75 protein-coding genes and 1 pseudogene (2 of these 76 only partly in view) are annotated in these 115,343 nt (G+C 63.8%); 34 read left to right on the forward strand and 42 right to left on the reverse strand.

The genetic code is table 11. The features are described from left to right. The 3 genes from ACZ5B4_RS12485 to ACZ5B4_RS12495 form a co-directional block, all read right to left on the reverse strand. A protein-coding gene (locus tag ACZ5B4_RS12485) for a malectin domain-containing carbohydrate-binding protein (protein WP_464911562.1) crosses the window boundary here: on the reverse strand, positions 1-2,426 show its 5' portion. The gene continues 610 nt to the left of window position 1, outside the view; 2,426 of the gene's 3,036 nt are visible here — the first part of the coding sequence; the start codon lies at positions 2,424-2,426; its stop codon lies beyond the left edge, outside the window. 307 nt (positions 2,427-2,733) lie between these two features. Next, positions 2,734-6,288 (reverse strand): aminotransferase class I/II-fold pyridoxal phosphate-dependent enzyme, encoded by a 3,555-nt coding sequence (locus ACZ5B4_RS12490; protein ID WP_464911563.1) that lies wholly within the window; start codon positions 6,286-6,288, stop codon positions 2,734-2,736. A gap of 625 nt (positions 6,289-6,913) precedes the next feature. Beyond that, entirely contained in the window at positions 6,914-8,161 is a 1,248-nt protein-coding gene (locus tag ACZ5B4_RS12495; RefSeq protein WP_464911564.1) for a hypothetical protein, read from the reverse strand. Between the two features lie 606 nt (positions 8,162-8,767). Between ACZ5B4_RS12495 and ACZ5B4_RS12500 the strand changes: the two genes are divergently transcribed. Beyond that, the gene (locus tag ACZ5B4_RS12500; protein WP_464911565.1) at positions 8,768-9,190 is read left to right on the forward strand and encodes a TM2 domain-containing protein; all 423 of its coding nucleotides are present in this window, start codon (positions 8,768-8,770) and stop codon (positions 9,188-9,190) included. 121 nt (positions 9,191-9,311) lie between these two features. Here the strand turns inward: ACZ5B4_RS12500 and ACZ5B4_RS12505 are convergent, their stop codons facing one another. The 6 genes from ACZ5B4_RS12505 to ACZ5B4_RS12530 all read right to left on the reverse strand — a co-directional run bounded on the left by ACZ5B4_RS12505 (position 9,312) and on the right by ACZ5B4_RS12530 (position 20,883). Continuing rightward, positions 9,312-10,874 (reverse strand): lipopolysaccharide biosynthesis protein, encoded by a 1,563-nt coding sequence (locus ACZ5B4_RS12505; protein ID WP_464911566.1) that lies wholly within the window; start codon positions 10,872-10,874, stop codon positions 9,312-9,314. After that, positions 10,861-12,030 (reverse strand): sulfotransferase, encoded by a 1,170-nt coding sequence (locus tag ACZ5B4_RS12510; RefSeq protein ID WP_464911567.1) that lies wholly within the window; start codon positions 12,028-12,030, stop codon positions 10,861-10,863. Before ACZ5B4_RS12510 ends, ACZ5B4_RS12505 begins: the two co-directional genes overlap by 14 nt. A 105-nt stretch (positions 12,031-12,135) precedes the next feature. After that, positions 12,136-14,289 (reverse strand): polysaccharide biosynthesis protein, encoded by a 2,154-nt coding sequence (locus tag ACZ5B4_RS12515; protein ID WP_464911568.1) that lies wholly within the window; start codon positions 14,287-14,289, stop codon positions 12,136-12,138. Between the two features lie 230 nt (positions 14,290-14,519). Then, on the reverse strand, positions 14,520-17,378 hold the full coding sequence (locus tag ACZ5B4_RS12520) for an O-antigen ligase family protein (RefSeq protein WP_464911569.1): 2,859 nt from the start codon (positions 17,376-17,378) through the stop codon (positions 14,520-14,522). Positions 17,379-17,451: 73 nt separating this feature from the next. Then, positions 17,452-19,803: a polysaccharide biosynthesis tyrosine autokinase gene (locus tag ACZ5B4_RS12525; RefSeq protein WP_464911570.1), complete on the reverse strand. Its 2,352-nt coding sequence runs from the start codon at positions 19,801-19,803 to the stop codon at positions 17,452-17,454. Between the two features lie 18 nt (positions 19,804-19,821). Beyond that, complete coding sequence (locus ACZ5B4_RS12530; protein WP_464911571.1) at positions 19,822-20,883, reverse strand: polysaccharide biosynthesis/export family protein; 1,062 nt, start codon at positions 20,881-20,883, stop codon at positions 19,822-19,824. Positions 20,884-21,723: 840 nt separating this feature from the next. Here ACZ5B4_RS12530 and ACZ5B4_RS12535 point away from each other — a divergent pair. The 6 genes from ACZ5B4_RS12535 (at position 21,724) to ACZ5B4_RS12560 (ending at position 27,694) form a co-directional block, all read left to right on the forward strand. Further along, complete coding sequence (locus ACZ5B4_RS12535) at positions 21,724-22,308, forward strand: hypothetical protein (RefSeq protein ID WP_464911572.1); 585 nt, start codon at positions 21,724-21,726, stop codon at positions 22,306-22,308. Positions 22,309-22,841: 533 nt separating this feature from the next. Next, the gene (locus tag ACZ5B4_RS12540) at positions 22,842-23,555 is read left to right on the forward strand and encodes a 3-keto-disaccharide hydrolase (RefSeq protein WP_464911573.1); all 714 of its coding nucleotides are present in this window, start codon (positions 22,842-22,844) and stop codon (positions 23,553-23,555) included. 78 nt (positions 23,556-23,633) lie between these two features. Next, positions 23,634-24,335 carry a 3-keto-disaccharide hydrolase gene (locus tag ACZ5B4_RS12545; RefSeq protein WP_464911574.1) on the forward strand — a complete coding sequence of 234 codons (702 nt, stop codon included), beginning with the start codon at positions 23,634-23,636 and terminating at the stop codon, positions 24,333-24,335. Between the two features lie 327 nt (positions 24,336-24,662). After that, on the forward strand, positions 24,663-25,976 hold the full coding sequence (locus tag ACZ5B4_RS12550; RefSeq protein WP_464911575.1) for an aminotransferase class I/II-fold pyridoxal phosphate-dependent enzyme: 1,314 nt from the start codon (positions 24,663-24,665) through the stop codon (positions 25,974-25,976). A gap of 140 nt (positions 25,977-26,116) precedes the next feature. Next, a complete protein-coding gene (locus ACZ5B4_RS12555) occupies positions 26,117-26,896 on the forward strand; it encodes a class I SAM-dependent methyltransferase (protein ID WP_464911576.1) in 780 nt (259 codons plus the stop codon). Between the two features lie 144 nt (positions 26,897-27,040). Continuing rightward, complete coding sequence (locus ACZ5B4_RS12560) at positions 27,041-27,694, forward strand: TlpA family protein disulfide reductase (RefSeq protein WP_464911577.1); 654 nt, start codon at positions 27,041-27,043, stop codon at positions 27,692-27,694. 55 nt (positions 27,695-27,749) lie between these two features. Here ACZ5B4_RS12560 and ACZ5B4_RS12565 read toward each other — a convergent pair whose 3' ends face one another. Beyond that, positions 27,750-28,946 carry a hypothetical protein gene (locus ACZ5B4_RS12565; RefSeq protein ID WP_464911578.1) on the reverse strand — a complete coding sequence of 399 codons (1,197 nt, stop codon included), beginning with the start codon at positions 28,944-28,946 and terminating at the stop codon, positions 27,750-27,752. A 965-nt stretch (positions 28,947-29,911) separates the two neighbouring features. Between ACZ5B4_RS12565 and rsmG the strand changes: the two genes are divergently transcribed. Further along, complete coding sequence (gene rsmG / locus ACZ5B4_RS12570) at positions 29,912-30,757, forward strand: 16S rRNA (guanine(527)-N(7))-methyltransferase RsmG (RefSeq protein WP_464911579.1); 846 nt, start codon at positions 29,912-29,914, stop codon at positions 30,755-30,757. 228 nt (positions 30,758-30,985) lie between these two features. Beyond that, a complete protein-coding gene (locus ACZ5B4_RS12575) occupies positions 30,986-31,909 on the forward strand; it encodes a rhomboid family intramembrane serine protease (RefSeq protein ID WP_464911580.1) in 924 nt (307 codons plus the stop codon). A gap of 91 nt (positions 31,910-32,000) precedes the next feature. Here the strand turns inward: ACZ5B4_RS12575 and ACZ5B4_RS12580 are convergent, their stop codons facing one another. Next, complete coding sequence (locus ACZ5B4_RS12580; RefSeq protein WP_464911581.1) at positions 32,001-33,755, reverse strand: sensor histidine kinase; 1,755 nt, start codon at positions 33,753-33,755, stop codon at positions 32,001-32,003. A gap of 345 nt (positions 33,756-34,100) precedes the next feature. On the opposite strand from ACZ5B4_RS12580, the gene ACZ5B4_RS12585 reads away from it, so the two are divergent. Further along, positions 34,101-35,123 (forward strand): aldo/keto reductase, encoded by a 1,023-nt coding sequence (locus ACZ5B4_RS12585; RefSeq protein WP_464911582.1) that lies wholly within the window; start codon positions 34,101-34,103, stop codon positions 35,121-35,123. A gap of 67 nt (positions 35,124-35,190) precedes the next feature. On the opposite strand, the gene hypD is transcribed toward ACZ5B4_RS12585, so the two are convergent. The 3 genes from hypD to hypF form a co-directional block, all read right to left on the reverse strand. Next, positions 35,191-36,273, reverse strand: a complete 1,083-nt coding sequence (gene hypD, locus ACZ5B4_RS12590) for a hydrogenase formation protein HypD (RefSeq protein ID WP_464911583.1) — start codon at positions 36,271-36,273, stop codon at positions 35,191-35,193. A 64-nt stretch (positions 36,274-36,337) separates the two neighbouring features. Beyond that, a complete protein-coding gene (locus ACZ5B4_RS12595; protein WP_464911584.1) occupies positions 36,338-36,679 on the reverse strand; it encodes a HypC/HybG/HupF family hydrogenase formation chaperone in 342 nt (113 codons plus the stop codon). Between the two features lie 77 nt (positions 36,680-36,756). Then, the gene (gene hypF / locus ACZ5B4_RS12600; protein WP_464911585.1) at positions 36,757-39,213 is read right to left on the reverse strand and encodes a carbamoyltransferase HypF; all 2,457 of its coding nucleotides are present in this window, start codon (positions 39,211-39,213) and stop codon (positions 36,757-36,759) included. Positions 39,214-39,610: 397 nt separating this feature from the next. Here hypF and lpxK point away from each other — a divergent pair, with 397 nt between their 5' ends. Next, entirely contained in the window at positions 39,611-40,708 is a 1,098-nt protein-coding gene (gene lpxK / locus ACZ5B4_RS12605) for a tetraacyldisaccharide 4'-kinase (RefSeq protein WP_464911586.1), read from the forward strand. 69 nt (positions 40,709-40,777) lie between these two features. On the opposite strand, the gene ACZ5B4_RS12610 is transcribed toward lpxK, so the two are convergent. Beyond that, positions 40,778-43,810, reverse strand: coding sequence for a right-handed parallel beta-helix repeat-containing protein (locus tag ACZ5B4_RS12610; RefSeq protein WP_464911587.1), 3,033 nt, complete (start codon positions 43,808-43,810; stop codon positions 40,778-40,780). A 763-nt stretch (positions 43,811-44,573) separates the two neighbouring features. Between ACZ5B4_RS12610 and ACZ5B4_RS12615 the strand changes: the two genes are divergently transcribed. Continuing rightward, the gene (locus ACZ5B4_RS12615; RefSeq protein ID WP_464911588.1) at positions 44,574-45,227 is read left to right on the forward strand and encodes a superoxide dismutase; all 654 of its coding nucleotides are present in this window, start codon (positions 44,574-44,576) and stop codon (positions 45,225-45,227) included. Between the two features lie 152 nt (positions 45,228-45,379). Here the strand turns inward: ACZ5B4_RS12615 and ACZ5B4_RS12620 are convergent, their stop codons facing one another. After that, complete coding sequence (locus ACZ5B4_RS12620; protein ID WP_464911589.1) at positions 45,380-45,763, reverse strand: response regulator; 384 nt, start codon at positions 45,761-45,763, stop codon at positions 45,380-45,382. 95 nt (positions 45,764-45,858) lie between these two features. Then, positions 45,859-46,188: a thioredoxin gene (trxA, locus tag ACZ5B4_RS12625; RefSeq protein WP_464911590.1), complete on the reverse strand. Its 330-nt coding sequence runs from the start codon at positions 46,186-46,188 to the stop codon at positions 45,859-45,861. 353 nt (positions 46,189-46,541) lie between these two features. Between trxA and ACZ5B4_RS12630 the strand changes: the two genes are divergently transcribed. The 3 genes from ACZ5B4_RS12630 to serA all read left to right on the forward strand — a co-directional run bounded on the left by ACZ5B4_RS12630 (position 46,542) and on the right by serA (position 53,492). After that, positions 46,542-48,002 (forward strand): Gfo/Idh/MocA family protein, encoded by a 1,461-nt coding sequence (locus ACZ5B4_RS12630; protein ID WP_464911591.1) that lies wholly within the window; start codon positions 46,542-46,544, stop codon positions 48,000-48,002. Between the two features lie 133 nt (positions 48,003-48,135). After that, entirely contained in the window at positions 48,136-51,648 is a 3,513-nt protein-coding gene (locus ACZ5B4_RS12635; protein ID WP_464911592.1) for a WD40 repeat domain-containing serine/threonine protein kinase, read from the forward strand. A gap of 200 nt (positions 51,649-51,848) precedes the next feature. Beyond that, positions 51,849-53,492 carry a phosphoglycerate dehydrogenase gene (gene serA, locus ACZ5B4_RS12640; RefSeq protein ID WP_464911593.1) on the forward strand — a complete coding sequence of 548 codons (1,644 nt, stop codon included), beginning with the start codon at positions 51,849-51,851 and terminating at the stop codon, positions 53,490-53,492. Between the two features lie 90 nt (positions 53,493-53,582). Here the strand turns inward: serA and hydG are convergent, their stop codons facing one another. Next, positions 53,583-55,007, reverse strand: a complete 1,425-nt coding sequence (hydG, locus tag ACZ5B4_RS12645) for a [FeFe] hydrogenase H-cluster radical SAM maturase HydG (protein ID WP_464911594.1) — start codon at positions 55,005-55,007, stop codon at positions 53,583-53,585. Between the two features lie 78 nt (positions 55,008-55,085). Continuing rightward, on the reverse strand, positions 55,086-56,201 hold the full coding sequence (gene hydE, locus ACZ5B4_RS12650) for a [FeFe] hydrogenase H-cluster radical SAM maturase HydE (RefSeq protein ID WP_464911595.1): 1,116 nt from the start codon (positions 56,199-56,201) through the stop codon (positions 55,086-55,088). 488 nt (positions 56,202-56,689) lie between these two features. Between hydE and ACZ5B4_RS12655 the strand changes: the two genes are divergently transcribed. The 3 genes from ACZ5B4_RS12655 (at position 56,690) to ACZ5B4_RS12665 (ending at position 60,405) form a co-directional block, all read left to right on the forward strand. Further along, positions 56,690-57,790, forward strand: a complete 1,101-nt coding sequence (locus ACZ5B4_RS12655) for a DUF1559 domain-containing protein (RefSeq protein WP_464911596.1) — start codon at positions 56,690-56,692, stop codon at positions 57,788-57,790. A gap of 452 nt (positions 57,791-58,242) precedes the next feature. Next, positions 58,243-59,526, forward strand: coding sequence for an adenylosuccinate synthase (locus ACZ5B4_RS12660; RefSeq protein WP_464911597.1), 1,284 nt, complete (start codon positions 58,243-58,245; stop codon positions 59,524-59,526). A 117-nt stretch (positions 59,527-59,643) separates the two neighbouring features. Then, positions 59,644-60,405 (forward strand): isoprenyl transferase, encoded by a 762-nt coding sequence (locus tag ACZ5B4_RS12665; protein WP_464911598.1) that lies wholly within the window; start codon positions 59,644-59,646, stop codon positions 60,403-60,405. A 226-nt stretch (positions 60,406-60,631) separates the two neighbouring features. On the opposite strand, the gene ACZ5B4_RS12670 is transcribed toward ACZ5B4_RS12665, so the two are convergent. From ACZ5B4_RS12670 to ACZ5B4_RS12690, 5 genes and pseudogenes are all read right to left on the reverse strand, one after another. Continuing rightward, positions 60,632-62,119: an alkaline phosphatase D family protein gene (locus tag ACZ5B4_RS12670; RefSeq protein WP_464911599.1), complete on the reverse strand. Its 1,488-nt coding sequence runs from the start codon at positions 62,117-62,119 to the stop codon at positions 60,632-60,634. Positions 62,120-62,573: 454 nt separating this feature from the next. Further along, positions 62,574-62,873: a putative collagen-binding domain-containing protein gene (locus ACZ5B4_RS12675; protein WP_464914022.1), complete on the reverse strand. Its 300-nt coding sequence runs from the start codon at positions 62,871-62,873 to the stop codon at positions 62,574-62,576. Between the two features lie 24 nt (positions 62,874-62,897). Continuing rightward, positions 62,898-64,952, reverse strand: a pseudogene (locus ACZ5B4_RS12680) (glycoside hydrolase family 140 protein); the annotation flags it as partial. A 62-nt stretch (positions 64,953-65,014) separates the two neighbouring features. Continuing rightward, positions 65,015-67,480, reverse strand: coding sequence for a DUF5060 domain-containing protein (locus ACZ5B4_RS12685; protein WP_464911600.1), 2,466 nt, complete (start codon positions 67,478-67,480; stop codon positions 65,015-65,017). Positions 67,481-67,628: 148 nt separating this feature from the next. Continuing rightward, positions 67,629-69,518 (reverse strand): sulfatase, encoded by a 1,890-nt coding sequence (locus ACZ5B4_RS12690; protein WP_464911601.1) that lies wholly within the window; start codon positions 69,516-69,518, stop codon positions 67,629-67,631. A 362-nt stretch (positions 69,519-69,880) separates the two neighbouring features. Here ACZ5B4_RS12690 and ACZ5B4_RS12695 point away from each other — a divergent pair, with 362 nt between their 5' ends. Both ACZ5B4_RS12695 and ACZ5B4_RS12700 read left to right on the forward strand, forming a co-directional pair. After that, complete coding sequence (locus ACZ5B4_RS12695) at positions 69,881-71,308, forward strand: DUF4832 domain-containing protein (protein WP_464911602.1); 1,428 nt, start codon at positions 69,881-69,883, stop codon at positions 71,306-71,308. Positions 71,309-71,396: 88 nt separating this feature from the next. Next, the gene (locus ACZ5B4_RS12700) at positions 71,397-72,812 is read left to right on the forward strand and encodes a hypothetical protein (protein ID WP_464911603.1); all 1,416 of its coding nucleotides are present in this window, start codon (positions 71,397-71,399) and stop codon (positions 72,810-72,812) included. 69 nt (positions 72,813-72,881) lie between these two features. On the opposite strand, the gene floA is transcribed toward ACZ5B4_RS12700, so the two are convergent. Continuing rightward, complete coding sequence (gene floA / locus ACZ5B4_RS12705) at positions 72,882-73,871, reverse strand: flotillin-like protein FloA (RefSeq protein WP_464911604.1); 990 nt, start codon at positions 73,869-73,871, stop codon at positions 72,882-72,884. 269 nt (positions 73,872-74,140) lie between these two features. Between floA and ACZ5B4_RS12710 the strand changes: the two genes are divergently transcribed. Beyond that, complete coding sequence (locus tag ACZ5B4_RS12710) at positions 74,141-75,649, forward strand: Gfo/Idh/MocA family protein (RefSeq protein ID WP_464911605.1); 1,509 nt, start codon at positions 74,141-74,143, stop codon at positions 75,647-75,649. A gap of 314 nt (positions 75,650-75,963) precedes the next feature. Further along, entirely contained in the window at positions 75,964-77,094 is a 1,131-nt protein-coding gene (locus ACZ5B4_RS12715; protein WP_464911606.1) for a hypothetical protein, read from the forward strand. Between the two features lie 37 nt (positions 77,095-77,131). On the opposite strand, the gene ACZ5B4_RS12720 is transcribed toward ACZ5B4_RS12715, so the two are convergent. Continuing rightward, positions 77,132-78,418: a Gfo/Idh/MocA family protein gene (locus ACZ5B4_RS12720; RefSeq protein ID WP_464911607.1), complete on the reverse strand. Its 1,287-nt coding sequence runs from the start codon at positions 78,416-78,418 to the stop codon at positions 77,132-77,134. 104 nt (positions 78,419-78,522) lie between these two features. Further along, positions 78,523-79,998 (reverse strand): sulfatase family protein, encoded by a 1,476-nt coding sequence (locus ACZ5B4_RS12725; RefSeq protein ID WP_464911608.1) that lies wholly within the window; start codon positions 79,996-79,998, stop codon positions 78,523-78,525. 382 nt (positions 79,999-80,380) lie between these two features. On the opposite strand from ACZ5B4_RS12725, the gene ACZ5B4_RS12730 reads away from it, so the two are divergent. Then, positions 80,381-81,343 carry a hypothetical protein gene (locus tag ACZ5B4_RS12730; RefSeq protein ID WP_464911609.1) on the forward strand — a complete coding sequence of 321 codons (963 nt, stop codon included), beginning with the start codon at positions 80,381-80,383 and terminating at the stop codon, positions 81,341-81,343. A 49-nt stretch (positions 81,344-81,392) separates the two neighbouring features. Here ACZ5B4_RS12730 and ACZ5B4_RS12735 read toward each other — a convergent pair whose 3' ends face one another. The 5 genes from ACZ5B4_RS12735 to ACZ5B4_RS12755 form a co-directional block, all read right to left on the reverse strand. Beyond that, entirely contained in the window at positions 81,393-81,797 is a 405-nt protein-coding gene (locus ACZ5B4_RS12735; RefSeq protein ID WP_464911610.1) for a hypothetical protein, read from the reverse strand. Positions 81,798-82,019: 222 nt separating this feature from the next. Continuing rightward, entirely contained in the window at positions 82,020-82,991 is a 972-nt protein-coding gene (locus ACZ5B4_RS12740) for a class I SAM-dependent methyltransferase (RefSeq protein ID WP_464911611.1), read from the reverse strand. Next, complete coding sequence (locus ACZ5B4_RS12745) at positions 82,948-83,376, reverse strand: hypothetical protein (protein ID WP_464911612.1); 429 nt, start codon at positions 83,374-83,376, stop codon at positions 82,948-82,950. The genes ACZ5B4_RS12740 and ACZ5B4_RS12745 overlap by 44 nt, the downstream gene beginning before the upstream one ends. 240 nt (positions 83,377-83,616) lie before the next feature. After that, the gene (locus ACZ5B4_RS12750) at positions 83,617-87,015 is read right to left on the reverse strand and encodes an efflux RND transporter permease subunit (protein WP_464911613.1); all 3,399 of its coding nucleotides are present in this window, start codon (positions 87,013-87,015) and stop codon (positions 83,617-83,619) included. 13 nt (positions 87,016-87,028) lie between these two features. Then, positions 87,029-88,420, reverse strand: coding sequence for an efflux RND transporter periplasmic adaptor subunit (locus tag ACZ5B4_RS12755; protein ID WP_464911614.1), 1,392 nt, complete (start codon positions 88,418-88,420; stop codon positions 87,029-87,031). Between the two features lie 364 nt (positions 88,421-88,784). Here ACZ5B4_RS12755 and purE point away from each other — a divergent pair, with 364 nt between their 5' ends. Both purE and mtnA read left to right on the forward strand, forming a co-directional pair. Next, on the forward strand, positions 88,785-89,306 hold the full coding sequence (gene purE / locus ACZ5B4_RS12760; RefSeq protein WP_464911615.1) for a 5-(carboxyamino)imidazole ribonucleotide mutase: 522 nt from the start codon (positions 88,785-88,787) through the stop codon (positions 89,304-89,306). Positions 89,307-89,391: 85 nt separating this feature from the next. After that, the gene (mtnA, locus tag ACZ5B4_RS12765) at positions 89,392-90,459 is read left to right on the forward strand and encodes an S-methyl-5-thioribose-1-phosphate isomerase (RefSeq protein WP_464911616.1); all 1,068 of its coding nucleotides are present in this window, start codon (positions 89,392-89,394) and stop codon (positions 90,457-90,459) included. 38 nt (positions 90,460-90,497) lie between these two features. Here mtnA and malQ read toward each other — a convergent pair whose 3' ends face one another. Both malQ and ACZ5B4_RS12775 read right to left on the reverse strand, forming a co-directional pair. Next, positions 90,498-92,051: a 4-alpha-glucanotransferase gene (gene malQ / locus ACZ5B4_RS12770; RefSeq protein WP_464911617.1), complete on the reverse strand. Its 1,554-nt coding sequence runs from the start codon at positions 92,049-92,051 to the stop codon at positions 90,498-90,500. A 335-nt stretch (positions 92,052-92,386) separates the two neighbouring features. After that, on the reverse strand, positions 92,387-93,598 hold the full coding sequence (locus ACZ5B4_RS12775) for a HEAT repeat domain-containing protein (RefSeq protein ID WP_464911618.1): 1,212 nt from the start codon (positions 93,596-93,598) through the stop codon (positions 92,387-92,389). Positions 93,599-93,937: 339 nt separating this feature from the next. Between ACZ5B4_RS12775 and ACZ5B4_RS12780 the strand changes: the two genes are divergently transcribed. The 6 genes from ACZ5B4_RS12780 (at position 93,938) to ACZ5B4_RS12805 (ending at position 101,921) form a co-directional block, all read left to right on the forward strand. Beyond that, the gene (locus tag ACZ5B4_RS12780) at positions 93,938-94,663 is read left to right on the forward strand and encodes a hypothetical protein (RefSeq protein WP_464911619.1); all 726 of its coding nucleotides are present in this window, start codon (positions 93,938-93,940) and stop codon (positions 94,661-94,663) included. 76 nt (positions 94,664-94,739) lie between these two features. Continuing rightward, positions 94,740-95,597: a sugar phosphate isomerase/epimerase family protein gene (locus ACZ5B4_RS12785; protein ID WP_464911620.1), complete on the forward strand. Its 858-nt coding sequence runs from the start codon at positions 94,740-94,742 to the stop codon at positions 95,595-95,597. A 131-nt stretch (positions 95,598-95,728) separates the two neighbouring features. Further along, complete coding sequence (locus tag ACZ5B4_RS12790) at positions 95,729-97,096, forward strand: alpha-amylase family glycosyl hydrolase (RefSeq protein WP_464911621.1); 1,368 nt, start codon at positions 95,729-95,731, stop codon at positions 97,094-97,096. 88 nt (positions 97,097-97,184) lie between these two features. Beyond that, positions 97,185-99,305 carry a beta-agarase gene (locus ACZ5B4_RS12795; RefSeq protein WP_464911622.1) on the forward strand — a complete coding sequence of 707 codons (2,121 nt, stop codon included), beginning with the start codon at positions 97,185-97,187 and terminating at the stop codon, positions 99,303-99,305. Between the two features lie 42 nt (positions 99,306-99,347). Next, positions 99,348-100,835 carry a sulfatase family protein gene (locus tag ACZ5B4_RS12800; RefSeq protein WP_464911623.1) on the forward strand — a complete coding sequence of 496 codons (1,488 nt, stop codon included), beginning with the start codon at positions 99,348-99,350 and terminating at the stop codon, positions 100,833-100,835. 348 nt (positions 100,836-101,183) lie between these two features. Further along, a complete protein-coding gene (locus ACZ5B4_RS12805) occupies positions 101,184-101,921 on the forward strand; it encodes a 3-keto-disaccharide hydrolase (RefSeq protein WP_464911624.1) in 738 nt (245 codons plus the stop codon). A gap of 141 nt (positions 101,922-102,062) precedes the next feature. Here the strand turns inward: ACZ5B4_RS12805 and ACZ5B4_RS12810 are convergent, their stop codons facing one another. The 3 genes from ACZ5B4_RS12810 to ilvN all read right to left on the reverse strand — a co-directional run bounded on the left by ACZ5B4_RS12810 (position 102,063) and on the right by ilvN (position 104,292). Further along, positions 102,063-102,236, reverse strand: coding sequence for a DUF362 domain-containing protein (locus ACZ5B4_RS12810; RefSeq protein ID WP_464911625.1), 174 nt, complete (start codon positions 102,234-102,236; stop codon positions 102,063-102,065). A gap of 416 nt (positions 102,237-102,652) precedes the next feature. Further along, positions 102,653-103,657: a ketol-acid reductoisomerase gene (gene ilvC, locus ACZ5B4_RS12815; protein ID WP_464911626.1), complete on the reverse strand. Its 1,005-nt coding sequence runs from the start codon at positions 103,655-103,657 to the stop codon at positions 102,653-102,655. Between the two features lie 98 nt (positions 103,658-103,755). Then, entirely contained in the window at positions 103,756-104,292 is a 537-nt protein-coding gene (ilvN, locus tag ACZ5B4_RS12820) for an acetolactate synthase small subunit (protein WP_464911627.1), read from the reverse strand. A 465-nt stretch (positions 104,293-104,757) separates the two neighbouring features. Between ilvN and ACZ5B4_RS12825 the strand changes: the two genes are divergently transcribed. Further along, entirely contained in the window at positions 104,758-105,687 is a 930-nt protein-coding gene (locus ACZ5B4_RS12825; protein ID WP_464911628.1) for a DUF4405 domain-containing protein, read from the forward strand. Positions 105,688-105,783: 96 nt separating this feature from the next. On the opposite strand, the gene ACZ5B4_RS12830 is transcribed toward ACZ5B4_RS12825, so the two are convergent. After that, positions 105,784-107,298, reverse strand: a complete 1,515-nt coding sequence (locus ACZ5B4_RS12830; protein ID WP_464911629.1) for a DUF1570 domain-containing protein — start codon at positions 107,296-107,298, stop codon at positions 105,784-105,786. 533 nt (positions 107,299-107,831) lie between these two features. Here ACZ5B4_RS12830 and ilvB point away from each other — a divergent pair. Then, positions 107,832-109,622 carry a biosynthetic-type acetolactate synthase large subunit gene (gene ilvB / locus ACZ5B4_RS12835; RefSeq protein ID WP_464911630.1) on the forward strand — a complete coding sequence of 597 codons (1,791 nt, stop codon included), beginning with the start codon at positions 107,832-107,834 and terminating at the stop codon, positions 109,620-109,622. 307 nt (positions 109,623-109,929) lie between these two features. On the opposite strand, the gene ACZ5B4_RS12840 is transcribed toward ilvB, so the two are convergent. From ACZ5B4_RS12840 to ACZ5B4_RS12850, 3 genes are all read right to left on the reverse strand, one after another. Then, positions 109,930-110,175 carry a hypothetical protein gene (locus tag ACZ5B4_RS12840; RefSeq protein WP_464911631.1) on the reverse strand — a complete coding sequence of 82 codons (246 nt, stop codon included), beginning with the start codon at positions 110,173-110,175 and terminating at the stop codon, positions 109,930-109,932. A 125-nt stretch (positions 110,176-110,300) separates the two neighbouring features. Then, on the reverse strand, positions 110,301-111,395 hold the full coding sequence (locus ACZ5B4_RS12845; RefSeq protein WP_464911632.1) for a DUF1559 family PulG-like putative transporter: 1,095 nt from the start codon (positions 111,393-111,395) through the stop codon (positions 110,301-110,303). Positions 111,396-111,944: 549 nt separating this feature from the next. Beyond that, positions 111,945-113,030, reverse strand: a complete 1,086-nt coding sequence (locus ACZ5B4_RS12850; protein WP_464911496.1) for an IS630 family transposase — start codon at positions 113,028-113,030, stop codon at positions 111,945-111,947. A gap of 95 nt (positions 113,031-113,125) precedes the next feature. Here ACZ5B4_RS12850 and ACZ5B4_RS12855 point away from each other — a divergent pair, with 95 nt between their 5' ends. After that, positions 113,126-114,166 carry a type II secretion system F family protein gene (locus tag ACZ5B4_RS12855; protein ID WP_464911633.1) on the forward strand — a complete coding sequence of 347 codons (1,041 nt, stop codon included), beginning with the start codon at positions 113,126-113,128 and terminating at the stop codon, positions 114,164-114,166. Here ACZ5B4_RS12855 and ACZ5B4_RS12860 read toward each other — a convergent pair. Next, on the reverse strand, positions 114,155-115,343 hold the 3' portion of the coding sequence (locus ACZ5B4_RS12860; protein ID WP_464911634.1) for a hemolysin family protein. Its footprint extends 179 nt past the window's final position; only the last 1,189 of its 1,368 coding nucleotides appear in the window; the start codon falls outside the window, past its right edge; it ends in the stop codon at positions 114,155-114,157. The two genes, ACZ5B4_RS12855 and ACZ5B4_RS12860, sit on opposite strands and share 12 nt — an antisense overlap.

Here is a 115,343-nt window from a genome sequence, read left to right on the forward strand (position 1 = left end):
TTTACTCGTCCGTTGGCTCGCATATAGCGGAACAGGTACAGCCAGTAATCGAATCTATCCAGGTTACCCGGTCCGACGATGCGATCCCGCAGGGCCCCCAATTGGGAAACGAAGGCATATTCCGGGGCGACCTTTTCCCAGGGTCGCGGATCGGGCTTCATGCCGCCGGGGCCGCCGACCCAATCACTGGGGCGCGGGAGTCGGCCGTCCACCGCGGCAAAGATCTCGGCGATCTCGGCGGCGGCTTCGGGACCGAATTGGGCTGCCGCCCAGTCCACGTAGAAGTCGTGTGCCGCCAAAAAGCGATCGGCTTGGGTATCTGTGACGGGCCAATCGGCGGCATAGTCCTGCCAAGCCGAGCCGCCGCAGTTCACCGCCCGCGTGACGGGGCCTTCCAGTCGAATCGCCGCGACGGAGGGGAACTCGACTTCGCGGACGAAGTCGATCGTCAGGCGGCCGTCCGTCACGGCCACGTCTTCGAATGTGTAATCGAGCGCCCGATTCCGGCCCACTCGGGCGAAGATGTCCAAACCTTGGATGACGGATTGCCCTTGCAGCCGCACGCCGAAGACCCGTTTTCCCGCCTCGGCATAGTGCGGTTCGCAAAACTTGAGGATCACGCGATAGCGGCCGTTGGGCACGTCGAAGTGATAGGCGTCCACATTGTAGCGGACGGTCTGGTAGAGCACGTCGTCTTCGGTATCGGCGATTTCGGCGCCGAGAAAGGACGCCCAATTGCCGCCTTGCGGGCCTTCCTCAGGGACGGCCTCGGGTGGGGGAACTTTTCCGAAGTGCGGATTCCATGCGGCTTGCTCCCAGGCGGCCTTGGCGAGCGCGGAGACGTTCGGCCCCAATTGGCGCGTTCTCCAATGGATGCCCATCAAACCGGTGCAACCGTAGGCCAAGGCGTCGGCGGCGTCCTTGCGCATGCGGCCGACCCAAAGCTGGAGGCTGTTGAGGGCGGGATCGTCCTCCAGCCAGGGAATGGCCCATTTGGGGCGTCCCTCGACCTGGGCGAAGCCCGGCTCCACCGGTTCGTGTCCCACTTGGCGATTGATGCAACTGACGGCCCAGTCCTTGGGAAGGACCTTGTCGAACATGGCCCGATCCTGCTCCGGGCCGAGCACCCAGCCGCAGGTCGCCAGGCCGAACGGGGCGCCGACTTTACGGGCGGCCTCCGCCGCGGCGTTCAAGTCGGCCAACGTGGCCTCGACCTGCTCGGGCTTGGTCCCCGACCAGGTCCAACCCTCGGGCGTCCAGAACCAATAATAGTCCAGGGGGTGCGTTTGCATGATGCGGCGGAACATCCCCTCGTAAACCTCTTGCACGACGGCGGGATCGCGGGGGTCCTTGCCGGCCGCATCCAAACGCTTTTGCACGGCGCGGGGAATGGTCAGCGGCGTCTCCGTCCCCACGACGGTCTTGACTCCCAGCAGCCGGGCGAAATGGAAGGCGTCGTGCAAGGTGACGCCCATCGCTTCGAATAGCTGATTCGTCTTTTCGACGGGCGCTTGGTTCCAGGGAGAATAGCCCTGCATGTAGTCGGCGCCGAAATCATCCGTCTCGAACATCTGATCGGCGCCCCAAACATAGTCGGAGGTCTTCCACGGGCGATAGCCCCAGGCCCCGGTCACATTGCCGGTGAGGAAGTGCCGGGCGGGATAGCTGAACCGGACGGCCGGCCCCTCCCCGATATCATCCGGCGTGCCGATCCACACCAACGGCTCCGGTCCGACGCCGCCCTCCGGGTAGCAATGCAGCCCGAAGAAATTCATCCCCAACTTGGGCAGTTGGGCCAGCACCGCCCGATAATCGTCCAGACTCCACCAGTCCGGTCCCTCCGGAAAGTCGTGAAACGGCTGGATGCCGCGATGAGAGAATAAGGGGCGGCGTGCCTCGTCGAGCTGCGGCAAGGACCAACCGATGAGCCGGTCGGGAAGGACGTCGCCCTCCAGATAGAATCTCACTCCGTAGCTCTCGGCCGTGCGATACGCGGCGTAGAGCAGCGAACTCGCGTCGTGGCCCGCCACGACCAACACTTGGCGCTCGCCCCGCGGTACGGTCCAAAGCACGTAGCCGTCGGGGTGAACGGCGGCTAGTCGACCGGCCAATTCCGGCGCGGAGTCATCCAGTCCCATCCGCTTCCACCAACGGCCGTTTTCCAGCGTCCCGGCGTAAGCAATCAGAATGACGTCGGAATTCTCGGGAACGCCGGAAGCGATGGGCAGCAAGACGCGCGTCCGCTGATAGACGTAGCGTCGGACCTCTTGCGCGGCCAGCCGCTCGACGGCGTCCGCGTCTTCTCCGATCACGACGGTGGCCGGCGGAGCCGATTCCGACGCGGAGAGTTTCCCGGAACAAAGGCATGCCGCCGCGAGCGAGGCGACGTACAACAGGAACCCAACCCAACCGATGGATCGCGACATGAGGCTTTCCTCCCGAGTGTTCACCAGCGGTTCCGGAACATGCGCGATGCGCTCCCGCGGAGCGCCTGCAACAAGGAGCGGTCGGCAGGACAGGGCGGTTGACGGCCCGACGGTCATCGCGACACAAGACGGCATCCCGCGCGGCCGCGACGGCGTAGCCATACTTTTACCCAGTGAGGCTCCGCCGTTCAAGCGGTTGGTGATCGATTCACGGCGACGGCCCCGCGCGCGATGACGGTTTGGCGTCCCGTGGCGGAGCCGTTGGTGTCGTCGAGGCCTTGTACGTTCCGGTCGAACCGAGCCGGGGTTATTCCACCGCGGAGGGTTGCAACCGCGAACTACGGTAGGACGGATCGATGCGGTCCATCTCCTCGCACAACGCGTCGATGGTGTCGCGGATTTGCGTCTCGGTGTGCTTGGCGGTGAGGAAGAAACGCAGGCGTGCCGCGCTTTCCGGCACGGCCGGGTACACGATCGGCTGAACGTTGATTCCCCGTCGAAATAGGGCCTGGGACAACAGCATGCTGTGAAGCGAATTGCCGAGGATGACGGGCACGACGGGCGAGTCGTGGCTCAAGCCGGTATCCAGTCCGCGCTGCCGCGCCAGTTGCAGGAACAGTGATGCGTTTTCCCGCAGACGATGCACGCGTTGCGGCTCGGTCTGCATGAGGCGCAGGGAAGCCAGGGCCGCGGCGGCGTTGGGAGGCGACAGCCCGACGCTGAACACGAAACCGGGCGCGGTGTACTTGAGGTATTCCACCAAGGCCTGACGGCCCGCGATATAACCGCCGCAACTGCCGAACGACTTGCTCAGGGTACCCATCCAGATATCCACGTCGGCTCGATTCACGGCGTAATATTCGCCGATCCCGCGGCCGGTGTCGCCGATCGTGCCCATGGAATGGGCTTCGTCCACCATCAGCAGGGCCTTGTGGCGCTTTTTGATCTCGACGAAGCGCGGCAGGTCGGGGATGTCTCCGTCCATGCTGTACACGCCTTCCACCACGATCAGCACGCGGCGGTACTCGTGCCGAAACCGCTTCAGCAAGCGATCGGCGGTTTCCCAGTCATTGTGCGGGAAGGGCCGCCGCCGCGCGCCCGAAAGAACGGCCCCCTGAACGATGCTGTTGTGGGAAAGGGCGTCGTGTAGGATCAGATCGCCGGGTTTGAGGAGATGGCCGATCACGGTCTCGTTGGTGGCATGTCCGCCCACGAAGACCACGGCGGCTTCGGTCCCCAGGAACTCGGCCAACCCCCGCTCCAATTCCCCGTGCAGGACCTTTTCGCCGGAGACCAGCCGGCTGGCGGAGACGCTGGTGCCGTAGCGTTCCACGGCCTGCTGAACCGCCCGGATGACGGCGGGATCGCCCGACATGCCCAGATAGTTGTAGCTCGAATAATTGACGTACTCGCGCCCGCCGATGACGGTGCGATCGTTGGTGATTCCCTCGTGGACCGTGAAGAAGGGATTTCCCAAACCGGCCGCTTCCAGGATATGGAGCCTCTCTCGCAAGGCGGCATATTCGGGAAAGCGTGCCACGTCCCAGCACTCGGGCGGGATCTCTTGGCCGGGTTCGAAGAACGCGGTGCGGTTGCGGATCTCCACGCCGCCTCCGCCCAGATAGCGCTCCACGGCCTCGACCACCTGCTGCGCGGTTTCCAAATCGGGGAGGATTTCCTCGGGGAACCGGCCGCCGAAGCGCTCTTCCAGCGAGGCCAAGATTTCCATGCGTTCCAGGGAATCCAATCCCAACTCGGCGATGGAGCTTTCGAGGGTGATTCCGGCGGCGCGGTCCTTGCCGACGCGCCGCACTTCTTCCAGCACGGCCTCGATGATTTGCCGCCGATCGGCGGCTGCGAGGGGAGTTCTTGCAGGGGAGGCGACCTCGGCGGATTCGCGAGGATGTCCCCCGCCGGCGGCCTGCCAGGCATCACCGCTGCCGGCCGCCGCCAAGTGTTCCTGAAGGCGTCGCAGGCCGCTTGCCGCGTCGTCGGCGACCGCTTCCGCCGCGGCCCGTACGGCACCGTTGCCGCCCGTCCCGGCCGACTCCGCCGCGGCGAGGGATGCCGGGGAATCCACGGCCGTGGCGCTTCGCGGCGCGGCTTCTTCGGCCGCAGCGGCCGCGCCCGCTCGCCATTCGGCCACCACCGCAAGCGTGCCCTCCAAGTAGGCCTCGCGACAGGCGAACCGCTGAATTTTATTGCTCGAAGTCCGCGGGATGCTACCGAACTTGATCAGCACGACGGCGTCCAGGGGCAGTTCGTGTTCGAGGGACACCGCGCGGCGAACCGCCTGGAAGATCTCATCGAATCCCTGCTTGACGTGGCGCTCGACCTCTTGGATCAGGACGAGCTTTTCGCGGCCGTCCTCCTCGACGGCGAAGCAGGCCCCCGCGTTCGGCCGAAGGCGCTGGTCGGCGCGCTGGGCCGTGCGTTCCACGTCGTGGGGGTAGACGTTGACGCCGCGGACGATCATCATTTCCTTGATTCGGCCGGTGACGAACAATTCGCCGTCCAGCAGGAATCCCAGGTCGCCCGTCCGCATGAACGGTCCTTCGCCGGAGTCGCGGATGATCCCGCCGAAAGTCTCCGCCGTGGCGTCGGGATTCATCCAATATCCCTGCGCAACGCTCGGCCCGCGGACCCAAATCTCGCCGATGGCGCGCTCGCCCAGTCGGCGGTGCGTCTTGGGATCGACGACGGCCACTTCCACGTCGGGAAGATACGTGCCGCAGCCCACCAGGGTCTGCACGCGTCGGCCGCCGTTTTCCGTAAGCCTCGGCGTGCCCTGCGCCACCGATTCGGCCTCGAATCGCCGCAGAACCGGCGGCTGCCGCACGAACCCGCCGGTCACGATCAAGGTGGCCTCGGCCAAGCCGTAGCAGGGATAGAACGCCTCGCGCCGGAAGCCGCAGGGAGCGAAATACTCGCAGAAACGTTCGATCGTCTCGGCTCGAACCGGCTCCGCACCGTTGAACGCCACCTCCCAACAACTCAGGTCCAGGCTTTCCCGCTGCTCCGGCGTGATGGAACGGACGCACAAGTCGTAGGCGAAGTTCGGACCGCCGCTGGTCGTACCGCGATACTTCGAAATCGCGGCCAGCCAGCGATAGGGTTTTTGCAGGAAGGCCATGGGCGACATCATGACGTTCGGCCGACCCACGAAAACCGGCTGGAGTATGCCGCCGATCAGGCCCATATCGTGATAACTGGGCAACCAATAGACGCCGGTTCCCGAACGCCGATGCTCGAAGGCGTGACAGATGAGGGCGGAATTGTGCATCAAATTGGAGTGCGATAGCATGACCCCCTTGGGCGTGCCGGTCGATCCGGACGTGTACTGTAAGAAGGCCAGGGTGTCGCCTGAGATGTCCGGCCGCTTCCAGTCGTCCGGCGGAGCCGGCTCTTGGCCGGTGGTGGTCAGCCAGTTCAGGTTCAAGAGGTCGGGCGTGTCGTGGATCACGCCGTCCACGCGCTCGCGCACCGCCGCCGTGGTCAAGGCCGCCTTGGCCCGGGCGTTATCGGAAATCGCTTGGATGCGTTCCAGCGAACGATTGCGGCGCGGGGGATAGACCGGTACCGCCACCACGCCCGCGTATAAGCAGCCGAAGAACGCGGCGATGAAATCCAGTCCCGGCGGATACAAGAGCAAGGCCCTCTCGCCGGACAAGCCGTGCGACTGAAGCCAGGCCGCAATCGCCCGGATGCGACGGTCCAACTCTCGGTAGCTGATACGAATCTCTTCGTTCTCGCCGTCGGCCAAATAGATGAATGCCGTATCCTCCGGTTGGTGTTCGGCACGGTGGCGGAGCAAGTCTACGAAGGTGGGGGGGACGAAAAAACTGCCGATCGAACAAGTCATGGGCGCATCAAGGCCTTGTCATCAAAGCGGATGGACCGTGATCCGGAGTTCATCGCACGTCCCTATCGCAATCGCGAAATAGGGCGGTCCGCGAAGTATGCGGAGGAAGGTCCGACTGCGGTTCAATCCACGCAAAATTCCGACATTGTGTTGGAGGGAAACCGGCTTCTCCATCGCGAACACAGTCGCTCCGCAGGTTCCACGACGTGAAAGCCTCTTATCTTCGGTTCGGAAGAATCAACCGTTCAGAGTACGACCTTTTGCGTGAGCTGACAACCCGCCGCTCTATTGTGCAAGTGCGCCATTATCCCCAGAATGCCCATTCGATTCAAATAGCCCGCCTGTGCTGTCCCAGGGGATAGGCTTTCCGTCTATTCGAGGGGTTCTCGTTGGGGGGCCTCCACGGACCGCTTCCGGTAGCGACTGCGACTTCATCTATGCCGTAGCATCCAAGCGGTCGTGGACCTTCCACGGCGCTTTCGGTAACGACTGCGACCGTGCATCGCTGAAGGCGGGGTGGCTCGCTGCAACGGAGGGGGAAACGAAACGCCGGAGGAGCCCCATCAGCGCCGGGTGTACATCACCCGCCAAGGCTAGCCTCGCGCCGGAAGCATTCAGGGGCGGTTCAGCGCGAGAACTTGATTCGCACGCCGGTGTCGCTTTGGTCGTCGAGCTTGCCGCCGTCGTCTTGATGGTTCTTGCCGACCGAATAGACCACCCACCCGGAGTCCGTGCGACGGATCAAGAGGGGTTCGCCGGAAAAGGGATCGGTCTTTTCCTCGACCGGGAGATCGATCGATTCCCAAGGCGCCACCATTGGTTCGCCTTGTTCGGCGGCTTGCTTGATGATGCGTAGTTGTACGCGGAGGGACCTGATTCCGGCAAGGGCCGTGCGACCGGCATCCTGAGAAGCTTGCACGGCGGGGATCATAAGGTCCACGAGTTGGTTCCATAAGGATAAGCCCCCGCGAGGCGGCTCTTCCGTCGCCGTCTCGGGGGCATTCAGGCCGCACTGCTGATAATGGTCCAGCGTATCCACGTAGTAAGCGAGGGTGTTGTTGTACATGGGACGGAGCGGCCAGTATCGGGCGAACCCAAGCCGGCGTTCCAATTGGTCTAATCCGTAGGCCCGTTCGGAGAGGACGGCCTCCCGCCACCATTGACGGACGTCCAATTCCGCGAGCCGGGCGTCCAGGGCGTCCAAGGTTTCGTTTCCGAATGTGCCCGCGGACAGCGTTGCGGCGGCTTCGAAAAGGACGATATTCAGGGATGCCACCCGAACCAAATGGCCGACCAGGCAAGGCGGACCGCGCCGCAGCGTGCGAGCGGCCGCCAGCACATCGTCCATCGCTCGATCCGCCCTGCCCGTCGATCGGAAGAAGCCGGCGGAAACGCTGAGATAGCGATACACCCCGCGAACTTGCCCAAGGACGGGCAAAAGGCGATCCGTCCAATCGCCTTGCTCGCCCGGCACGGCGTACGGTTCCTTTCCCGGCAGGTCCGCCAATTGCCGGAGTAGTTCCCGGGCACGAGCATGTTCGGCGACGGCACGCATCCGAGCCGAGACCTCTTCGGCAATCGGGGTCCCGCCTTCCCCCAGGATTGCCGGGGAGCAGAGGTCTTGCCAATCCGCATCCACGCCGCGCAATTCTTCGTTCAATGCCTGCACCAGCTCGAAGGCCTGACGGCCGTCATGAGCCGATCGCGCGTCGAGGTCGGATAAGGCTAGCGGAGTGCCTTGGTCCCGCAATTCCACCAGGCGTCGATGGAGCTTCGACTCGGACGCCCATCCCCAAATCCCGAAGAGCGTCCCGGCACAAGCGATCAGTGCGATGGTCCACACAACGACTTTTCCCAGCGTTTTGGCGGACATAGGAATCAACCTCCCATGATTGAGGGTGCCGGTGGAGAAAGGCATGGATCCCTGCGCATACCGCCTCGCTAAAGGCATTTCGTCGAGAACGCCCCGATCTTGGACCGTGTCGGCGAGATCAAGCGTAAGGATAGGCCAAGGAACAGGCAACCGACCCCATCTCGGCGGGGCGGCTCCGTCGTGCCCACTCCGATTTGTTTTCGATGCGAGCGCCTCGCGGCGCCCGGCGGGTCCGCGATTTCCTCAAGCGCGCGAGGAAGACGGCGTGCGGCCCTCCGAGCCGTTTGCCGATCCGGCCCCTCTGCCGATTTCCGGACTCTGTTTCGAATCGACAGAGGCAGATCGCGAATTACTTTCGGCTATCTTGTCATGCCGTTTTACGCCAAGGGAATCGCCTTGTCGATCAGACCGAGATTGCAAGGTCGGACTTGCGAGAATAGACTCGACAACGTGGCCGGAATACTCCCGGGCGATGTCACAAAAAAGGATCCATCATGTCGACCGATGCGATTTACATGAATTGTACGAGCTGCGGGAGGCAACTCAAGGTTGCTCTCGGCACGGCGGGCAAAAAGGCCGTATGTCCCCGCCTGCGGTGCCACGGTTGTGATTCCGGGGCCGCAACCTCCTCCGTTGCACGATCCCCTCGTCGCCCGGGTTGAACCGGCCGGCGCTCCGGCTGCGGGGAATACCAATTTTTGCTTTCACTGCGGGGCTGCCATCTCGATCTTGGCGGAGATCTGTCCCCGCTGCGGCGTAAGGCAACCAGGCACATCCGGGCCCGGCATCTCGGGGCCGAACCGGGTCGTCGCCTCGCTGCTGGCGATCTTCCTCGGCTCGTTGGGAGCACACAAGTTCTATTTGGGAGCTACCTCCGTAGGCATCGTCTATTTGATCGTCGGCGTATTGTTAGGGGTCTGTACGTTCGGCATCTCGACCGTGATTCTCGGCTTTGTGGCGCTGATCGAGGGGCTGGTCTATCTTAGCTACACCGACGAGCAATTCGCAGCCAAGTACGGTCGGCGCTAGGCGAGCGTCGCCCGGTCCCGCGAACCACCGCAACGCTGGTCCTCGTCGAAGCTTCGGCCGTGCCATCGTGAAGGTTGGTTAACGCGGAGTTGAGGAACCGGTTGTGGGAAAATCCTCCGTATCACGCGGCGCGGCGAGTTCGCGGCTCATCGCCGATCGTTACGGCAAGGTCGTCTTGGGCGACACGTTCCGTACCGCTCCGGCGGCGGAGTCGCGGGGTCTGATCGCGATGCCGCCACGCATGGGCGATGGCGATCATGTAGAGGGGTAGCAGAACCGCCTGGGAAAGCGTGAATCCCACGGCGGCCCCCCACAAACCGTAACGCTGCGTCATCGGCGGCACCAAGACGAGTACGAGGAGCAGGGCCGCCGTCCGAATGGCGACGTGCGTCTTAAACCGTAAGAGGGTATCCAGGGCGCGCCCAAGCGGGCCCGTCAGGTATAAGATCACCGCCGATCCCATGACCCAAACAGCCATATCCTGATGCCGGGCCATATCTTCGCGGAATAGCCATTGCAAAACGCGGGGTCCCCAGCCCGACATCACGATCAACCAAGGGACGATGCCCAGCAGGGCGCTGACGGCCGTTACGCCGCTCAACAGACGCAGGAATCCGTGATGATCGCCCTGGCGGTAGTAGCGGGCCAAGCGCGGACTCATGGTCTGTCCCATGGCCATGACGATAATCATTCCCATTCCGGCCAATTGCAAAAGGGAGGCGAAGATCGCCAGGGACGCCGGCCCCAAAAGGCTTTCCACAACGTAGCGCGGCACATTGGTGATGAGGTTGATTTCGAAGGCCGTGATCGCCAGCGGGACGCTGTGGCGGATGAGGGAACCCCAAAGGCGCGTGGGTCGCACCAACGCAACGGACTCCGCGTTTCGTAGGGGGTTCTCCCGGCGGGGTTCGGTCGGTTTACAGGTTTCTGCCTCGGCGGATGGCTCGGTTCCATGGCGTCGCTGCGGCGGTGCGGCACCGGGCGATCCATCGGCGATATGGGGGCCTGCTTCGTCCCGCCACAGTCCGTGGAGCAGCCGTTTCGCGTTGGGTAGATCCCAAGCAAGGCAGACGATGACGGCCGAGAGGGCGTCCACGGCGGTCGCCCAGGTGACGGTCCCGCCCAATTGGATCACGCCGCAAAAGGCCGCGGTTCCCAGGAGGTGCCGCAGGACGAGGCTCAGGCCGATGCGGTCCATGCGTTCTTCGCGTTGGAGGACGCCGTGCAGGATGTCGGAGACTCCGTCCCAGAAGCGGGCTGCCGCGGCGCACAAGACCAGCGCGATGCGGCCGAAGGGATAGCCCAACAGCAGCCCCAGTGCGGCCACGATGGTCCATGCCGCCGCCGCTCCCACCAACCGGAGCGAGAAGTAATGCTGGAAGGGGTACTCGCGAGCCACGTCGTTGATGAGCAGCGGGCGTAACCCCAAATCGGTGATGGCGAAGACGGGTCCGGTGATCGCCAGGGCGGCGATGTACAATCCCGCCGCCTCCCAGCCCGCCCATTTCACCAGCAGGACCAACAGCACGGCCCGACCGACCGATCGCACCAGATTGCCCGAAAAGACCCAAGCCAGGTTCCAGTGAATTCCCAGCGGCGGCAGCGCGCGTGGGATGGGCGGTCCGGCGGTCGTTCGCTCCGGCGGCGGCCCAGGGTGAGAATACGGAGCGTCAGGCTGAGCCATCGGGATGCGGGCTAAGGGAGGGTCGCGGGTTTGTTCGATCGGCGAGCTTATCGGATGCGCGCGAAAAATGCGGCCGAGGAATGGGGTGGCCCGCGGGAATCGCCCGGGCCGGCTCCGGGGGCCGTGTCGCCACGGCCGGACGGCGGTCGTGCTCGACGTGCATGGGATAACCGTAGAGGGCCGCCTTCCACCCGGCCAGCATCCAGCACACCCGCCGGTCGGCCGGCGAAAGCCCGGCCTGCCACTCCAAATCGGGCCGCAAACGGACTTCTCGTTCCATCCGCACCCGATTTCCCGCCACCACATGCCCCGGACGCAACGGGGCCGCCGCGTGCAGTAGTTCCAACCACGGGTCGGCGGCGACGCCGAGGAGGTCGGCCAAGGATTTCAGCGCATGCTCGGGCCGGGAGATCAAGTCTTCGTATTTCAAAAGCAGGCTCCGCCGCCGATCGTGCCGCCGGCGAACAAAGTCGGAACAGAGGTTGACGAACACCCAAACCAGGGCGCTCTTCCAGATCGGCCGACCCTGCATGTCCGCTTGCACCCCCTTCGCCTCGTCTTTGCGGAAGCTCTTGCGGTTGGACCAAGCGAAACCGCGGACGTCGCGGACCAATTGGATCAAGCGGAGGTCGATGCAGCCGAAATCGCGATCCATCCGCAAGAGGGCCATCGCTCGGGCGGGGTTCTTCGAGGAATCCACCACGACCGTGCGCCCCGAGACCGCCGCGATGGCGCGAAATAGGGCGGCCGTCCGTTCGGCGTAATCGCGAAACGCGACGCCGGACCGAGCCGGCAACGTCAGCCGATCGGAACGGCTGTTCCCCGCCAGGCGCAGGGCGCTGAGGCGCCGCTGCTCGAAGGCTTGCAGCAGGTACTCGTAGTGCCGCGGGTCCGCGCCTCCGGATTCCCGGCGCCATGCCTCGCGCACGGCCTGCCAGAAGTCGCATTCCGTGGCCCGGCGTCCGCACGAGCAGTATTGCGCCGCGATCCACCCGCTGCGGACCACGTTGCAGAGCTCCCCTACGCCTTGGACTTCCGGATGCGCGCCCAGCAGCAGATCGAGGACGGTCGAACCGCTCCGCCCCGTCCCCAAGATGAATGCCACGCGAGGCCGCGTCGAATCGGAGCCGGCGGGGCGATGGTCGGAAATAGTCATGGCGTTCGTTTCCTTGCCGCTCGGTCGGCGACGCCGCGCGATCGAGGTCGCCCGGGATCGCCGAATGACGGAGTACCGCACCCTGTCGCGAGTTTGAGTAACGGTTTAGGCGGCGCGGAGCCGCACGGTTTCCGCAGTTGCCGCCTCCCGCGGTGCGGCGGTGTCGCTGCGGTAACCGGGGACCAACTCTCGCAATACGTCCAGGGCTTCGCCGGGCCGCTCATCCACGAGATGGCGCAGGCGAGCCAGGCTTTGCCGCAAGGCGGACAAATCCGCGGCCGGGCTGAGGGCGATGCGAATTTTCGGGTGCCGCGTGGGCAGCGATCGCTCGCCCGCCGCCTGCAATTCCTCGTGAAGCTTTTCCCCCGGCCGCAGTCCCACGAACTTGATCTCGATGTCGCGACCGACCTCCAGACCGGAAAGTCGGATCATATCGACGGCCAGATCGAGGATGCGGACGGGTTCGCCCATGTCCAGCACCAGTATCTCGCCCGATCGGCCGATGACGCCGGCTTGAATGACCAGCCGGGCGGCCTCGGGAATGGTCATGAAGAACCGCTCCATGCGAGGGTCGGTGACGGTGACCGGCCCCCCCGCCGCGATCTGCTTGCGGAAAATCTGCACCACGCTGCCCGCCGAGTCCAGCACGTTCCCGAAGCGGACCGTCACGAAGCGGCAGCGCGCCTCGCGGGTCAGGGATTGGACGTACATTTCGGCCAACCGCTTGCAGGCGCCCATGACACTGGTCGGATTGACCGCCTTATCGGTGGAGATCATGACGAAGGATTGCACGCCGGCGGCTTCGGCCGCGTCCGCCAGTTGCCGTGTCGCGAAGACGATGTTCTTGACGGCCTCACCGGGATGCGATTCCATGAGCGGCACGTGCTTGTAGGCCGCAGCGTGGAAGATGACGTCCGGGCGATAACGCTTGAGCAGGCTGTCGACCCGAGCGCGGTCCAGAAGATCGGCCAGAACGACCTTCATCTCGACGCGGCGCTCCCCGTCCTGCGCCGCGACGAGATCCGCCAGCTCGCGCTCGAGGAAGAATTGGCCGGTTTCGTTACGGTCCAAGAGGATCAGCTTGCGGGGGGAGAAGGCGATCAACTGTCGGGCGATCTCGGAACCGATGCTCCCCGCGCTGCCCGTCACCAGCAGCACGCGATCGCGAAGCCAGTCGCGAATGTGGTCCATTTCCAGGGCCACCGGTTCGCGGCGCAACAGATCGTGGATGGAGATCGGCTGCGGTTGCAGGGCCACGCGGCCGGTAAGAAGCTGCTGATAGCTGGGGAGGACTTTGAGGGCTACGCCCGCCGCCCGCGCATCGGAGACCAACTTTCGCACCTCGCGCCCCGTGATATCGCCGGCGGCCAGAAAGGCCTCCCGCACGTTCAATTTCGAGGCGATGTCGGCGATCCGGTCGACCGTGCCGAGAATGGGAACGCCGCCCAGGCAACCGCCCACCTTGCGCGGATCCCGATCGAGGAAACCGAGCACGCGATATCGTCGGCGGGAGTCGCGGAGCACGGCGCGGAGGGCGCCTTCGCCGGCCTCATCGGCGCCCACGATCAAGGTGGGCACGGCGCCGTTCCAGAAAAAGCTGCTCCAACTGCGGTCCCACATGGCCCGCTGCACGGCCCGAAAGCCCCCCAAAAGCACGATCGTGGCGCCGCAATCCAAAAGGAGAATGGCCCGAGGCGCCGGCTGCGCAGGACCGAAGAATCGCTCCGCCATGGCCGTGGCAAGGAGGGCCAGTCCGGCCGCTTGAACGAGCCGCGCCAGGTCGGAAAAGGTCAAGAACCGTCCCCAGGAGCGGTGAATGCGAAAGCCGATGAAAACTGCCAGCTTGATGGCGACGACGTAGCCCACCGTGCTCCAAAACCACTGCTCGACGCGGGGCGGCGTCTGCCCTTCGAATCTCAGCCAAAAGGCGGCAGAATAGGCCCCGACGAAGAATGGGAGCAGCATCGCCGCTCCCAACAGACCGCGAAGGTGATGACGCCAAGTGCCGCGGGCCGCGCCGGGGTCTTCCGGCGGGAGGCGGGGCGGAGTCGCGTCTTCCTCATGGTCGGCGCGAAGCGGCGACAGGCGGACGTTCGCGGCGACCGCGTCGCGAGGGACGTCGCGGATAACAGCCCCGGCATCCGCCGCGTCGCTTTCCGGTTCCGCCAAGCGAGGGACAAGAGGGCGCTGTCCGCCGAAGGATGACGGCCGGCCTTCTCCCTGCTCGCTGTCTCGACGGAACGACGGCTCCGATCTCACGTCTTCCTCCTTGCAAGCGCCGACGGATCAGGCTTCTTCGGACGCCTTGCCGCGGCGATCCCCCGCAGCTTCCATGCCGCGGTTGCAACGTCTCGCATCGGGTACGGGCGATAATAGCGGCGCGCTCCGCCCGACGCCCATGACCGACGCGGCAGCGGCATTCATACCGGATTTTGCTTCCGCTCGGCAAGGCGGTTTTTTGCTTGGTCCCGCCCGGCCAAGCGGCTTGCTCAGCGCTGCGCCGCGTCGTTTTCTCGGGCGGCCACGGCGGTCGGCTGCGCGGCCTCCGACAGTTGTCGCTCGCGAAGGGCCGCCAGCCGTCGTTCCAGCGGCCGATGACCGGGCCGACGCAGCAAGCACCAGCGCACGTGCTCCGTCGCTTCCGCCCAGCGTCCCTGTTCCTCCAATCGTTGGGACAGGTGGTAATGGGCCTGGTAATGGTTGGGAGCGACGGCCACGGCCCGCCGCGCGGCCTCGACGGCTCCCTCCGTGTCGCCCAATTCCAGCCGCACGAAATGCGTTTCCAACCACAATTGAGCCTCGGCGTCGGGGTCGTTTTCCATTTTCGCGATTTGCGATTGCAGGGCCGACAAATAGGCCCGCGCCAACGGTGCCAATTGTTCGGCCGAGTAGCTTTTCCGGTAGTAGCGGTACATGAATCGGACCCCTTCCAGATCCGGTTCGAAAATGTGCAAGAGGAACTCGGTCTCATCGGCGATGTGTTCCGGCGGTGCCCGACCGGCGAGCTGCCGGATGAGACGCGTCCGGTACACGCTTCCGGCATGGAAGGCGCGGCGCCAGTAGTCGATCCAGCCGGCCTCGTCGCCGGCCAAGTAGGCCTGCAATCCGGCTTCGAACAAGATGTTGCCGCTGTGGGGCGCCGCCCGAAGCGCTTGAGCGGTCCACCGGCGCAATTCGGGGTCCCCCTCTCCCCTTAGAAAGCCGAGCTCGCCCAGCACGAGATACGCCTCGCCCAGCAAGGGGCAAAGCCGGACGGCTTGCTCGGCCTCGTATCGGGCAAGGTACAGCAACCGGCGATGCTCCCCGATCGCGGCCGCCAGCCAATCCTCCAGCGCTGCGGCGTTGGGGAACTGAGATTGCACGGCCGCGTCCCGTATCTGCGACAACGGCATGGCATTCTCGGCGCTGAGCTGGAGGGCATGAAAGCGACGGAGATAGGCCTGAGCCAGGCGCAAGCGCGGCTCGGCCCAGCGTGGTTCCAGTTCCGTGGTGCGGGTCAAGATTTCGATTAAGCGTCGCTCGGATTCGGCCGACCGCTCCGGCGAGGATGCGCCGTCGTCTCCCGGCCAAGCCTCCATGGAAGCGGTTTCGGAAGCGCGACTGAGGATCAGGTATCTTTCCCACATCTGCTGGGCGAAGACGGCCGGAATTCGGTCCGCGACGACGACTCCGGTCAGCACGGCGACGCAGAGGGCCGCCGCCGACCAGACGAGGCGCCGCGCGGGCGTTGCTGCGGTCTTGTCGGCACTCGCACCGATGAAGGCCGCGATGCTTGGTTTGCCGCGCCCGGGGGATTCGCATTGCGCAAGGCCGCGCCTGAAGGCGGCGGCCGGCTGCGTCGCGAAATCGCCCAAACGCCAAACGCAGGCCGCCAGTGTCACGGCGGTGACGGTCAGCCCCGGCACGTAAAAAACGAAATCGACCAGGCCGTGCAAGGCGTGCGCGGTCAGTCCGGCGATCGCGACGACGGCCGCCATGCGATGCCGAGGATCGCGACCGCGAAAGACGGCCCGGCCCGCTCGGGAGAAGACCAGGATCCAACCGGTTAGTAATAATGCCAGCCCGGGCAAGCCCGTTTCCAGCAACACTTGCAGATAGCTTTGTTCGGCATGGGAGTAGTAATGAGCATGAGATCGGGGACCTTCGTACAGGGCCTGCACAAAGCGAAAGCTGCCCGCTCCCGAGCCGACAAGGGGAAAATCCCGCGCCGCACGCCAAGTGTTTTGCCAAACGGTGGTGCGACTTTCTTGCCGATCCAAAGTCTCCCACGAGAGGGTCGCCAGGTCGTCCAACCGTTCCCGGACGCGGTCGCGGCCGAAAATCGCCAGCGCCGACGCCGTGACCACGACCGCGAATCCCAGCACTGCGAGGGCGCGGGGTCGCAAGATCCCTCCGCGAAACAAGGCCGCCGCCGTGATCATCAGGGCCAGGGCCAGAACGACGTTCCCGGCTCGGGATAACGACAACAACCCGGCGAAGAGGACCATGCCGAGCAGCACCACGCGGAGCCATTCGCCCTCGGCGGCGTGCGAGGCGAGGGTGCCCTGCCGACCGGGCTTGCCGCCGTTCCACGACGAGATGGCCCACGCGGCATTCCGCCGGTGCGAAGTAGCGTCCTTTGCTCGGCGGAGGGCGTCTCGGCCGCCGAACGCCCACCATAGCAGCGGACCGATGCCCAGGGCCAAGAAGTCGGCGAAATGATTGCGGTTGGTGAAGCAGCCCTTGACGGCGTCCGCGGTGGTGGAATAGGGATGCTGATAGAACCAGAAGAATTTGCCGTTGCCGGCAACCTGTTGCAAGATGCCAAGCCCCGCGACGACCATGACGGCCCAGGCAAGGTAACGGAATATCCGCTCCACGTCTTCGACCGCCCGAATCCGTTGCGCCGTGACCCAAAATACGGCGCAATAGGACAGAAACAGAATCAGGCAGAGCCGCGTTTCCTCAGGCGTCAGGCTGAGGTAGGGCCACGTACTCAACGCCCCGTTTCCCGATTGGAACCAGAGCGGCAGGAAGGACGGGACCGCCGGCGACAAGCGCGCGAGGACGGCCGGGGGCATCGGCGCCGATTGCAGTCCCAAAAGCAGTATGCCGGCCAGGGCAAACCATTCCGCGCCGGTCCAAGTGAAGGAGGTTCGGGCGGAAAGGCTTCGGCGAAGACACCAAAGCAGCAGCATGGTTCCCGCCGTGGTCGCCAACAGCAAGTGGCCCAACGGGTGACGTCCGCCGAGCATCAAGGGCACGCCGAAGAGGCAGACCGGTTGCAGGGCGTCCAAGCCTTGATCGCAGAGGCGGATCCAGACCGATCGCGCGCCGCTCGAAGCATCGTGATTTGGGTTGACCGACATCGTTCGGCAGCTTTCCTCGACGCAGTGCGAACTCCGAGGCTTCGCTCGCTGCGATGGCCGGATTTCCATGGCATCATGCGACTCGTCGCGGTACGATTCGGCCGCGGACCGGCGGGGACGCCTCGGCCGGCTTGTCTTCCGCGGGTTCCCCGCCCAGCGCGGTTTCTTCGGCGGACTTCTCCGCATGGGGCCCCGCCGGGATCGTCACGGCTTCGGTTTCCTCGGCCTCCGCGCCGTAGTAGTCGCCCGAGTAGCCGGCGTATCGGGCCTGTTCTTCGCCCGGCAGCCGATTGACCGCCAATCCGATCAGCGGGACCTTGAGGATCCGCAGGTGTTCGATCGCGCGGAAGAGCGTCCTCCGGGTATTCTTCAGGGGCTGCATGACCAGCAGGGCGCCGTCGGCCATCCGCCCCAGAATGATCGTGTCGCTGGCCAGGGGCGCCGGCGGCGTGTCGATGATGACTTGATCGTAGTTCGACTCCGTCCACGTGAGCAGTTCGCTCATCCGCGCGGATGCCAGCAATTCGGCGGGATTGACGGGCCGAGCGCCGCACGGCAGGACGTCGAGGGCGGGGATGACGTCGCGGTAGATGCGGCTTTCGGCCGCTTCGGCGACGGGGGACTCCGTTCGCAGGACTTCGGAGAGCCCCTCGCGTCCCCGCAGTCCCAGCAGCGTGGAGAGGCCCGGACGCCGCAGATCCCCGTCGATCAGCAGGGTGCGTTTGCCGCTCTGCGCGAAGGCGGCGGCGAGATTGGCGGCCACGGTCGATTTGCCGTCGCCCGGCTCCGCGCTGGTGATGATGATCCTCTCCGTTCGCTCCTCGTGCAGGGCGATGGCGGTGCGAAGAGTGCGAAAGCTCTCGCTGGCGGCGCCGGCCGGGTCTCGAGCCACCTCGATGGACGCCGCCCCCCCGCCGCTCCGCACGTCCATTTCTCGTACCACGGACAAGACCGGCGTTTTCAACTGCCACTGGATCTCCTCGACCGAGCGGAAGTGGTCGTCCATGACGTCGAGCACGTACACGATCATCAAGCCCAGGCCCAAGCCGAGCAACAGCACCATGGCCGCAGTGCGCGACGGGCTGGGGGAGACCGGCGTCCGATTCTCCACCGGTTCGGTGATCAGGGAGGCCCGCAGGTCGCGCGACAGCTCGATGTTCGTCAAACGCTTGACCAGCCCGCCGTACAACTCACGCAAGCCGGCGATGTCGTTCTTGAGCATTTCCATCTGTGCCAGGCCGCCGGCCAATTGGCCGGCCTCGGCGCGGGCGATTTCGTACTGCTGCGCGAGCGAGTTTTCCCTTTCCACGCATTCCGCCAACCGCTGCCGCATCAGAGCCAGCAAGGTCGGCCCCAGTTCGGCGGCTTCGATCGCGCTGAGGCGGTCGCGCAACCGCTGCTGGAATCCCTGCAAGTAGAGTTGGTTGGCCGCGATGCGTTGCATCAGTTGCTGCACCCGCGGATGGTTGTCGCCCAGGTGCTCCCGTAAAGCGTTGAGGGCGACCTGGTCCTCCAGGATGCGCCGCTCGGCCTCCGCCCGGGCCGTGGCGTCCTGGGGATTGAACCCCAGACCTTGGAGCAGCATCTCGCGGCCCACCGCGTCGGACATCGTATTCAAATATTGCCGCAGGTCCTCGCCGTTGCGAATCGCCGCTTGCAGGGCCGCCAGCGAGGCCGCCAGCTCGACGCGTTCCTTCTGTGCCTCGATCAGGGCCGCGTTGAACGTCTTGGCGCGTTCCACCAGCGGATGGAGAAGCTGGCCGCCGCTCCCGCCCGAGTCCAACGCCCCCAGCGATCGGCTGAGGTCTTGCAGTTGCTGCTCCTTTTCGCTGAGACGGGCGCTGAGATCGTCTTTTTCCTTGTTCAGGGTTTGCACGATTTCCGTGGCCGTTCCCTGATGCGTCTCGCGCATGAATTCCAGGTAGGAATCGACCACGGCGTTGACCACGCGTACCGCCGTGGCGGGATCCTTGGATTCGTAGGCCACGGTGATGATGTTGGTCTTGTAAACGGCCGAGGCGGTGAGCCGCATTTGCAGTTGCTTGACCCATTTGTCGGGCGCGTCCGGCGCCAGATCGACGGCGATATCCTCGGGGGCCAGTCGCTTCAACGCCCCCTGCAAGACCTTGGCGCTGGAGATCAGGTTGACGAACGTCGGCATGAGGCTGTTGTCGCGGCTGGACTGCACCTCGATGGTGGGGGAAAGCGAATTCTCGCCGGTCTGCAAGATGAGCAGCTCGGCCTTGGCGGAGTAGATGCGTTCGGCCGTGGCGTAGTACAGGGCGCCCAACAGCGCCGCGGCGACCAGCACGGAGGCCGCCACACGCCACCGGCGTCGCACCGCCGCCGCGAACTGCATGGCTGCGTGGACCAGGTGCATCGTGGAGTCGGGGAGGATGGTAGCGGGCAAGAACGAATCGGGCATGCCTGTCTTCCGTCACGATCAGTTGAGCGGCACGCTGCCGCCGATGTGCACAAAGCCTTTCAGCAGGTTGTAAATGAAGGTGCCGGGAGTCTCCTCGATCGAGATCACGTCTCCCGCCGCGATGAACAGGTTCTCTTGGGGATCCTCCTTGGCCCGCCGCAAGCTGACCTTGATCAGCACCGGTTCGTCGCGACCCGGCACATGCCGCACAATCCACACCTTGTCCGCCAAGGGATTGCTTTTGCCGCCGGCCAGGGCGATGGCGTCCAAAATCCGGATGGGTTGATCCGGCGGCATGGGATACGAGCCGGGTTTGGCCACCAAACCATCCACGAAGAACGGCAGGGCCTCGCGTTCCGAAACCTGCACCACGTCTCCGTCCGACAGGCGGTACTCGCTGGGTGAACCGCCGGATGATGTCAAATTGATCTGCTGCACGCGAAGCGGGGCGGCGTCGTTCCAGCCCGCAGGTTGCACGCCGTCGGCAGAACTTGCTGCCGCGGTCAGGGGAAGCCGCTCGTCCCAGGGTCGAGTACCGGCGGCCCGGCGGATTTCGACGATCGGGCCGGCCTTGGAGTTCAATCCCTCCGCCGCCACCAGGGCTGCCAAGACGCTGCTATTCGAGGCCGGCAGTTGGTAGACGCCCGGCTTATTGACCGCTCCAATGACGGTCACCCGGTGGGTGCGGATCTCGCTGCGCACCACGGTAACGGTGGGATGCCGGAAGACGTCGCGCTCCACGGCCGCCGCGGCGATCGCCCGTTCCGCCTCCGCGAACCTCAATCCGCCGACCTGAACCGGGCCGATGTACGGCACTTGAATGATCCCCAGGTCGTCCACGCGGACGGGTACGGCGTTCGGCCGCGATTCCAGATCCGTGGCCACCGTCACCTGAAGAACGTCGCCCGACATGATGACGTCGCTGGGAATGCTTTGATCGGCGAATTCCGGCAGGGGAATGTTGCGCAGATCGGGCACCGGCTTGGCCTGGAACTCGACGGGGAGTTTCGAGGGGCGGTAGACCTGCCGTTCGGCGCAGCCCGACGTCAACGCGCACAATAGTAGCGCGCCCAGCATCATCCCGACGAACCTGCGGGGAACGGCTTTGCGGATGCCGCTTTCTATCGACGCGGCCCGGGGTTCAGCCTCTGGTGCGGCAGTCATCATAAGGAACGTAGTCGGCGCAGCGATGAAATCGAACGTTCAGCCCGGCCGAGCCCTGCCGCTCTACCGGGAGACAACACATTTTCTGCGTACGGATCGCCGCCCGGCCGAATGTGCGATATCGGCCAGGGCCGGCGGTGCGGTGGCGTAATACCGAAAACGGGCAAGCTTGGTCAATCGCATTTGAGACGGTTCGCCGGATACGAAAGTGAAAAAGACGACCGCAGCTTGGACGTGGGACCGGAATCGCCGTGATGCGCGGCTTGACCCCCGTGCGATGATTGGCCGGAGGGACGCCGGCAAAGTGGTGCAGGGGGTTAACCTGATTAAGGAGGCCGTTTCGATTAGGAGAGGAATCACGGAGAGCCTATCTGTTTTTCCTATTCACCCCAGATTGCTGTCGTCTCGCGAACCGAAAGGGAAAAGCGCCGCAGGGATGCGGAAAAATGTATTATTTTTTCTAAACATCGCATTCGCGCCGAGCTCCGGATTCCCTACAAACTGCGGATTTGTGATTTCCTTCGCGATCCGTACCCTTGACAACGGGATTTGAGTTGTTAATCTAAGGAAACTAGGTATGGAAGAAAGTGTCTGATGCCGGGACGTCGCTGGAACAGGGCGCGGCGGTTCCTCGGCTTCAGCAAGGGTTGTACACCGTGGTCGCAGCCCCCGTACCTGCGGGCCGTCGTAGGGGGATTTCTCGCGACGGCAGTAGTGTCCACTTGGTTTGGGTTCCAGTGTTAGGAGGTCCGAGTTATGAACCGACTGATGATTTCTGGTGTCGCGGCCGTCTGCGTGCTCGCCAGTGCCGCCCTTTACGCGAACGCCGGCGTGCTGCGGGGCCACAAGGCCGCCTGCGCTCCCGCCGCTTGCGAACCGGCTTGCGAACAACCCGCTTGCGAACCGGCTTGTGAGCCTGCTTGCGCTCCGCGCGTGGGCCTGGTCGACAAGATTCGCGCCCGCAAGGCCGCCAAGGCTTGCTGCGCCCCGGCCGCTTGCGAGCCGGCTTGCGAACAACCCGCTTGCGAACCGGCTTGTGAGCCTGCTTGCGCTCCGCGCGTGGGCCTGCTCGACAAGATTCGCGCCCGCAAGGCCGCCAAGGCCTGCTGCGCCCCGGCCGCTTGCGAACCGGCTTGCGAAAAGCCGGCTTGTGAACCGGCTTGCGAGCCGGCTTGCGAGCCGACCTGCGCTCCGAAGCGTTGCGGTCTGCTGAGCCGTTTGCACGCCCGCAAGGCCGTCGCTTGCTGCGAAGCGGACTGCTGCGCTCCCGCCGCCGAAGCGGCCGCCCCTGCCGAGGCGCCTGCCGCTCCGGCCGAAGCCCCTGCCCCCGCCGCCCAGTGATGTAAGGCCCGGGCGGGACGGTCCTTCCTTTGCCGTCACGCAGGGAACCGGCCGCCTGCCGGTCGTTCCGGGCGGTCCTGCGTCTTCCCTTCCTCGTGGGACTCGCTTGCCCTGTTGCGGTTCCGCGGTCTAGAGTCGAAAAAGCAACCATCGGAGCCGACTTTCCGCAAGGTGGTCGGCTTCCGGTGTTTTTAGGGAGGCCTTCTCCGGCCCCGCCGCTCGGGACCCGGGCGGGCTTCGCGCATCCGAGCACGAATGCGGATCGCCGGCGCGAATCCGGATCGCCGCCGTGACGATCAGGCCTCCGCGTTGCCGGGGTGCGGCCTTGTCGCCGCAAATCAGTCAGATCGTTCGCAGCTTGAGAACGGGGGAACGCCGCGTTAGACTACAGGTCCGTCGCCTCCGTACGGCGGGACGTTCCCTTAATCCGGCGGCGGCTGTCGGTCGTGGTAGCCGGGCTCCAGCGATACCGTCCCCGCGATTGTTTCCGGGTTCAAACTTGCGGGCGGTTTCCTTGAGAAAAGGGAGAAGCCGTGAATATCCATCGCACCATCCTCTTACTGCCGGCGATGGTCCTCTTGCCGACATTGTCCGCCGTCGCGGACGAGGATGTCGGAGCGTCGGGAAAGGACTGGGTCGACCTCGTTCCCACCCAGGCCCCCTCCGGCGAGATACCGGGCTGGGGCTGGTTCTGCGAGGAGGCGGAGGTGCCCGTGGGGAAGGTATGGCGCCTCACTCCGGACGGCGTCCTTCAATGCTCCGGCACTCCACGAGGATACTTGTTTACCCAACGCGATTTCTCGGACTTCGAATTGAGGCTGGAGTGGCGATTTCCGGGCGACAAAGCCGGTCGTGGAGGCGTCCTTCTGCGAACCACGGAACCGCACCGCATTTGGCCCAAGAGCCTGGAGGCCCAGATCAATTCCCCCGACGCGGGCGACTTTTGGGGATTGGGAGGTTTCAGCTTTCACGGGCCGAGCGATCGCCTGGAAACTGTGGAGCATCCGGTCTTCGGAAAACTCACGCATCTCTCCAAGGCGACGGCCGCGGAAAAACCGCCGGGCGAGTGGAACGCCTACCAAATTACGGTTCGCGGGGAGGAGGTCGTCCTCGTGATCAACGGTCGCGAAGTCAATCGCGCCGCGCGGTGCGAAACGGTTCCCGGCAAGATTTGCCTCACCGCCGAGGGGGATCCCATCGAGTTTCGAAACATTCGGCTGCGAGTGCCGGAGCGATCGCGGAATTGACCCGTCCCGGCGTCTCGCCGCCATGGCGAGAGTGCGACTTTGTACGGCCGCCGTAACCCATGATAAGGAGAAGTATCGATGCTGCGAACGTTGATGATCGTATCGATGATGATTTTGAACGTCCATCCGGCGGGCGTGATCCGCGCAGAACAATCGGCGGAGGCCGGCTCCGCGTCCGGCGAAGTCCGGTTGTTCAATGGCCGAAACCTCGACGGCTGGGACTTCTTCGTCATCGACCCGGAGAAAAAGATCGAGGACGTTTGGAGCGTGCGAGACGGCCTGCTGGTCACACAGGGCGAGCCGCTCGGCTATCTCTTCACCAAGGAGAAATACAAGAACTTCCGCCTGACGGTGGAATGGCGTTGGGAACCGGGGACGAAGCCGGGCAACAGCGGGGTATTGCTGCGGATCGCCGGCGATCCGGTTTCCTTCCTGCCCAAGTGTGTGGAAGCGCAGCTTCAAAGCGGAAACGCGGGAGATATCTGGGCGTTCTACGGGGCGGCTCTCCGCGGCGATTCGGAGCGATTCCGTAAGATCTCAGGCCATGAAAAGCTGGGGGATTTCGTCGGCGTCGGCAAGATCAAGGCGGCCGAAAATGAACCGGGCGAGTGGAACAAGTATGAGATCGAGCTGGTCGGGCCGAAGCTCACGCTCCGGATCAACGGTGAGAAGGTCAATGAGGCCGAGGGATTGGACGTGCTGGAAGGCCCGATCGGCCTGCAATCCGAAGGGGGCCGCATTCAATTCCGGACCGTGACGCTCACTCCTCTGGCGGATTAGCCGGGTCGGCGCCCCGGGATGAACCGACGACCGACAGGAGGGGCCGAACGTTCTTTTTCCACGCTTTTTGCCGGTCGGAAAGCGCGCCCGTTCACCGCGGGCTCCCTTTTTCACCCTCGTGAGCCGGCGGGGAAAAGTGTAGAATGTCGGAAATGGACTCGGGCCGGGCACGTGCCGTCGCCGGGCTCCGAGGGCGGCGTGGAAAAAAGCACGTTTTCGCCCTATCCGGCTCATTTCAGCGAAGTTGGTGCGAACCCGACGGGGGCCGGGCCGGTCCCTTCAGGAATTGCCCAGGATCCGTCCGTACAGACTCAGGTCGTCGCATCTATGCATAGTGAGAACCGCGAAGTGGAAGCGCCGATCGGCCCGACCGAAGCGACGCAAAAGTTCCGGATTGCGGTGGCGGATCGAGTGCATCGTCTGCCGCCGTACCTTTTCGCGCGGATCAACAAGTTGATGTACGAGAAGCGCCGGGCCGGCGCGGACGTCATCGACTTGGGGATGGGCAATCCCAGCGATCCGCCGCAGGATATCGTCATCGAGAAGCTGGCCGCCGCCGCACGCGATCCCGACAACCACGGCTATTCCGAGGCCCGCGGCATCCTCAATCTCCGCCGCGAGGTCGCGGCGAAGTACTTCAAACAGCACGGGGTGCGATTGGACCCGGAGAACGAGGTGATCGTTTGCTTGGGTTCGAAGGAGGGTTTCAGCCATTTATGCTTGGCATTGCTGGGGCCGGGCGACACCGCCATCGTGCCCGCCCCCTCGTATCCCGCCCATACTTATGCCGTGATCCTGGCGGGGGCCAACGTCATCAGTCTGGACGTGACGAAGCCCGATCTGTTCTTGAGCAACGTCTCCTACACCTGCCAATACCTTTTCCCCAGACCCAAGTTGGTGGTGGCCAATTTTCCGCATAATCCCACCGCTACGGTCGTGGAAAAGGATTTTTACGTGGATTTGGTGCGGCTGGCCAAGAAATTCGGCTTCTTGATCATCAGCGATTTGGCCTACGCCGACATCACATTCGACGGGTACAAAGCCCCCAGTCTGCTCACTTTGCCGGACGGCATGAAGTACGGCGTCGAATTGACGACCATGAGTAAGGGTTACAACATGGCGGGTTGGCGGGTCGGGTATTGCTGCGGGAACGCGGAGATCGTCCGTGCCTTGGCCACCGTCAAGGGATACTACGACTACGGCATGTTTCGCGCGATCCAAGTGGCGGCCATCGTCGCCTTGCGCAAGACCGACGCCGCCGTAGAAGCCCAGGCCCTGGAATACCAGCGGCGGCGCGACGTCCTGTGCGACGGTCTGGAGCGGTTGGGTTGGGATATCGAGCGACCCAAGGCCACGATGTTCGTTTGGGCCAAGATCCCCGAGCCTTGGGCGAGCCAAATGCCGTCCGTGGACTTTGCCATGAAATTGCTGGAGGAGGCCGATGTCGCCGTCAGTCCCGGCGGCGGTTTCGGACCGACCGGCGAGGGCTATCTCCGCCTGGCCTTGATCGAAAACCAGCATCGGCTTCGGCAGGCCGTGCGTCAGATCGGGCGATGCCTGGGGCAGGTCGCTTCACCTCGAAAGAAGGGGGCGGAGGACTCGCCGGAGTTCCATGAGGCGTCCGCAACCAAGGCGGGATAGACGGACGTACCGCAATTCGTCCAAGAGCAGGGCGATCATAAGGATCCTGAGCTTTTCCCGGAAACGGGGCGTGAATAGGGAGCAAGGACGCCGGTTCGGCCCCGATCCGACCATGTGGCGATTCCGCGAAGGGTCTACTTGTGCAAGATGCCCAATTCGAGATCCATGCGCAATTGGAAGAGCGCCACTGGTGGTTCACCGCGCGGCGTCGTATCGTTCGGCGTCTCTTGTCGCTATTAGTTCCGCCGGGGGCCTGGGTAATCGACATCGGCTGCGGAACGGGTGCCAATATCGCGTCGTTCGTCCCGCCCTATCGCGGTTTGGGGATCGATCCCGCGGCGGGGGCCGTCGCACGCGCTCGACGGCGTTTTCCCGGCGTGGAGTTCGTCCAAGGCGAGGCCCCGGCGGCTGCGGGAGCGCGATTCGCGGAGGCCGACGCGTTCTTGATGCTGGATGTCTTGGAGCACATCGCCGACGACCAAAAAGCCTTCGACGACGTTACGGCGGCGGCACGCAAGGGGGCCGTGTTCTTAATTACCGTCCCGGCCGATCCGGAGCTTTGGAGTCCGCACGACGAGGCCTTTGGGCATTTTCGCCGTTATACTTTGGAGACTTTGCAAGCGCTGTGGGATGGGCGAACCCTTTCCCCGTGGTTGTGCAGCTACTATTGCGCCCGACTGTACCCGATCATCCGCGCGGTGCGACGCTGGACGGTCCGTCTTCGGCGGTCTTCGGGCCGGGAAGGCACCGACTTCCGCTTGCCTCCGCGACCGCTCAATCGCCTCTTGGAACGGATCTTCGAAGGGGAGGGCGCGAGGTTGGAAGCCGCCCTGCGCCGCCGTTTGGCCCGCGGACCGCTGGATGAACCCCCGCCCTATCGTCGCGGATCCAGCCTGATCGCCGTGCTGCGAAAAGAATGAAGGGGAAGTCGAAAATAGGGCTCTACCCGGGCCGAAACCCAACTTTTGGGATAAGATGCATACGGAGGGAGGGCACATCCGGCGACGACCAGGCCGGAGTTCGAACCAGCAGGCGACTCGTTTTGACGGAAGGGAGCGACCATCATGTCCGAAACACCTTCTTCTCCCGACTGGGACGCGCCGCGTGAAACAGCCGGCCGGAATTCTTGGAGCCTGTTCGATGTGATCCGCACGGCGGCCATGCTTTGCGTGCTCGGCTTGTTCGCGCTGGTCATCTGGCGCTATTCGTTGATGAATCCGAATCTGGAGGGCGCAGGCGAGGGTCATCCCGCCGTCGGGAAGACCTTGTCGACCATCGCCTTGGAGCCGCTGACAGGAGCCGAGGGGCCGGTGCGAGCGGACGACCTTCAGGGCAAAGTGGTGCTGCTCAATTTTTGGGGTACGTGGTGCCCGCCTTGCCGCCAAGAGTTTCCGCATTTAGCAGCCCTCGCGGAGCGATACGGAAACCGCCCGGAGTTTCGCTTCTTGTCCGTTTCCTGCGGAGCCGGCGGCAACGAGGACGCAGCGGAATTGCGACAAGAAACCGAGGCCTTCTTGGAGAAGCAAGGCGTGGATTTGGCGACCTATCACGATCCCGGGGCGGTTACCCGCAAGAGCGTGGACGCCGCGGCCGGCTTCCAAGGCTATCCCACCACGATCTTGCTCGATTCCAGTGGGATAATCCGGGCTATGTGGGTCGGATATTACCCGGGGGTCGAGAAGGAGATGGACCGGGCCGTCGCCAAGTTGCTCCCCTAGCACGGCCACGATCGCGCGGTAATGCTTCGCGCGGTAAGGGACCGTCCGGATGGATTTAGGTTTGCGGCCCCATCGTCCCCACGTCGTTGACGGCGTGGGGATCGATTTCCAGGTCGACCTCGTCGCCGAAGGTGAAATGGTCCAATTCCTGGGCGTGTTCGAAGCCGGGGGCCAGGGGTGCGGGGCGATTGGCGATCAGGATCTCGCGGCGGACGCCGGGCCGAGCAAAGAGCACTTCCAGCATCACGCCGAGCTGCGTCAGGTCGTACGGCACCATGCGACGCCGCGATTCATAGTCGATGAAACCGTACAACAATTGCGAAAACCCGCGTCCCATCGGCCATCGCACCCGAAGGGCCGACACCTGATCGTCGAACAGTTGGTAGATTCTGGCGCGGGTAAGATGGAACTCGCGCGCCAGTCGCTGCACGCTGCGGGAGTGATCGTGCACGCCGATCCGCTGTTCCGCCAGATCCACCGCTTGGGGGACGCAATCCTGCCGCAATTGCTCGAAAATCGGCAAAATGAACCGTTCGCGAAGTTGTTCCGGCGACGGGATCTCGCCGGATTGCCACGTCTCCAAAATCCAGTTCTGGATATCGAGGACGCGGCGGATCGCCAAGGTGAAGCCGACTACGGCATCCGGTTCCACGCCGTGAAGGGTTTGGTGAATCGTTCGGAATACCTCCCAAACGGCGCGTAACCGCTTTTCTCCGAACGCCCGCCTGGCGAATAGTTGATTGAGGGTTTGGCCCGCGAATTCGCCCAAAGGGACCTCCCACATGACGCGCGGGACCGAGCGGAGAGAGGAGACCAGCCGGCCCAAGGGCAAGTTTTCCAGACAATGCCTGCGGACGGTTTCTCGCCATTCGCTCCATACGACTTCATTGATCTGGGCAAGATCGAAGTCGGCGATTTTCTTCTGGCCCTCCTGTTCGAGTTCGACGGCGGCTTCCAATTGCGGCAACATGGCGGGGTTGGTGGTTGCCGCACGTTCCAGCAACATCAACAGCCCGCCGAGCTTCTTCTGACCGATGCCGGGGGTTGCAGCGATCTCGCGAAAGTCAGCCGAAACAATTTCCCGCAGGGTCTTCGTGATAACCGGCAGGGGGAGATTGCGGTCCGCCGCCGTGGCCCAAAAACCCAAACGCTTGTCCCAAAGGCCGCTGCGTTCGGGCTGGGAAAGCGTATATCGCAGTTCTTCAAAGCGGGCGGCGAGTTGCATTTGCTGCGAGGAACTGAGATTCAACATGGGAAGCTTCTCCACTCCCTGAAAAACCAAGCGGCGGCAACCGGTTGAAGCGGAACGCTCCATCGCTTACCCCACAAAACACAACCCCCCCCTCCCTGGCTCGCCAGGGTCTCCTTAAGGGACGCATCACATGTCTGTTCCGAATACGCGGTGGGATCGCCCGTCCAGTGGGGAGGTCCGCAAGGCATGATTCGCCGGCGGGCCGCTGTGCCTTCTCCGCTCTCTGCCGCTGATGCTCGAATTCGGAGCCGGGGCTACAAATAATTAGGAATCACTTTTTCCCCTGACTCCCTAAAACATTAATCCCTAAAGCGTCATGGAGTTTCGGCGACGTTCGGCAGTTTGCGGCATTTTTTGAGCCGACAAATGCGAACAACTCCGAAATCCAAGCACTCAACCGGGATTGCCGGAAGCATCGCCGTCGTGTCCACCAATTCGGTGGGGGCGAATCACCGAATCTTGCTAGTCCTTGGGGGCATTCATCACTGCCTACTTGAACTATACGCTACGACCTACCCTATTTTGAAGAGGTGGCGCCGGGTTTACGGGCTATCCAAACCCTGGCAGGGCAATTCCATCGCCGATACCAGGACTCCTCGTCACAAGGTCGAACGTAGGCGGATTCCTTGCTTAACGGTGCAAGCCGTGTGACAATGATACAACCTGCCCCTTCCTTTACGGGAGGTTGGTCGAGTTGGTTTCTCGTGCTGAAAAGCTCCGACGCATCGTTCGTTAGGTAGGAACTTCGGGAAGAATCGGCGTTATGGGGAAATGGGAAAACGCTTCTTGGCCGCTGAAACTCCGCGTTCTTAAACCGAAAAATCCGTTACGACCCAATCAATGGGGGTACAAGATATTACCCTTTATTGTTGGTATTTTAGGAGGGTGATAATTGGTCCATAATGGGTGGTTCGTGATGTTTCCGTCGGCTCAGGGTGGTAGAAAGTCATTGGAAAGCGTTTTGCATGAATGATTCTTCTTCCGACTTATCCGTGCCGGAACACGAATTACAGGTTTTGGCACGAGACTTGGGAATCGATTTGACGCCCGCCCAGTGCCGGTTGCTAGCCGCCTACTGCCGCCTACTTTGGAACTGGAACGAAAAGATCAATTTGACGCGGCATACCGACGTCGCCAAATTCGTGCGGCGCGATCTCCTAGACACCTGGGCGTTCGCTCGGGCGATTCAAGCCGACGAGATCGTGCTCGACGTGGGCACCGGCGGCGGCGTGCCGGGAATACCCCTGGCCGTCCTGCGGCCCGACGTCCGCGTCCATCTTTGCGAGACGGTAGCGAAGAAGGCACGCGTAGTCCATGACATTGTGACGCAGCTCGGGCTGCCGATTCCCGTTCTGCACGGCCGGGTCGAGGAATTCTTACGGGAGGATCGGTGGCAGTTTCATTCCCTGCTGTTTCGGGCGGTGGCCCCGCTTTCCAAGATTCTGCAATGGGTCCGTCCCCATTGGGAACGATGCGACCGGTTGCTCATTCTGAAGGGTCCCCGTTGGGCGGAGGAACGGGGTGAAGCGCGGCATTTCGGGCACCTGCAAGGGCTGGCCCTCCGCGTGATCGATCGCTACGTCATGCCGGAGACCGCCGCCGAGAGCTTCTTGCTGCAAATCACGCCCAAGGATCGCTGCGGGGAGGGGAAGACCTGCCGCTTATCTCCTCGCCCATGTCCAGCCGCGGCAATCGAGAACCTGATTGAGCCGAGCCGCGAGAAGGCGCCCGCATCGGGGCGAAATCCCGGCGCGCACCGCGAATCCGAACGCCCGGCCAAGCCCCGGCGCAGGCGGCCGCCCCGATCTTGAAACCGCGGTTCGGGCGGCGCTGCGGCGTCGGGTCGCCACCATCGGCGACATCGCACCGGGCTTTCGGCAGTCCCCAAAAGCAAGCGATACGCTACAATTATGGGGCGGCCCGCACAGCGGCCCTTACGGCGAGCGTTCCATGCGGCAGGCTCGGTTTTCGCAGACGATTGGTACTCCCGGACGGCCGCCCGGGGCTTTCGGCTTTCGGTGCTTGTACGGCGAGGATTCATGGGCTGGCAAGATCGCGACTATTCCCGAACGGTTCACACTCCGTACTCCCCCGGAGGCTGGAGCGGTCCGCAGTCCGCCATTGCCTGGATCGTCTTGATCAACGTCATCGTCTACGTGGCGGATGCGTTGACCGACTATCAAATCAGCCGTTGGACCGCCGCCCGCGTCGATACCATCAAGCAGCCCTGGCTGTGGTGGCAGTTTCTCACATACGGTTTCACGCACGACAAGGCCTTCAACCACATCTTTTTCAATATGTTGACGTTGTGGTTGTTCGGCCGGGAAATCGAATACCTCTACGGCCGCGCGGAGTTCACCAGACTGTACTTGGTGTTGATCTTGGCCGGCGGCGTCCTGTGGTCGATTACGAACGTGCTCAGCGGTAGTCCCGATATCGGTTTGGTCGGGGCTTCCGGTGCGGTGGTGGGGATCTTCCTCCTGTTTTGCCTGCATTTCCCGCGGCGCACCATCTTGCTTTTCTTCTTTTTGCCGGTCCCGGCTTGGGTGGCGGGTTTGTTCCTGATCGTGCCCGATATTCTGGGCGCACTCCAAGTCAGCACTGGAGGGCAAATCGCGTATTCCGTGCATCTCACGGGCGCGGTGCTGGCCGCCCTCTACTACTATCAGGGTTGGAATTTCGGACGAACTCTGGAAGCCGTGGGCTGGCAGAAGGTCGCCGACCGCTGGCACATGTGGACGCAGCGGCGACCCCGGCTGCGGGTGCGCCAACCGCGAGAGGATGCCTTCACCGACGACGATGAGAGCGAAGAAAACGAGGCCTTCCAAAAATTGCAACGGGAAGTCGACCGGATTCTCGACAAGATCGCCAGGGAAGGCACGGAAAGCCTGACGCGGCAGGAACGGCGGACCATGCAACGCGCATCCCAACTATTCCGCGAGCGTCTGTCGGGAAAACGCTAGGAGGCTTCGGCGCCGGGCGGCGCCCACCGCACGGGCCGAGCGCAACGGCCGCCGCAAAGGCATGCCCCATTTGCCGGGCTGGGCCGCAGGTTCAAGCGGCTCCTCCCGCCAGCGGAATGCGGCACGTCCAGCGGAGACCGCCCTCGGCCTCTTGGATCTCGAACTCGCCGCCCAAAAGCAAGGCCCTCTCCCGAACCACGAGCAGATCGGGATCGCACGCCACTTCATCCTCACTCGGTTGTGCGCCGCCGGGCACGAAGAGATCCAGCGTCGCCCGTTCCTCATCGCACGACAATCCCAATTCGATGACGGCCGTTTCGTGGGCCAGGTATCCGGTTCGCAATAGCTGCTCCGCAATCCGAAACAGCGAGGTCGCCAAGTGCGGCAGCATCGCGACCTCGTGGGTTGGGGCTTGGAACGCGATGGTTCGGCCGGTCTCCGAGGAGCGCTGGTGAATCAGCTCTTGCAGAGCGGGCACCAAGCCGAATCGTTCCAGCGTGCCCGAGTGCAGGCTGTCCGCCAGATTGCGGCATACGGTAAGACAGTGCTTGGCCAGCCGGGCTGCCGTTCCCGCCACCGGATCCGAGCTCCGGTCCGGGGGATTCGCCGATAGCTTATCCAGTGCCAGCGACAGCGCCGTCAGCTCCTGACCCAAGCGATTGTGGAGCTGGTCCCAAATCAACCGCCGATCCAACTCACCGACATCCAGCAGCCGCCGCAAGCAAACCTCCTTTTGTCGCAACTCGGCCTCGATGCGATACCGCTCCGTGAGGTCGGTTCCGATGATGACCAAATCGTTCGGCAGCCCCTCCCGTGAAGTCAGCGGTATACAGCGGCAATACCAAACCCGGTCGTCCAGGTCGCGGACCTCGAACGAGGTCGTGACGTTTTTTTCCCGGGCCTCCTTCAACTTGGCCAGGCTTAAATCGCGATCCTGCAACTGGATCAGTTCCAATATGGAGCGGCCGAGCGCCTGCGGATCGATCCGCCGGTTGATGTATTTGAGTCGGAATTGGGAATCGATCACCGCGATCCGGTCCGGCAGATTCTCCACCAGCGTTTGCCATCGCTCGCGGCTCTCACGCTCGGCCTGCTCCGCCGCTTTGGCGTCCGTGATGTCTTCGACCAGCGCCAGTCCCCAACCTTCCCCGGGACTATACATGGTGCCAATTGATACGAAGAGCCGCCCCCAGACGACGGTGCCGTCCCTGCGAAGGTAACGCTTTTCCAACACGGCCCTGGAGACGCGGCCGTCCGCCAGCGGCTGGAGGACCTCGACCTCGCGGGGCAAATCCTCGGGATGCGTGATCGCGGCGATGGAGATCCCGCAAAGCTCGTCGGGTTGATAGCCGATCATTCGGGCGAACTGCTGATTGCACTCGAGAATGTGCCCGGCGAAGTCGCAAATCACGACCCCGACGCAGGCGTTTTCGAAGACCCGTTGAAACCGAACGACGGATTCGCAGCCCGGGTCGCATTTCGCGCACCTTCCCATGCGAGCGGCGGCCGTCCGCAGCCGAGCCGCCAATTCATCAAAATCGACGGGATCGTAGAGAAAGTCGTCAAAAAGATCGGTCCAAAGGTCAGGCAACCTTCCGCCGACGTGAGGGCCTGGGTGGATCAGAATCCGCTGCGGTGTTTGCCTGCCATTCGAAGCGGCGATTTTCGCAATCACGGCTTCCCAGTCGGGAAATCGCGGAGCATCCACGATCCAGATGGAAACGTCTTGGGGCAGTTCGGGGAGAGCCGCGTCGCTAGGAGGTTCCGTAATCGGGTGGACGGCCCAGCCCTCGGATTCCAAGGGCAGAAAAAAATCCGCTGCCGTGCTAAAGACGGCGATTCTCATAATTCGCCCCATTTCCCCCCAATTTTAACCCCGATGATAGGGACGACCTCGAACGGTAACGATGCCTGCCCAAGCATTGACGGATTTTAATCTGTTCTCTTGCCAAATATCAATGCTTTCGAATATGGCTTGTGCCGACGGATGCGTCCGGGGCGTCCTCGGGCGCTAGCCAGGGGTAGCATCAGCCCTGGGTAACAATCGTCCCTCACTGCCGCAGGTCCGCACGGATTTGACTTCCGCCCCCGCCGGCGAATAATGAAAGGCTCCCCGATCCATATTTGTTTCGCTCTTAAGTTCGGCACCCTGATTGCGTTGCGAATTGCTTTTTTCTTGGAGAATCATGTCATGGCAGCTCAACCTTACTCGCGTCGCGAATTCGTGCGTCAGTCCGGTATTTTGGGTGGGGCCGCGCTGGTCTCGGGCGGATGGTTCCCCGACGGTCGGGCCGCCGCGGCTCAGCAGACCGCGCCGGAACCTCGCCCCCTACCTCGGCGGACCCTGGGAAGAACCGGCGAGCAATTGACGATCTTCACGCTGGGAACGGCACCCTGCGGCAATGCCAAGGACATGTCGTTCGAGGACATCGCCCAGGTGGTTCACACGGCGATCGATTTGGGAATCAATTCGATCGACACGGCCCCCGCCTACATCAAGGCTGAGGAAGGGGTGGGATTGGCGATGAAGACGCGCCGCAAGGAGGTCTTCCTGGCGACCAAGGTCCCCGCCGATACGGTCGAGGAAGGTGAAAAATCGTTGGCCCGCTCGCTGAAGCTCTTGCAAACCGATTATGTGGACTTGCTGTACTACCACAGCGTGGGCAATCGCAAGGTCGAGGGCGCCCTCGATCCGGAAGGCGTATTTACCTGGCTCGTGCGCCAGAAGGCGGCCGGCAAGTGCCGCTACATCGGCATTTCCGGTCACAATCTGCCGGGGCGGTTCGCCCAATTCCTGGAGACCGGGGAGGTGGACGTCCTCTTGGCGGCCGTCAATTATGTCGATCGCCACACCTACAACTTCGAGGAGCAGGTGTTGCCCATCGCCCAAAAGCACAACGTCGGCATCATCGCGATGAAGGTGCTGGGCGGTGCCGATCCCGCCAAGGGCAGCTACGCCAATCCGCGATCCACCGGGTTGTTGGTCGGCGACAAGGTCGGGCCGGCGATTCGATACGCGCTCAGCCTGCCCGGCGTGTGCAGCATCAATCTCGGTATCAACAACGTCGACCAGCTTCGACAAGACATCGCCTATTTCTACGAAGACGGCCCGCTGTCCGAGCAAGAGACGGCTGCCCTGTTAGCCGAAGGCAAGACCTTGGCCGAGAAGTGGGGCCCCCATTTCGGCCCGGTTACCGAGCCGTCGCGGAGCTGACCGAACCGCCCTCGATTCACGCTTTCCGATGGGCGCGCCGCGCCGTCCGAGCTACCGGCGATAACAGCTACCGGCGATAACGATAATAGGCCGCACACGCGCCTTCGGATGAGACCATCGGCGCCCCGAGCGGATTCTCGGGCGTGCACAGGCGGCCGAAAGCGGGACACTCCGTCGGGCGTTTGCGGCCTTGCAAGACCTCTCCCGCGATGCACTCCGGCGATTCGCCCGGCCCCGTCGCCGGGACGTCGAACCGTTGCTCGGCGTCGTAGGTCGCGAACTCTTCCCGCAGCGCCAGGCCGCTTCGCGGGATCACGCCGATTCCGCGCCACGCCCGATCCACCACGCGGAACACCCGCCGCATTTGCTCTTGGGCCGTGGTATTCCCCCGCGGCTGCACGGCGCGGGAATACTGGATCCGGACCTCCGCCCGCGACGACTGCAATTGCTCCACGCATTGCTCGATGCCCCAGAGGATATCGAGAGGTTCGAATCCGGTGACCACGATCGGGACGCGAAACCGTTCCGCCAGGGGATAGTATTCCTCGATGCCCATCACCGTGCAGACATGACCGGCCGCCAAGAATCCTTGCACGCGGCAGTTCGGCGAACTGAGAATGGCCTCGATGGCGGGCGGCACCAGCACGTGGGCGGAGAGGATGGAAAAATTGGCAAGGCCCAGCCGGGCGGCCTGAAAGACGGCCATGGCATTGGCCGGCGCCGTGGTCTCGAATCCCACCGCGAAAAACACGACCTGCCGGTCGGGATGGCGGGACGCCAAGGCCACCGCGTCCAGCGGCGAGTAGACGATTCGTACGTCGCCGCCCTCGGCCTTCACCTCCAGCAAGCTCCTACGACTCCCCGGCACGCGGAGCATATCGCCGAAAGAGCAGAAGATCACGCCGGGGCGAGCGGCAATCGCCAGAGCCTTGTCGATGATTTCGACGGGCGTGACGCAGACCGGGCAGCCCGGCCCGTGAATCAGCGTCAATTCCGGCGGCAACAGCCGATCCAAGCCGTAGCGCAGAATGGAATGCGTTTGACCGCCGCAGATCTCCATCAGCGTCCACGGTTGCTTGACCAGTCTTCGCAGGCCGTCCGCCGTAGCGCGAACGGCCTCCGCGTTTCGATATTCTTCCAGGTATTTCACCAGCGCAATCCTTTTTCAAGCCGCAAGCCGCGGGAATACCGCCGGGCGCCGCAACCCACGGATGCTACCGGCCGGATTCTTCCTCGTTTTCCACCTCGCCCCGTCGCCGCGCGGCGACTCGATCCGGATTGATCGCGGGAGGTGCATGTTCGGAATCGTCCTGGAACGGATCGCCGGGGAGAGAGCCTTCGATCTCCCGAATCAGCCGCAGGTTTTCCTCGGCCTCGGCCTCATCCAACCGGCTGATGGCGAATCCGACATGCACCAACACGTATTCGCCGGGAACCGCTTCCGGAGTATAGGCTAAGCAGATCTCCTTACGAATCCCGCCGAAATCGACCCGACCGTAGGGCAGGCCGTCGCGCTCAAACGTTTCCAACACCTTTCCGGGAATACCCAAGCACATGCTGCGTCGTCCTTCGTTTTGGGAAAAAAGCGTGTATGGTCGCCGGACTTGGTTTCATCTCGCCTCCGTCACCGCCGTTAGGGATTGGCGATGGGGAAATGATCCGCAGCCCGTTGCCGCATGCCCGCCAACCAAATCTGGCCCAGCGCCAGCCCGCCGTCGCCGGGGGGAATTTCGCGGTGCGTCAGCAGTTTCAATCCTTCGTGCTCGGCAAGGCGTCCCACCCATTCGCGTAACAGGGTATTCTGGAAGCACCCGCCCGACAGGGCAATCGTGCGGCAGCCGAATCTCCGCGCGATTTCGGTTACCGTATCGGCCAGCCGGGCATGGAAGGCCGCCGCCAATGCCGTGGCAGGCAAGCGGTCTTCCCGTGCTCGCAGGATGGAGGCGAATAGCGGTCGCCAATCCACGATCCAGGGTTGCGTTTGGGCACCGTCGCCGGGGGCCGCGATGCGACACGCAGCCAAGGGTTGCGGAACCTCCCACGCGTTTGCCTGCCCCCGTTCCTTGGAATACGCTTGCCGGAACTCCTCCGCCGCAAATTGCAGCTTCATGGCCGGTTGCCCCTCGAATGAGGCCGTTTCCCCAATGCCGAGCAGCGCGGCCGCGGCATCGAACAAGCGGCCGACGCTGGAGGTCCGCGGGCAAAGCTTACCGGAAGCCAAGAGCCGTAGCAGCACGCGTTGTTCCTCCGGTTGAAACCACGACTCCAGGGGTTGCACGGCCTCCGGACCCAAGAATTCGTAGAGGCATCCGAGGGCCGACCGGCGGGGCTGCCGTGCCGCGGCGTCGCCGCCGGGCAAAGGGAACGTGGCGAAATGGGCGACGCGTTGGATGCGGCGCCCGTCGAATCGAAAAAACTCCCCGCCCCAGGAGGTCCCATCCGTGCCGTAGCCCGCCCCGTCCCAAACCACGCCTAGAACGGGCAGGTCCAGCCCCGTCTCGCCGTGCCGCAGGCTTTCGTTTTCCGCCAGGCAAGCGGCAAAATGGGCCTCGTGGTGCTGGACGCGGAGCAGCGGCACCCGAAGCCGGTCGCTCAGCTCCTCGGCGAAGCGCGTGGACGCATAGTCGGGGTGCAGGTCGCAAACGAGCTGGTCGGGCGCGGCTTGAAAGAATCGCAGCAAATCCTCCACGGACCGGCGGAACGCGCGGAGGGCGGCCGGCGTATCCAAGTCTCCCACATGCGAAGCGAGCACGACGCGACGGCCCATCGCCAGAGCCGGGGCATTCTTCAGGTGCCCGCCCAATCCCAGGATCGTCGGCAGCGGGTTGCGAAGCCGGATCGGACGCGGGGCGAATCCCCGCGCGCGACGGATCGTACAGGTCCCCAAGGCGTCGGCCAAGACCACCGAATCGTCCACCGGGCGAACGATCGGGCGATCATGGACGAGGAAATCGTCCGCGATACCGCCCAGTCGCTCCAGGGCCTCCCCGTTGTCGACGGCCATCGGCTCTTCCGAGAGGTTGCCGCTCGTGCACACCAGGGGACGGTCGACCGCTTGCAGCAGCAAGTGATGCAGCGGCGTGGCCGGCAACATGACGCCCAGGTAGGGATTGCCGGACGCGACGGACTCGGCGATCGGCGGCCGCGCGGATTCGCCCTCGCGTTTTCGCAAGAGCACGATCGGCGCCGCCGCCGAATGCAGCAAGCGGCGGACCTGCTCGTCGGGAATCCGGCAGTAGCGTTCGGCCATGGCCGCGTCCATGAGCAGGGCGAACGGTTTTTCGGGACGACGTTTCCGCCGGCGGAGCTCGCGAACGGCCGTTTCGTTCGCGGCGTCGCAAATCAATTGAAAGCCGCCCAGCCCCTTCATGGCCAGGATGCGTCCCTCCAGAACGCGACCCGCCGCCTCCCGCAAGGCCGCGTCGTCCCTTGCCGACACGCTGCCCGCCGCATCGCAGAGCGACAGCCGCGGCCCGCACCGCGGGCAGGCGATGGGTTGCGCGTGGAAACGGCGGTCGCCCGGGTCCTCATATTCCTGCCGGCATTCCCGGCACATCGCAAAGTGCTTCATCGCCGTCAACGGACGATCGTAGGGGACGCCTTCCACGATCGACCAACGCGGGCCGCACTGCGTGCAATTCGTGAACGGATAGCGGTAGCGACGGTCGCGGGAATCGCGGATTTCTCGCAGGCATGCGGAGCACACTGCCAAGTCGGGAGGAATGGTCGGCGCCGGATCGCCCGCGGCGAGGCTCTCGCGGACCTCGAATTCCCTCTCGGCCGGGCGGGGCGCCGAATCCTCGGTGGGGACCGGTTCCGCGTGAACGCTCTCATAACAGGTCCAGGCCGGGAATTCATGCCGCAGCCGATGTTCGAACGCACGAACGGCGGCTCCGCCGCCTTCCACTTCCATCACCACCCGATCCGACTCGTTCCGGACCCAGCCCGCAAGCCCCAGCTCGCGCGCCAACCGATAAACGAACGGCCGAAAACCGATCCCTTGGACGGTGCCCGTGACCGTGATCCGCAGACGCAAGCGCTCTTGGGCGGAAGGGGGATGATCGTGCATGGGCCGAATCGGTTTGGTCACGCCGAGGGTTCGCTGTTTCGTTTGGAAGCGGGTTAAGGGAAGGGCGTCGAACGCAACGCTCCGCTCGCTCGAACGCAGCGACCGCGTTCTCCGCGCCGACCGCGGCCGACGGACTCGAGCAGCGTGCCGACGTCTCGCCCCGACTCGGGCGTCGCTGCGTCCCCTGCAATGCATGGGGCGATCCCATGCGACAGGCGGATGATGGTAATTATACGGGCAAGAGCGGCCCGCGGTTTCTTCGCGGCGCAAGGCCGGGAATAGGAACGTCATCGTGACGGATCGTATAATCCCAGTTTTCGGGGCGGTCGGACGAAGGCGCAAGGCACGAGTCGGGCGCGTTTCGCTCGGCAAGGTCCTTGCGAGGCGGGCGGTGAGAATCTACGGAAGGACGGCACGCATGTGGGACGCGCGCGGATGGCGAGACGTGGTCTCCGGCAAGGACCGCTCCTGGAGGGCCGCCGGTCTCCGTGCCATTCTCGCCGCGGCGGAGCCGCTGGTAATCGCGGGGGTCTTGTGGCGGAATCGCCGCTACGACCGCGGCCGGTCGGCAATCCATGACGTCGGCGTGCCGGTCGTTTCCGTGGGAAACATCACGCTGGGCGGGACGGGCAAGACACCCATGACCGCCTGGCTCTGCCGCTGGTTTCGACGGCACCTCGTCCGCGTCGCGGTGATTAGTCGCGGGTACGGCGCCGAGGCCGGTGCAGTAAACGACGAAGCCGCCGTGCTCGAATCGCAGCTCCCCGACGTGCCGCATCTGCAAAACCCGGATCGCGTGGCGGCGGCCCTTACGGCCGTGGAGGAATTGGCATCGCAACTGATCGTGTTGGACGACGGCTTTCAACATCGCCGCTTGGCACGCTCGCTGGACCTCGTGATGCTGGACGCCTTGGACCCGTTCGGTTCGGAGCACGTCTTTCCCCGCGGCATGTTGCGCGAGCCGCTGAAGAACTTGGCCCGGGCCGACGTCATCGTGCTCTCGCGTGCGGATCAGGTCTCCGCCGAACAGATTGAGCGGATTCGCCGCCGGGTGCTGCGATACGCGCCCCATTCCCTGTGGGGCGAGTCTCGGCATGTGCCCACGCTGGTGCTTCGGACCGGATCGGAGCCGTTTCCCGCGGAAACCCTCCGGGGCAAACGCTTGGCCGCGTTTTGCGGCATCGGCAACCCTGCCGCCTTCCGCAAGACCCTCGGCGACCTGAGTTTGGATGTCGTCGCCTTTCGCGAGTATCCCGACCATCACCGTTATCGGCGGGAAGACGTCGCGGACCTGTCGCACTGGGCGGCCGCTCACGGGGCCGACTTCGTGCTTTGTACGGAAAAGGACTGGGTGAAAATCCAAGTGCCGAGCTTAGGCGGTCTGCCGCTGGCGGCCCTGCGGATCGAATTGCAATTCACGGCCGGGCAAGAGAGCATCGAACGGCGGCTGGGAGAGATTCTCGCGAAGGTCCCTCGCGAACAGGAGGAGGCGGACGCGCCGGCCGACGATCCCTGACGATGCTGCCTGACGGCGACCGAGACCACGCAGCGGCGCCATGCTTGCCTGCACGCCGAGGCTCAGCGGCTATTGGACCGAGTTCATCGCCACAAGGTACTTGGTTTCGATCGGCGGGGCGATCCCCGAACTCACCGACGGTTGGATGGTGTTCCCGGAAATCACGGTGGTGTAAGCCGCTCCCACCAAGACCTCGGAGAATCGGCCGGGTTGACGCTGCGAATTCGCGTAAATCGTGTTGTTTTGGATGAAATTATCCATCCCGCCGTTGATCCAGATGCCGTACCGTTGATTGTGATGGATGCGGTTGTCGCGGATGACGTTGAAACGGTCGCCGAATTCGCCCCCCAATCCCAAGCCGCCGATGCCGCTGTCGCCGTTGGCGTACAGGTCGTTGCCGACCGCCCACACGGCGAAGTTGTTGTTACAGTAGTGGAAGCCGTTGATGCCGTTGTAGCGGCTCACGTTGTTGAGCCAGATGCCGCCGATGGTGAGATCGCCGGCCGGGTGCAACCCCTTTCCCACGTTATTTTCGGTCAGATTGCCCTCGACGCGGATATCCCAGCCGCCGTTGACCAAGATTCCCTCGCCCCAACCGGTGCCGGCGAGGCCGAAACCGGCTCCGCGAACAATGGAATCGCGGATGATGGTGTCGCGTTCCCAGCCCAAGGCGATACCATCGCGGCGGGAATCTTCCACCACGGCGCGCTCCACGAGGTTATCGCGTCCGTTTTCGAGAACGATGCCGGTGGAGAAGGAGCGCCGCACTCGAACGTCGCGCACGACGGAGTTTTCAGTGAAACGCAGATGGATGACCGCGTCCGCCAACGCCCGCCAGAGGGTGTAGCCGGCGGCTGTGTTGCCGTCGAGAGCCAAGCTTTCCACGACCACATTTCGGATCGGCGTACCGTCGTTCGTCCGCGCGGTGCGAACGAGCGCGAAGAGATTCGCGGCTTCGGCGGCTCGGGCGGGCGAGAACACGGCGTCGCCGTCCAAGGGACGATCCAGGATCAACCGATCGCCGAGGATGGCCGCCACGCGGCGATAAACCGGCGACTCGGCTCCGCTCATGAAAAGCCCGATCTCGTCGCCGATGCGGAACCCGGCGGTGGATTGCAGTTGGATGAGGAGATCGCCGGGCCGCGCTTCGGCCGCCAGCCGAGCACTGACATGCGTCGCTCGAACCAGCGTCGTTCCGGCCGGATGCCCCTGCAACGTAACATTGGAACGAAGGACCAGACCCGCGCGGAGGGCATACGTTCCCGCCGGCAGGATGACCACGCCGCCCTCGTCGGGCAAGGCGTCGATCGCCGCCTGGAAGCCGAGCGTGGCATCGGCGGCATTGTAATAATCGGCGGCATGGACGACGCTTCGGATCTCGTTTTGATGAATCGTCCAGCGGGCGACGGAGTGCGACACGACGTCGTCGGCGTCGAGCCAAGCCTCCTCCGCGGCGAATCGCCGCGTTTGCACGGCCGTACCGGTCTCGGCGAAGACGAAATCGGTCAAGGCCCCGTCGGCCGAAAGCGTATCCGCACCCCGCGAGGAATAGAACTCGGCGCGATCGCTTCCGCCGCTTCCCGCCACGGCATACACGCGGTCGAAGGTCTCGACGCGGTATTCGAAATTCAACCCGGCAAGTCGAGTATAGTACGGCCGCGCGGTGAGGACGTCGTTCCCCGCGGAGTCGTACAACCAAGCCGTATCCGTTCCTCCTGATCGGGAATAGGCGTGCACGGTTTCGAAAAACTTGACCCGCGTGTAGTCCGTCGGCGTGGTCATCGCCGCCCAATCAGGACGAGCGGTGAACGTATCATTGCCGGGCGAGTCGTAGAAATGGGCGAGGTCGCGGCCGCCGTTGCGGGCATAGGCGTGGACGTAACGAAACTGTTGCACCCGAACCGTTGCGACGTCGTTGAAGAGAGCGGCGTCACCCGGGAATGCCACGAAAAAGTCGTCGCCGGGCGAATCCTCGATTTCCGCCACGTCGGCCCCGCCGCCCGATTTGACCATCGTCATACGGTAGCCCGACACCGATAACTCGGCCCCCGGCGTCGTCATGCGGATTCCGAAAAGATCGCCGCGAAGATAATCGTCTTTGGCGGATCCGCTCACCAAGGCGGAATCGAAACCGCCGGACGTACTGACGACCGCAACTTGGGAAAAGAACTTCGCCCGATTGTAAAAGTCGTTGCCGCGAACGACGGATTGGACGGGCTGAAGGGTAGCTTGATCGTCGCCCGGGGAATCGTACAGCGTGGCCGAGTCTCGCCCGCCATTCCGCGAGTAGGCGTGAATAATGCCGGGCCCGATCAAGCGATGGTCGAAACCGTCCCCTTGGATGCGGCCTTCGTTGGGTCGCAATTCCACGCGGTCATCCCCCGGCGAATCGATCAGTTCGCCCACCGCGGAACGGGATACCTGAGCCGACACGGCCTCGGTCTGGTTGACCGTGACGGTTCGCGTCCCCAGGGAGAGCGTGGCGGTGCCCGGGGAAATAGAGACGGATTCATTACCTCGTGAAGACTGGAGCACGGCCTGATCCCGGCCGGCTCCGCCCGAAAACGACACGCCCGTCACCGCCGTCGGCACCTGGTACGGAATGCCGTTGATCGTCACGCGGGCGGCGCCGTCGTGGTACTCGAAGAGATCGTCGCCGGCAGTGCCGAAGAAAGACCAAGTGCCGGCCGTCGTCGTGAGCAAATCGGCTGCGTACAGCACCTCGCCAGGCGCGGAGGCTACGATCTGGAGATAGTAGGCCTGTCCCGCCGTGACGGCGGCGTCGATTCTTCCGGAAGCCTCGGCGACTGGAACCGCGGAGCCTCCCGAGGCCCGATATAAACGAACCGTCCCGGGACTCCACGCGGCCGGATCGCCGGTCGTCCGTAAAGCCGAAAGCATGCCCGTGCGGGCGGCGGTAAACTGATACCACGCATCGCCGGACCCGGTGGGAAGCACGATCCGGGCGAATTCCAGCGTACCGAGATCAACGGGAGCCGCGGAAAGCATCAACTTCGGCTCTAGGGCCTCGAGTCGAAGCTTGCGCGATTCACGAAGAATCGGCTTGCCCCTTCGAAAAGGGGAGTGAGGAGATCGTTTCATGGAACACTCGTAGTTGCTTCGTCACGGATGCTGACCCGGCGGTGAGCCACCCCCACTCCTGCCGGTGCTGTGCGCTGAAATCAACGCGACCCGACGGACTCCGCCGCCGGAAGCCGTTGAACGCGTACGCCACGCGGCGCGTTACCTACACTTTTGGAATATGCGAAGAGTGAGAAGGTTCCGATCTATGCAGGAAATAGGGGCTTTAACGCGATTTCTACATCACAGTCTCAGGGCATTCCCGTGGGAAGGCACCCTGGCAGGCCAAAGTGTCCGCAGTCATTCTTCTTCGCAGCGGATGGGAATCGCAGCGAAAACGCGAACGCAGTCGCCTGGGTTCGTGGTGTGCATTTCTCGTGCCGCTGAGGTCGGTCGCGTGAGCGAGAGTACCGCCCAATTCCTTCTCTAATTCCGTTCCTTCCCGCACCCACGGCCCGCGCGAGAGTCGCCAACCTCCCCCCACCCCCATTACACGCTAGTGCCTCGATGCCATTGGTTCGAGGAAGGGCGTTCTTCGTCGCAGAGCCGCCCACGGTTGAAAGCCTCGTCACGTCGATTCAGGGTCGGGCAGGGCTACGGCCTCCCGTCGCCGCGCTTGCCTATGCCCGATGGCTGCGTATCATTAAACACAATTACGGTAGGTATATTTAGCCATATTGCGAGCGGCGACTTTCGATCGCTCTCATCGCTACCCAACCAATGGGTGGATCATCGCACTCAAGGCGTGTTGTTTGTTGGCCACACTAAGAGAGGAGAATGTTGAATGGCGTACACACTTCCCCAGCTACCTTATGCCTACGACGCTTTGGAGCCGCACATCGATGCTCGGACCATGGAGATCCACCACACCAAGCATCATCAGGCCTATATCACGAACTTGAACAAGGCCGTGGAGGGGTCGGAGTGGGAAAAGCTGACGGTCGAGGATTTGGTCGCGGCGATTCATCGCGTTCCGGAATCGATCCGCACCGCCGTCCGCAACCACGGCGGCGGTCACGCCAATCATGCGTTGTTCTGGACGATTCTCGGCCCGAACGGCGGCGCCCCCCAGGGCCGTTTGGCCGCGGCGATCGATCGCGAATTGGGCGGCTTCGACAAGTTCCGCGAAGCCTTCACCAAGGCGGCCATGGGCCGGTTCGGAAGCGGTTGGGCTTGGCTTTCCGTGGATCCCAACAAGAAACTCGTGGTTGAGGACACCCCGAACCAGAACAGCCCCTTGATGCACGGCAACATCCCCATCCTGGGCGTGGACGTGTGGGAGCACGCCTATTACCTCAAGTACCAGAATCGCCGGAACGAGTACGTCGAGGCGTTCTACAGCGTCATCAATTGGGGTGAGGTGCTCCGCCGCTATGAGGCGGCCTTGACGCAGGCCACGCCGGAGTCGGCCAAGCATCCGCTACAGAGCGATTCCTGACGCCCGCCCCCGAGTCGCATCGACTCGACCCGACGAAAAACGCCGCGAGAGACCCGAAAAGGTGCTCGCGGCGTTCTTATTGTGCCGGGCTGTGACCCGAGAGGCCGAAGGGCCGGCAACCCCGTCGGTTTCCACGCCGGGCGATCGCCGCGTTAGGGACTGGATTCCGTCAAGTACGGCGATAGCACGCTCTTGAGTGCGTCCCCGGCGAGGTCGTTCTTTCCGAAGCCGGTCGCGGCGCCCAATGCGACGGCCTGCCGTTGATATTCGGGATAATTGGAGATCAACATCACCGGAATCGCGGCAAGCTCCGCCGATTGCTTCATCTCCGCGATCAAGTCCAACCCCGACTCGCCGGTTGCATCGAACACACGATTGACCAGGACGAGATCGAACGGCCGCTCGGAGAGCATCGCCAGCGCGGTGCGATGATCCGCCGCCGTGCTGATCTCCACGTTGAACCACGCGGACAATCGCTGCGAGATGCGGGCATTGTCCGGGCCGCAATTGCCGACTGAAAGTACGCGCTTACTCAAAGCAGACCTTCACCGAAAAGAAGGGGCGTGGGGTACGAATCGGCTGCTCGAAGGACACCTTTTCCGCAGACGTCTCGCCGGCGCCGTGACCGCGTTCAAGCGGCGATGGCGCTCTCAAGGGCGCGTTTTAGGTCCTCCTTGGAACGGGCACCGATGAACTGATCGACGACTTGCCCGCCCTTGAAGACCATGAGCGTGGGGATGCTGGTGATGCGATACCGCATGGCGATGTCTTGGCAATCGTCGACGTTGACCTTGCAGACCAGGGCTTTCCCTTGGAACTCGCCTGCCAGTTGCTCGACGGCGGGGGCGACCATCCGGCACGGACCGCACCAGGGCGCCCAGAAGTCGACCAACACCGGAACGGTGGATTGCAGCACGACCGAATCAAAATCGGACGACGAAAGCTCTCTTGCCAAACCCATGATCAGACCGTCCTCATTCCTTGGCTTCGTAATTGTCCGCAGTTAGTCCCACCCGGCCCGGACACTCACCGGTCTTTTGATTATAGGAGTGCGTCCCACCGGGTCAACGGAAGCGACGGTCGGGGGATCCGTCGACGTGGATGACGGCCGCGACGGTGCAAGGTCCTTGCATCCGCATCGCGTCGCAATCTCGTCGCGTCGTAATCTCGGCTCTGCGCGTTGCATTCCGCGGTGCAGTGTAGTTTAATGAAGCCGACATGGGGCGAGCCGAATCCTTCCCGCTCGGCAGTTCGGTCCTCGCCCGCCCGGAATATCGGATCAGCGTACTCTCCAATTCATTGCGAGGAAAAGCCATGACCCGCCCCAATCGCCGAACCTTCCTAAAGACGGCGGCCGCCGGCGCCGCGTTCACCTTCGTGATCTCCGATTCCCGCCGCCGCGTGCTGGGCGCCAACGAGACGATCCGCGTCGGTGTGGCCGGGATCAACGGACGAGGCAGCGCCCATATCGACGCCTTCGCCGCCATGCCCAATGTGCAGGTGACGTACCTCATCGACCCCGACAGCCGGCTCTTCGGCAGGCGGAGCGAGCAGGTTCAAAAGCGCGCGGGCAACACGCCCAAGTGCGTGCAGGATATCCGCGCGGCGTTGGAGGATAAGAACCTGGACGCGGTCTCGATCGCCACGTGCAACCACTGGCATTCGTTGATAACGATTTGGGCGTGCCAGGCGGGCAAGGACGTGTATGTGGAAAAGCCGTGCAGCCACAACGTCTTCGAGGGCCGCAAGTGCGTGGAGGCCGCCCGCAAATACGGCCGCATCGTCCAGCACGGCACGCAAAGCCGCTCCAGCGCGGGCTGGGCCAGGCAAGTCGCGGCGGTCGCCTCGGGGAAATACGGCAAGCTGCTGATCTCCAAGGGCTACGCCAGCAAGCCGCGGTGGACCATCGGTTTCAAGCCCGACACCGACCCGCCGCCGGAGTTGGATTACAACCTCTGGCTCGGCCCCGCCCCCGAAATGCCCTTCAACGGCAACCTGGTGCACTACAATTGGCACTGGTTCTGGGAGACCGGGAACGGTGAAATCGGCAACCAGGGCGTTCACCAAATGGATATCGCTCGCTGGGCGATCCCGGGTGCCACGCTGCCCGATTGGGTCATCAGCGCGGGCGGGCGCTACGTCGATGAACCCGACCGCGGTTGGAAGGATCAAGGCCAAACCCCCAACATGCAAGTCACCGTGATGGGTTTCGGCGACGTCCTCTTGCTGTTCGAAGTGTTGGGCCTGGTCGGCAAGGAAGGTCCCGGCGGCAAGAAGTTCGATCCCAAGGTGGACAACGAATTCTACCTCACGGAAGGCGTGATCCGCGGCGGCAAGTTCTATCCCAACGGCAAGGAGCAGGGGGAGGATCTGGAAAAGATCGACGTGGCCATGGGGCCGGGCGATCAGTTCGAGAATTTCATCGCCTGCATGCGCAGCCGCAAGGTCGAGGAGCTCCATGCCGACATCGAAGTGGCCCACTATTCGGCGGCCCTGTGTCACCTGGGGAACATCTCGTATCGACTAGGCTCGGAGACCTCCTTCGCCGACGCCGCCAAGGCCCTCCCCGACAACGAGACGGTAGCCGCCTCGTGGAAGGCGTTGGAGGAGCACCTGGCGGGCGCCCTCGGGGTGGACTTGGCCTCCATGAAGTGCACCGTGGGGCCGAAGTTGGCCTTCGATCCCGGCCGGGAACGCTTCCGCGACAACGCGGCGGCCGACCGGCTTTTGACGCGCGACTATCGCGCCCCCTTCGTGGTGCCGGAAACGGTCTGACTCGGCCCCTGCCACCGTAGGGTGGAGAAGTCTTCAGCCGAACGAGCCATAATGGAGATGGAGCACGGCGTGGGTGCCGTGCTCCGTCTCCCGTTCTATTTTTCCGCGTCCCGATCGCGCCGGCGCTGCGAGCATGGCCCGTTTGGAAGATTGGATTCGCGAAGCCTGCGACACCTTGGACCGCTGCATTCGTCGCGGCGAATCCAGTCGCGTGGAGGATCTGCTGGCTTCCCATCCCGAGGAGCGTCCGGCTCCGGAGCTCTTGCTGGAGCTGATCTATACCGAATTCGTCGCCCGGCATGAGGTCGGCCTCAACCCCGATCCCGAGGAGTATTACACGCGGTTTCCGGAGCTGGTCGAAGACCTCCGCGAGCTGTTCTTCGTGCACCGGATCGTGCATGCCGAGGACGGCATTTCGGAAGGAATTTCGGAGAGCGAGACCGCGCCCTTGGACGAAGCGGCGGCGAGCGACCGGCGCGAGCCGATCGCGGAGGACGCCCCGGTTCTAGCCATGCTCGGCCGATACGCCCTGCTGGAGGTCATCGGCGAAGGGGCGACGGCCAAGGTCTATAAGGCGCGGGACACGCAGCTCAAGCGTTTGGTGGCCGTCAAGGTGTTGCCGCGGAGCGACGCGACGCGGAAGGGATCGGCCCCGCAAGAGGCGGAGGCGGCCGCCGCCCTACGGCATCCCAACATCGTCCAAGTGTACGAGGTGGGCGAGACCGACGAGTGCCGCTATGTCGTGATGGAGCTGTTGGAGGGGGGCACGCCGGCCGATCGGCGCGGACAGCCCTGGAAACCCCGCCAGGCCGCGCGGCTGGTGGAAAGTCTGGCCCGGGCCGTCCAATTCGCCCACGATCACGGAATCGTCCATCGCGACCTCAAGCCCGGCAACGTCCTGCTCGATCACGACGGCACGCCGAAGATCAGCGACTTCGGGTTGGCGGTTCGCATGGAGCATGGGCGTTCCGCTGCCGGCGAATGGCTGGTGGGCACGCCGGCGTATGCCGCCCCGGAACAGATTTGGGGCCCGTCGCAGGCGGACGGTCGCGCGGCGGACGTTTACGGCTTGGGGGCGATTCTTTACGAGCTGCTGACGGGGCGCCCGCCGTTCCGCGGCCGGAATGCCATGGAGACCATGCTCCTGGTCAAGAAGACCGAACCGGTCTCGCCGCAAAGGCTGCAACCGCATCTGCATCGCGACCTGTCGGTCATCTGCCTGAAGTGCCTGGAGAAGGACCCCGGCAAGCGTTATCCGTCGGCCGCCGCCCTGGCCGACGATTTGCGGCGATTCCTGGAGGGGCACGTGATCACGGCCCGGCCCGCCGGTCCCCTGGAACGCGCCGCCAAGTGGTTTCATCGCAATCGCACCGCGGCCTCGGCGGGAACGATCGCGGCCTTGTTGTTGGGCGGACTGGCCCTCACCTGGCGATGGTACGAGGCGCGGCTGGAACAGGAGATGCACGGCAAGGCGGTCCTGGCCGAGATGACGGCCCGGCAGGAGCAGGTCCTCCGCTCGCAGCAGGATTTTGCGCGGCAACAGCGCTATGCCGAAGCCCTGGCTCAAGCCGGGCAACTGTTGATCGATAACCCGGGCGCGGCGGAGGCCGTCTTGCACGATGCCGAGCAGTGTCCCGAGGACCTCCGCGATTTCGCCTGGCGATTGCTCGACCGTCTGGCTTCGGCGGGCCGAAAGAGTTGGGACCTCTTCCCGGTGCGGTCGGAGGATGCCGCGGAAGGCGAGGCGGCAACCGCTCCCCCGGCGGATGATTCTCAGCCGGTATCCCAATCGGCGGGAGGACCCGATCGCACGATTCTTCGGTTGGTCGCCTCCCCCGACGGCCGGCGGCTGGCCCTCGGATGCGCGGACGGCACCGTTCTCCTTTGGGACGCGGAGCGGCGGCTCGTCGCGGCCGAGACGCGGATCGGAAAGGGGGCGGCGGTTCTGACGTTTTCGCCCGACGGCTCCGCCTTGGCGGCGGGCGACGGCGACGAGGTGACGCTGTGGTCCGTGCCGGAACTGAAGCTGATCCGCCGATGGAACGCGGCCGCCCAAGCCGTTCATGGTTTGGTCTTCACAAGCCGAGGCGAGGGCCTCTTGGCGGCCACGGATGCCGGCTTGCGAGCCGCCTCCCTCGGCGGGGAAACCGGCGATGCGGGGGACGGCACCATGCGAACGCTGAGGGTGGACCTGGGGACGTTCGTCAACGATCGCCGCTTGTGGGGAGCCAGGCCGCCCCTTCGCCCTCCGCGGAACTTTCAGCCGGACCTGACGTGTTTGGCCGTCGACGCGGAAGAGACGGCCATCTTTTGCGGCACGGCGGGAGGGCGTTCCTTCCTGCTTTCGTGGCCCAAATTGACGTTGACCGCGGTGTTCCGAGAATTCAATGAGCCGGTGTCGGCCGCCGCGTTTTCCCCCGACGGCACGTTGCTGGCGGCGGCTTCGGGGTCCAGCGTTTGGCTCTATCAACGCCGCACCGGAGTGTCGCGCTATTTGCGGGAAGCCCATTTCCGCCCCATCGTGGCGATGGCCTTTTCTTCCGACGGGAAGCAATTGCTGACCTGCGGTCAGGACTCGACGGCCCGGCTCTGGGATGTGCGAACGCTTGCCCCGTTGAGGCGGTTTGCGGGTCAGTCGGGCCATCCCGTGCAAGGGCTGTTCGCGCCGGACATGAGCAGCCTTTGGACGGCCTGTCGCACCGTCCTGACCCAATGGGATCTCACCCGCGGCGAAATACCCGCCGGCTTGGGCGGAGGCAGCGGCGGCGTGCGTAACTATCTTCCCGATCGCCAGGGCAAACGGCTGCTGCTGTTGGAGGGGTTGGTTCCACGCGACGCGGCCATCACGCTTTGGGACCTTGCCGGCGGGACGCGGCTGGCCACCGTCAAACAATCGGGGTTGGGGCCGCCCGCCATGGCACTTGCTGCGGACGGCGATTGGCTGGCGGTCCTCGCCCGCGACCGTCAGATCGAAATCCGCGATGCGGAGACCCTCAATCTGCGCCGCACCGTAATGCTGCCCGATGCCGGCCCGGTGGCGCTGGTAGTTGCCCACCCGACTTCCAGTGAATTGTGGATCGCCGATCGCCGCGGCCGCCTTTATCGCTGTCGGATCGCCGGGACGGAAGAGACCCCGGTGGAGGAGTTCCAACGGCCGGCTTCGCCCTCGGTCGAGGTCACGACCATGCAGTTCGCCCCCGGTGGTCGGCATTTGGCGGTCGGAACGGCGGACGGCCGCATCCTTCTCTGGGACTTGGAAACTCGGAAACCGGTCTCCACTCTCCTCGGCCCGGGTCCGGTGGGGGCCTTGGCCTTCAGCCCGAACGGCGAGACCCTTGCCGCCGCGGCCGCCGAAGGTTCGGCCATTTCCTTGTTCCGGGCCGGCGATTTGGCCTTGCTCGAGCGATGGGCCGAGGTTCCCGGTTTCATTACGTCCCTGGCGTTCACCCCGGACGGCGAAGCGTTGATCTCCGGTACCCCGCCGGATCCTTCGGGCCGGATGGAAGTTCGCGTTTGGAACGTGGTGTCGGGGCGTTGTCACGCCGTATTCCCCGATTTTGCCGGGCCGATCCATTTCTCCGCCGACGGGGATCTGATGTTTACCCTGGACGCCCGGCGGGAACCGCGAATCTGGACTCTGGAATAGGGAATGGCGGATCCGACGGGGGCACTCGGTCCGCCCCTCCGCATCCCTTTCGGTACCTTGACCCCATTGGGTGGTTGCCGTAAAAGTAAGGTTTTACGCCCCTTGTCGACCACCGGTCGCGTCCCGCGGTGGGGCCGGCCCCATCGCATCCCTCCCGGCTTGGTCTCGCTTCACCTTTCGTTAGATTGAGGAAACCTGTCATGCCCAAAGTCGTCGTGCTCGATCCGTTGTCGCCCGAGGGTCTCAAACTGCTGGATGCCGCCGGCTCGATCGACTACGAGGTGCGGACGGGCCTCAAGGGCGAGGAGTTGCGAAAAACGCTGCAAGAGTTCGACGGCGCGATTTGCCGCAGCGGCGTCAAAATCACCGCCGATGTGCTGGAGGGCAACACGCGGCTGAAGGCGATCGTTCGGGCGGGAGTGGGCGTGGACAACATCGACTCCGCCGCCGCCACGCGGCTGGGTATTGTGGTCATGAACACCCCCAGCGGCAATACCGTCGCCACCGCCGAGCACACGATCGCCTTGATGCTGGCCCTTTCCCGTAATCTTTTCCCGGCCTATCAAAGCCTGCTGGAGAAGAAGTGGGAACGCGGCAAGTTCATGGGGACGGAATTGGCGGGGAAAACGTTGGGCGTGGTCGGGCTGGGCCGCGTCGGCCAGGCCGTCGCCGAACGCGCCCTCGGCCTCAAGATGCACGTCATCGGCTTCGACCCCTTCCTGCCCGAACACCGCGCCAAAGAGCTGGGCATCACCACCTGCAAGAATCTCGACGAAATTTTGCCCGAGGTCGATTACCTCACCGTCCACACCCCTCTCAACGATCAGACTCGCAATCTGATCGACCGCCCCCAAATCGCCAAGATGCGGAAGGGCGTCCGCCTGATCAACTGCGCCCGCGGCGGCATCTATAACGAAGAGGCGTTATTGGAGGGGTTGGAGAGCGGACATCTCGGCGGCGTGGCCCTGGACGTCTATCCCAAGGAGCCGTGCACGGAAAATCCCCTCTTCGGCCGCCCGAACGTCCTCTGCACGCCGCACCTCGGCGCCAGCACCGAAGAGGCTCAATCCAACGTCGCCGTGGAGGCCGTGGAACTGTTGGTCGATTTCTTCACCACCGGCGCGGTCCGCAATTCCGTCAACATGGCGCCGCTCGATCCGAAGACCTTGGAGGGGCTGCGGGGTTATCTCGACCTGGCCTACCGCATGGGTCTGTTCATGGCGCAACTCGACCGCAATCCGCCGCAGCGGTGCAAGCTGCGTTTTCAGGGCGAGGTGGCCTCCCGCGACACCCGGCTCCTCTCCTCCGCCTTCGCCGCCGGACTGCTGTTCCAGGCCTTGGATCAATCGGTGAACCTGGTGAACGCCGAAATCCTGCTGCGACAACGCGGGATCGAGTTGGCCGAGGAGAGGAGCGCCGAGGTCGGCGACTTTTCCGCCCAAATCACCGCGGAAGTGGTGCGGCAGGAAACAACCTCCATCGTGGGCGGGACGGTCTTCGGCAAGTCGCTGCCGCGGCTCGTGCAAAAGCAGCATTTCCGCCTGGAAAGTCCGCTGGAAGGCATCATGCTGGCCATGTATCATCGGGATGTGCCGGGTGTGATCGGCAAGATCGGCGAGATCATGGGGCGGTTCAACGTGAATATCGCCTTCCTCTCGCTGGGCCGCGCCGAAAACAAACCCGGCGGCGAGGCCATCGGCGTCTTGGCCTTGGACTCCTATCCTCCGGCCGAGGCCCTCAGCGAACTGCTGAAGCTCGAACCCATCCACAAGGTCACCGTGGTCCAGCTTCCGCCGCGGGGCGAATTGCCTTCCTGGCTGTCGGTGGGCGTTCCCCGGGAGTGACGCCGCTCCCTTTTCCGGATGCTACGTCGCCGGCCCGCCGGCCGCCGCTCGGTCCGGCGCCTGAGGTCGGGCAGGCGATGCGGCCCTGAGTCAGAAGTACAGGTCTCGCTGGTCCGTCTCCCGGATGCGGCGGAGGCGTTCCAGTAAAGCCGTCTTCCGCGTCCCCTCCGGGATTTTCGCCAATTCTTCTTCGATCAGACGCAGTCCGGCCTCATAAGTATCTCGGGAACCGTAATCGACCAGATACTCCATCAGCGTGGTCAGGGCGTTCGGGGTGCAGAACTGCTGGATGAAGCCGGGGATGGCGAACTCCATGAAGTGCTCGCCGGTCCTACCCAACCGGTAGCAAGCCGTGCAAAAGCTGGGGATGTAACCGTCCACGATCAGTTGCCGTAGCACGTCGTCGAGCGACCGGAGATCGCCCAGCTCGAACTGTTCCCGCTCCAGAACCTGGGCATCGCCCGCCTCCGTATAGCCGCCCAACTCGATTCGGCTCCCCGCGTCGATTTGCGAAACGCCGAACTCCATGACCTCGCGGCGTAACTCGGCGGGTTCCCGCGCCGTCAGGATCAGACCCGTGTACGGCACGGCCAAGCGGAGGACGGCGATCAACCGCTTAAAGTCCGCGTCGGCCACGCGGTGGCGTTCGTCCAGCCGCACGCCCGCCGCGGGGCGCAAGCGCGGAAAGCTGATGGTGTGCGGCCCCACGCCGTAGCGGCTCTGTAAGAATAACGCATGCTCGACCAAGCCGAGCACCTCGAATTTCCAGTCGTAGAGGCCGAACAGCGCGCCGATTCCCACGTCGTCGCAGCCCGCCTCCATGGCCCGGCTGAGGGCGTCCAGCCGCCACAGGTAATCGCCTTTGCGCGTACCCCGCGGATGGACTTGCGCGTACGTCTCGTGATGATACGTCTCTTGGAATATCTGATACGTGCCGATACCGGCTCTTTTGATCTCGGCGAAACCCTCGTGATCCATGGGCGCGGCGTTGATGTTGACGCGCCGGATCGAGGCCTTGGGACGCTGCGTATCGTACACCGTACGGACGGCATCGGCGATGAAGGTCGGCGAATACTCGGGATGCTCACCGAAGACCAGAATCAGCCGCTTGTGACCGCGATCGAGCAAGGCCTCCGTCTGCCGCCGGATATCGTCGGGCGAGAGCGTCCGCCGCCGGACCTCGCGGTTGCTCCGCCGAAAGGCGCAGTACGCACAATCATTCGTGCACTCGCTGCCGATGTACAACGGGGCGAAAAGGACGATTCGATTTCCGTACACATCCCGCTTCAAGCGGCGCGCGGCGTCGAAAATCTCTTCGATCAGGTCGAGGTTCTCGACGTTCAGCAGGGCGGCCGCCTCCTCGACCGTCAGGGCTTCCTTATTCAGGCTCTTGGCGATGATCTCGCGGACGCGTTCCGGCTCGGCCGGTCGGGACAAAAGGCCGTGCAGCTTGGGTTCGTCGATGAAATCCGCGGCGGTGCCGCTGAGTTGCCGCCGAATGGTGGAAGAGGACATTTGCGAGGACCTTTGGGATCGGGATCCGTTCTTGCCGTGTTCGTGGGACCGCGCGGCCTGCCGGCGGATCGCGCGCCTTCAGGCGGAGGAATCGGCGCGATCGCCACCGCCCGTTCTCGCCCGGTAATTGGGCGCCGAGCCCGGCCCGCGACCGATCGGACGCCCCAGACCTTCGATCCGCGAACGCAGGCAGACGTGGCATGCTTCGGCCGACTCTTGAATGCAGGCCTTGTTCGGGTAGATTTCGTAGAGTACACGATAGCGCGGCGGCGTCAGATTCGGCATCACGACGTTCGCACCGCGGACCAGCCCCAATTCCCGGCCGCGCCCGCGATTGAGCGTCGCCAGGGCGGTCGTGCTGGGGATGTTCGCCCGAGGACATAACAGCCGCGTCAAAGCGATGGTTTTGTACGTCATTAGCTCGTTGGCGGGTACCTGGTCGCCGTCCGGAACGAGGACGCGGAAATCCGAGTCGGCCAGGGGCGTACGGGGATGCAGGATGAAAGGCCCCACCCCGATCATGTCGAGATCCAGCTCGCGAAACATCAGCAAGTCTTCGGCCAAATCGGCGTAGGTCTGGCCGGGGATGCCGATCATCACGCCGCTGCCGACTTCATAGCCCAAGGCCCGCAGCCGCCGCAACATCTCGATCCGCGTTTCGCGCTCGTCGCCTCGGGGCGGATGGTACACGCGGTACAGATGGAGATTGGAGGTCTCGAAACGCAGTAAGTAGCGATCGGCGCCGGCCCGCCTCCAGGCCGCCCAATCCTCCGGACTGCGCTCCCCCAAACTGAGCGTAACCGCCAGCGGCAACGACTCCTTGATTCGGCGGACCACTCGGGCGATCATCTCACGGCTCAGTGCCGGATCTTCGCCGGACTGCAACACGACGGTGCCGTAGCCCATCGCATGGGCTTGCCGGGCACAGGCGAGAATCTCATCCTCGGTCATCCGGTATCGCGTCAGTTCCGTATTCGGTGCCCTTAGCCCGCAATAAGCACACAGCCGAATGCAATAATTCGAGATCTCGATCAGCCCCCGGAGGTGGACCTCTCCTCCGACGCAGGCCTGGCGGACCTCGTCGGCGGCCTGCCACAACTCCTCGAGCCGCGCGGGATTCTCCTCGCGAAGCCAGCCCATCAAGGCTTCCCGGGTCAAGGGTTCCAGCGATTGTAAGACGGCCGACGAAGGCATGGGAAAAAGGGTTTGGGATGCCGCGAAACAAAAATCGACCCCGCGCGTGCGGGATCCAGGGACATTTGCCTCGTCTATTATACGGCCGCGATCCCGCTCGGGTGCGGCGAAAGGAAGGGGCGATCGCCTTGCGGCCGACAATCCCGTCACTGGAGGATTGTGCCCCTTGATTTCGAGAGGCGAGACGGCCCGGGCGTCGCTAATTGCCTGCGAGCCGTCGGCGCGGGTCGTCCTTGAAGCGGCGGCAACGATCGCCTAGAGCCAAAGGAGGAGTTGGTAGAGAAGATTCCTAACCCGAGCCGCCGCCGAAACTTCCGAACGGATAATGATGACGCGATTTCTGATGTTCGCAGAGTCCGACAAATTTGTTGACAAATATAGGGAAGAAAAATAGAATCAAATCGCGGGTGGAAGGTGGGCAAAGCCCCTGGTCGTCTTCCCAATTGGGAATTAGTTTTACGTTCCACTCTTCTGCAGGAGTCGACGCCATGCGCAGGCTACGTCGTTTGTGGGGAAGGTTCCCCCTGGGTTTTACCCTGGTGGAACTCTTGGTGGTAATTGCCATCATCGGAATTTTGATTGCATTGCTTCTTCCCGCCGTACAAGCCGCGCGGGAGGCCGCTCGGCGGTCGCAATGCACGAACAATCTCAAACAAATCGGATTGGCGCTGCACAACTATCACGATAAGTACAACGTCTTTCCGAGTCTCGGGCAGGGGCCGACCGCAGGGACGCCTCCGGAGGAAAAGAGCACTTACGGCGGACTGAGCGCGTTCGTGATGTTGCTCCCGTATTTGGAACAGACCGCGCTGTACAATCAATGGGCGGCGCCGCAACCACCCCGCTACAACGCATGGGGGCCGGTGCCTTGGTACGGTTGGGATTTCCGGCCGCATAACGTGCAGGTGCCGTCCATTCTCTGCCCCTCGGACGGAGCCGCCGGCAAGATTCGCGACGACGGCCGGCCCTACTGGTGGCAAGGCGACAACTCCTACGTCTTCTGCTGGGGCGACGACGTGAGCGTCGATTGGCGAGGACGCGCCAACCCGCGCGGCATCTTCGGCGGCGACAGCTTTGTCGGCATGAACGGCATCATCGACGGCACCAGCAATACGCTGGCCGTCAGTGAAGTCGTGGTCTCGACCCGCAGCGACGTGCGGGAGACGCACGGGAACTATGTGGAAAATGCGGGAGACGGGACGCTCCGTGCCAACCCCGGCCTGTGTCTCCAGTGGAAAGGGCCGAATAATACCATCACCGCTGCCGCCCCGCAGATCGGTGAACTTCGCGGCGTGCACTACGGCTGGGGAACCAGCGTCGTGACCGGGTTCAACACCGTGCTGCCGCCCAACTCCATCGGCTGCAAGGGCTATTGGTCGGAATGGGGATCGGACCACGTGATGCCGCCGGACAGCTATCACCCGGGCGGTGTGAACGCGGCCTTGGCAGACGGATCGGTCCGTTTCATTAGCGATACGATCAACACTGGCAACTTGGCCGCGCCGGAAGTCAGCGGCGGTCCCAGCCCGTACGGCGTGTGGGGCGCCCTGGGTACCCGCATGGCTCGCGAGACCATTAACAACTTCTGACGATCGATCTCGCCGGTTTGGTGATCCGACTTTACAACCCTCCCTAGTGCAGTTCCCGCGCCGCCGGAGAAAGCGGCGCGGGAATGTGCGTTTGGGCGTTACCTCCGGCTCCGGCCGATGCCCGAGGTCCCCGTTTCGGTCGGATCGCGCCCGCCATTTGCCGCCGCCGAAGTCCGGTGCCCGCCGATACCGAGCGGCGAACCCTTGACGGCGGCGGGCCATTAGGGCTAGACTGCGGGTTTGGAAACGCGGCTGGGCAAGTCGGGGTGTCATTGCGCGCCGGCCGCACTCCGCCACTTTTTCGTTTCGAGAAGGCCCCCGTACCCGATCCGCTCCATTATTGCGGCGCTGCCGTCCCCCGGGATAATCCCCGGCGGCAGGAAGGAGAGCGCCGGCAGCATCGAGCGTTCGCGGTCGCGGGCACACGCAACCAACAGAACAGGTAACCAGACGTGGCCAATACAGCCGTCATCGGTCTCCAATGGGGTGACGAGGCCAAAGGGAAGATCGTCGATATCCTGACCGAAAACCACGACATCGTGGTCCGGTATCAGGGCGGGGCCAACGCCGGCCATACGGTGGTGATGGGCGGGCAGACCTTCAAGCTGTCGCTCATTCCGAGCGGAATCTTTCGGGCAGGTGTGCGGTGTGTCATTGCCAACGGCGTCGTGGTCAACCCCAAAACGCTGCTGGCCGAGATCGACGCCTTGCGCGAGCGGGGCGTCCGCGTGGACGCCAACCTGACGATCAGCAGTCGGGCACATGTCATCCTCCCATGGCACGTGGAGGAGGATCGCATCCTCAACGAGTGCCCCACCGGCGAGGCCATCGGGACCACGCTGCGGGGAATCGGCCCATGCTATCGAGACAAGATCGGCCGCTCCCATGCCGTCCGCGTGGGCGATTTCTACGAGTCGGGGCTGCGGGAGAGGATCATCGCCGTCGCCGAGGCAAAACGGCGAATGCTGGAACCGCTCGGCGTGCCGGCCGACAGTCCCGCCTTGGATGCCGAAGCAATTTGCGAGGAATACGCCGGTTACGCGGAGCGACTCCGCCCCTTCGTCGCCGATACCACCCAATTCCTCTTGGATGCCGTGGACGCGGGCCGGCGCATTCTGTTCGAGGGTGCGCAGGGGGCGCTGCTCGACATCGACCACGGAACGTTCCCGTACGTCACTAGCAGCAATAGCTCGGGCGTGGGAATTTCAGCCGGTACCGGGGTGCCGGGCCGTCACATTCATAAGATCTTGGGCGTGGTCAAGGCCTACTGCACGCGCGTCGGCGGCGGACCGTTCCCCACCGAGCAGGACAACGACGTGGGACAGCACATTCGAGACCGCGGCAACGAATACGGCACGGTGACGCGCCGGCCCCGCCGCTGCGGTTGGTTCGACGCCGTGGCCGCGCGCTACACGGCGCGACTCAGCGGCGCGGACGCCTTGGCCGTCATGCTCCTGGACGTTCTTAGCGCCCTGCCCGAAATCCAAATTTGCACCGCCTACGAACTGGACGGCGAACGGACGGAGCGTTTCCCCGATCACGTGGAGCGACTCCGCCGCGTCAAGCCGATCTACGAGTCGTTGCCCGGCTGGCAGCGGGAGATCAGCGAGGTGCGCCGTGTGAGCGACCTGCCCGTCAACGCGCGGAAGTATTTGGACCGCCTGGCCGAGGTAGTCGGTCGCCCGGTGGAAATCGTCTCGGTCGGGCCGGACCGCGAGCAGACGATGTTCGCCTAATGCCCGAGAAGTCGGACGTCGGCTCAGCTCGCCGAATAGCCCGCGGCCGCAACGAGCGGCCGGAATACCCAGGAAGGACCGCCGGGAGCGGAGAAGAGGCCCCTTGGCGTAAGACCGATGAGTGCATCGCCCCCGTCATCCCAATGCGATTTCGACATTCCCCCGGATAAAAGGCCGCGGCACATCGCGGCGATCATGGATGGGAACGGCCGCTGGGCGCAGCAGCGGGGACTGCCGCGGGCCGAGGGGCACCGGCAGGGCGTGGCCGCCGTCCGCCGCACGGTCGAGGAGTGCATCCACCTGGGGATCGAACGGCTGACGCTCTTCTGTCTCTCCAGCGAGAATTGGAAACGCCCTCGCATGGAGCTGGAGTTCCTGCTGAGGCTGCTGGAGCAATACATGGTGGAGGAGCGGCCGGACCTGGTCACGAAGAATATCCATGTCTCGATCATTGGCCGGCCTGACGGCATTCCCGCGCGAGTGCGCAGGGAGATGGATCTTACCCTGAGCGAATGCGCCGCGAACACCGGCTTGCAACTGTGTCTGGCGATCAATTACGGGGGACGGCGGGAGATCGTGGACGCGGTCCGCGAAATCGCCCGATCCGTCGCCGAGGGCCGCCTGAAGCCCGACGAAATCAGTGAGGAACTGATCTCCGCCCATCTTTACACGGCGGGCATGCCGGACCCCGATCTGCTCATCCGTACGGCGGGCGAGATGAGGATCAGCAATTTCCTCCTCTGGCAAATCAGCTACAGCGAGCTTTGGGTGACGGACGTCTGTTGGCCGGACTTCGCGGCGGAGCATCTTCGGCAGGCGATTCGCGATTACGCACGGCGGGTTCGCCGCTTCGGCGGCCTGGTCCAGGTCCAGGATTGAACCGGTACGAGTTGCAACCTCGGAATCTCACCGTGCCTTCTGATCCCTCGTGATCCGCGGCCGGCAGCGCCGCCTGTCCGAGAATCCAGATCGCCTCTTCCAGCGAAAAGGAACGACGATTGTCGGCGGCGGGCGGCCGGCTCCCTCCCGGCCCCTTCGCAAGAACCGTCCCGCCGCGGAGGTCGTCTCGCCGAATTACCCACCGGTTTCGGCACGGCGCGCACCATCAACGGCCGGGCGGCGTGAGTCGGCTCCGGGGTAACGTTATCTCGTAAATGATCCCCCCGGTTTCCCTCATCAGCCGGAACGTGACTTCCGGATCGTCCTTGGTGAGATCAAACTCGAACTCACTGAAGGCGTATTCGCCGGCGGTGCCGTAAAGTTGCGTCGTCCAATCGGCCTGGTGGACGGGCGGCCCGCTGCGACCGCCCAGGCTCGCCCCCTCGAATTCGTAAAACGCATAGCCGCTCGGTCGCGGGATACGAAACCCGCGGGCACCGTGTCGATCGCCGGAGATCAGCAGGACGCCGCCGATCCGCTGTTCCTCGATCAAGCGGAAGATTTCCTCGCGACCTTGGGGGTCGAACACGCCCCAGGAGTCCTTGCCGCCGGAGACGTAGTCGCTCCACATCGTGCCGCAAGAGAGGATGATAAACGGCCCCTTGGCCGCCGCCAGTTGCTCCTTGAGCCAGGCCATTTGTTCGCCGCCCAGGAAATCGCCCTTTTGTCGGAAGAAGCGGTTGTCCGTCATGATGATATCGCAAGGGCCGATCCGCGTGCTGAGGAACACGCCTCCCCGGCCGGGTCCCAAACCGTACGCCGGATTGTTCCAACACTGACGAAAGACCTCCCACACGCCGAGACGATCCTCTTCCAAAAACCCCTTCGGGAGGCCCCATTTGTCGTTGTTGAAGTAATCGTGATCGTCCCAGGTCACGTAAACGGGGATTTCCGCCGTCAGTTGTTGCCAGGCCGGCGTCAAATCCCGCACGAGATAATCCAGGCGGTGCAACCCGAGGTGGTTATCCCGATCTTGGGCCGCGGTATCGCCGATCAGGAGAAGCGCGGCCGGGTGACGCTCGCGAATCCGGAGGCTGAGCTGCGGGTTACCCAGCCCCCAACGATGCATGCAACTGCCGAAAGCGATCCGCAGCTTTTCGGGGTTCGCCGGAATTGTGCGAATCACGGCGTTTAGCGGGATTGCGACGGCCTGCCCGTTGACAAGCACGCGATACGGAAAGACGCCGCCGGGCGGCAAGCCGGTCACCGGGACGACCACGGTGAAATCGCTCTCCGCGGTGGATGCCGCCGGTCCGAACCGCCGCACTTCCCCCGAAACGAAGACCTCAACGCCGACTTCGGCCGGTCCCAAGGTCCGCATCCAAATGGAGACGCCGTCGGAAGACGCGCAACCAAGCAGGGGGCCGCCGAGGTGCGTGAGACCTGCCGTCCGGCAAGCGCGCTGAAAATCGGCCTGATCGAAAAGCTCGGCCACAGTCGCATCGGGACGTGCCGAGAGATAGGCATGGGCCACCCGGATGACCTCTTGCTTTTCCGGCGGCTGTTCCCCCCAAAGATTGAAGATTTCCAAACTGGTTGCGAGATCGCCGCGGCCCAGCCGTTGGTGCTCCGGTTTCTCTTGCCCTTCGGTCCGGGCGCCGATGACGCATAGCAAGACTGCCACCGCCGCCGCGCAGGCCCGGCAAGTTTGCATCCTGGGAAGAACCGCTCCGACGTGCCACCCGAGAAGGCGTCCCCGGAAAGGCACCAAGGAAGACACAGCATGCGCGTCATAATCGGCCAAGTGATTTCTCCCTGTGTAAGTTGCTTGGCATCGAGGCGGCGGATGAAAGGAATCTCATCGCAAGCGGCGCGTATCCTTAGGATAGGCTCGTGGATGGGAGCTAGGGTTTCATGATATCACCTTCGACGCCGGCTGCGAGCCTAGCGAAAGTAAATTGCAAGCCGCGAACCGGAGACGGGCGGTGCGATGGTAGAAAGTCACCGCGCGCACGCTTGGCGATAGACGGTCCAGCCTTGTGATACGCGGAGGATGGATCGCGCTCAAACCCGCTCTGCCGCCGAATCATCTTTTTCACTCCCTACGCAAGATAAGCCCGGGGGCCGCCTCAAGCGGATGGTGCAGGGGTTCCTTAAGCGACCCGCCGCTACGGCAGGGGGTAGTCGCGTTTCACATCATCCAGGATCAAGACCCAGTCATTGCCTTCGCCCGGTTCACCGGGCGGATCGAATGACCGGCGACCTTTCGCTGCAAACCGGCCTATGTCGTTCGCCTTCCCTGTGCGGGGATCGAACCAAGCCGCCCGGACTTCGGCGAAACCCAACTTGTCGAGGGCGATCTCCAGCGTTCGCCCGGTCGGGGTATAAGCCATTGCGTAACCTTCCCCGAGCAGGGCCAAACACATCTCCCAGGGTTTGGTCTGTTCAAAGGCCAAGAGAGAAAGCACGGGCCGCTGCGTGAGGAATGGTCGCGACTCGATCAAGCGCCGCAAATAACCCATCTGCTTGGCGCTCGGCGCGTCGAGGGCCTCGTACCAGTATTCGCGCGGATTGGCGATTCCTGGATATTTCGGCGAGTGCATTTGCCAAATGCTGTGGTGCCCGTAGGTGTGACCGGCAGCCCCGGCGAAGACCGCCCAATAAGCGGCGCGACGGGCGTCATCGTCGGTTGCTATCGTCGGCGGGCGACCATGGCGGAAGCCCGGGTAGCTTGTTTCCAAGTCGATCACCGGCAACGTCGGTCTCATCGTGTAGGCGTGCTCGACCATCATCCAATTCATGGCCCACCGTCCATGTCCGGACTGAAGCCCGTGGAAGTCGAGCCACGGCTCTTTATTGAGGAACCACGCGGTGCTGCCCGGTCCGCTGGTGTGATACGTCATCAGCACCTGTGAATAGTCTTCCTCGCCGCTCGCGCCGATGGCGATTCCACGGGCCATAGCCCTTCAGATCGCCTTGGCTTCATCCGTGGGAGAGGCTTTGTCGCCACCCAAGACCCAAATGATGTTGTTGTGATTGCGGAATCGATGGCCGATGAACCGGCCGTAGGATTCCGCGTTTTCCGTGGTGAAGAACCCATCGACGATGCCGTCCTGCCAATTGGAAATAACCCATTTCCCCCACGTGGGCAGCAGAGCCACGTACAGGTTGTGTTCCTCCGCCAGCCGCAGCACGCGCTCGACGTCATCCCAATAATCGTTGTCGGGTCCTGGTTCGACAATCGGCCTGTCGGGTCGTCTCGGCTCGATGGGAAAATGTCCGAAGGCGTTGGGCTTGTCGCTCCGCAATTCCACGAGCACAACCGTTTGGATCACCGTAAAACCCTTGTCCCGGCGGTCGGCGAAATAACGTCGCACTTCCGCCTCATCCAAGTCGTGGATCAGTTGCCAAGCAGTATCTGCCAACCAAAAGAAGGGCTCGCCGCCGGCCGTCACCAGAAATCGACCGTTGTCGGCCACACGCAATCGCGGCAACCCCGCTTCGCGAGAAAACGAAACTCTCGATACGGCGACGTCCGGCGACACGATTAGGGACGCCGAGCCGCGACCGTTTGCCAAGGAATCTCGCAGGGCATGCATCGCTCGCCAAAACTCCGCTGTCGCAATCCGCTGGTCGGCATCGACGGCTTCGATGACAGGCCCCGCCTCGTCGGGCACCAATTTGGCATCGCCATTCGGAAGCACGCCGTCCGGACGCCATCGTCGCACCTCGGTGATGAAGTCGGGCCGCAGGAGCGCAATCGCGGCCTGGCCGTCATAATCGTGCTCATCCGGCCCCGGATTGCCGGGGTGCCGCTTCTCGAACATCCAACGGAAAAACGGGATATCTTGGGGAAGTTCGGCCTGGATTCGAGCCTTGGGGACCTCGGCCGCCTGAAGGAATACGCGGCCCCGTTGCCTCGGATTCCCGAACGGGACCGCTACAACGCGGAACTTCGAGACCACGATCGTCCAGGCCCAGGAGTCCAAGCTCGCGTTGTAATCGCGCCCCGGAACACCGAACAACCCGGCAACCACTACCCGCGACGCAATGTCGGGGTCTTGCAACCACGCATCGGCAACCACGGTGAGCTGCCCACCGGTGAGGAAGACCAGCGGTCGATCGGGCGTGGCCTTTCGCGCCTCGGCAACCAACGCCCGGGCGGCCGCCAGATTCAGCGGCTCCGTGTCCTCCGGTCGATTTGAGGCCGGCCGCGTGAGCTTCAAACCCGTGCCTGGAACCGGCGATGGTACACGTCTTAATCCACTTTGGCGGGCTTTCTCGACGATCTCCGCTCGCCCTCGCACGAACAACTCGTATTCTCGCCGGTTCGGTGCGTAGGTCGTCGTCAAACCCACCAGCCTGATTTCACCCAGGTGCGCCAACGCCATCAAGTATTCCTCGGTGTACACGTCACGATGGTCATCGTTATCGTGGAACACCGGGCAATTACGATCGAACGGCAGGTCCACGGCTGCTGCCGGGGCCGTCGCCGCCGAAATCGTGATCGAAACAGCGCAAAGGACTCGCAAGGCACGCGTACTCATGACGTACTCGCTAAGAATCGCAACACTCTTTCGCCTGCCTGTTTCGTCGTTGGACGGCCGACTCAGGGTTGATGCTCACGGATCATCTCCAAGGAGAGCGCCCCGCGGCCGCCGACTCGGCTACCAAAGATTTGCAGCCCGCGGATCTCGCCGCGGAACTGCCGATCCATGCCGTACCCGTGCATGGTCTTGTTGAAGTTGCCGATCGCCAGGGGACCGATGTCGGTGTCAACCGGTCCCACGTTATACGAGTTCGTGCGGTCGGGGACGATCGCTACCCGGCCGGGCGCCTCGCGCGGCTCGCTGAAATACCACCGTACATTATCGCGCTGCTGAGCGGCATCATACGTCACGGCGAAAAACGTCCATTTTCCCAATTGGAGCTTGCCGGGCGAACTGTCGTTTTGGACGCGGTCCGGCCATTGGTTCACGGCCAAGCGGAGACGTCCATCGGCGTGGCAGACCAGGTCGATCCCCGAATGGTTCTCTTGCAGACAGAAAACAATCCGATTGCCGCCGCTGCCCGCTTGCAGGTTATCGGGCTTGAGCCAGCCGAGAATCGTAAACGACCGCAAGCCGCGGAGCCCATCGACAACGCTCTCTCCCGCCTCAACCCAGCCCCAGGGAGGACCGGCGGGAAGGACGAGCGCCCCGACGGCCCCACGTTTTGCCGAACCCTGGAACTTCAGCGTCGGCACTTCTCCGCTTGCAAAACCCGCACGAACGATGGGGACATGGGGATCATGATCGACCAGGATTTCCTGGAACGCCGTCGCCGTTTGTCCCTCCGCCGTGGTCACGCTAAGGGCGACGGAATACACGCCCGGCGATTGAAAGACGTGGCGCAGCCGCGGCCCCTCGCCGGTCGTCCCGTCGCCGAAATCCCAAAGCAGTTTGCCGGCATTCGGAGAACGGAACTCCACTTCCAACGGTGCCAGGCCTTCCGTCGCGGAGGCCTCCATCTGCACTTGGGGACGCAGGGGCTCGCCGGGTTGATAGGCCTCCAAGCGAAACGCCACGTCAGCACGCGGCGGAACCACTGTGAATTCCCCCGGCTCGGCCGTGCCCAAGGCCGTCACGGTCATCTCCCAGGGGTCGATGAGATCGATCTTGTAACGATGTCCCTCCGCCAGGTTGACCGTTTGTTTTCGTTGATCAACACAATAGATCAAGTAGAACTCGCCCGGCTTGGCCAGCAAGAAGCGGCCCTTATCATCCCCCATGGGCTCGAGTTCGTGGAAGGGGGGACACCGGGTGAGGAACTCCTTGAGCCAGGCGATGCGAGCCGGGCTTTGGCCGTGCAACACACCGCCCTTCGACCACCACAGGATATCCTGCGGGTGCTTGTAGGTTTCCCCGTGGCCCACATAGCAACCGCTCAGTGTTCCCAACCAAAACCGCTGGGTCATTTCCCGTGCGGTAAGGTTTCCCCATCCCTGCGGAATATCACCCTCGTACCGGCATTCGTCGTAGATGACAGGTTTTTGGTACTGATTCCGAAACCGCACGCCGCCGTTCATGTCGGAACTTTGCAGGCTGGCGTGCGTCACCCAAGGCATGGTGTGATCGTACCATTTCCGGCCATTATGGATGCCCCGAAATCGCCGGTGCGGGTCCTCGTTCTGGAGAATTTGGAAAAAGCGATCCCAGTCTTCCCATTGCTTGTTGCCGCGATGCCCCGCAGGCCGGTCGGTCATGAAATCGTATTCGTTCGCCAGCGACCACCAGACGTCGCGATACGCCGAGAGCCTCGCAATGCAATAGCGTAGATAGCGGTCGTCCTCTTCATCGCTCATATCGGCGAAACCCCACCGATCGTACGGATGCCACAGAATCAAGTCCGCTTGGATACCCAATTGTTGCAGGTCGAGGATGCGCCGCTCCAGGTGCCGCCAGAATGCAGGGTCGGGCCGAGAAAAGTCGAACGAACCGTCGGCCTTTCTAACGAACGCGAATAGCTCCGGCTCGTTCTGGTTGTAGGCATAAGACTTGGGAAAGATACAAAAACGGATCTTATTGAACGGGGACGATGCGAGCGTCTTTAGAGTTTGCTGTTGAAGCTCCTCCGGCTGATGGATCCAGGCGTAACAAGTCGTGCCGAACTGGTGATACGGTGTGCCGTCGGCATAACGGAAGTAAAAGGTATGGAATATCTCCACCGGGCCGCGGTTACCCTCTGACGGCGGCGCAGCGGTGATGGTGCCGGTGTGACCGTCGAGTTCCGGCCGGTTACTAGAAGTCCGATATTGCCATTGGCCCGGCGTGGGCGGCGAGAAACGGACCTTATAGACGTCGCCGCCATCCCAAAACCCGGGGACCGTGATTGCCCGATCACCCTGGGTGAACGTCGCCCTGAGCTGGATGTCAAGGTACGGGTTCCCTTGGCTCGGACCGCCGAAGGTCAACTCGGCGACACCCCATTGTTCGATCTCCGCCGCCGATACCGAGGCCGCCGCGAAGCAGGCGAGTACAATTCCGGACCAAATGCTTATCGCACGCATCACACAAGCTCCACTGCGACTAACCATCGATACGTTTCCCTGGATGCTACCATGGGGCCGACTACAACATTCCTTCTCCAAGAACACTTCTATTTAGAAACCCATGTACAACCGGCGAGCTTCGGAATGATGAGTTTCCCGAGTTACCTTCGCCCGTAGATTCCGGCTCCTCTCTTTAGAAGTCGAACCGGCGTTTGCCCGACGGTGTCTGCAACTCGATCCAATCGATTTCCGCGGCGGCGGTCCCTGTGGGGAGGTAAATTCGCAGGATGCCGACGGGCTGTTCCCAGGGAACGTGGACGGTAACCGTTGTCATCTCCGCTCCCGTGACGGTGTAGGGGACGGATTGGGCGGCGCCCTGTGCCGCTCCGGGTGGGATCCACTCAATTTTTCCCTCGCCGGCCTGGGCGACTTGGATGCGAAACGTCACCTGGACCGGTCCGTTCTGCCTGCCGACACCGAATCCCAAAAAAGGGGCGGCGTTTTGGGCTTGCAACCTGAGCAGGCCCGCGGCGATCGTCGCTGTGCATCCGCGGTTTTTCCAACCCATGAGCGGATCGGCAGGCTGCGGCCCGCGATAGTCGGGATTGACCTGCGGGATGACCGCCTCGGTATCCTTGAGAAACTCTTCCAAGCTCTTGGCAAGCCTGCCGACAATATCGGGATGCTCCGTCGCCAGATTGCGGGTTTCACCGATGTCATCACGAAGATTGTAAAGTTCAAAGCGGTCGGTGCCGTCGGGATTTGCAGCAAAGAAACGGATCAACTTCCAGTCACCGTCGCGTACATAAGCCGATGGAAGAAAGCCCGGTATTTGCTGGGCCTGGTTCTCTCCGCCGTGGGGAAAATGGCAAAAGACCTGCGTGCGGACGGGGCCTTTGCCAAGAATGGCCGGTGCCTGGGAAACACCGTCCACTCGATGCCCCGGCGCGGGAAGGCCGCACATCTCCAAAATGGTCGGGAAGAAATCCACACTGGAAAGGAGGGCGTCCGTCACCGAGCCGGCCTGGGTGTGTCCCGGCCAAACGACGATCAACGGCTCCCGCGTGCCGCCTTCGTAGATCGAGGCCTTGCCGCTTCTCAGCGGGGCGTTGCTTGTTGCCGGAATCTGGGCGTAACCGGCCGGTTGCGTTTCGTTCTTAGGAGGATAGGCAAACCCGCCGTTGTCGGAGAAGAAGATGATAATCGTTCGCTCGGCCAGCCCGGCCTTGTCGATGGCATCGACGATGCGGCCGACCGCGTCATCCAAGCTCTTCACCATGGCCGCGTAAACGGGGTTTCGCTGAGGCGCATCTTCCTTGGCCTTGGCTTTGAAATACTCCACCAACTCGGGTTTGGCCGACCATGGACTATGAACGGAATAACACCAGTAATGGAGATAAAACGGTTTATCTTTATTGGCCTCGATGAATCGCGCAGCCTCTTGAGACATGCGATCCTCGATGTGCTCTCCCGGTCGGCCTTGAACGACGCCGTCCTTGATAAAGTTCCACGGGGCCAGGTAACCGCCTCCCGGACCTGGGGCTGCCGGGGTATGGGGAAAGTCGAACAGGAAGCCTTGGTCCTTGGGTTCGTAAGGACCGCTATGTCCAAGATGCCACTTTCCAAAATGGGCCGTCACGTATCCATGGTCACGGAAGACCTCGGCCAAGGTGACGTATTCGGGTTTTAGCCGGGTCAGGCTATCGGCTGTGCGCACGCGGACATTCGGTTGGGGCGGCATCAGGCCCTTTTCCAGTACGGCTTGGGGAAGATGGCACGCCGGTGCCGTAATGCCGATCCGCGCGGGGTAGAGGCCGGTCAGGATGCTGGATCGCGTGGGCGAGCAAAGCGGATTGGCGGCGTAGGCCTGCGTGAATCGCAATCCCCGTTGGGCCAGACGATCGAGATGGGGCGTCTCGTGATAGACGCTCCCATAAACCCCCAGGTCGCGCCATCCCAGATCATCCGCCAGAATAAAAACCACGTTGGGTGGGCCGGCGACGCGGTCTTCGCAAACTCCCCAGGGTCCTCGGCATACCGATAGGCCGGCAACGAGGACAACGCAAAGCAGGTTCCACTTCATGATGATGTGCCTCCCCAAGGGTCCCGGCGTCATTCCACCGAGGAATCCGCTGCGCGACCCGGCGAGCCTCAGTATAGTCCCGGCGAGCTTGGCGGCAAAGCAGCAGGATATGAAGGAGAGGTATTACCCCCAGCGCGGACGGCGGGGCCGGCGGAGGTGAATCGCATGCCGCAGCGGACGCCGCCGCCGGCCGACGAAGTCACCGATCAGGATGGTCCGGCTCGTTTAACTTCAGCTCTGGTGTGCCCCGTCGGACCCGCGGGCGGAGGCATGGATGCACGGCATCTACGACGTGCGATAGAATGGTGACGATTCGCAAGATCGGTTTTTGCACGCCTTCGGATGACCACGGGAGGATGGTAATGAAAGAATTCGGCCGGTGCCGGTTGAGTCACGGGAGAGGAATGTTTCGGGCGGGGGCCGTGTTGGTTGTGACGGCCGCGGTGATCGTTAGTCTTCCCGTTGCGCGTGCTGATACTCGCCGCGTTCTGGAATACGCACCCGCCCCGGTGGACAATCCCCTGAAGGGCCTGGTGCCATATCGAGGCGAGAAGCGGGACAGGTTTCCCCACAGCATGGAGTTCACCTACATCCCGTACTCGGCCCTGGTGAAAGGGTATGACGCTTTCGACTGGCAGCCCCTGGAGCAGATCTTGGACGACGTGGCAAGCCGGGGGCATCAAGCCGTTTTTCGCGTCTACTTGGAATACCCCGGCAGAAGCGGCATCATCCCGGAGTTTTTGATCCGCGACGGTTTGAAGGTTCATGTCTACACCAACACCAATACTCAGCCGTTTCCGCACGATCAAGTCGAAACGCCCGATTACGGGGACGCGAACCTGCGCCGTTCTTTAGTACTTTTCATCGCGGCCCTAGGCAGGAAGTACGACGGCGACCCCAGGATCGGTTTCATCACGGCCGGGTTGCTGGGCACGTGGGGCGAGTGGCACAATCACCCCAGATCCGAATTGTTCGCCGCCAAGGAAGTGCAGCAAGAGGTCATGGATGCCTATGAATCGGCATTCAAGATCACGCCGGTGCTGCTGCGCTACCCGGCAGGCGACGGCGACCCGCGCTCTGCGACGAATTGCGACCGCAGCTTCGGTTATCACGACGACTCTTTCGCCTGGGCCACGCTGGAGACGGGCAGGAAGCAAGATGCGTGGTTTTTCATGGCACGGCTTCGCGCCGCCGGACCGGCAGCCGAGGCCAAATGGAAAACGCATCCCATCGGTGGTGAGATCCGTCCCGAGGCATGGGGGCGTGTGTTTGACGAAAACCCGGGGGACGACCGGATCCAAGATTTTCGTCGATGCGTGGAGGCCGCGCACGTTACCTGGTTGATGGACAGCGGCATGTTCGGAAAGGAGCTGCGCCCGGACCGAGTGAAGCGGGCGGAAGAAGCCGTGCGGCGCATGGGTTACGAGTTTCACGCTGCGGCGGTGACGATCGAAGAGCCGCAGGGCGGCGCCTTGCGCGTAAGTCTGGAGATCGAAAACCGCGGCGTGGCCCCGTTCTACTACGAATGGAAGCCGGAATGGGGATTGTCGGCGAACGGCCGCCCCGTTCGGGTTTTTCCGTGTCGGGGTTCGCTGCGCGGGCTGCTGCCCGACGCCCCGCCGCGCATCTGGACGGATTCCTTGGACCTGGCGGGAACTCCGCCGGGTTCCTACACCCTGGCCGTCCGCGTTCCGAACCCGCTTCCGGGAGGCAAGCCGATTCGATTTGCCAACGTCGATCAAGAGATCGAGAGTGGTTGGCTGCTGCTCGGCGAGGTCCAAGTTCCATGACGCGTTTTGTAGAATGCGCCGAACGTAGCGCGGGCTGCGCTAAATCGGACGGTGGGAGTTTCCTGTTATCGGTGATCGGAAGAACGCCATGAAGATCTCGGTTAAAACGTGGCTTGGTTGCATGATTGCGGCGATTGCGGTTGTCGCGACTTCGGGCGGGCAGGCGGCGGAAAGCGTCCCGCCCGTCGCTTTGGGCACGCGATTGGAGCCCTTGGTGGACGACTTTCTCATCGACTCCATCCACGGGGACGGTACCTTGCGGCTGCATCGGCCGGAACCGCGCGAGGTGGTGCTCGTTGCCGATCGGCCGTGGGAGGGCAATACCTCGGCCTATTTTACGCTCTTTCGCGACGGGGATCGCTTTCGGATGTATTACCGTGGCAGTCATTACGACACCGAGACAAAGCGTGCCGCCCATCCTGAAGTCACTTGCTACGCCGAGAGTCGAGATGGGATTCATTGGGAAAAACCGCGCTTGGGCCTGTTCCAATTCGACGGTTCGACGGAGAACAATATCGTTTGGATGGGCCCCGGCAGCCACAATTTCACGCCGTTCAAGGACACCAATCCGGCCTGTCCGCCCGAGGCACGGTATAAGGCCCTTGCAGGGATCAAAGAATACGGCGGGGGTCTCCAGGCCCTTCAGTCGCCCGACGGCATTCATTGGTCCCGCATTCAAGATGCCCCGGTCATCACCGAGGGTGCTTTCGACTCCCAGAACTTGGCGTTCTGGGATGCTCACGCGGGCTGTTATCGCGCCTACTGGCGGATCTTCAAGGAGGGCGTTCGCGATATCCGCACGGCGACCTCGCAAGACTTCCTGTCGTGGGGACCGTGGCGGGACTTGGATTACGGCGATGCTCCCCGTGAGCACCTTTACACCAACGCCGTGCTCCCGTATTTTCGGGCGGAACACATCTTGCTTGGTTTTCCCACCCGTTTCCTGCCCGACAGCCAACAGGTGGAACCGGTTTTCATGACCAGTCGCGACGGGTTGCACTGGCGTCGCCGGCCCGAGGCCGTGATTCCCCGCACGGCGCCCCAAGACCGCGACGGCAACCGCAGCAATTACATGGCCTGGGGGTTGTTCGCGTTGCCGGGGGAGGATCGTGAGCTTTCGGTATTCGGCACGGAGGCCTACTATACCGGCCCGGCAAGCCGTCTGCGGCGTTTCGTCTATCGCACGGACGGTTTCGTCTCGTTCCATGCCGAAGTGCCGGCGGCCGAACTGCGGACCAAGACGTTGACGTTCTCGGGCAAGACGTTGACGGTCAATTTCGCGACCCACCCCGACGGCTTCCTGCGGATTGAACTGCAATCGCCTGATGGGAACCCGCTGCCGGGCTTTGCCGAGAACGACGCCGTTCCGCTGCGGGGCGACGCCTTAGCCGAACCGGTGCGGTGGCGGGACGGGCCGGACGTCTCCGCCTTGGCAGGTCGGCCGATCCGCATCCGCTTCGTCCTGCAATCCGGCGACCTGTACGCCTTCCGCTTCGCGGATTGAGGCGCACAAACGTAGAACGCGCGGCGATCAACGCGGGTTCCGGGCCGCGACGCCCTCAAATCCTCGCCGTCAATTGCGAGAGGCGAGCACTTCCAACCGGCCTTCGCGGATGGCCTTCGACATGGCCTTGGGAACCTCGGCCTCGGCCAAGACGACTTGGGCGCGATTGTAAGCCACGGCGGCCTTCATCTCTTGCGCGCGGGCCATGGCCATGGCGCGGCGCTCTTCGGCCTTGGCGCGGGCGACGCGGGTGTCGGCTTCGGCCTGGTCGGCCTGGAGCCGTGCCCCGATGTTCTGCCCCACGTCGATGTCCGCGATGTCGATCGAGACGATTTGGAAGGCCGTCGCGTGATCCAAGCCGCGATTCAGCACGGCCTTGGAGATCAGGTCCGGATTCTCCAGCACCTGGAGGTGCGTTTCCGAGGAACCGATGGACGTGATAATGCCCTCGCCCACCCGGGCGATGACGGTTTCCTCCGTGGCGCCGCCGATCAACGTCTCCATTTTGGTGCGAACCGTGACCCGGGCACGCACCTTCAGTTCCACGCCGTTCTTGGCGATGGCGCTGAGCATGGTGCGTCCGGAGCGGGGATCCGGGCAGTCGATGACCTTGGGATAGACGCTGGTACGGACGGCGTCCAAGACGTCGCGCCCGGCCAAATCGATGGCCGCCGCTTGGTCGAAGGTCAAGGGAAGCTGGGCGCGCTGAGCCGCGATCAAGGCCATGATCACGTTCATCACGTTCCCGCCCGCCAGATAATGGGCCTCCAAGCGCCGGGTCGTGATCCCGGTTTGCCGCTCCGGGCCGAGTCCCGCCTGGACCGACATGATCTTCGCCTTGACGATCAATCCGGCGTTCACCTGGCGAAGACTCATCCCCACCAAGCTCCAGATGCTCACCCGGGCACTGGACATGAAGGCCTGGAACCAGAGCGATCCGTAGATGAGCGCCAGGATGAGCAGAATCAACAGCATGCCGATGCCGATGACGGCAAGGACCACGCCGATGAGCCAGGTGGGGATCGCTTGACCGAATAGCCCGAGTTCGTGCCACACCATAACCGTGTTCCTCGCAGGGGCGACGTTTTCATCGCCCGCCGAAGGACGCCCCTCGGCAGGGTGAAAACCCGGTTGCCCGGACAGACGGCATTATAGCAACCGCGGAAGAAACAGGCTACAAGCACGAGCGACGAGGGAGCCGAGTAAGCTGGAGAAGTCTCGCCGATGCGGCCATAATGGGAGCGGTCGCAGCCGACGAGGATGTCGCCGCCGGCGTCGTTGGTCGGTTCGCGAGCCTGTTCCCATCGGGTAAAAGGGAGGAAAAAAAGATGTCTTCCGGCTCTCTGCCTCGGCGTACGTTTGTGGCAAGTTCCTTGCTGGGTGCCGCGACGCTGGTCCCGCGCCATGTTTTGGGCGGGGCGGGAGAGGTTCCGCCTAGCGAGAAAATCCGCCTGGCACACATCGGCATGGGCACGCAGGGCTTTCGCGAGCTGAAGGCCCTACTGGATCATCCCGCCCTCGAAATCACGGCGGTTTGCGACCCCAATACGGATAGCAACGACTACCTGGAATGGGGCGCGGGTGAGATCCGCGGTCTCATCGGGCGATTGGTCGGGGATCCCAATTGGCGAACGACGGACGGCTGCCCCGGCGGTCGCGAGGTCGGCCGATTCGTCGTGGAAACCTATTACTCCAAGCAGCGGGGCCGAACCTTCCGCGGCTGTCGCGCGTACGCCGACTTTCGCGAGCTGCTGGAGAAGGAGATCGACCTGGACGCCGTCAAGGTCATGACGCCGGATCACTTGCATGCCGCCGTCTCCATCGCCGCCATGAACCGCGGCAAGCATGTTTTGATGCATAAGCCGCTGGCCAACCGCATGACCGAGACGCGGAAGGTCTTGGCGACGGCGGCCGCCGCCGGCAAGGCCACGCATCTGTTGGCGTACGGGGCGGGTCTGGGTAATGCGCGGATCGCCGCCGCGGTGAAGCAAGGCGTGATCGGCCGGCTCCGCGAAATCCACAACTGGTCCAATCGCCCGGTTTGGCCGCAATACGCCGAGATTCCGCGGGACCGCCCGCCCGTGCCGCCGGGCTTCCAATGGGATCTCTGGCTCGGCCCGGCCGTCGATCGCCCCTATCACCCGTGGTACACCCATACCGTGTTTCGCGGCTGGTACGATTTCGGCGGCGGTTCGATGGCCGACATGGGCATCTACAGCCTGTGGCCGGTGTTCGAGCAATTGGGTTTGGGCCCCGCCGTGGTTGCGGATGGCTGGGGCACCCACCTCTGCACGACGGAGAAGACCGTCAGCCGCGTCATTCACAACGACTATTCGTATCCCGCCGGTTGTACGTTCCGCTTCCGCTTCGAGCCGGGTTCCGCGGGCGACGGCCTGGAATTGTGGTGGTACGACGGCGGCATGAAGCCCCGTCTGCCCGACGCCTTGGACGCCGCCGGCGTGCGACCGGCTCCTGAGGGGATCCTGTTCGTCGGGGAGAACGGCGCCGTGTTGGCGGGCTTCTCCGGGCAGAATCCGATCCTGTTTGCCGAAGGAAAGCAGACGCCGCTGGGGCAGGCGTTGGGCGAAGAATTCGCCCGGGCCGTGCCGGACCGGGGTTCGCATTTGGACCTGTGGGTAGCGGCTTGCCGCGGGGGAGAGGCCTCGCCCGGCAACTTCCTCTCCGCGTCGGCCATTTCGCAAACGGTCAATCTGGGAACGATAGCACTGCGGTCCGGTTCGCGTGTGGAGTACGACCCCGAGACGGGGCGGCTGGTGTCGCCCGAGAGCGCCCGGCACCTATTGACCCGCGAGTATCGCCCCGGCTGGGAGCTTTGACCATCCCTCCGGTCGCACAAGTCGGTGGCTTTACGCGATAGGAACTTGAGCCGGGCGGCACGGCTCGCCGGTGATCGCCGGAAAATCGGCTCCGCGGGCGGAAACGTCACTGTCGGCGAACCGGCCTTTCGGAGTCCGGCGATTCTCGCTACACTTTGCCTCGGGGAAGGGATTCCCTAGCCTGGTCGCGGCACGTCACGATCGCTAGGTCGTGTTGTGCCGGCGGATGACGCCGCGCAGCAGCCCGGCGAATTCCGTCCATCCGGCTTTGAAAGATCGAACCGACTCATTCCGATCTCGGAAGGAGGCCAAGGATGGCTCTCTCACATCGACTGTTCGCGTTTCGCTCGTTCGCCCGGCGCGGTTTGGCGGCGCCGACGGCGGGGGTTGTTTTGGGGCTTTTCGCGGGCATGGCCGCCGCAGCCCCCTGGGACAATCTCTTTACCTTCACCAAGGTCGACGCGGACCCGCAAAAAGATTACCGCCTGACGGAGAAGAACGGTCCATGGCTTATCATGGCGTGCAGCTTTTCCGGGGATCGGGCTGAGGAGCAGGCTCGAGAATTGGTCTTGGAGCTGCGGCAAAGGTACAAATTGAAGTCCTACTTGTATGAGAAGGAGTTCCGGCTGGACCGCGACAAAGGGTCGCGGAGTTCCTGGCGTTATCGGGCGGGGAATGAGATTCGCGAGATCGCCGTCTTGGTGGGCGACTTCTCGTCGGTGGACGATCCGGTCGCCCAGCAGACCTTGCAAAAGATCAAATTCAGCCGCCCGCAGTGCCTAGAAGCGCGTCCCGACGCTCCGACCTCCCGGACCTTGGCCGCCCTGCGGACCATCCAGCAATCGCTGCTCACGGACGACAACGAGAAGAAACACAAAGGCCCGATGGGACATGCGTTCTTGACGGCCAATCCGCTCTTGCCGGATGAGTATTTCCAACCCAAGGGCGTGGACAAGTTTCTTCTGGAATTGAACGACGGCTACGAATACAACCTGCTGAATTGTCCGGGCCGGTACACGGTGCAGGTGGCCCATTTTACGGGCGAGGTGGTGATCGATCAGGCGAAGATTCGGGCGATCGAGCGGGGCGAAGCCAAGTTCGAGAGCAAACTTGTGGAGGCGGCGCGCCGGGCCCACGAATTAACGCTCGCACTCCGCGCCAAGGGCTACGAGGCCTACGAATTCCACGACCGCGCCGTGAGCATCGTCACGGTCGGCAGCTTCGATTCGCTGGGCATGCCCCGGGCGGACGGAAAGACGGAACTGGACCCGCGGATCGTGGCCATCATGAAGACCTTTGCCGCCGAACCGGTGCCCGGACCGCCGGGAGTCTCTTCCGTCGGATATCAACCCAAGCGACTGGTGGATATTCCCTTCGACCTGCAACCGATGATCGTGGAGGTTCCGAAGCGGTCGGTGGGCGCGGATTACGCGGGGCGTCGTTGACGGAAGGCCGCTCGCCGCGCCGATCCGTCCTCTCCGATCACGCTTCCGGCAATTCGTAGCCCGGGCGCCGCGGGCGGAGGACCAGGGCGTTAGCTTCGTCGTCGCCGATGAAGGTCTCTCGGGCGGGATCCCATTGCAGGCGCCGCCCCAGGTAGCGCGCGATGTTGGCCAGATGGGAGATGCTGATCGAGCGGTGGCCGATCTCCACGTCGGCTACCGGCAATGCTCGCGTGCGCATGCACTCCATCCAGTTTTCCATGTGATACTTGGCCTGCCACAGGGCGACTTCGTCCCGCCACTTGTCGATTTCCTCTTGCGGCGGCAAGTCGCGGATCAAGTCCGGCGGATTGCAGGTGAATTTGTTGCGGTTGATTTCGATCCGGCCGTTCTCGCCGGAGAAAACGGCTCCGCCCATCGGTCCGCCCGAAAGCTCCAGGCGCAGCGGCGTACCGTCGTCATACTTCATGTGGACCGGCGCATTCATGTCCTTGGCGGGGCCTTGGGGGCGGATGTCCACCGGTCCCGTGCCGTCTTTACCCAGCGCCCATTGCACTTGGTCCAAGCCGTGGGCGCCCCAGTTCGTCATCTCGCCGCCCGAGTAGTCCCACCATGCCATCCAGCCGTAATGGAGCTGCTTGTTGTACGGCCGGGCGGGAGCTTGGTTGAGCCAGCGGTCCCAGTCCAGGTCCTGGGGCTTTTCCTCCTCGGGTAATTCCTCGGGGAACCGCGGCCCCGTGTAATTGACCCCTTGAACCACGCGGATTTTGCCCAGCTTGCCGGAGCGGATGAACTCGCAGGCAATCCGGTTCACGGCCATGGAGCGCTGTTGGCTTCCGACCTGAAACACGCGTTGGTATTTGCGGACGGCGCGGACCAGGGCCCGGCCTTCACCGATGCACAACGTGAGCGGTTTTTCGGCGTAAATGTCTTTACCCGCCTGACAGGCGTGGATGCACACGTACACCCGTGCGTGGTCCGGCGTGCCCACGATCACCGCGTCGATGTCCTTGCGGTCCAAGAGCTCGCGGTGGTCCTGATAGACGGCCCATTTGCCCTCGCCTTTTTTGGCGTTGGTGTCGTGGGCCCGTGCCAGGAAGCAATCGCACACGGCCAGGATTTGTCCCTGCTCCGGCAATTGATCGATCAGCAGGTTGGATCGCCCGCCGGTTCCGATCACGCCCACGGTGATGCGGTCGTTGGCGCCGGGCCGGGAGCCTTCGCCCAGCACGCTCCGCGGTATCCACATCGGGACGGCCGAGGCCGCGGCACCCGTCGCGGCTAAACGCAGAAACGCACGCCGTGTCGATCGGAACGCCCGGTTCATGGCAATGGCTCCTACGAAGTCCTACGGAAAGGCCGATTCCAAGGAGGATTCCACTAGGGGACCTCTCGTTCGGGGGTAAAAGCGCCGATTCGCGACGCCGCCGATCAGCGGATGGAGGCCTCGGGCAGCTCCGTCTTCACGCCTTCATCCAGCGGCATGCGATCGGGCAACGCGTCGGTCTCTTCCTGCAAGCGCCGCAGCTCGGCTTTCAATTCTTGCAGCACTGCGGCGTAGGCGGGATCGTCGATCCGATTGTAACGCTCCCCGGGATCGTTTTGCAGGTCGTACAACTCCGCGCGGTGACGGTCCGGCGCGCCGTCGCCGTGCGGGTAATGGACGTACTTGTAACGTTCCGTGCGTACGCCGCGGACGTTGGGGGTGTACGGGAACTGCTTTTCGTAGTTGTACTCGTAATACCAGGACTTGCGCCAATCGGCCGCAGACCCCTGCAACAGCGGCTTCCAGGACCGGCCGTGCGTCTTGGGCAGCGGCGGCACGCCGCAGATGTCCAGCACGCTGGGCGCCAAGTCGATGTTGAGCACCATTTCGTCGACCACCGTGCCGGGACGCACCAGCGGCGGAAAGCGAACCAACAGCGGCACACGGATGCTCGGCTCGTGCATCGTGCGCTTGTCCGTCATGCCGTATTCGCCCAACAGCATGCCGTTGTCCGACGTGAAGATCACGAGCGTGTGATCGAGCCGGCCCGTCTCTTTCAACGTTTCCAGCACTCGGCCCAGGCTGTCGTCCACCGAGACGATCGTGGCGAGGTAGCTGCGGACGAAGCGGGCGAAGTCGGCTACGGCTTCCGGCCGCGTGTCGGGAAACTTCTCGCGGAACCCGAACAGCGGACCGTAAATGCCGTGCCAAGTCACCAGGCGTTCCTTGACCCAATCAGGCTTGCCGTCCAGTTGGAAGGCCGAGTCGGGGTAGCGGATGTCCGCGTCGTCGAAGATATGACGATAAGCCTCCTCCGGCGTGAACGGCGTGTGGGGCGCCTTGTGGCCCAGGATTAAGAGGAAGGGGCGATCGTGGGGCCGACGCAGCCATTCCGTCGCCAAGTCGGTGACGCGGTGCGTGTAGTAGCCCTCCAATTTTCGCCGCGTGCCGTTGATGTTGAACTCGTTGTCGTAGTAGTTTCCCTGTCCCTTGTGGCCGGCCCAATAGTCGAAGTCCGGCCGCGGCGCGTCGTCGTCCTCTCCCATGTGCCACTTGCCGATGTAGGCCGTCTCGTAGCCCGCCGCGCGGAGCTGACCTTGGAGGCTGGGGAGATCCCGTGGAAAGTCGGTGAAATTGTCGATCACGCCGTGGCTGTGCGCGTACACGCCGGAGAGCGACGAGGCACGGCTGGGCGAGCACAGCGACGTTGTGACGAAGGCGTTGGCGAACCGCGCGCCCTCGGCCGCCAGACGGTCCATGTTGGGAGTCTTGAGGAAGGGGTGGCCCGCGCAGCTCATGGCGTCCCATCGCTGATCGTCGGTTACCACGTACACCACGTTCGGACGGTCTTCAGCGTTGAGACGGCCGTCGGCCGCCGCCGTCAGCCCGCATAGCCCGCACAGCAATAGCGACCAAGGCATGATGCAGCCTCCTATGATCGTCGTCTCCTCGGGGGAAGATATGCCGGTCCGTGGAGATTGCCCGCCTGCGGCGATGGGGAACGAAGCCGCGGCCGGGCAGGCATCCGGCGACGCCCGCCTCACGGCTGAACTCGCGTCGGCACGGCGGCACGCTCCGTCGAGTTTGGCCCATTCCACCGCCGAGGTCAAGTGTGCGGAAGGACTTTGTCGGCGAGGAACGAAGGGGATAACCGGCGTCCCTCGCGAAGCTCGAGCCGGATTTGACCGGCGGAGGACGACGCCCTCGCAAGCATGGCCGGCCGGTGATATGCTCACGGCGTTCCGCGGTGCCATGCCGCGGGTATCCAGCTTGCGTTGCCTCGATTCAGCGGAGGTTTACCTGATGTTCCACTCGACTTGGCATTCGAATCGTCGTTGCTGGCTGAAGGGTTGCGGCGCCGCGCTGCTCGGCCTTGCCTGGGGCGGGCGGCGGGCGGCTTTCACGGAGGAAGCTGCCGGCTCCGCCCTCGCCTTCCGCGCCGCCGAGGACGGTTTCGCGTTCGAGACGGGAGAGCTGTCCGGCGCGTTGCGGCCCGGCGGGAGGCCGATCGGCCTGTCGCCTCTCCGCCACCGCTCGAGCACCCGCGACTTGGCCCGGCAATACGGCGTGTGCTCGCACTACCGCCTGTTGGATGCCGATGCCCGCTACGGCGTCGCCGCTTGGGACTGGGCCGGTTCGGTCGCCGAGGTCGAGGAGGGCGCCGTTCGCGCACGCTGGACGCGCGACGACGCCCACCCCTTCGATTTGCAAGTGCTGTATCGCTGGAGCAAGCCGGATACGCTGGATATTGTAACCACGGTCACGGCCGCCCAAGACTTGAAACACTTCGAGTCGTTCTTGGCCTCGTACTTCCAAGGATTCGCCGACCCCTACGTGTACGTGTCGGCCTGCCCGGAAACCGGCGGTCGCGAGGGCTTCTTGCTCGCCGAGGAGCGGTACGGCGTGTGGCAGATGTTTCCGCGCGACGAAGAGGCCGCCGCGATGATCCAAGACGGCCGGTGGCTCCACGAACCGCACCCCGTGCAGTGGCAAATCATGCCGCGCTACGCCTTTCCCCTCGCCATGCGGAGGGATGCGGAATCCGGGTTGGTGGCGGTGTTGATGGCTCCCCAACGGGATTGTTTCGCGGTCGCCACGCCCTATCGCGGAGAAGGGCACCGCTCCCTCTATCTTTCGCTATTCGGAGAGGACGTGAAGGCGGGGCAAACGGCCGCGGCGCGCGCCAGGCTCGTGATGGCCGCATCGCTCAGCGACGCTCAAGCCGCGGCACGGTACCAGGATTATTTGGCCGAGATCGGCGCGTGAACCGAGAAGAAGCGATACCCCGTCCGCCTCCGCATGCCGGCAGGAATGATTACAGCAGGCCCTGGAATCGCACCCAGTGGATCAGCACCCAACCGATGATGCCGGCGACCATGACGGCCAGGGTGAATCTCCGCCAATCGGTGGGGGTCATCGGCCCGCCGTCCGCTCGGCGCCCGTTGAATTTCGTCATATCCACATAGCGTGCCGCGGGAATGCCCAGGATGGCGGCCCAATAGACGACATCCACGAAGGAGAAGCCGCCGTGATGGTTGACCACGGAAACGCCGCACAATACCGCGATCAGGAAGCCGCCGATCATCCAGTACAAGCGTAGCAGGCAACCGCTCATCGGCTCATGGGTCGGCGACTCCGGCGAAGGTTGCGGCGCTTGCGAAGGAGTCGGCGGCGCGGCGGTGGGGGAGACTTTGGATTTACTCGTCCGTTGGTCGGCCATGATCGGTCTCGGGGCTTCGCGCGGCGGCGGAAACACCGAATGGCGGCCCGACCATTCTCCAACCTGCGGCTCGAACTTCCCGGCCCGAAGACCGCACCCTTGCACGTGCGGGACGATCCTGGCGATCGCTCGCACGGAGGCTATTATAAACCGATGCGTTCGGATCGAGCAATCCGTTCCCGATCATCGGAGGCGGATATTCGAAGTCTACGGCGTTTCGCCTCAGGGATCGGGGGACGGCTGCGACAGTCGCTTTTCCAAGCGATCGGACCACCAGGCGACCAGCGTTCCGCAGGGCAAGGCTCGGCCCGTCGCCGCGGGAATCTCCAAGGTCTTCACGCGGACGCGGCCGGTCTGCCAGAGCGTGGGGCGGAGATCGTGCAGCAGCCCGGTCAGCCGCCGCGGTCCGAAGCCCGGCGTATGACTCGTGAAGAGCAGAAAGCCCTCGTCGTCCAGCAGGTCCAGGCAGCTTTGCAGTAGGGAGGAGATATGCCGGGCGAACTGAAAGGATTCGCCCCGCGGTCCGTGGCCGTACGAAGGCGGATCGAGCAGGATGCCGAAGTATGCGTTGCCGCGCCGTAATTCGCGGCGGACGAACTTCCAGGCGTCCTCCACGATCCAGTGGACGGGGGCATGGCGGAGGCCGGACAGCTCGGCGTTGCGGGCGGCCCAGGCGACCATGTTTCGAGCGGCATCGACGTGGAAGACCTCGGCTCCGGCTTGGGCGGCGGCCAGCGTCGCCCCGCCGGTGTAGGCGAACAGGTTCAAGATGCGTTTCCCCTCGGCGGACCGCAGCAACCAACGGGCGACGGCCCAATCCACGGCGTGCTCGGGAAACAGGCCCACCTGGCCCGACGGGTTCAACTTCAACTCGAATCGCAAATCCCGCCAGGCGACGGTCCACGCGTCGGGGAGACTTTCTCGGCAATGCCAAACGCCTTGTCCGCCCCGTGATCCCTGATAGCGGGCATGCGCCCGATCCCAACGCGCGGGATCCGCCTGGGGCAGCACGGCACCGGCGGCCGGGCGATCCACGATCCACGGCCCGAATCGCTCCAGCCGACGCCCGGCGCCGAAATCCAGCAGCTCGTAGTCGGGCCAATCGGTCAGGGCGCCGCACGCCGGCACATTCCAGCCCTCGTCGGGACCGTCAATCGGCGACGACCTTGTAGACGACGTCGTGTTCTCGGGCATGGTCCCGGACTTCAATTCCCACCGATTGTCCCGGTCCGGCGGTTTGCACCGATTGGTGCTCGACCTGGATCGAGGTGACGGGCTGGACGAAGTCGGTGGTGTGGCCCTTGATATGAATGACGTCCCCCACCGACAGGCTGCCGTCCGTCAATTCCACTGCCGCCACGTGCAAGTGGCTGAAGTAGTGCGACACCTTTCCCACGGGAATCTCGGCCATCGGAAAGCCTCCTTCGGCTCGGCTACCGTGCGGCAACGTGTGGCCCGAACGCAGGTCCAGCCAACCGCCGCACTCGCATTCCACGCAACGTCCGAACTGGAACAGCGTGATGTCGTACGCGGCACCACACCGGGGACAGATGACGGCCATGGGAAAACGCTCGCTCATGATTAGTATGCTGGAGAGGCGCCGGCCGTGCAAGCAAAAGGCTCGTCGCCGAGGCCGGCGGCACGGCGGAATGCGATCGCACGACACGAGCCGCGGGCGTAAACCTGCGGCGGCGGCGCGGATGCGTTTTTCGATCGTGCGGTCCGTCCGATGTCTTCACCTCGGGCTGACGCCGGAGGCTCGCGCATGCGCGTTGTGCCATGCGGCAACCCGAGTCGGCGGCGTCCCTGTCGCGTCCCCTCAAACGATCACCGGCTCTTGGGCATCTTCCGCGGCGGGTTGAGGCCGGGCCGTCGGGCCGGATTCCTCGTCCGGCCGGCCCTTCTTGCGCGAAAACCACCCGCCCACCACTTGCTTCGCGTCCATGGTCAGGCTGAACAAGAGCGGCACCAGCACCAAGGTGAAGAGGGTCGAACAGGTCAACCCGCCGACCACCACCGCGCCCAGGCCGCGGTACAGTTCACTTCCCGGGCCGGGTGACAGGACCAGCGGCAACATGCCGAAGACGCTGGTGGCGGTGGTCATGAAGATGGGCCGGATGCGAGTTTGCACCGACTGGCGGATCGCCTCCCGCGGCGGCAACGGTTCGAAGGATCGCTCCTCCCCCTCCCCGATGCCGCGCATGAAGTTGAGGGCTTGATGCACGAGTAGGATGGCGTTATTCACGACCACGCCGATCAGAATGATAAAGCCGAGCATGGTCAACGTGTCGAGCTGTTGGCTAGGCTCCAGGTAGCGGACCAGGCGCAGTCCGATGAAACCGCCCAACGTGGCCAGCGGCACGCTGAACATGATGACGAAAGGATAGAGGAAGCTCTCGAACAGGGCCGCCATCAGCAGGTAGCTGATCAACAGGGCCAGAAAAAAGCGGCTGAATCCCACGCTCATCAGCGATTCGTAATTCCAGCCGGTCCAGCGTCCCAGCAACGCGGTGCGTACCTGCGTCAGCTTATCGGCGTTGCCGGACATGGTCACCTGCACGTCGCCGGCCATGCCGCCCTCGCGGCGGCACTCCTCGACCAGCTCTTGAATGCGGTTCTGGGCCTGCTCCAGCGCGACTTCGGGCGGGGGATTGACGGTGAAGGCGACGGCCCGCCGCTGCTCCGCCCGCCGGATCGACTGCGAAGCGTCGGCGCGGACGAAGCGGACCACCTCGCCCAAGGGAAGCACGATGCGGTTGCCGTCTTGCTCACGGACGGACAGCGGCAGGTCGGCGAGTTCGTCGGGCGAAAGCGGGAGCCGCGGGTCGCGGATCAGAATCAGGTCGATGTTGTCGCCTTCGTAGTTGAAGTCTCCGGCCACGATGCCGTCGATCATCGCGCGTGCGGCGGCGGCGAGCGCGTTGACGTTCAATCCCAGCTCCTTGGCGCGGACCTGATCGACGATCACCTGCAATTCCGGTCCGGCCTCGGCGAAGGTCAGGGGATCGCTGCGCACGGCGAAGGGCGTGAATTCGTGCCACAACTTGGTTTGCAGGTAGGCCGCCCCGGCCTTCAGCGTCTCCAGGTCGTTGCCCACCACCTCGACCGTGACGGAATTGGAGTTGCCCGCATTGCGGCCGAAAATCGAGCGCTGCGAGGCGTATCCCCGCACGCCGGGAATGCCGTTGATGGCCCGGCCCAGGATGGCGCGCACCGGCCGCACGTTCTCCGGGTCGGCGCTGGTGGCGATCATGAAGACTCGGCCCCGCGAAACGACGAAGAAGAACTCCTTGAGCGGGGCCACGTGGGTGATGGGTTTGCCGGTCTGGGGATCCGTCAGGGGGGCCGCGGCCGAGGCTTCGGCGGCGTCATTGGCTTCCCAATACGGTCGCACGGCGGCTTCCAGCCGTTCTCCCACCAGCGTGTTCTGATCAATGGAGTAGCCCGGCGGCGTGAAGACCTGGCCGAACGTGAAGTTCTTGTTGCCGTCCGGCAAGTAGCTGGCGGGCAGGATCAGCAAGTAGCTCAGGCCGACCGCCGTGCAGGTCATCAGGACCACGATCATGGTCCGCAACCAGACGCCGGAGGGAGTGCGGATCGTCGCCAAGTAGATTCCGTGCGCGAAGGCGCGGCTCAACCAGGCCGACCATGGCGCCAGGCCGAAGAGCGACCTCGCCGCCCGGCGCACCGGCCCGGCCGCTGCTTCGCGGTGTACCAAGAACCGCGCGCCGGCGGTGGGAATCACGCTGATCGAGACCAGCAGCGATAACAGCACGGCGGCGGAAATGGCCAGCGCGATATCGTAAAAGAGCTGGCCGCTCTCCTCCCGGATCGTCAGCACGGGGGCGAAGACGGCCACCGTGGTCAAGGTGGAGGATAGGATGGCGCCCCAGACTTCGCGTGCGGCTTGATAGGCGGCCGTCGCGGGACGCTCGCCCATGGCCAGGTGCCGGTCGATGTTTTCCAGCACCACGATGGCGTTATCGACCACCATCCCCACGGCGAAGCTCAAGCCCGCCAGCGAGATCACGTTGATGTTCCGCCCGGTCAAGGCCATCACGACGAACGTCCCGATGACGGAGATGGGGATGGCCAGCACGATGATCGCCGTCGCCCGCGGACTGCGGAGAAACAGCAACAGCACCAGGGCCGCCAAACCGCCGCCGAGCCAGAGATTGCTTTGCACCAAACCCAGCGCGCGAGAGATGTAGTAGGTGTCGTCGAACACCAATCGGATGCGGATGCGGTAGCGATCGTTGTGGAACGCCCGCATCACGCCGCCCGGGCCGTTCATCTCGTCGATCAGGCGGCGGACCTGCTTCATGATTTCGACGACGTTGCTGCCCACCTCTCTTTTGATGAACAAGGACATCGAGGTCTTGCCCTTGCTCTGGTTGAAATAGACCCGCTTCTCCAATTCCAAGCGGACGTCCGCGACGTCGGCAACGCGAATCGGCACGCCTTGTTCGTCGTACTTGATGATGGTTTGCGCCAGCGGCTCCAAGGAATCGAACTGCCCGATCACCCGGACGCGGACCTCCTGCCTGCCGGCGGCGATGTCGCCGGCCGATTCGTTGAGGTTGTCGGAGCGTAGGGCGGCCCGAAACTCCTCCACGGTGATACCGCGCTGGGCCAGCGCGTGGGGATCGAAACGCACTTGAACTTGATGGCGTCGTCCGCCGTAGATGGTGACCTCGGCCACGCCCGGAATCCGCTCGATCGCCGGCTTGACGAAGCGGTCGGCGTAGTCGTAGAAGCGGGCCATCTCGAAGGTCGGGTCCTCGGCCTGGATCAGGCAATAGGCGATGGCGTCTTCGCTCGCCGAATCAGCGGCCCGAATTACCGGACGTTCCACATCCTCCGGATAGGACGGCACTTCGTCAAGCCGCGCGGCCGTCTCTTGCAGTGCGCGGCCCATGTCGAAGCCGACTTGAAACTCCAGCGTGATGAACCCTCGACCCAACTCCGCCGACGAGTACATCTTGTACAGGCCGGGCAGCGTCTTCAGCTTTTCCTCCTGCTCGATGAGGATGGTCTTTTCGATCTCTTCGGGGCTTCGGCCGGGCCAGGCCGTACTGACCGAGACCACCGGCCGATCGACGTCGGGAACGAGCTGCACCGGCACCGCACGGACCGCCAGCAGCCCGAAGAGGATGATCAAAATCACCCCCACCGCCACTTTGACCGGATTTTGGATGGAAAATCGAATGAAGTCCAAGTCGCAGCACTCCCTAGCGGGGAGAACCAGCGAGAGATGGACGCTCCCGCATCGGTACAACGTCGGCTGCGCGGTCCGCGCCGTCGCCCGGGGGCTTTTCCGACGGGAGGGAGACGATCCGCACCCGCTGCGATCGGCCCGACAACCGCTCGGCCCCTTCGATCACGACCGCGGCGCCCGCCGTCAGCAAACGCCGGCCGTCTTCCGTCTCCGGCTCCACGGCGAACTCGTCGCGCGTCCGCGCCGTCACGGTGACGGGCACCGGGAAGACGTCGGCCGAATCGTCCTCGCCCTCCGGCACCGCGACCCAAACCAACGATTCGTCGGGGCGGATCAGTACGGCGTCGCGATGAACCACCAGCGATTCCCGCTGCGCGGCGACGGGCACCCAGGCCGTTACGCTCATGCCCACTTTCAGTCGGCCGCCGTGATCGTCCAATCGCACCCGGGCGGGAAATGTCCGCGAGGCTCCCGGGCCGTACGGCGTCAGGGAAACCACCGTGCCCTCGAACTCCTCGTTGAGGGGATCGACGTGAATCCTCAAGGGTTGCCCCACGGCGATCAATTCGACGGCGGATTCGGGGATCATGATTCGGGCGTCGATTTCGCCCCGGGAGATGATCTCCGCCACGGGCGCGCCGGCCGTCACGTAGCCGCCCAATTCGGCGTGCTTCGCCACCACCACGCCGTCGAACGGCGCGATCAGTTTGGCCCGGGTCAAACGCTCCTCTTGCTCGGCCATGACGGCCTCCGTCTCGGCCAAGCGGGCTTTCAGCTCGTCCAAGGCGGCCTGCACCCGCTCCAATTCGCTCTCCGTGGTCGCGTTGACGGCACTGAGATTCTTGACCCGTTCCCATTCCCGTTCTTGGAATTGCAATTGGGCCTCGATGGACGCCTTCTGCGCGGCGCTCTGCCGCAAGGCGAGGCGGGTCCAGACCTCGTCGATTTCGGCCAGCAGCGTTTCTCCGCCGACGACCTCGGTTCCCTCTTCGATCGGCATGTTGATGATCTTGCCGGTCACCTCAGCGGCCGTGACGACCTTGCGAATCTCCGCCAATCGCCCCACGATGGCCCGGGTCGGCTGAAGGGATTTCTTCTCCACCAAGCCGACTCGAATCAGAGCAGGCGGCGACTGGCGATTGCCCGCCGTCCCCGCCTCGCCGGAGGTCTCCAACTGCGCAAGCGCGCGCCGAAGGAACTCCGCGTCGGCGACTTGCCGCTGCCAGAATTGCCAGACCGCGAAGCCGCTCCCGACAATCCCCAGCACTAAGGCCGTCACCACCAGCGATGCCGTGAATACCGTGCGTTTTTCGGCCGACAGGTTCATGGAGCTTACCGAGACGGTATAAACGAGGCAGGAAAAAATGCGTGGGGAAGCGTCGTCGGGTGCGGAGTCTCCACCCATTGTTATCTCCCGGCAAGGCCGAACGCAATTCTGCAACGCGAATAATCCCGAGCGGCCGGGATGCGCGTTCCGGTGACTCGTCGGCACCGGTCGGCGGTGCCGGTCGGCGATGGCTGCGCGACGGGTCTTCGCCCGTGCCGTCCTGCCGCAGGGTTGCCCTAGTCATTAAAATGGGAGACTCGTTGCGGCCGATCGGCGTGGGATAACGGCATCGGCGGATTTCGTCCCGCAGATGATGGCGCTCCGATCAGGCTTCGCGTGGGTCCCCGAGGATGCTCCGCGCGGCGGTGTTGGGTGGAACGTCGGGCGGGACCGGGTGGGGGATGTTTCGGCCCCTTGGGGAAGATCAAAGTCGGAGTACTCCATGAGCCAAGAACCGAAAGTCGCCATTTTGATGGGCAGCGACAGCGATTGGTCCAAGATCAAGCCGGCGGCCGAGGCCCTGGCCGAGTTCGGCGTGCCCTACGAAGTCCGCGTGATGAGCGCCCATCGCACGCCGGAGGTCGTCAGCAAGTATGCGGCGGGGGCTGCGGAGCGGGGTATTCGGGTCATCATCGCGGCTGCGGGGGGAGCGGCCCATCTGGCCGGCGTGGTGGCCGCCCACACGGTGCTGCCGGTGATCGGGCTGCCCGTGCCTACCGGATTGGCCGGCGGGTTGGATTCGCTGCTGTCCATGGCCCAAATGCCGGGCGACATCCCGGTTGCCACCGTGGGCGTGGGCATGGGCGGTCCCCGCAATGCCGGTCTTTTGGCCGTGCAAATACTCGCCCTTTCCGATCCCGATTTGCAGAGGCGGCTCATCGAATTCCGCCGCAAACTGGGCGAAAAGATCGCCGAAAAGGACGAGGCCCTCCGGCGCGCGATCGCGGCCGAGTTGAATTCGTGAGGCGGTTTCCCCCGAATCGCGTTCCGGTTGCCCCCGGCGCGGCGGGCGGTCCGAGATGTTCCCAGCGGGCGAAAGGATCCGGTTGGTGGCTTCACCGAAAGTGTTATCTCTGGAATGGGTCGGCGGAGAGGACGGTTGGTTGCGCGTCTTGGATCAGACGCTGCTGCCCTGCGAGGTCCGCTACCTGGAATGCCGTGACGCTGCGGTGGTCTGGGAGGCGATCCGGCAATTGCGGGTCCGCGGCGCGCCCGCCATCGGCATCGCCGCGGCCTACGGACTGTACTTGGGCGTGCGCGAGTCCGCATTGGGCGATGATCGGGCCGCCTTCTTGCGGGAGTTGGATCGCACGGCCGACTACTTGGCCGGCGCCCGTCCCACCGCCGTCAATCTATTTTGGGCGCTGGACCGGATGCAACGCCGCGCCCACGCCTCGGCCGCGTCGGGGGCGTCGCCGCGCGACATCGGCCGCACGCTCTTGGCCGAGGCCCGCGCCATCCACGAGGAGGACCGCCGTCTGTGCCGCGCCATCGGCCGTCATGGGGCTTCCCTCTTGAAGGACGGCGACGGCGTCTTGACGCACTGCAATGCGGGGGGCTTGGCCACGTCCGAGTACGGCACCGCTTTGGCGGCGATCTACGCGGCCGTGGAATCCGGCAAACGCATCCACGTGTACGCCGACGAGACCCGCCCGCTGTTGCAGGGCGCCCGACTGACCGCCTGGGAATTGCAGGCCAACGGCGTTCCGGTAACGCTGCTATGCGATAACATGGCGGCCCAGGTCCTCCGCGAGGGCCGCGTGCAGGCGGTCATCGTGGGCGCGGACCGCATCGCGGCCAACGGGGACACGGCCAACAAGATCGGCACGTACGGCGTGGCCGTCTTGGCGGCGCACCACGGCGTGCCGTTCTACGTCGCGGCGCCTCGCACGACCTTCGACTTGACGCTCGCCGACGGCAGCGGGATTCCCATCGAACAACGGGACCCCACCGAGGTGACGCACGGTTTCGGCCGGCAAACGGCGCCGGACGGCATCGAGGTCTATAACCCGGCTTTCGACGTGACGCCCGCCGCCCTGATTCGCGGCATCATCTTCGAGGGCGGCATCATCTCGCCGGTGAATACGGAAACCGTCGGCCGAGCGCTGGGAGGCTAGGCCGGGCACCCCGTCCGCGGCGGCCGAGCCGCACCGCTTCACACCATCACCGCCTCCGCCGACACGCGACGCAATCGCTCGGCCAAGGCGTCCGTCAGTTGGGCATCGTCGAAACGCCAGCGCCAATTGTTGTGGGGGGTGCCGGGAGTATTCATGCGGGCGTCCGAATCCAGCCCCAACACGTCCTGCAACGGCACCACGGCGATTTCGGAGCGGGACCGGAACGCCAGCTCGATCATGCTCCAGTGGATGGTTTCCGGCGACGGTCGGCAGTAACGCGACAGCCGCTCCACGAGGTCTCGGCGCGGCATGACCTCGCGGAGAAACCAGCCTCGGCTCGTGTCGTTGTCGTGCGTCCCGCTGTACATCACGGTGTCGGGATCGACGCGGTCGGGCAAGAAGGCGTCCACCTGGGAAGTGCCGAAGGCGAATTGCAGGACTGCCATGCCCGGCAATCCGAATTGCTTGCGGAGCGCGATCACCGGCGGCGTGATGTGTCCCAGATCTTCCGCCACGATGGGCAGGCTCTTGCGGCCGTCGGCACGGAGGTTCCACGGCCCGCTCCAGGTGTCCAACAACCGCCGGAATAGTTCCTCGCCCGGACCGGGAACCCATCGTCCGTGCTCGGCCGTCGTATGCCAGGCGGGGACCGACCAAAAGGCTTCCAGGCCGCGGAAGTGATCGATCCGGGCCAGATCGACCAGTTCGAACACCGCCCGCAAGCGGTCGATCCACCATCGGTAGCCGTCTTGCCGCAAGGCGTCCCAGCGGTAGACCGGATTGCCCCACAGTTGGCCGGTGGCGTTGAAGTAGTCGGGCGGGACTCCGGCGACCTCCAGCGGCGAGCCTGTTTCATCGAGCAGGAAATACTGGGGATGCGCCCACACGTCGGCGCTGTCGTAGGCCACGTAGATGGGGATGTCACCGAAGATGGAGACGCCTCGGCCGCGGGCGTAGCGGTGCAGTTCGTCCCATTGCCGGAAAAAGAGATATTGCCGAAACCCGTGCTTTTCGAACGCCGGGCGAATTTCGGGCGGAAGCCGGACCAAACAGGCGTCGTACGACACGATTTCGGCGTCGCCCGGCCGCGCGTATTTGCGATCCCAGCGATTCCAAGGCAGGCCCTCGTGCAGCTCGCTCAGGGCGCAATACCAGGCATAGGAGTACAGCCAGCGGGCCTGGGAGCTGCAAAAGGCGACGAACTCCTCACGCAGACCCGGATCGCGCCGCTGCGTGAAGACCGAGAACGCGCGATCCAAGAGCGCCGTCTTGCGGCGCCGCGCGGCGGGAAAGTCGACGGGGCTGCCCGCGGGAAAGTCGGGCGGGCACAGCTCTTCCACGTCGCCCCGCGTCAGCAATCCCCACTCCACCAAAAGGTCGGGCGAAATCAGCAACTCGTTCCCCGCGAACGCCGAGGCCGATTTGTACGGCGAGCCGTTCTCGTCGACCGGTCCCAACGGCAGGATTTGCCAATACTCTTGCCCGGCCTCGACCAGCCAATCCACGAACCGATAGGCGGATCGGCCCAGGTCGCCGATCCCGTACGGGGACGGCAGCGATGTGGGATGCAACAGCACGCCGCAACTTCGCATAACGCAAACGACCTTCTAACGAAACGTTGAGACGCCTGGGAGCCGTCGCGGCGCAGCACACCGCGCCGGCGGATTCGATCGCGAAGCCGCACCCCCGCAGAATGCTATATTCTACGCCGGTCGAGGGAATGGTGCAGGGGTGGTTGACCGCTTGGAGCGCTTTCAACACATGCTTGCTCCAACGGCTCGGAGTCGCGCTCAAAAAAGGCGGTAGCTCGAGCAAGTCTTCCACGCGAGCTGCCGTCGTGCGCCAAGGCCGGCCCGAGCTTCCCACGTCCGCCGGAGAGGGATGGACCCCGGGTGGATGCACGGCCGACCGATCTCACGGCGGGAGGTCACTGCGAGCGAGTGCTTTCCAAGGCGGCGCGGTGGCGCTCCTGGGCGTACCACCGCTTCCACACCTCCGGCTCGTAGCCGAAGTTCTGCCCACTCAATTCCGCCAAGGCCTCCAAGACATCGCGATTGGGAATTTGTCGCCGAATGACGCGGGGTTGGTTGCCCCCGGACGACAAGCCCGTCGCGGATCGGCCGTCCGAACTGCGGCTGAACGAGGCCCCGATGGAGCCGCTTTGAGCGGGGGGCAGCACGATGCGATGCGTGGTGACCAAGGCGTCGATGAGGGCCGGGATGGCGGTCTTGTCGCCCATCGCCTTGAGAGCCGCCGCCGCCCGATTCACGATCACGTTGTTGTTATCCCGCAAGCGACCGATGAAGTACGGCACGCTTTCGGAGAATTTCGAATCGGCCAGAGACTTGAGGCAGGCGAGACGGATTTCCTCCACCGGGTCCTCGACGGCCAACACCGCCAATGCCCGCTTCGCTTCGGGGCTGTCGATGCGGGTAAGGATTTGCACCAAGAGCAGGCGAACGGGATCGCGCCGCTCTTCACTGAGCACCTTGAGCAGCGGTTTGACGGCCGCCGGTTCGCGGATGTTTTGCAGTTGCTCGGCCGCCCCGGGTTCCACGTCCAGCCGCGTTACCAGCCGGCGAATCCGCTGGATCCAATCCCGCTCGGAGGCCTGTCGCTGCTCCTTCTCCTCCAAGATTTGCACTTCTTGCGGCAGCATCCAACGGCCCTTATACAGCACGTAGCCCTGCTCCCGCATTACCTCGTCTCGCGTCTTCCACTCGCCGTTGACCTTGGTGTAACCCAAGATCGCGCGGACCCGAACGTTGTCGGGATCCAACTCCAGGAGGCGGCGGAGATGCGTTTCCCGCTGCTGGGGCAGGTTGTGCTCCCGGCACCACTCCGCCAGCTCCCATTGGCCCTCCACGGTGTCGGGATATTGGGTACGAATCTTGTCGTATTCCAACTCGGCGGGCTTTTGCCGGATGTGTTCCTCGATCTCGGACCGGGGCACGGCTACGATCACGCCGGGAAGAGTCTTGAGGGTCACCGTGTCGGGTCCTGCCTGAGGGTCGGCCAACGGTTCGCCGACGATGCGGCCGCCGCTCTTCAGTACGACGATATCGCCCCACGCAGTCCCACCCGCGACGGCGGCAAAAGCCGACGCAAGGGCCAGCAGTGTCAACGTAAGACGGCGCACGGGCAATACTCCTGACTGGCACGCCCTCCGAGGCGTTGCGGATTTTCGCGGGCACTCTCGCTCGCCGGTTATTCCCTAATGTTAGTATATCCCCAAGACTAGGGAAAAAAACGAAATCATCCGCCTTGAGCCGATGCCCGAGCCATGCCACGGCGATGGCAAACACGCATGCAAACGCTCGTCGACGCACGCACCCGAGCGACCGGCTTCAGCCGCGCATCGCCGAGCCGCCGGCGTGAGCCACCCCATCTGGAGCCACCGGCGTAAGCCGGTGGTGAATCGCGTGAGCCGGTGGTGAAGGATGGAGTGCCGGCCGGAGATTTCGGGTATGATTGCCGTATGAACTATTTCGCCCATGCTTACCAGTACTTGCACGACCCGTATTTCACCGCAGGGACCGCCGTGCCGGACTGGTTGTCGGTGGTCAACCGCCGCGCGCGGATGCGGCCGCGGATCGTGGCTCCCCACATGGAGCACGGCGACGGCGTCACCCGCCGCGTGGCCGCCGGCATCCTTCAACATTTGACGGACGACCGGCTTTTTCACGGCACGCCGGCCTTTTCGGAAGCCCTAACGCAGGTGCTGGGGGTGATTCGGCCGACCATGATCGACGGCCGCATCCCGCCCGTCTTCCTCTCGCATCTCTTGGTCGAGGTCTTGCTGGATGCCGCTTTGGCGGCCCGCTTTCCCGCGGAAATGGACGCCTATTACCGGGCCTTGGAGGGTGTTTCCGCGGAGACGATCGCGTCGATCGTGTCGCGGATGACCGAGCAGCCGATCCTCGGCTTCGCCCCCTTCGTTCGCCTGTTTTGCCGGGAGCGCATCTTGTTCGACTACCTGGAAGATGACAAACTATGGGTGCGATTGGGTCAGGTGATGCGGCGACTGCACTTGCCGCCCTTACCCGGAGAATTGCGCGACCGTTTGCCGCAGTTGCGGGCCTTGATAGCCGGGCGGCAAGAGGAGCTGTTGGCGCCTTGCCTGCGTGAAGCCGCCACGGCGGCGGAATCGAGCGGGGACCGGGCCGAGCGCGACTCGCCGACCGAGTCGGGATTGGCCGGTTGATCGGCCCGTCCAACGCGTTTCCCGGGAGGAAAGAGTCGGGGTTCCATTTCCGACACGCGATGAGAGGAGCACGATCATGCGATTTGGAATGAACTTGCTGATGTGGACCGATACCCTCAACGACGCCTGTCTCCCCTTGTTGGATGAAGTGAAGGAGATCGGCTTCGATATCGTGGAGCTGCCGGTCTTCGATTTGGACAACGACGCCAACTATCGAAAATGGGCGAAGAGGATGGATGAGTTGGGGCTGGGCCGAACCGCCACCGCCATCCGCGGACCGGAGGAAAACCCCATCAGCGCCGATCCGACCGTTCGCCGCAAAGGAATCGAGGCCAACAAGCGAAACCTGGATTGCTGCGCCCTGCTGGGAGCGGAAATCATGGCCGGACCGTTCCATTCCGCCTTGGGCCTCTTCTCGGGCCGCGGTCCCACGGAGGACGAATGGAAGTGGGGCGTGGACGCCATGCGCGAGGTGGCCGAGCACGCCGAAAAGGTCGGCGTCACGCTGGGTATCGAGTACCTCAATCGCTTCGAGTGCTACTTCCTCAACACGGCGGCGGACGGCGCCCGCTTTTGTCGCGATGTGAATCACCCCCGCTGCAAGATGATGTTCGACACCTTCCATTCGCACATCGAGGAGAAAAGCATCCCGGAGGCGATCCGCGCCCTCAAGGATCATTTGGTCCACGTACACATCTCGGAGAACGATCGCAGCACGCCGGGGAGCGGCAACGTCCGCTGGGACGCCGTCTTCGACACCCTGCACGAGATCGGTTACGACCATACGATGGTCATCGAGGCCTTCGGATTAGCGCTCGACAAGCTGATCCCCGCCACGAAGATTTGGCGACGCATGTACCGGAGCGAACGGCAACTGGCCAGCGACGGGCTGCGTTTCATGAAGGAGAACGTCGCCCGGCGCTGGGGCAAATGAATCACACGCCGTGACCGCGGGACGCGGCCGAGCGCGAGAGCCGACCACCTCGCGGGGGAGGGCTACCGATGTGCGGCGAATCATGGCGGCGCCTTCCGGCGTGGGCCGTTCTGTTATGGGGAGGCTGGATGATGGCAAGCGGCCGTGGCAACGCATCGGTGGGAGCGGAAGCGGCATTCCCGCCTCAGGATCCCGCGGGTCCCCCATGGTCGTGGAATCAGCCCATCTACGAAGTCTCGCTGGAAAAGCAGACCGAAGAGGGCACGTTCCGCGCTTTCCAGTCGCGACTGCCGGAGCTACGGCGGTTGGGGGTGGGCATCATTTGGCTGATGCCCATCCATCCCCGCAGCGGCAATCCCCCCGACAAACCCCGCTCCGATAGCCCGTACTGCGTCCGCGACTATTATGACGTGGACCCTCGTTACGGCTCGAAGGAAGATTTTCGGGCATTGGTGCGCGCGGTCCACGAGGCGGGCATGTACCTGATCATGGATTGGGTGCCGAACCACACGGCCTGGGGCAATCCGCTCCTCCAATCGCATCCCGACTTCTATGCTAAGGACTCGCAGGGCCGCATTCGCCAAGCCGGCCCGTGGGCGGACGTCGCTCAGCTCGATCATTCCAACCGCGAGGTCTGGAACTACATGCGCGACGCCCGACTGTTCTGGATCCGCGAGTTCGACGTGGACGGCTTTCGCGAAGACGTAGCCGGGGCGCTCCCCATGGAGTATTGGGAGTGGTTGGCGCCGCAACTTCAGGCGGTCAAGCCGATCTTTTGGCTGGCCGAGTCCGATGAACCGAAGCTGCATCCCGTCTTTCACATGAGCTACGATTGGACCTTCCAAACGGTGGTTTGGAAGATCGTGCATTTCGGCGGGAAGGCGGACCTGTTCGACGACTTCCTGATCAGCGAGCGGCGGCGCTACCCCCCGCCCGCCCTCCGCATGAGGCACTTGACAAACCACGACATGGACGGGTCGGGCTATGCCTGGGGCAATCGGCCGTTCATCGACATCCCGTTCTTGGAAAGCACGTCGTTGACGGAGAAATACGGGCCGGCGCACCACGCCGCGGCCGTGCTGATGACGACGTTGCCTTTCGGTCGCCCCATGATTTGGAACGGGCAGGAATTGGGCCTTTTGGAACGCACTCCGCGGAAATTGGACTGGAGAGAAACACCCTTTTTCGACTTCTACCGCCGGCTGTTTTCTTTGTACCGGGAGCACCCGGCCTTGTATCGGGGTGATTTTCGCCGAATCGCCGTCGATCCCCCCGGCTTGTACGCCTTCGTGCGACGCAGCGAAGGCGATTGCGTCGTGACGGCGGTCAATCTCAGCGGAGAGACCGCCCGATGCGTCCTGGGCGGATTGCCGCACGATTTGCCCGACGATCGCCGAGCGTTCCGCGAGATTTTTACCGAAGAGGAAGGTCCCGCCGCGGACTTGGCCTCGCAACCGCTGGAACTTTCCCCCTGGAGCTACTGCGTGTGGGCGAATTGACGGCGGGGCGACGTTCGGACGCGGCGGCAAGAAGAGTTCCAACCGCGATGAACCCTTTCCCCGAAGTGCCCTCATGAGGAATCCCACCATGCGATCTTCCCTCTCGCTGATTGCTTTGTGCGTTCCGCTGACGATCGGCTTGCGAGCCGACGCCGACGAGCTTCCCCGTGTGTTGATCGACCCCGTTGCGATGGAAACGGCGTCGGCGGGCCGGCCGACGCCGGACAACGCGACGCTCGACCCCGTCGATACTCCCGCCGGCAAAAGGCTGCGGCTCACGGTGTCGGCCGACGGTGCGCAGGCCCGACTCCGCCTCATGCTGCAAGAACCGTACTTGGATCTGTTCGCTTACCGCTTCGTGGAGGCGGAGTTGCGGAATCCCGGCGAGGGACGCGTACGGGTCCAACTGGGCGCGCGCTCGCCGGCCAATAACAACCGAGCCGTCACGCGCGACTTCGAGCTGGAACCGGGAGAATCCGTGTCGCTGCGAGTCACGCTCCGCCGCATCGTGCCCGAGGCCTTGAAGGATGTATTCTTCGGTATGCGCGGCTTTCCCGAGTTGCTCGATCCGGAACGCGGCATCGACGCATCGCGGGTCAAAGAGGTTTTTCTCAGCATCCGCAATCCCAAGGCGGGTCAAACCCTGGAAATCGGTCGCGTGGCGGCGGTGGGAGACTTCTCGCGACCGGCCTGGTGGGAGGGTGATACGTCGCGGCTCTTCCCCCTGATCGACGCCTTCGGCCAATACGTCCACGGCGATTGGCCGGGCAAGGTGCACGACGAAGCGGAATTGCGCCGGCGGATCGAGGAGGAGGCGGCCGACCTGGCGGCCCATCCCGGCCCCCAGGCTTGGACTCCGTTCGGCGGCTGGGAAGCCGGGCCCCGATTGGAGTCCACCGGCCATTTTTACCCCAAGAAGCACGAAGGGCGCTGGTGGCTGGTGGATCCCACGGGCCGGTTGTTCTGGTCGCACGGAGTGGACTGCGTCCGAGCGACGACCGCCGCCACGCCGATTACCGATCGCGAACATTATTTCGCAGACCTGCCGCCGCGGGACACGCCGCTGGGGGCGTTCTACGGCCGCGGGAATTGGGCGCCGCACGGCTATTATCAGGGTAAAGGCGCCTACACCACCTATTGCTTTTCGGCCGCCAACCTCCTTCGCAAGTACGGCCCCGATTGGGAGCCTCGGTTCAACGAGTCGGCCCACGCCCGGTTGCGAAGCTGGGGGCTGAATACCATCGGTAATTGGTCGGACCCGGCCGTGTACCGCTTGGGCAAAACGCCCTACGTGGTCACCCTGGGAGCGGGGGCAAGGAAAATCGAAGGCTCGACCGGCTACTGGGGTAAATTCGCCGATCCCTTCGACCCCGATTTCGACCGTGCTCTGCAAGCCGCCGTGGCACGCGAAGCCGAAACCTCGGCCAAAGACCCCTGGTGCATCGGTTACTTTGTGGATAACGAACTGGCCTGGGGCGACGAACTGTCGCTAGCCGTGGCCGCCTTGCAGTCGCCTGCGGACCAGCCCGCCAAGATCGCCTTCCTGGCCGACCTCAAGGCGAAGTACGAAACGATCGAGGCCTTGAACGCGGTTTGGGGTACCGATCACGCCTCGTGGCAAGCGCTGGCGACCTCCTCCGATCCGCCGGACAAGGAGAAGGCACGGGACGACCTGGCCGCCTTCTACACCCGCATCGCCGAGGAGTATTTCCGCCGTTGCCGCGAGGCGGTCAAGGCCGGCGCCCCGAACAAGCTCTACCTCGGCTGCCGCTTCGCCTGGGTCAACGACCGCGCGATTCGCGCCGCGGCGAAATTCTGCGACGTGCTCAGCTTCAACCGCTACGAAATCGGCGTCCGCGATTTTCGCTTGCCCGAGGGACTGGACCTGCCGGTCGTGATCGGCGAATTCCACTTCGGGGCCTTGGATCGGGGAATGTTCCACACCGGGCTGCGGGAAACGGCCGACCAGGGGGACCGCGCCGACGCCTATCGTCGCTACGTCCGCGGCGCGTTGGAGAATCCGCTGATCGTGGGAACGCACTGGTTCCAGTTCGTCGATCAGGCGACGACGGGCCGAGGGGACGGCGAAAACTATCAAATCGGCTTTTTGGACGTTTGCGACACGCCCTATCCGGAGTTGCGCGCCGCCGCCCGCGAGGTCGGAGAAACCATGTATGCGTATCGTGCGGGGAAGAAACCGCGGCCGTGATCGCGGACCGCAGCCGTAAAATGCATTCGGGAAGATGGAACGATGAATCGAAACTTGCTGCAAGCCGTCGCGTTGGGGATCGTCGTCCTGGTGCCGACGTGGGCGATCTCGGTCGTCGGGGTCGTTGCCGCGGCGAGCGAAGCTCAAGCCGACGGCCGCCCGAACATCATCTTCGCGATTGCGGATGATTGGGCTTGGCCGCACGCCGGAGCCTACGGCGATCCCGTCGTGCAGACACCCACCTTCGACCGAATAGCCCGAGACGGCGTCTTGTTCACGCGGGCGCACGTCATCGCGCCGACGTGCACGGCCTCGCGAGGCGGCATTTTGACGGGGCAAGCGGCCCATCGCCTGGAGTTCGGGGCGAACCTCTGGAGCCTCTTGCCCGCCAAGTTCCGTTGCTATCCCGACGTCTTGGAAAGCTCCGGCTACACGGTGGGGCGGATGCGAAAAGGCTGGGGGCCGGGCAGCTTGGAAAACACCGGCAGGAGCCGCGACCCCGCCGGCTCCAATTTCCGCAACTTCGCCGAGTTCCTCAAGACCGTTCCTCCCGACCGGCCGTTCTGCTTCTGGTTCGGCACGTCCGATCCGCACCGTCCGTACGAGCCGGGCAGCGGTGAGCGGGCGGGGATCGATCCCGCCAAGATCGCGGTCCCGCCCTACCTGCCGGATACGCCCACCGTCCGTTCCGACATCGCCGACTACTATTTCGAGGTTCAGCGGTTCGATCGCGAGCTGGGCGAGGCCCTGCAACTGCTGGAAGAGACGGGACGGTTGGACAACACCCTGATCGTCGTCACCGGCGACAACGGCATGCCCTTTCCCATGGCCAAGGCCGCCTGTTACGACGCCGGGACGCATGTACCGCTGGCCGTCTGTTGGAAAGCCAAGGTCCCCGGCGGCCGGGTCGTCGATGACTTCGTCAGCTTGACGGATGCGGCGCCCACCTTGTTGGAAGCAGCGGGGTCGGCTCCCCTGCCCGAGATGACCGGCCGGAGCCTGCTGCCGATCCTGCTCTCCGATCGTTCGGGACGCGTGGATCCCGCCCGGGATCACGTCTTCACCGAACGAGAACGCCATACCGTCACGCGGCCGAACGACGCCTCCTATCCCGTGCGAAGCATTCTCACCGAGCGCTGGCACCTGATTTGGAACCTCCGGCCGGATCTCTGGCCCGCCGGCAATCCTCCTCAAGAATCCGTGGGCCGCGACTACGGCGACATCGACGGTTCGCCCACCTGGTCGGAGATATTGGAAAAGGCCGACGATCCCGCCGTGCGGCCCTTCTTTTTGGCGGCGGCGGGAAACAAGCGACCGGAGTTCGAGCTGTACGACCTGCAAAACGATCCGGGCGAGATGGTCAATTTGGCCGGCCGTCCCGAGACCGAACCGATCCGCCGCGAACTGTTCGAACGGTTGCGGAAGTGGATGCAAGAGACGGGCGATCCGCGGTTCCTGGGCGAGACCGACTTTTGGGATGTCTGCCCGTACTACGGTCAGCGCCCGAACCGGCCGGCCGCGCGACCTTAAGCCTCGACGTGATCGCCAACCCTCGACGCGACCGCCGCCCTGCGCGAGGTCGGCTTTGCCATCATCGCGAGGCTTGCAAGAGGTTTTTCGCTGAAATAGAAAGCCTGGGGAGCGGGGAAGGCGGCCGACGTCGCTTGGCGAAGCCCCCGGGCGTCCCGCTGGGAGGTTTACCGCTTGAAATGCGGCTTCGCCGGGATTGTGGCGAAGAGGTTCGGCCCCTGCATAAAATAGCCGGGTGAAGGGAATCGTCGGGAGCCTTTCCGGACGTCCCGTCGAATGGGCCGCCCTCCCCGCGATGCAACCCTCCCGATTCCGAGGGAAATGACAATCGTACAAGGAGACCGCAACATGAGATGTCGATGGTTTACCCAACGGCTCCGCGTGCCGTCCTGTGTCGTCACGGGGTTGGTCGCGGCAGTACTCACCTGGGCGGTGTCGGCGAAGCCCGCCGCGGCCGCAGACAACACCCCGCCCGAGGGTTTTACCGCCCTGTTCAACGGCAAGGACCTGACCGGCTGGAAAGGCCTGGTGGGCAATCCCGTCACTCGGGCCAAGATGACCGCGGAAGAACTCGCGAAGGCCCAGGAGGAAGCCGATCGCCGCATGCGCGAACACTGGCGCGTGGAAGACGGAGTCCTGATCTTCGACGGCAAAGGCGACAACCTTTGCACGCAAAAGGACTACGGCGATTTCGAACTTTGGGTGGACTGGAAGATTGAGCCCGCCGGCGACAGCGGCATCTATCTCCGCGGTTCTCCGCAAGTGCAGATTTGGGACGCCTCCAAGCATCCGGAGGGGTCGGGAGGCCTCTACAACAATCAGAAAAATCCCAGCAAACCCATCCGCTGCGCGGATCGACCGGTCGGAGAGTGGAACACCTTTCGCATCCGCATGGTCGGTGAACGGGTCAGTGTCTGGCTCAACGGCGAGTTGGTCGTGGACAACGTGGTGATGGAGAACTACTGGGAACGCGACAAGCCGATCTATCCCACCGGGGCCATCGAGCTGCAGAACCACGGCAATACGCTGTACTTCAAGAATATCTACGTCAAAGAGTTGTCGCCCGACGACAAGCCCACGCCGTAGCGCGACGGCCCGGGGCGTGTCGCATTTGCCGGTTTTGAATAACCGCTAATTACGGAAAGAAAACGAAACGGCGGCAACCTCACGATTGCCGCCGTCTTCACTATTTCTTGTCGACGCGGAAGGCAATCGCCCTCCGCTTGCTCACGACACCGTGATCGACTGCGTCGGGCAGACATCCACGCAAGCGCCGCAATCACCGCACACGTCGGCATCGACTACGGCTTTCTCGTTCTGGATGGAGATGGCGTCCAAGGGGCAGGCCTGGGCGCATTCCGCACAACCGTTGCAGGTTTCCGCGTTGACAATCGCCGTCATGAGTCCCTCTCCTGTGTGTAAAATCCAATCGGCGCCATCACCGATCCGCGATGGAAGCCGATGTACTCTCGCTTAGCCCCGGATGAGCGATCGCGAGCAGGCACCTTCAACCCAGCCTCGGCGGCGCCGCATGGGCCGGGCTTGAGGACATTTCCTCACCTATACCATACGCGTCGCGGTGCCGAATGGTTTAACCGCCTGTTCGGCCTAACAAGCCCTCGGGGCTACGCCGCTGGGCCGAACGGGGGGGACCACCGAACCGCGAAGCAAGCAAAATATTATACGAACCCTTCCCAGGCAACGTAAGAACGGGGAAGGGGCTTCCACCGCTCCCGCCGTCGGATCGCAAGGCGCTGCGCGCGAGACGCAATCGCAAGCCGCCGACGGGAAACGTAAGCCTGGGAACGCTCGGCCGATCAGACCTCCTTGGACTCGATCCAACTCATCATCTTGCGGAGGGCCTTGCCGACCTGCTCGATTTGGTGCTCCCGTGCTCGGCGGCGAAGGGCCTTGAACTGCGGCGCATTCGCTTTGTTCTCTAGAATCCATTCCTTGGCGAACGAGCCGGTCTGGATTTCCTTTAGAATCTTCTTCATCTCGGCGCGGGTCTGTTCGGTGATGATCCGCGGCCCGCGGGTGTAGTCGCCGTACTCGGCCGTGTTGGAAATGCTATACCGCATGTAGCTGAGACCGCCTTGGTACATGAGGTCCACGATCAGTTTCAGCTCGTGCATGCATTCGAAATAGGCCAACTCGGGTTGATAGCCGGCTTCGACGAGCGTCTCGAAGGCCGCGCAGATCAGCTCGCTGACGCCGCCGCAAAGGACGACCTGTTCGCCGAAGAGATCGGTCTCGGTCTCCTCGGCGAAGGTGGTTTGGATGACGCCCGCGCGGGTGCCGCCGATTCCCTTGGCATAGGCGAGGGCGATCTTGAGCGTCTTGTCATCGCCGCCGGGGCCGACGCCTACCAGGCAGGGGACGCCGCCGCCTTTGACGAACTCGGAGCGGACCAGGTGGCCGGGACCCTTGGGCGCCACCAAGATCGCCGCCACGCCCTCGGGCATGTCGAACTGGCCGTAATGAACGTTGAAGCCGTGCGCGCAGACCAGAATGTTGCCGGGCTTGAGGTGCGGCCGAATCTGCGTGCGGAAGATGTCGGCCTGGAGTTCATCCGGGGCGAGGAGCGTAAGCAAGTCGGCCTTCTTGGCCGCCTCTTCCGTGGAGACCGGTTGAAAACCGTGTTCGACGGCCAGTTGGTAGTTGGCACTGCCGGGGAGTTCGGCCACGATCACGTTTACGCCGCTATCGCGCAGGTTTTGAGCGTGGGCATGACCCTGCGATCCGTAGCCCACGATGGCGACCGTCTTGCCTTTCAACAGGGACAAATCGGCATCCTGATCGTAATAGACCTTGGCCGGCATGGAAATCTTCCTTTCTGACGGAGGGAACGACTGTCGAACTTGAATCTGTTTCCGAACCTTGCCGCCGATCGCGCCGGGTGCGCCGACGTTCCAGGCCGCTAGGGGGCGGCGACGGGGGCGGCCTGCGCAGCATCTTCTTCCGGTTGCGGCTTGAGCGCCTCGGAGCCGCGGACCATGGCGATGCGGCCGGTGCGACACAGCTCCAGGATCCCGTAAGGCCGCATCAGCTCGATGAACGATTCGACCTTCTTTTCCTGTCCCGCGATTTCGATGATCATACTGTCGTGGGAGATATCGACGATGCGTCCGCGGAAGACCTCGACCAGTTCGCGGATTTCGCTCCGCCGCCCGGACGGTGCCGCCACCTTGATCAGCATCAAATCCCGCTCCACATAATCGCGGGAACTGATGTCGTCCACCCGGACCACCGTGACGATTTTCTCCAGTTGCTTGCGGACCTGCTCCAGGACCTTGCCGTCGCCCACCACGACGAAGGTCATGCGGGACAGACGCGGATCCTCGGTTTCTCCCACGGCAAGGCTGTCGATGTTGTAACCCCGCGTGGCCAACATGCCCGAGATGTGGGAAAGGACGCCCGGCACGTTCTGCACGAGAGCCGACAAAATATGGCGCATGATGGACTCCTGACGGTCTGAAACCGTTATGTTACCCCTCGATTTCCCTGGGGACAAGCGCCCGCCGGACGGGGTTCGCGTTCCCAGGCGGGTTCGAAGCGGGGCGATTCCCGAAAAACGACCTCGCGCGGTGGGCAAAATCCGTTCGTTCGGAGGGCGTGCCCTGCGTAAAAAATTCGCGCCCCGGCCGCCCCCGGTTTATCCCGGAGCCTCCAGATTGCGTTCACACAAAAAATCGGAACAACACGACTGGATCCGCCGGCATCGGCCGGACGTGAAACATAGATACGCCGGCGTCATCGGCCGGGCAATCAAAAGGGAGGCTTTTGTCGGCACGGTATGCGGTTTGCAACAGATCCAGAGTTCGAGGATATTGGCCGTGCCGAGCGTCCGTGTATAGCATCGTTCGCCCGGCCCACGCGATCGAGACGCCCCTGTTCCTTGCAAACCGGAAAAGTTCCAGCCATGAACGCGAACGCCGATCCAACACTGAACGCCCCCGCTTCCCAAGCCCTTGCCGCATCGCCGACGCCCGCCCCTTCCTTCCGCTTCCACTGGCAGGGGTTTGCGTCGCTCGTGCTGTTCGGACTCTTCGCCGCGATGGCGGTCTCCGGAGCGGTGCTCTACCTTTCGCCGCGAGGAAGAACGGCCAACTGGACGAATTGGCGTATCTGGGGCCTCGGCAAGGAGGAGTGGGCCACCTTGCACATCTGCGTGACGACGGTCTTTCTGATCTTCGGAGCGTGGCACCTGTTTCTGAATTGGCGGATGTTCTGGGGATATATCAGACGCGGCATCTTGGGTCTGCCGCAATTGCGATTGGAATTGCTTGCGGCCGGGCTGGTCACGGCGATCGTGGTGTACGGGGGGGTGTGTTTGCCGCAGCCTTTCTCTCTCTTGGCCGCCGGTCGAGACTACTTCCGCGACTCTTGGGAGCGGCAAGACGCCGCACCCGTCCCCCATGCCGAAGAATTGCCGTTGGGGCAGCTCGGCCGTTGGGGCGGTATGACCGGTCAGGAAATCGCTCAGATCGTCGCCGCGGCGGGTGTTGCGGACGTCTCTCCGCGGATGACCCTCAAGCAGTTGGCCGACCGCCTGGGGGTCGCGCCCAAGGATGCCTTCGCCTGGTTGCAAGAACGCGTTCCGGAACTGAAGGACCTGTCGTGGGATCGGGTTCCGACGATCGGTTCGGCCGACGGCGACCGAGGATCCGTCGGCGAGCAACACGGCGGACGCGGCATGGGCGGAGGTCCGGGACCGGGTATGGGCGGCGGTGCGGGCCGCGGCATGGGGGGAGGTGCGGGCCGCGGCATGGGAGGCGGGATGGGTTACGGCCAAGGTCGCGGACCGATCGACGACGGCAACCCCCGCCACGGCGAAACCGACCACCCTTAGCCGTTTCGGCGGGTTCCCGCCGGCGCCTCGCTCTAACGCGACGGCGATCCGATTTTCCCCGTCGCCTGCCTTTCTAACGCGATTCCAGACGCATCTCTAACGCGATTCCAGACGCATCGGCGGCAGGGGCGGCATGGCCTTGAGGTACTGGAGGTACTCCTCATCCAGCCCCGCGAGGCTGCGGCCGGTGAACCGTGCCAAAGCGTCGGGCGTATCCGTGCCGCGATAGACGGCCAGCAGGCATTGCACCAGGGCCTCGCGATATTTGCCGCCGTCGTGGTGGATCAAAAAATTCGTGATGCCGGCCGCCTGGCTGTAAATCGCGCCGATCCGCGAATCGCTCTGCCAGTCGTTCATCGTCATGGCGGTGAATTCGCGCAAGGGGATGTAGAAGTTGTCTTGCAGTCGGCGGAAACGGGCGGCGATCATGCGGGGCGTGTCGATGCCGCCCAACACGAGGAAATCGCCTTCGCGGCGGAGCGTCTCCATGTACATGGCGGCCCCTTCGATGACCCAAAAATTGCTGCGTTGCCCGGCCGAAGGCGATACCCGCCCCAATTCGTAGAACAATTGGTGCGTCGCCTCGTGGTAAACGGTGGTCACGTCCAGGGCCTTTTCCAAGTCGGTCCCCTCGGGCGCATCGTGGAAGAAAAAGTAGGCCGTGCGTCGGTCGCCGACGTACATCCCGCCGGTGATCTCGATTTGCGGCGCGCGGTTGCGAAGGGCCTCGTTGTATTCGGCTCGCGTGCGAAAGACCACCACTTTGTGTTGCATGGGCTGGGGGGCGAATGCCCGAGACCGTGCGTCGAACAGTGCCAAGACTTGGGCTTCCGTGAGGTAATAGCGTACGAACAGGCGGCTCCAAAGCTCGTGCAAGGTTTCGAGCTTTTTGCCGACAAGCGCGGCGCCCTCGAGGCTGTGGTCGGTCCAGACCTGGAAGTGCTCCGTGTCCACCGTCCATCCGGTGTTCGTCTCCCGCCGCCGCCGGGCGTCCTCCTCGGCCGAAATCCAGCGCGGGTCGGCGGGGCGCTCGCCGCGCTCGAACCGGGCAAGCTGGGACTTGGGAATCCAACCGAAGCGATCATCCCAAATCTGCCCGGCGCGAAGTCGGCCGACTTCGTATCGCGTTCGCCATTCTCCGGCGTAGGGCTGAAAACCGAAAAGGCGACGCAGCGCCTCGTGATCGGGGTTTTCGTGCAGGGCGCGGAGGGCCAGGTCCAAAGCCAAGCCCGCCCTACCCTGGCGGACGGCTCCCCGAGCCAGGGCGAATAAATCCTCCGCCTGTTGTCGCCGCAAGGTCATCCATGCTTGATACCATTCCTTGACCCCGACCGGTGCATCATCGGGCGGAGTGTCTCCCCCGATCTTGGTGGGGAGAATCGGGACGAGCAGCCGATCCTCGGCCACCGGCTGGAGCCATGCCCGGGTGCGCCGCGCCGCCTCGCTCAGTCCGTCCGCCTCGCACTGATCGGCCAATTGCTTCAGCTTCTCACGATAGGCCTCGAACTTTCGCTGTACGGCGGCGGCCAGCTCATCCCCTACCGCCGGAGGGGTAACAGCACCCGCCGCAATCAGCGAGACTGCGGCCAAGACCAGTCGCCATAAACGCATCCGCAGTGTTTTCAGGGCTTGATCTCCCGGCAATCGAGCGGCGCGCCGAACTGCGGCAGAACGCGGTCGGCGCGGTGCAGCCGTTTCGTTCCCTTTTCTTATAGTGTAGTTTTCGAACCGGACGGTTCCGAATTCGTCCGAGAATCCGCGAACCGCGGCGAAGGGGGCGGCGTCCTATGAGGATGCTCAAGCGGAGGGCCGCCGCGGGCGGTGTGTCTCGCGCGAAGTGGAGCGTACAATTGAACTACCTCCATTTCCGAGATATGGTTAATGGTTTCGTGAAGCGTGGTCACGAGGGAGCGGGGCTATGCGCGGAACGCGGCAATACGCCTGCCCAACGTTGTCCGGCGCCGGCGGAAGTCCCGCTGACGCCTTGCTTCCCATTTCGCATTGAGAATTCGAGGATAGATGCCGAAGAGGCTGTTTTGAGGCAAGCCGCGGGCGGTCGGCCGCTCGCCGGCGTCGTGTTTCGGCGGTTTAGGGGTTTTGTTTAGTTAGTCTAGTTGGGGATTTTTGTCTAAGGAGAAGCGTCCGTGTCTACGGCTGTGCAGTCATCCCGCCCGGTGCAAATTACGTCTCGAAGCGAGGAACTTGTGAGCGGGGCGGAGATCGTCGTACAGTCGCTGGTCAACCACGGCGTGGACGTGGTGTTCGCCTATCCGGGCGGGGCCAGCATGCCCATCCACCAGGCCCTGACCCGCTTTCGCGACAAACTCCGCGTGGTGCTACCCCGGCACGAACAGGGGGGCGGTTTCGCGGCGCAGGGTTACGCGCGATCGACCGGCAAGGTGGGCGTGTGCGTCTCGACCAGCGGGCCGGGCGCCACCAACCTCATCACGCCGGTGGCCGACGCCAAGTTGGATAGCGTCCCCATCATCGCCATCACGGGCCAGGTGGCCACGCCGGTGATCGGCACCGACGCCTTTCAGGAAACGCCCATCGTCGAGGTCAGCCGCAGCGTCACCAAGCATCATTACTTGGTGACGGACGTCCGCGATTTGGCCCGGGTGTTGCGCGAGGCGTTCTACGTGGCCTCCACGGACCGACCGGGGCCGGTGCTGATCGATATCCCCAAGAACGTGCAGATCGCCCAGACCAAGCCGGACTACGAGGTGCCGATGGACCTGCCGGGCTACCATCCCAAGACGGCCCGGGCTAGGCCCGAGGAAATCCGCGAGGTCGCCCAAGCGATTCGCAAGGCGAAGCGGCCCGTCATTTACGCGGGCGGCGGCGTGATTACTTCCGGTGCGTGCGCCGAATTGCGGGAACTGGTGGAAAAGACCAACATCCCCGTCACCATGACGGCGATGGGCTTGGGCGGCTTCCCCGGCGATCATCCGCTCTCCTTGGATATGCTGGGCATGCACGGCAGCGTGTACGCCAACTACGCCGTGGCCGAGTGCGACCTGCTCCTGGCCTTCGGCGTCCGCTTCGACGACCGCGTGACCGGCAAGGTGGCCGAATTCGCCAAGCACGCCGTCATCGTGCACATCGACGTCGATCCCTCGGAGATCAACAAGGTCAAGCAGGCGCACATCGCCGTGGTCAGCGATCTTCGGTACGCCCTCCAGGAATTGAATCAGATCGTGCAGCCGCCGGAGGACATTTCCGATTGGCTGGAGAAAATCCGCGTCTGGAAAGAGACCGAGCCGTTCCGCTACCGCGAGCACCCGGACGCCATTCTGCCGCAGCAAGCGATCCACGAACTTTGGAACTTGACGAAGGATCGAGACACGATCATCAGTACGGGCGTGGGCCAGCATCAGATGTGGGCCGCCCAATTCTACAAGTTCCGCAAGCCGCGGACGTGGCTGTCCAGCCTGGGCTTGGGAACGATGGGCTTCGGCCTGCCCGCCGCGATGGGCGCCAAGGTGGCCCATCCCGACAAGCTCGTGGTCGACATCGACGGCGACGGCAGCTTTCTGATGAACATTCAGGAGATGGCCACCTGCCACTGCGAAAAAATCCCCGTCAAGGTCTTGCTGCTCAACAACCAACACCTAGGCATGGTCGTGCAGTGGGAGGATCGATTCCATGCCCGGAATCGGGCGCACACCTACCTTGGGCCGATCGATCAACCGGAGGCCGTCGGCTTGGGCGAGGGGTTGATCCCCAAGCACTATTACCCCGACTTCGTCACGCTGGCGAAAGGCTTCTCGTGGCGGGCTCGCCACATCCGGCACAAGTCGGAATTGATCGACGGCCTGAAGGAAATGATCGAGAGCGACGAACCGTATCTGCTTGACGTCCTGGTGCCGTATCAAGAGCACGTCCTGCCGATGATCCCGTCCGGGATGACCGTCCGCGAATTGATCCGCGAGTAGACTTCGACGAAGTGCCGCCCTGCGCGAACGGTAACACGGAAGCCGGGGGCGTCCGTGTGGGTCTCCTACGCAATCTGGGGTGCTATCCCGCTGCTCAGCAGCCGTTAGCGGCTCGTGCCGACGGTGCCGGAAACGTCAGCGGAGTGCGGGCCTCGGGCGTCACCGCGATGTGAAACGCGATGTGAAAAATAGAAGGTTGTACGCCATGCAGCGCACAGCGTACAACCTGGAAGAAGCCTGCACCAAGCGCCAGGGGGGGGCACGCCGGCGGCTCAGCGCGTACGGATCGTTGTCGGCTTGCGGCTACTCATTGACCGGGGCCGCCCATTCCAGGCGGAGGTCCCGGCGGTCCGCCCATCCCGCCCGGCATGCCCGGCCCCATACCGCCGGGAGGTCCCATCGGCGAAATCCCTTCGGCCGGATTGGCGATTTTCGCGGGTTCCTTCGCCGTGTCGGGATTGAAGCCGGGGTTGTCTTCCGGACGCTTGCCGCAGCCCCAAGAGACGGCCGCCAAAAGCGCCAAGCTCGCGGCACACACGATCAGTCGCTTCATAGAATGCACTCCCGATCCTTGAGTTGTGAAAACTGTGCGAGGATCGGGACGGTTGCGGCGTCCCGATCCCCAACGCCGGCTTGCAAGGGAAAGGATTCGGCTTGCGCGAACCCGGCACGACGGGATTAGAACGCGTTCTGTACCGTCAACCCGTCGGCGATGGAGTTGATGCGGAACCAAGTCCCCCACGCGATGTTATCGCGGATGAACTTCACGCTGCCATCCACCAGGACGGCGTTCACACCGCCGGGGTGATAGCTGGACGGACTGGGCCATTCGGCGTTCGGCCCCCAGGCGGCAATGTAGGTCGGCATGTAGGTGCCGGGATTCCAGCGGAACCACTGCCACGGCGCTTTGCTGCCGCCATCCACGTTCAGCACGCGATTGCCCGTCTCGTTGGCCCCCCATCCGCCTACCGCCGTTCCGATGAAGGCCGAGCAGGCGATGGCATCGCCGATGTTCCGCCGCTTGCCCGTCCCGCTGGTACGGATCGGCCCGCCGTAGTAACCCACCGAGTCTCTTTCGGCGCAGGCAATGGTGTTGGAGGTCCCGTCCGTCACCTGGGCCATGTTGGCCGTTCGGGTCTGCGTGAACAGCCCGTGGAACGTGCACGTTTGAGTGATCGGGTCATCCACGACATTCCACGGATCCCAATTGCCGAAGCAGCAAGTGCCGGCGTGCCAGTGATAGCCTTCGGAACCCGGGTAATTGGTGATGGCGATGTTGTTGGACTCCGACGGTTTTTGGAAGTTCCCGTCCGACGGGCAGCGGAGGGCCGCCACCGGCGTGCTGACGAACCGTTGCGGACTGACGCCTTGGAGGTCCGGTCCGTTCCAGGCGGGCGCCTTGAAGTTGATGGTGTCGTACAACGGTTTTTGTTCCATGAACGGTAGGATCATGGCGTTCCACGTGTGGTGATGAGCGGGCGGAACAACGCCTGCCGGACACATGTCGGAACCGGTATCACCGCCGGATGCGCCCATGCAGCCCATTCCCCAAATGACGCCGGGCGGGAAGCTCTTATAGGTATCGTGGTAGTTTTGCAGGGCCAGGCCGATTTGCTTCATGTTGTTCGTGCACTGAGACCGCCGGGCGGCTTCCCGCGCGGCCTGCACCGCGGGCAACAGCAGGGCGATTAAGATACCGATGATGGCGATGACCACCAGCAGTTCGACGAGCGTAAATCCTCGCCGCATTGCCGACGCTGAACGTTGCTTCATGACCCACCTCCAACCAGATGAGGATATGGAAACGCTACGGAAACCCAGCGACGACCGCCGAGCGCAACAAGTCTGAACGAGGGGCGATGGAAACGACTCGCGGGGCCGATTCCACGGCATCGGAAGACAAGACAAAAAACCTTGGCGGCTTGCCCGTCGATGCCCAAGCGAACAAGCGAGAGAAAGGGCATACCGGCGCATGTCATTTACCCGACATTGGGAATAAAGTCGGTGATATTATCGCCTGATGACGATTGGATTCTAAAGCCGAAGTTGTCTCGCGTCAACAAAAATGCGCGCTCGATTGCGCCGGATTCCGGAAGGTCCTTATTTCGGCATCGGGACTCCACTTTGCGACGGCGGCTCCTGATCAGCCCGGGCCGGTGTCGTGGGCGTGCGCGGGGTGCCTCCGGCGTATGCCGGCGGTGTCTTACCCGGCCCGGCGTTCACCACCGGCTGACTTCGCCGGTAATAGGTTTTACGCACTACGCGGGTCGCCGGAGCGTGCTAGCGGTGACGGCGGCCGCGAGGGTAAGCTAGTGTAGTGTCTCACTCAGATGGGGCCTTATCCAGTGCGGCGCGGGCGCGACGGACTTTGGCGAGGATCGCCTCGGCCTTGGCCGTCCACGTGAAGCCCTTGGGATTGGCATTGTGATCGGCAATGTATTCATAGATCGCCCGTTCCAACTGCCGAACGCTCTTGAAGACGCCGCGGCGAATGCGGCGATCCGTGATGTCGCGAAACCAGCGTTCGACCAGATTCAGCCAGGAACTACTCGTCGGCGTGAAGTGGATGTGAAAGCGTTGGTGCCGTGCCAGCCACCGCTGCACCTTCGGATGCTTGTGCGTGGCGTAGTTGTCCACGATCAAATGCAAGTCGAGTTCGGGCGGCGTCTCCGCATCGATCTTCTTGAGAAACTTCAACCATTCCTGATGGCGATGTCGCGGCATGCACTCGGCGATGACCTTGCCTTCAGCCACCTCGATGGCCGCAAACAGCGTCGTCGTCCCGTGGCGTTTGTAGTCGTGCGTCAGCGTACCCAACCGGCCGGGATACAGCGGCAAACTTTTCTGCGTGCGATCGAGCGCCTGAATCTGGCTCTTCTCGTCGCAGGAGAGCACCAAGGCGTGTTCGGGCGGGTTGAGGTACAGGCCTACGAGGTCCACGACCTTTTCGACAAACCGCGGATCGTTGGAGACCTTGAAGGTCTTCACCAAGTGCGGCTTCAAGCCGTGGTCACGCCAAATGCGATGCACAGTCGCCTTGCTTACCCCCACGGCCTTCGCCATCGAGCGGGTCGACCAGTGCGTGGCGTTGGCGGGCTTCTCCTGCGTCGTCTTGCGGAGGATCTCCGCCTCCTTGGCGGCGCGGACCTTCGGTCTGCGACCGCCGCGCGGCTTGTCCTTGTCGAGGCCCGCCAGACCCGCCTCCAGGAAGCGGGTCCGCCACGTTCCCACCGTGCGACGCGTGCAGCCGAGTTCGGCGGCAATCTCGTCGTTACGCTTGCCCGCCGCCGCGGCCAGGACGATCTTGGCACGCAACACCACGCGTGCCGGCGTGCTCCGACCCCGCGACCATTTCGTCAGCGTCGTTCGTTCCGCGTCACTCAACTCGATGGCTTTCGCAACTCGCATGGCGTCATCCTCCTCGGTCTGAGAGTGAGACGCCGGCGGCCATGGATAAGTTCCCTCAATTACAAGACACTACACTAGGTGCTGGAGGTTGAGCCATGCTGCCCGAACCGCGAATCGGCAAGAGCGAATTGATCGATTTGTGTCGCCGTCTGGCCATGCAGATCGAGGCCGGCATCGAGATGCGGGCGATCTGGAAGCGGGAGGTCGACCGCTTCGTCTCGCCGGCAAGTCGCCGCGTGGTGCGGGAGATTTCCCAGGCGTTGGATCGAGGGCAGAGCCTGAGCGATGCCGTCGCGGCCGCCGGGGGCTATTTCCCGCCGCTGTTCCTTCGCATGTTGCACGTGGGCGAGACCACCGGCGCGCTGCCCGAGGCCCTGCGATTGCTCGCCGATTACTACGAAGAGGAGCGTTCTCGCCGCGCTCTGTTCTGGAAGCTCTTGGCTTGGCCGCTCACCGAACTTGCCTTGGCGGTGGGAGTGATCGGCTTTCTGATTTGGGTGATGGGGGTCATCGGGAACATGTCGGGCAAGTCCGTCGATCCCTTGGGTTTCGGATTGGTGGGTAACGCAGGATTGGCGATCTATCTTTGCTGCGTGGCCGTGTCGGCCGGGGGGATCGCCTGGGCGGCCTACGGTTGGCGGCGGGGTTGGGTGTCGATCCGGCCCGTCCAACGCCTGGTGTTGCAGCTACCCGTACTGGGGCGAATCGCCCATACGTTGGCCTTGGCCCGCATGACGTGGGCCATGTACGCCACGCTCCGCGGCGGGATGGACGTGATCTCGGCGGTGGATTTGGCGTTGCAAACCGCGGACAACGCCGCCTTCGACGATCTGCGACCGATCCTCCGCCGCTCCATCCAAAGCGGCAATTCCCTGCATCAAGGCTTCGCGGAGACGCACTTCTTTCCCGGCGAATGGTTGGATGCCTTGCGGGCGGGCGAGGAGAGCGGCACGCTGGATGCCGCCCTGGAGGGTTTGAGTCGCGAGTATACGCGGCGCGCCGCCTCCGCCATGAAAACGCTGAGTATCGTCGGGGCGGGGCTGGTCATGGCCCTGATCGTGGGCGTCATGATCTTCCTGATCCTGCGCTTGGCGATGTTCTACATCGGCCAAATCTACGAGAATCTACCGACCTGATTCCGAAGCGGACTTCGGCCGCATGCCGTCGCGGTCGGCCTCCTTCTCCTTGGCCGCCGTCCATTCCAGGCGGACCTTTTGGACGCGCCGCGGCGTGGCCTCCAACACGTGGACTCGGACCTCGCCGAACGGCACCTCTTCGCCGGGGCGGGGAATGCGGCCGAGATGGGACATCAACAGACCGGCGATCGTGTCGTAATCGGGGTCTTCCGGCAAATCCAGATGCAGCCTGCGGTTGATCTCCTCGACGCGGGCGGAGCCGAGGACCTCCGCCAGACCCGGTTCCAGCGGCTGAATCTCCTCGATCTGCTCGGGGTCCAATTCATCGCCGATCTCGCCGACGATCTCTTCCAAGATGTCCTCCAGGGTCACGACGCCGGAGACGCCCCCGTATTCGTCCAGGACGACGGCCATGTGGTTATGCGTGCGCTGAAAGTCCTCCAACAAGGCATCGACCGGCTTGGTTTCCGGGACGAACAACGGCTCGCGGAGCAACGCGGTCCAGGGAGGGCGGTCCGACTCGCCGTTGGGCCGGGCCAAATGCGGGAGCAGGTCCTTGGTATACAGGATGCCCACGATGTTGTCGCGGGTCTGGTTGAAGACCGGAATGCGGCTATGCCCCTCCCGAATCACCGCCTCCAGCATTTCGTCCCACGAGCATTCGCCGGGCAGGGCGAACATTTCGCTGCGCGGCGTCATGATTTCGGCCGCGTCCACGTCGCTCAGCTTGATCACGCCCTCGATCATCTCCTTGGCGTCTTCCTCGATGTATCCCTGCCGCTCGCCGACCGTCATCAAGGAACGGATTTCCTCTTCGAATTCATCCTCCACTTCGTCTTCGTCGGGGACGTTGTCCGTCAATCGCGCGAGGAGAATCTGGACGGCTTCGCCGGCCCAGACGACGGGTCGCATGGCTCGGGCCAGGGTGCGCCACAAGGGCCAAAGGTGGAACACGACGGGCGCCGCCCAAATCGAGGCTACGGCACGGGGTAGGAAGAGGCCGACGACCAAGACCGCCAGAACGATCCCCAAACCGTTCATCGCGACGGGCAGGAGCCGAACGCCGATCAGGGCGCCGTCGGGGGCTTCGGCATCCTCGATCGCCGGGAGCAAGCGGAAGGCGGCCGCCAAGACAACGACGGCCAGGGCCGCCCATTGCAGCAATTCCGCAGCCTCG

Source organism: Thermogutta hypogea (genome assembly GCF_055386265.1).

Coding starts and splice junctions, on each gene's coding strand:
- ACZ5B4_RS12710 (WP_464911605.1), top strand. CDS start 74,141: ATGTCTTCCGGCTCTCTGCCTCGGCGTACGTTTGTGGCAAGTTCCTTG.
- ACZ5B4_RS12610 (WP_464911587.1), bottom strand. CDS start 43,810: ATGAAACGATCTCCTCACTCCCCTTTTCGAAGGGGCAAGCCGATTCTT.
- ACZ5B4_RS12510 (WP_464911567.1), bottom strand. CDS start 12,030: ATGACTATTTCCGACCATCGCCCCGCCGGCTCCGATTCGACGCGGCCT.
- hydE (WP_464911595.1), bottom strand. CDS start 56,201: ATGCCTTCGTCGGCCGTCTTACAATCGCTGGAACCCTTGACCCGGGAA.
- ACZ5B4_RS12635 (WP_464911592.1), top strand. CDS start 48,136: ATGGCCCGTTTGGAAGATTGGATTCGCGAAGCCTGCGACACCTTGGAC.
- ACZ5B4_RS12730 (WP_464911609.1), top strand. CDS start 80,381: ATGTTCCACTCGACTTGGCATTCGAATCGTCGTTGCTGGCTGAAGGGT.
- rsmG (WP_464911579.1), top strand. CDS start 29,912: ATGAATGATTCTTCTTCCGACTTATCCGTGCCGGAACACGAATTACAG.
- ACZ5B4_RS12665 (WP_464911598.1), top strand. CDS start 59,644: ATGAGTGCATCGCCCCCGTCATCCCAATGCGATTTCGACATTCCCCCG.
- ACZ5B4_RS12790 (WP_464911621.1), top strand. CDS start 95,729: ATGGCAAGCGGCCGTGGCAACGCATCGGTGGGAGCGGAAGCGGCATTC.
- ACZ5B4_RS12535 (WP_464911572.1), top strand. CDS start 21,724: ATGAACCGACTGATGATTTCTGGTGTCGCGGCCGTCTGCGTGCTCGCC.
- trxA (WP_464911590.1), bottom strand. CDS start 46,188: ATGGGTTTGGCAAGAGAGCTTTCGTCGTCCGATTTTGATTCGGTCGTG.
- ACZ5B4_RS12755 (WP_464911614.1), bottom strand. CDS start 88,420: ATGGGTGGAGACTCCGCACCCGACGACGCTTCCCCACGCATTTTTTCC.
- ACZ5B4_RS12530 (WP_464911571.1), bottom strand. CDS start 20,883: ATGATGCTGGGCGCGCTACTATTGTGCGCGTTGACGTCGGGCTGCGCC.
- ACZ5B4_RS12735 (WP_464911610.1), bottom strand. CDS start 81,797: ATGGCCGACCAACGGACGAGTAAATCCAAAGTCTCCCCCACCGCCGCG.
- ACZ5B4_RS12560 (WP_464911577.1), top strand. CDS start 27,041: ATGTCCGAAACACCTTCTTCTCCCGACTGGGACGCGCCGCGTGAAACA.
- ACZ5B4_RS12575 (WP_464911580.1), top strand. CDS start 30,986: ATGGGCTGGCAAGATCGCGACTATTCCCGAACGGTTCACACTCCGTAC.
- ACZ5B4_RS12715 (WP_464911606.1), top strand. CDS start 75,964: ATGGCTCTCTCACATCGACTGTTCGCGTTTCGCTCGTTCGCCCGGCGC.
- ACZ5B4_RS12670 (WP_464911599.1), bottom strand. CDS start 62,119: ATGCAAACTTGCCGGGCCTGCGCGGCGGCGGTGGCAGTCTTGCTATGC.
- ACZ5B4_RS12825 (WP_464911628.1), top strand. CDS start 104,758: ATGAACGCGAACGCCGATCCAACACTGAACGCCCCCGCTTCCCAAGCC.
- malQ (WP_464911617.1), bottom strand. CDS start 92,051: ATGCGAAGTTGCGGCGTGCTGTTGCATCCCACATCGCTGCCGTCCCCG.
- ACZ5B4_RS12615 (WP_464911588.1), top strand. CDS start 44,574: ATGGCGTACACACTTCCCCAGCTACCTTATGCCTACGACGCTTTGGAG.
- serA (WP_464911593.1), top strand. CDS start 51,849: ATGCCCAAAGTCGTCGTGCTCGATCCGTTGTCGCCCGAGGGTCTCAAA.
- ACZ5B4_RS12740 (WP_464911611.1), bottom strand. CDS start 82,991: ATGCCCGAGAACACGACGTCGTCTACAAGGTCGTCGCCGATTGACGGT.
- ACZ5B4_RS12725 (WP_464911608.1), bottom strand. CDS start 79,998: ATGCCTTGGTCGCTATTGCTGTGCGGGCTATGCGGGCTGACGGCGGCG.
- ACZ5B4_RS12495 (WP_464911564.1), bottom strand. CDS start 8,161: ATGTCCGCCAAAACGCTGGGAAAAGTCGTTGTGTGGACCATCGCACTG.
- ilvC (WP_464911626.1), bottom strand. CDS start 103,657: ATGCCGGCCAAGGTCTATTACGATCAGGATGCCGATTTGTCCCTGTTG.
- lpxK (WP_464911586.1), top strand. CDS start 39,611: ATGTGGGACGCGCGCGGATGGCGAGACGTGGTCTCCGGCAAGGACCGC.
- purE (WP_464911615.1), top strand. CDS start 88,785: ATGAGCCAAGAACCGAAAGTCGCCATTTTGATGGGCAGCGACAGCGAT.
- ACZ5B4_RS12685 (WP_464911600.1), bottom strand. CDS start 67,480: ATGGTTAGTCGCAGTGGAGCTTGTGTGATGCGTGCGATAAGCATTTGG.
- hydG (WP_464911594.1), bottom strand. CDS start 55,007: ATGTCCTCTTCCACCATTCGGCGGCAACTCAGCGGCACCGCCGCGGAT.
- ACZ5B4_RS12655 (WP_464911596.1), top strand. CDS start 56,690: ATGCGCAGGCTACGTCGTTTGTGGGGAAGGTTCCCCCTGGGTTTTACC.
- ACZ5B4_RS12490 (WP_464911563.1), bottom strand. CDS start 6,288: ATGACTTGTTCGATCGGCAGTTTTTTCGTCCCCCCCACCTTCGTAGAC.
- ACZ5B4_RS12630 (WP_464911591.1), top strand. CDS start 46,542: ATGACCCGCCCCAATCGCCGAACCTTCCTAAAGACGGCGGCCGCCGGC.
- ACZ5B4_RS12850 (WP_464911496.1), bottom strand. CDS start 113,030: ATGCGAGTTGCGAAAGCCATCGAGTTGAGTGACGCGGAACGAACGACG.
- ilvN (WP_464911627.1), bottom strand. CDS start 104,292: ATGCGCCATATTTTGTCGGCTCTCGTGCAGAACGTGCCGGGCGTCCTT.
- ACZ5B4_RS12840 (WP_464911631.1), bottom strand. CDS start 110,175: ATGAAGCGACTGATCGTGTGTGCCGCGAGCTTGGCGCTTTTGGCGGCC.
- ACZ5B4_RS12595 (WP_464911584.1), bottom strand. CDS start 36,679: ATGTGCTTGGGTATTCCCGGAAAGGTGTTGGAAACGTTTGAGCGCGAC.
- ACZ5B4_RS12580 (WP_464911581.1), bottom strand. CDS start 33,755: ATGAGAATCGCCGTCTTTAGCACGGCAGCGGATTTTTTTCTGCCCTTG.
- ACZ5B4_RS12855 (WP_464911633.1), top strand. CDS start 113,126: ATGCTGCCCGAACCGCGAATCGGCAAGAGCGAATTGATCGATTTGTGT.
- ACZ5B4_RS12805 (WP_464911624.1), top strand. CDS start 101,184: ATGAGATGTCGATGGTTTACCCAACGGCTCCGCGTGCCGTCCTGTGTC.
- ACZ5B4_RS12550 (WP_464911575.1), top strand. CDS start 24,663: ATGCATAGTGAGAACCGCGAAGTGGAAGCGCCGATCGGCCCGACCGAA.
- ACZ5B4_RS12785 (WP_464911620.1), top strand. CDS start 94,740: ATGCGATTTGGAATGAACTTGCTGATGTGGACCGATACCCTCAACGAC.
- ACZ5B4_RS12520 (WP_464911569.1), bottom strand. CDS start 17,378: ATGTCGGTCAACCCAAATCACGATGCTTCGAGCGGCGCGCGATCGGTC.
- floA (WP_464911604.1), bottom strand. CDS start 73,871: ATGGTGTGGCACGAACTCGGGCTATTCGGTCAAGCGATCCCCACCTGG.
- ACZ5B4_RS12525 (WP_464911570.1), bottom strand. CDS start 19,803: ATGCCCGATTCGTTCTTGCCCGCTACCATCCTCCCCGACTCCACGATG.
- ACZ5B4_RS12700 (WP_464911603.1), top strand. CDS start 71,397: ATGAAGATCTCGGTTAAAACGTGGCTTGGTTGCATGATTGCGGCGATT.
- ACZ5B4_RS12585 (WP_464911582.1), top strand. CDS start 34,101: ATGGCAGCTCAACCTTACTCGCGTCGCGAATTCGTGCGTCAGTCCGGT.
- ACZ5B4_RS12780 (WP_464911619.1), top strand. CDS start 93,938: ATGAACTATTTCGCCCATGCTTACCAGTACTTGCACGACCCGTATTTC.
- ACZ5B4_RS12795 (WP_464911622.1), top strand. CDS start 97,185: ATGCGATCTTCCCTCTCGCTGATTGCTTTGTGCGTTCCGCTGACGATC.
- ACZ5B4_RS12545 (WP_464911574.1), top strand. CDS start 23,634: ATGCTGCGAACGTTGATGATCGTATCGATGATGATTTTGAACGTCCAT.
- ACZ5B4_RS12810 (WP_464911625.1), bottom strand. CDS start 102,236: ATGACGGCGATTGTCAACGCGGAAACCTGCAACGGTTGTGCGGAATGC.
- ACZ5B4_RS12800 (WP_464911623.1), top strand. CDS start 99,348: ATGAATCGAAACTTGCTGCAAGCCGTCGCGTTGGGGATCGTCGTCCTG.
- ACZ5B4_RS12745 (WP_464911612.1), bottom strand. CDS start 83,376: ATGAGCGAGCGTTTTCCCATGGCCGTCATCTGTCCCCGGTGTGGTGCC.
- ACZ5B4_RS12565 (WP_464911578.1), bottom strand. CDS start 28,946: ATGTTGAATCTCAGTTCCTCGCAGCAAATGCAACTCGCCGCCCGCTTT.
- ACZ5B4_RS12830 (WP_464911629.1), bottom strand. CDS start 107,298: ATGCGTTTATGGCGACTGGTCTTGGCCGCAGTCTCGCTGATTGCGGCG.
- ACZ5B4_RS12695 (WP_464911602.1), top strand. CDS start 69,881: ATGAAAGAATTCGGCCGGTGCCGGTTGAGTCACGGGAGAGGAATGTTT.
- ACZ5B4_RS12845 (WP_464911632.1), bottom strand. CDS start 111,395: ATGAAGCAACGTTCAGCGTCGGCAATGCGGCGAGGATTTACGCTCGTC.
- ACZ5B4_RS12720 (WP_464911607.1), bottom strand. CDS start 78,418: ATGAACCGGGCGTTCCGATCGACACGGCGTGCGTTTCTGCGTTTAGCC.
- ACZ5B4_RS12690 (WP_464911601.1), bottom strand. CDS start 69,518: ATGAAGTGGAACCTGCTTTGCGTTGTCCTCGTTGCCGGCCTATCGGTA.
- ACZ5B4_RS12505 (WP_464911566.1), bottom strand. CDS start 10,874: ATGGCTCAGCCTGACGCTCCGTATTCTCACCCTGGGCCGCCGCCGGAG.